The following is a 111,030-nucleotide window of genomic DNA, read 5'->3' on the forward strand; positions in this document are numbered from 1 at the left end:
AATCCTGTGGTACTGACTGCATAATCTTCGTCTCCTTCGTCTTGAATGTTTGATCTCATTCTTGACTCAGTCGAAGATTTTCATACTGTCGGGGAACGTCGATTACACAGAATTTTCGGCGGTCTCCATTTCTATTGAGAATATTATATAAAGTAAGGGCGGAGATTAGTATCCCGCCCTTGCTTTTTTGGCAATTATTCTGTTATTCTCGATTATATTGTATACTCTTTGGTACTTTATAGAGCATTCCTGTGTACACACCGTTGTGATCGCGCTTAATCACGGGGATATACACCTCGTACCCATTAGCAGTGAAATCTCCACGAGTTCCGCCTCTCCAGATGCCATCCTCATCAAATTTCATTTCATCTTGAATGGTAATCCAAGAGGTGCTGGTTTCGAGTTTAACCTTATAAACATCCGTCACCGTCTCAACGCTTTCCTCCACCAGCTCACATTGCTCCAAGGGCAGATTCATATAGTAGTCCATTTCAGCTTCATGCTGCTGCAGGTCTTCTTCGCTGACGGTGGCGGAATATACTCCCACGCCTGACAGATCAACGGAAACCGTACTTTCCTGGGTCCGTCCGTCCTGAAAAGTAGCAATGGCGCTGATTTCAACATTTTGAGGGACCTCACTCATGTCCTTCGCATTTGTGCCCCAGAACAACAGCAAATCATCGGTCATGGTTTCGTCATTGAGTGTAAGCGTATTGCCAACAATGTCAAATTCCGTTCCGTACATCACCAGTCTGTTGTCCGCCCCCACATACATCTTGGAAACATTTTCGCCAATCGCAAGTTTGTCAATGTATTGTTTGGCAAAAAAACCTTCTTCTGTGGTAAACTCGACGCTCTCAATATTGTGTCCCTCATATCTGAGGCCGACACTTACATAAAAATTATCACCGTCAAAATGTCCACCCCATACATCTGACTGGTTTATTAAGTCCGTCTCAATCAATTTGATTGTACCATCATCCATCTCGCCAAGCGCATATGCTTTCACAACAAAGGCGTTAGCAGGATTGGGTATATTAAAAAATGACCCTACTAAGGCTATACATAAGCAAGCAGCCACCAAAGCCCATTTTATCCGTTTGGCTGATTTCCTCTGTACTGTGGCAGACTGCGCTTCTTCAATAATGTTATCGCTGATATTTGTCACGATGTTAAACAGCTTTTTTGATTTATTCTCGCTCATAAATGGATACCCTCCTTTTCCAAAGCAGTTTTGAGGCCAATACGGAGCCGATACATACGCTGGGACATCTTTTCGGGCGTTATGCCCTGTTCGTTTACTAGATCACGGAGCGCCACACCATTCCAGTAACGGCGCACAAACATAATACGATCTGCCTGATCCAGGGAGCGCAGCCAGCGATCGATATGTTCGGTCAATTCTTTTTCTTCGATCTCCTGCCCGACAGTTTGAGAGGATGGAATGCAGTCCTCCAACTCACTCAAAAGCTCCATCATACCCGCATATCGTTTCTGCGTATGATTTTTGTTCCATAGATTGAGTGCGATGTTGCGAACGATTTTACCAAGCCACGGTTTGAATTTGAGAGGACGTTGGGGTGGGATTGCATTCCATACTTGATGGTAGGTATCATTCACGCATTCCTCGGCATCCTCATGAATGGATAAGATATTCTTTGCGACGCCAAAACAAAATGTCCCATATTTGGAGGCTGTTTCAGCAATAGCCTGCTCATTTCTCTGCCAATATAACTCGATGATTTGAGCATCCTCCATCCATATCCTCCTCTCTTCTCTGTGATTTTGAAGGCCCTTCATCTATTAAGACAAGGTTTTGAGGGAAATATTTGCCCAATTCCAAAAAGTTTTTTTAATTATGGCATAGAACATTTTGTATAGCAAGAGGCGAGAGCATCAGCTAAGATGCTCCCGCCTTGTGTGTTAGTCCTGTTTTGTCTTGTACTTTTCCTGTTGTGCTTTCCACTCGGCAAACTCCCGCTGCCCTTCCTCGCTCTCGAAAAACGCCTGTATCTCCGGGAGCAGGACACGGGGCGGAGCGCCCACCTATTGGACTATCTCAGATAAATCGGAACTGCATCGCCTGGGAGGGGAATGCAGCTCGGATTTATAAATTGAAAAAATACAGCTGCAAAAAAGGGTAAAAGGACGGCAGAGGGGGTACGCTTCCCTGGCGCTTTGTCTATATTGCCGCGCCGCCGTGACCGGCGCAGAGCCCGCCCCTCCACAGAAAGCACTGCAAAGGAGACCAAATTAAAGAACGCTCGGAGAAAAGTACCACTTGCGGTTGATTGTTCAAAAAGGAGGGGCTATAATTCAGTTAGCCCCTGCGGCGGCAGGCCCGAGGGACGCACCTTCCGGTGCAATAGGGTGGTCACATGCGTTTCAAGACAGCAAGTATCCAGTTTCAGATCATAAAACTCATAATAAGACCTGCTAAGTTTTGTCAAGGGGGGAAAATCAAAATACTGAAAATAGAAAAATGGCGCGCCTAATCAGGCCGCTGCGCATCTCAAAATGAAACGGCGGCCAACCAGAGCGATATGATAAGGTCAGATCTGTTCTAAAGATTCTAAGTAAGCTTTCACAGTAGCGTAGTAGATCCGCAGGAATTTGTTCGCAGATGCCATCATGTAGACGCGGTAGGGCTTGCCCTCGGTTCGCTTTCTATCCATGAACTGGTAGATCGGTTCATCCGGTGGTGATGTCTGCAAATAGATGCTCATGACAAGGAATAGGGTCCGGCGCAGAGATGATGCACCGACCTTGCTCATGCTCTTGTGCCTGCCGATTACATCGCCGGAGTCGTTGGGCGGGGCATCGATGCCGGCGTAAGCCACAAGGGCTTTCTTAGAGTAAAAACGGCGCACGTCGCCAATCTCGGCCATAAGCTGTGGGCCGAGAGTCGGCCCAATACCAAACATCTCCATGACAACAGGATATTCCGGCAGTTGAGAGGCCAGAGAGTGCATTTCCTGTTTGAGAGCAGCAAGCGCAGCCGAAGTGGTTCTGAGTTGAGATACAGCCTGCTCCACAAGCAGCTTCGTGGTTTCAGCCTTCGGCATGACGCCAATATGCCCGCTGGCTTCATCGTAAATGGCGTGTGCTTTATCCTCGCTGAAGTTGTACCCATGCTTTCGGCACCACCGCTGGTACTTGTTCACGAATGCCTTTTCGGAGCGCTCGCAAACGCACTTGCAATGCCAAAACTCCGCTACGAAATCTACCCACTTCTCGCTTCCATCGGCGCGAGCAGGGCTGTTGAACAGGCGGTTTGCATTTGGGAAAACCGTGTCCAACAAGGAAATCAAATTGTTCTTCAGAACAGTCTGTACCTTGGAATACTGCCGGTACTGACGGTAGCAATTTTTCAGCAACAGCCGAGTGTTTTCCTCCGGAATATATCTTGGCAAGGTAAGCCAGCGGTCAAGGCCATAGTTCGCCAGCTTTACGGCGTCCTTCCGGTCGGTCTTGACACGCCTCAAATCGTTGTTCCCGTAGCTGTGCACCAGCTTTGCATTGACAACGGAAACATATAGTCCAGCATCATGGAGCAGCTGCGCTACCGGCGCATGGTAGTTCCCAGTGGACTCCATGACCACACGAGTCTCACCGTCCAGGCTTTTGAGCAGTTTTGCCAGCTCACTCAGTTCACTGTCGGTGTGATGTACTTCAAAGGGTGAGATGACAACTTCTCCAAAGGGGCGCATGGCGGCCACCATACTTCTTCCTTTGGAAATGTCAATGCCAATAGAGTTCATGTATCTACCTCCAATACGAATTTGCAACCGGAATCCATCTTTTTCTCATTGCCGATTCAATCTATTGGGTGACGCGAACTCTATGGCTCAACCTGCTCAAATCGAACGCCGCAATAAGGGGATGGCTGACAGTCTTAATATCGGACATGAAAGCCCAAGGAGGGATTGGTCAGCCAGTTGCTCCCCTTATTGTAGCTTAGGCAATGATATGGAAAAAGACACGGCTGGCTGCCGTGCCTTAACCCTAAACATATTATAATAGGAGGAAAGGAACATGGAAAAATGGAACTGCTCTGTCTGTGGTTACATCCACGAAGGCCCCCTGCCAGCCGATTTTGTCTGCCCCGTATGCAAACACCCGCAGAGCTACTTTGAGCTGCACAAAGAAAATTATTGATGGGGCGGGAACAGCGCCGCTGCCGGATGCCACGGACGGTATGACCGGCGTTCCGGAGCCCCCGGATTGGCTGCGGGGCAGGAGCGGAGACCCTCTGCTTCAAGTCCGCCGCGGTCCCCCGAAAAGCGGACGGTGAAGTTCGGTTTTCCGGGGAAATAACGTAAGATTACGGTACGGTTGGGCGCGGCCGGACCGGCGGTTTCCGCATTCCGCGGAACAAGCGGCCCGGGACGCGGGGCGGAAAGCGATCAATAAAATTCGGTGAGAAGGAAGCGTTGCCGAAGAAAGGAAACGAGAATGAAGGTTGTCATTGTTGGCGGGGTTGCCGGAGGAGCGACGGCCGCAGCCCGTATCCGCAGATTGGATGAGAACGCGCAGATCGTTGTTTTTGAGCGCTCTGGCTTCGTTTCCTATGCCAACTGCGGCCTGCCCTACTACATCGGCGGCGTCATAACGGACCCGGAGGAGCTGACGCTCCAGACGCCGGAGCGCTTTTGGCAGCGGTTCCGGGTCGACATGCGGGTACGGCATGAGGTGACCGCGCTGCATCCGCAGCGAAAGAGCGTTGCGGTGCGTGATCTGGAGACCGGAAGAGTTTTTGAAGAACGCTATGATAAGCTCCTCCTGTCGCCCGGGGCCCGCCCCACCCAGCCGGAGCTGCCCGGTGTGGGACTGGACAGGCTCTTTACGCTGCGGACCGTGGAGGACACTCTGCGCATCCGGGCGTTCGTGGAGCGGGAGAAGCCCCGCTCCGCAGTCCTGGCGGGCGGCGGATATATCGGCCTGGAGCTGGCGGAAAACCTGCGCGGGCTTGGAATGGACGTGACCATCGTTCAGCGGCCCCAGCAGCTGCTCAACCCCCTGGACTATGATATGGCGGCCTTTGTCCACGCCAAGATGCGGCAGGAGGGCGTTAAGCTGATGCTGGGCCATTCCGTCGCGGGATTCGAGGCGGATCGTAACGGCGTGAAGGTACTGCTCAAGGGAGAAGCGGCGCTGAAGGCCGATCTGGTGATCTTGGCCATCGGCGTTACTCCGGATACCCGCATTGCCAAGGAAGCGGGCCTGGAGCTGGGCGTCAAGGACAGCATCGTGGTGAACGACCGGATGGAGACCTCTGAGCCGGACATCTATGCCGTGGGCGACGCGGTAGAGGTTAAGCACTGCGTCACCGGGGAACAGACGCTGATCTCCCTGGCGGGCCCGGCCAACAAGCAGGGACGCATCGCCGCGGACAATATCTGCGGCGGGCACAGCGTTTACGGCGGCTCCCAGGGCTCCTCGGTCATCAAGGTGTTCGATATGACGGTGGCCACCACCGGCATCAACGAGCGCACGGCGAAAAAGGCCGGGATCGACTGCGATAAGATCTATCTCTCCCCGGCCAGCCACGCCGCGTACTATCCGGGCGGCAGACTCATGACCATGAAGGTGGTTTTTGAGAAAGGAAGCTGCAGGCTGCTGGGCGCGCAGATCGTGGGCTATGAGGGGGTGGATAAGCGGATCGACGTGCTGGCGTCCGCTCTGTATGCCGGGCTGAATGGGGTGCAGCTGAAGGAGCTGGATCTTGCTTACGCGCCGCCCTATTCCTCGGCAAAGGACCCGGTGAACATGGCCGGCTTTATGATCGAAAACATTGCGCAGGGAAACGTCAAACAGTTCCACTGGGAGGAAGCGGACGCGCTCCCCCGGGACGGTTCGGCAATCCTGCTGGACGCCCGGACGCCGGCGGAATATGCCCGTGGGCACCTGGAGGGGTTCCGCAATCTCCCATTGGACGAGCTGCGGGAGCATCTGGAGGAGCTGGAGCGGGACAAGCCGGTCTATGTGGTCTGCCAAAGCGGCCTGCGAAGCTATCTGGCCTGCCGCATCTTGGCTCAGCACGGCGTGGACTGCTGCCACCTCGCCGGCGGCTACCGGCTTTATGAGGTGATCGCCAAAGAGCGCTGCGCCGCAGAGTGCGCATTCCCCTGCGGCATGGAAGGGAATCATTGAGGAAGGAACACACCCGGGGCGTGCCCCGGGTGTGTTCCGGTTTATGGTTGGGACCCGCCGGTATGCGTCCCATCGCCGGGGCGCTTGCCCCCTGAGCAGCGCCGGCCAGCACGCCGGCGAAAGGACGGCTTTGCCAAGGCCCTTGCCCGGGCAGGGCGTGGGGACTGCGGCACAAGCGGACGGAAAGCGGCGGAACGGACGGCCCTAAAATGCGGATATGGGTAAAATAAACAACTTTTAGGCGAGATATTGCTGGACAAAGTGCACGAAAATGAAATTTTCGAAGATTTTTGTTTGCAAGGACATTTTTTAAAATGCTAAAATAAAGAAAACCAAAAGGGAGGTGTCCTGCATGAAGCGAATCAAATATGCCTGCCTGGCGCAGACGATCCATTTTGCCCTGAAGGACGATGTCAGCCATGAGGAGGCGGTGAACCTGGTCAAACGGGAGGCGGAGGCCTACAGGCAGGGGCTGGATCGCCGCAAGATCCGATATAGGGTAGAGGAGGAACTCACCCAGCCTGACGGGTCCATCCTGCTCAGGCTGCGCCGGCAATATAACGCCTATCCCTGCGGGGATTATCTGGCATGAATACAACGGCGCCCTATCCCGTCGGCGCGCTTATCGTCTACGGCGGCAGCGGCGTGTGCAGGGTCATTGGAGTGGGGGTGCCGGAAGGGCAGAGCAAAACGTATTATACCCTTGCGCCCCTGTACGGCACAGAGGTCATTTACGCGCCGGTGGACACCAGGGTATTTCTGCGCCCAGTGCTTACCAAGGAGGAGGCGGACGACCTGATCCGCTCCATGCCTTCTATCCGGGCGGAACGGGTGGAAACAGGCAATTTGCAGCTGCGTTCCCGCCAGTATCAGGCATCCTTCCAAAGTCACGATGCCGCCGACTTGGTCAAACTCATAAAGACCATTCATTGGAGAGACGCGGCAGCCCGGGAGAGCGGAAAGCGCCCCGGGAAGCTGGAAGAAAAGTACCGCAAGCGTGCGGAGGAGCTGCTCTACGGCGAGCTGTCCGCAGCATTGGGGATCTCCCGGGAAACCGTGCCCCAATATATCCGGGGGATGCTGAAGGAAGGAAAGAGCGGGGCGGGCAAAGCGGAGGCGGCGTCTTGAGGACGCCCCCTCCAGCCTGTCGAAAAAGGCCTTTGGCCTTTTTCGACAGAGGGATGCATGACGGACAGGACTCGATTCTTGCAGAAAAGTCGCCCTGTCCGTCATGAGAGGTGTCATTTCCGACGCGCATGTCGCCGGAAATGACGGAGTTTCCTTTCCTTCCATCGTCTGCGGACGACTCAACTCTGCGAGGCTCTTCTCCAGGAAGGTTTTTCGACAGTCTGAGGCGGCGTCTTGAGGATGCCGCCTCTCTTTCGTGCGCTCAGACCGGGGGATCTGCCGTACCGGATTGCAGAACAGGGTGAAATGAGGTATAATTACATTCAAATGGTAGCAGAACGACGAAGGGATGCTACAATTTAGTAGCATTTCTTTGAGGTGTTGCCTTATGCATTTTGGACGGCTGGAGGATCTGCGGGTCGACCACGACAAGACCCAAATCGAAATCGCCCAATATCTGAATCTGAATCGGGAAGTCTACCGCCGCTATGAGAAGGGCATCCGGGAGATCCCAGTGTGGGCCCTGCTCAAACTGGCCGACTTCTATCAGACCAGCACCGACTATATCCTGGGGCGCACGGACCATCCCTCGCCGCCCCATGCGTAAGCTGTGTGCCTTCGCCGGGCCCTTTTCGGCGGCGGTCTTTGCGGCGTTGTTTCTCCTCCCGGAGCGTTTCTGGCTCCCAGTGGGGCTTTGCTGCGGGCTGGGGGCGCTGGCGGGGATGTTTTTCCGGGGGGACGGACGGCTGCGCTGCATTCTGACCGCCCTGGGCCTGTCGGCGGGACTGCTCTGGCTGTGCGCCTATACCGCCCTGTTTCACACGGGGGCCGAAGCCCTGGCGGGAAGCGAGGAGACGGTGGAAGCGGTGGCAGCGGACTGGCCCCGGGAAACTGCCTACGGCTGCTCAGTGGCGGTGCGGGTCTGCCCGGAGGAGGGCGGAAGCGTCAAGACCCAGCTCTACCTGGCTGCCGGGAAGGACGGGAGCCTTCCCGCGCTGCGTCCCGGAGACCGGCTGACCTTCTCCGGCCGCTTCCGGCTGGCGGATACCGTGGCCGGGGAGGAGAGCGAGTACTACCACGCCAGAGGGATCACCCTCATCGCCTATGCCGACGGCGGGGCGACCGCCGTAATCCGGCCGGAACGGATCCCGCCCCGGTACTGGCCCGCCTGGATCGCCAAGGCCCTGAAGGACAGCGTCCGGCGCTGTTTTCCGGACAGCGCCGCGCCTCTGGCCGCCGCCCTGATCACCGGCGACCGTTCCGGCCTGCCGGGGGCGCTGTACTCCGCGCTGCGCCGTTCCGGCATTGCCCATGTGGTGGCGGTCTCGGGATTGCACGTATCCGTCCTGTCCGGGCTGCTTGCCGTCCTGCTGGGGCGGCGCAGGCACTCCGCTGTGGCGGGGATTCTTTTGGTCTTCTTTTTTGCGGCGGTGGCCGGAAACAGCCCCTCGGTGCTGCGGGCGGCCTTTATGCAGTCTATGCTGCTGCTGGCCCCTCTGCTGGGCCGGGAGAACGACACGCCTACGTCGCTGTGTGCCATTTTGCTGCTGCTGTTGGTGCACAACCCCTACGCCGCGGCCAGCGTATCCCTGCAGCTGTCCTTCGCCGCCGTGGCGGGCATCTGCCTGTTTACCGGCAGGCTCTGGGAGCGTTGGGACGGGAAGCTTCCGCGGAAGGGACTGGGGGGCAAGGCGCTGCGCTTTGCCGCGGCCAGCCTGGCCACCACCCTGGGCGCCGTCGTGTTCACTACGCCGCTCTCGGCGTACTACTTCGGCTCGCTCTCTTTGATCGCCCCTGTGACCAATCTGCTTACCCTCTGGGCGGTATCCGGCGCGTTTTTGGGTGCCCTGGCCGTGGCGCTTTTGGGGCTGCTGTTTCCCGCGGCGGCGGCGCTGGCGGCCTGGGCGGCGGCGCTGCCGGTCTGGTATCTTCAGAAGATGGCCGAACTGCTCTCCAGACTCCCCTTCGCGTCGGTGGGGACCGACTCGATCTACCTGCGGCTGTGGCTGCTGCTGGGATACGCCCTGCTGCTGCTCTGGCTGTTCTGGCGGGGGGAACAAAAGCGGATGCTGCTGCCGGTGGGCGCAGGCGGGCTCTGCCTGTGCGCGGCGCTGCTGCTTACCGCAGCCTCCCGTACCTCCGGCCGCCTGAGCGTCTCGGTGCTGGACGTGGGGCAGGGGCAGAGCGTGGTCCTCTACTCCCAGGGGCGCTGTGCGCTGGTGGACTGCGGCGGCAGCGGCCTCAGCGATCCCGGCGACACGGCGGCGGACTACCTGCAATCCCTGGGGACGGCCCGGCTGGACCTGCTGGTGCTCACCCACTATCACACGGACCATGCCTGCGGCGTGCCCCAGCTGCTGGAGCGGCTGGAGGTGGAGCGCCTGCTCCTGCCCGACGTGGAGCCGGAGGAGCCTTTGCGCCGGGAGATCGAAGCGGCGGCGCAGGCGCACGGGGTGGAGCTTGTCTATCTCACACAGGACGCCCATGTCACCCTGGGCGGAGCGTCCCTGCGTGTCTACGCGCCGCTGGGCGACGGGGGCGCCAACGAGGAGGGATTGTCCGTGCTGTGTACGGCGGGGGCGTTCGACGCCCTCATCACCGGCGATATGAACGCCGCGGTGGAGCGCCGCCTGATCAAATACGGGGCGCTGCCCGATCTTGAGCTACTGGTGGCGGGACACCACGGCTCCAAATACGCCACCTCGGAGGAGCTGCTGCTGGCCACGACGCCGGAGCGCGCGGTCCTCTCCGTGGGATACAATACGTATGGCCATCCGGCGGACGAGACGCTGGAGCGCCTGGCCGCCGCCGGGTGTGAGATCTACCGCACCGACTGGATGGGAACGGTGCGCATTACCGCAGAGTAAGGAGAAAATGATATGCCGCCAAGAGGAAAGCCGGATAAGGCCGCCTATCAAAAGCTGAAAAAGGACCTGAAGGAGGGGACGCTGGGCTCCCTTTACGTCTTCCATGGGGAGGAGGTCTATCTCCGGGATTATTACCTGGGAGAGATGAAGCAGAAGCTTTTGCCGCCGGGAATGGAGGAGTTCAATCTTCATACGCTCAGCGGAAAGGAATTTGACGTGAAGGTTCTGGAGCAGCTGGTGGACTGCCTGCCCATGATGAGCCGGCGCACCCTGATCGTGGTCAGCGACTACGATCTTTACAAGGGGGACAAGGAAGCGCTGGCCGCCCTGCTGAGCGATCTGCCGGAGTATGTCTGCCTGGTCTTCGTCTACGACCTGATCGAATACAAGGCCGACGCCCGCACCAAGCTGGCGGGCGTGCTGAAGGAAAAGGGCAGCGTGGTAGGCTTCCAGCGGCAGGAGCAGGGGGATCTGATCGACTGGATCTCCCGCCGCTTCCGGGCCCTGGAGCATGACATCAGCACCGAGGACGCCAAGTATCTCCTGTTCCTGTGCGGGGATCTGATGAATACCCTGATCTCCGAGATCGGAAAGGTGGGCGCTTACGCCAGGGGGCGGCGGGTCACCCGGGCGGATATCGACGCGGTGGCTACCCCACAGCTGGACGCGGTGGTCTTTCAGATGACCGACGCCATCGCTGCGGGGAACTTCGACAAGGCCGCCTCGGTACTGGGAGACCTGCTGCACCTGCAGGAGGCGCCGATCAAACTGCTGGCGGTGCTGGGCCGGCAGCTGCGGCAGCTCTATTCCGCCCGGCTGGCCATCGAGGAGAAGAAGGGGGCCAGTTACCTGATGGAGCTGTGGGGCATGCGCTCGGCTTATCCGGCGGAAAAGCTGATGCAGTCGGCCCGGCGCTTCTCCCTGCCCTGGTGCCGCCGGGCGGTGATCCGCTGCGGAGAGACCGATCTGGCCATGAAATCCACCGGCGCCGATGGGGAGGAGCTGCTGATCTCCCTGCTGATGGAGCTGGCGGTCAAAAAAGGAGCGTAGCCGGTGCTGAAGATCAAAGAGGCCATCGTGGTGGAGGGCCGGTATGATAAGAATACCTTGTCCCAGCTGGTGGACGGCGTGATTTTGGAGACGTCGGGCTTCGGCATTTTCAAGGATGAGGAGCGTCTGGCGCTGCTGCGCCGGCTGGCCGGGCAGCGGGGGATCATCGTGCTCACCGACTCGGACGGCGCGGGGTTCGTCATCCGCAATTTTTTGAAAGGCGCGCTCCCGGCCGGGCAGGTCAAGCACGCGTATATCCCCGACCAGTACGGCAAGGAACGCCGCAAACGCGCACCGGGGAAGGCGGGCAAGCTCGGGGTGGAGGGCATGCGTCCCGAGGTGCTGGAGCGGGCCCTGCGCCGGGCGGGCGCCACCGTTTTGGAGGAAGGGAAGGGGGAGGCGCGGAGGCAGCCTCGACGGGAGATCACCAAGGCCGATCTGTTCGCTCTGGGGCTCTCCGGCGCGCCGGGGGCGACCCAGCGGCGGCAGGCGCTGCTGCGGTCGCTTGCGCTGCCGGAACATCTGAGCGCCAACGCCTTGCTGCCGGTGCTCAACGCGCTGTATTCTTACGAGGAATTCGCATCCGCAACCGCCGGTTGCGAATCTTCCGGCCACGCTTGGTAGCGTGCAACCGGACGCTTTGGTACGCTGGATCCGGAAAGAAGGGCGATGCAATGTCGTTGGGAGAACGCATACAGTCCTGCCGCAAAAGGAGCGGCCGATCACAGGAACAGCTGGCCGAGCATCTGGGCGTATCCCGCCAGGCGGTGTCCAAGTGGGAACGCGGAGTTTCCCATAGTTAAAGACACCACACCGGATAGAACAACACCACGCTTATACATTATTCGCTATAATAAAACGCAAGGGCAGCAACTGCTGTCCGTTTGCCTTTACGAATTTGCGGTAAGCAGAGAAAAAATGTGTAATCAGGGATATATTTTGTCCGCTGTAACGTTTCGCGGACATTTGCCTGTTATGCTATCTGCAAAAAGCAAAGGAAGTGAGGATATGAAGCAGATTTTAATTGTCGAGGACGACAGTTTTTTGAATAAGATGTTGGCCTATAACCTGACCGCAGACGGCTACGGCGTGACTTCTGCCCTAAATGCCAGAACCGCAGCCGAAGCCATCCGCCAGCGGGAATTTAATCTGGTGCTGCTGGACATCAACCTGCCGGACGGGAACGGTTTTGAGTTGTGCAAGCTGATAAAGCCCCGGCACCCGGACACCATTGTGATTTTCCTGACCGCCAACGATCAGGAGAGCGATCAGATACGGGGCTATGAGGTGGGCGCGGTGGACTACATCACAAAGCCTTTTGTGATCGGGGCCTTGCAGCGGAAAATCAAAGCTATGTTTGCCATGCTGGAACGCCACAAACCGGCCAAGGACATTTACAACGACGGGCGGCTGTTTCTGGACTTCTCGGAGCAGACGGCTTCCTTAAATGGCAAGCCCCTGACCCTATCCCCGATGGAATACAAAATGATGAACCTGTTCCGTAAAAATCCCCGGCAAGTGCTGACCCGTGGGCAGCTTTTGGAAAAGCTGTGGGATATAGACGAGAAGTTTGTGGACGAACACACCCTGACCACCTCCATCAGCCGGATTCGCAGCAAGATCGAATCCGACGGCGGAGTGCCCTACATCAAGACCGTCTACGGCATGGGCTATCAATGGACGGGAGGCGAGGCAAAATGAAGTTTAAGAACCTCTCGGTAAAGCGGCTGTTTGGCCGGGTGGCACTGGGGCTTGTCCTCTCCATGTCCGGGATCACCATAGCCCTGTTTCTTGTGACAAAACAGACGGCGGTGCTGTTGACTGGCGGAGCGCTGCTGCTGTGCGCCCTTGTGGGGATTTTTGTACTGACGCAGGCGTTTGGAAAGCGGCTGTCGCAGTTCACCGCTGATCTGTGCCAGACCTTAGACCACATGATCGCCGGGAATGAAGCGCCCCAGCGCCCAGAGGACAGCGAAACCCAGCTTGCCAGAATCGGACACCGGCTGGCAAGGCTTTATCAGATCATGCAGGAAAACCGCCGCCGGGTGGATGAGGAACGGCAGGAATTACAGACCCTTGTATCGGATATTTCCCATCAGGTGAAAACGCCGGTAAGCAATCTGAAAATGGCGACGGACACCCTGCTGGAAAAGCCCATGACCGAGGCGGAGCGCACCGACTTTATCCGGGGAATCCGCAGCCAGACGGATAAGCTGGACTTTCTCTTTCAGGCCCTTGTGAAAACCTCCCGGCTGGAAACGGGCGTGATCCAGTTGGATAAGAAACCGGGCCGCCTCTTTGATACCGTGGCGCAGGCCATGAGTGGGATCGTGTATGCAGCCGAGAAAAAGGAAATCGCCGTATCCGTGAACTGCCCGGAGGATTTGACCGTTTCCCATGACAGCAAGTGGACATCCGAAGCCCTCTTTAACCTGCTGGACAATGCGGTGAAGTACACCCCGGCGGGCGGGGGAATCACGGTGTCGGTGGTGCTGTGGGAAATGTATGTGGAGATCAAAGTGGCCGACACCGGCAAGGGCATTTCCGAGAGCAACCAGGCCGCCATCTTCCGGCGTTTCTATCGTGAGGAAGAAGTCCACGAACAGCAGGGCGTGGGCATTGGCCTGTATCTGGCCCGCGAGATCGTAACGCGGCAGGGCGGCTATATCAAAGTGGTTTCGGAGCCGGGCAAGGGTTCGGAATTTTCCATTATGCTGCCTATAAAATAGAACGCGGCGGACGGCCATTTCCGGCTGCCCGCCGTAATTTTTTTTGAAATGTCCGAGCGTTGTAACATTTCACCCCGATTTTCAATGAAATTTTTTGGCCGCTGTAACATTTTGCGGACATTTGGGTTTTACAATACCCTTATCAACAGGCAGAAAGCCTTGAAAGGAGTTTTGAGTATGAGCATTTTACAGACCATCGACCTGAAAAAGTATTACGGCACAGAGCCAAACATTACCCGCGCCCTTGACGGTGTGAACTTCGACCTGGAGGACGGCGAGTTTGTGGCCGTTGTGGGAACCTCCGGCAGCGGCAAGTCCACCCTGCTTCACATGATGGGCGGGCTGGACACCCCTACTTCCGGCAATGTCATTGTTCGAGACAAAGAACTGTCGAAAATGAACGACGAACAGCTCACCATCTTCCGCCGCCGCAATATCGGCTTTATCTTCCAGAACTACAACCTTGTTCCCATCCTGAATGTGTATGAGAACATCGTCCTGCCGGTGGAGCTGGACGGGGACACGGTGGATCAGAAGTTTTTGGATGAGATCGTTCACCTGCTGGGGCTGGAAGATAAACTGAAAAATATGCCGAACAATCTTTCCGGCGGCCAGCAGCAGCGTGTGGCGATTGCCCGCGCCCTGATTACCAAACCGGCTATCGTGCTGGCCGACGAGCCGACCGGCAACCTTGACAGCAAGACCAGCGCCGAGGTGCTGGGGCTTATCAAGCGCACCAGTGCGGAGTTCCGGCAAACTGTTGTAATGATTACCCACAACAACGACATAGCCCGCCTTGCAGATCGGATTGTCCGCATTGAGGACGGAAAGATTGTGGAGTAAGGAGGTGGCAGGCGATGACATGGCCTTTTGAAAATGATACCAGTGCCGTTGTAAAGCGCCTTTCAAATAGAAATATAGCAGCAAACCGAAAAAGAAATATATTTATTGTTTTGACAGTTGCACTTGCGAGTGCATTACTATCCGCCATTGTCCTTTATGGGTTTGGAGTGCCGCAGCAAACACAAAACCTCAACAAAAAAACAGCACAGATTGTATATCACGCTATTTCTGAACAACAGGGACAGGAGCTGTATAGCCAAGAAAAAATTGCGTGGGTTGGGGAATTTTCTAACGCATTTTCTGAACAGGTTAATCATTCAACCGTTAATTTTACTTATGCAAATGCAGCGATGCTAAAATCGCAAAGTATGTCTTATTCAGGGAACTTACCAACTGCGGAAGATGAAATTTTAGTACAGGAATCCTTTTTGGATAGTTTGGGCTATTCAAACGAATTGGGACAGACAATCAAAATTCCATTTTCCGACGGTACTACCCATGATTTCAAATTAACGGGAATCTTAAATGTGAAAACAGGCGATATTGGGCGCTATACAGCCATCATATCGAAAAAACTGGTAGAGCAGCAGTACGGAAATCATACAGTGATGGATTATTATATCGGCTTAAAGGATGCTCAAAATATGAGCGAAAAAGAAGCCGCCAGCTATGCAAACACCCTTGCACAACAATTAAAAATCTCCGAGGATAATATTATCGTCCGTTCCACATATTTCAACTTAAAGGACGAAAATCGTGGAAGTGATATGCTGTTCTATTTCTTGATCGGCTTTATAACTTTCGTTGGCTCCGGCATTGTTATCTATTCGATTTTTTATATTTCAGTAGCAAGCAATATCCGTAATTACGGGCAGCTTCGCACTATCGGAACAACAAAACGGCAAATCAAAAAGATTGTTTATCGAGAGGGGAAATCACTTGCTGCCATTGCTATTCCTATTGGTTTGGTTATTGGAAATGTGATTGGTTATTTTCTGGTTCCCGCTGGCTGGTACTGGCTGACTACTTTATGTGTGACGGTCGGGGTTGGATTTTTTGCTTTTATTATTGTGATGATTTCAATTCGTACACCTGTAAAAAAAGCTGCGTCAGTATCTCCGATGGAAGCACTTCGATATTCAGATTATAAAGGAACGATTAAAGAAAGTTCAGCGCTGCACCGTAAAATAACACCTGCGTCACTTGCTAAAATGAATCTGTCCAGACAAAAGACAAAATCCATTTTAACAATACTTTCTCTTTCACTTGGAGGAGTATTAGTCGTACTGATTTCGACAATGTTAATTTCTTATGATGGCGTTGCAGAGGCACGATATAGAGATTTTCCCGTCGGTGAATTTAACATTCAACTCAATGCAAATCAATCGTGGGACACCGCCGATGTTTCTTTGGCTGGATTACAGCAAAAGGATTTGCTAAATACCGATTTAGTAAATGCAATAGAATCTATTGATGGCGTTACAGGAACCAAGCGCTGGTACTACACGGACGCAGAATATCGTGTAAATGGTTATGATAACGACTGGATTTACGGATTTGCCAAAGAAGATGTTTCTGCATTGGAGGAAAACTTAATTGCTGGAACCGTTGATTATGATGAATTGGTATCACAAAATGGCATAATTCTCATAAATCATACAGCGGAAAACTTATCGTTATCCGCTCAACTCGGTAATGTTGTAGAGATTGATTTTCTAACAAAGTCAGGACAGACGATAACCAATCACTATACGATTATGGGAATTGTCAGCAATTTCAGTCACCCGGCGTTTAATATGTGTTTTGCTATGCCGATGGAGCTTATGAATGAAGCGTGCGAAATAGATTGTTCTGGAGCTGTATCGGTAATAACTGAAACGGATAAATCTGATACGATTGAAGCTTCATTAAATCAACTGATAGACGGAACTGGCGATCTGGTTATGGATACCATAGAAGAAAGTATAAGTTATTATAGTAGAAATCAACAACTTCCCTTTGGAGCATTGCTGATCGTAGCGATTATTGTCGTGTGTTTTTCTTTAATTAACCTTGTTAATACGACAATTACAAATTTCCTATCTCGAAGGCAGGAAAATGGGATGTTGCAGGCGATTGGTTTGAGCAAAAAACAACTTATCAGAATGTTGTGTTATGAAGGAATGATTTATTCAGTCTTTGCTACGCTTGTAACGTTGATTTTAGGGGCTGGACTTGGTTTCCTATGCGTACAGGCTGTTGTGAAAACGATGAATCCGTACTTCTATTATTCATTCCCGTGGCTGGTTGTATTGATATATTTAGCGATTTTACTGATTGTGCAGTTTATCTTGATTTCCTATACAACTGGAAATTTGAAAAAGCAATCTCTTGTTGAACAGATTAGAACAACGGAATGACCTTTTGAAATCAGCGGGGCGGCGTGTGCTGCCCCGCTTTTTCCGCCATTTCTCAAAGAAATTTTTGAAATGTCCGAGCTTTGTAACAATTCAGCCTGTTTTTTATCAAAACCAGGTTGCCCCGGACACTTGTGTAACATTTATACTGTATGATAAAGGTAGATCAGATAATAAATATCTGCCCGGCGGCGAACGCTCCGGCCGCCGTTTGACCTCATAAAAATTTTTCCAGGAATTCGAAAAAAACACTTGACGAACAGAGTGGCCTGTGGTATCTTATAAACAGAAATGATAATCATTACTGATTATCAGATTCAAAAATGATTTGTAATATGTAGAATAAGAAAATTTGTAGGAGGTAACGTATTATGAAAAAGTGGGTTTGCTCTGTCTGCGGTTACGTACATGAAGGCGACACCCCCCCTGATTTCTGCCCGATCTGCAAGGCTCCCAAGGAGAAGTTCATCCTTCAGGGCGGCGATCATTCCTGGGCTGCCGAGCATGTGGTCGGCGTAGCCAAGGGCGCGCCCGAAGAGATCCTCCAGGGCCTGCGTGAGAATTTCCAGGGCGAGTGCTCCGAGGTCGGTATGTACCTGGCCATGGCCCGTGTGGCCCATCGCGAGGGCTATCCCGAGATCGGCCTGTACTGGGAGAAGGCCGCCTATGAGGAGGCCGAGCACGCCGCCAAGTTTGCAGAGCTGCTGGGCGAGGTGGTCACCGATTCCACCAAGAAGAACCTGGAGATGCGTGTGGACGCCGAGAACGGCGCCACCGAGGGCAAGTTCCAGCTGGCCAAAAAGGCCAAGGAGCTGAACCTGGACGCCATTCACGATACCGTACATGAAATGGCAAGGGATGAGGCCCGCCACGGCAAGGCTTTTGAGGGCCTGCTGAAGCGTTACTTCGGCTGATTTGACCTGGAGATGAGGGCGGAGCGTAAGCTCCGCCCTCATTTCTTTGTACCAATAGAGCGGAGGGACGGAAAATCCGCCCCTCCGCTGCCGTTAAAGCGCATCCTCGTTCAGACGTACCATGTGAATATGATCTTCCCAGACGCCGTTGATGTTCAGGTAACGCCGGGAGAGGCCCTCCCGGACGAAGCCCGCCTTTTCGGCCGCCCGCAGGGAGGCCGGGTTCCTGGGCATGATGTTGGCCTCCACCCGGTGCAGGCCCAGATTGCGGAAGGCCCAGGCCGTGGCATACCGGATGGCCTCGGAGCCATAGCCGCGGTTCCAGAGGGTGCGGTCGATCTTATAGGAGAGAAAACAGGATTGGAAGGCGCCCCGGACGATTTCGTTGAACCCGAGCATCCCAACGACCTTGCCGGGGTGGCGGGGCTGGACCAGCAGGAAGCGGTACGCCCGGTCACACTCCGCCCAGGAGCGCTCCAGCTCCAGACGCGCCCGCTGTCCCGGCTCAGTGAAGAATTCCTCTTCCGGGACAGGATCAAAGGGGGCGAAGGCGGCGCGGTTGCGGCGGTAAAAGGCGGCCGCCGGTGCGGACAGGGACGGCTCCACCGCCCGGAAGCCCAGGCGGGGCGAGCGAAATACATAAGAATTCATCTGCGTTCCTCCGGCGTCCAGAGATCGGTGAGCGCGGTAACGGTGTTCCCCTGCCAGCCGACGGTGGTATGGGCGGTGAGGAGACTGTTGAGCACCGCTTCCTCGGCGCATTCGGCGGCGGGCAGCTTGTGGACGAAGGGATTTTCCGGGCAGGGGAGCAGGATGGTCACTCCGGTCTTGTGTTCCGGCGTGTCCACGGTGCAGTGGCCCACCGTCACGCCGGGCACGTCGGTGATTTTATTTCGTGGCCCTGCGGGGAGCCGCCCTATGGTCAGCCCCCAGTCGCGGGCGCGCTTGCGCGTCATGACGTCGCCTCCTAAACATGGCGTTGGCTATGCTTATCAGCCGCAGAACGGCTTGGTTTCTCCGCGACATTATAGCACAGCGGCTTAGAAAGAGGAATAGAAATAAAAATCTTGTTTTCATAAAAGGAAAAGGTGGCGCCGCAACAAATCATTGCTTGACCGTTTGCGGCGGTCTGTGCGATGATATCCACGAGGTGATCGATTCATGTCAATTCATAATAACCTTCGCCAACTGCGGCTGTACAGCGGCATGACACAGGAACAGGCGGCAGGAAAGCTGGGCGTTGCCCGTCAGACCTTATCCAGCTACGAATCAGGGCGGACCAGGCCGGATATTGATATGTTTGTACGTCTGTGCGATATATATGAAACGGATTTGGACGGAATGATATACGGGCAAAATCGCACGCTGAAAGCGGTGCAGCGAGTGAAAAAGACGGCTGTGCTGATTTTGATCCTGCTGATCGGGCTGACGCTGGTCAGTTCGTCCTTGCTTTGGAGCGCCAATCACTTTTTCCCGGTTGCAGAAGGGTGGCTGACGTCGGCGGAGCAAGCGGTGTTCGAATCCCATCGCCGGTTGACCGGGGCGTGGGAAGCCGCCGATAAAACCATCCTGGCGCTCTCCCTTTTGGGGTTTGCCGCCTTGCTGATGTTTATGCTGACCGGAAAGTGTGTCGTGCCCTTGAAGCAAAAAATACTATATATGATGGTTTTAGCGGCCGGAATTCTGCTGGCTCCTCTGCCCTTTGCCGTCACAGACGCCGTGTTTTTGAAAATAGATTATTATATGACGCCAACCTATGTCATTGGCCGTATGCTGCTCTTTTTTGGAGTCGGCCTGATCATAGAACTGGTGCGGAAACGGAAAAGGCGTGTTTCCGGAGCATGAAGCAGGAAGCGCGTCTTTCGGCGCGGCTGTTTTCGGGGCCAAACGGAAAAGATTCCTGCCGGGTGGTTGACCTTGCCCCCGCTTTCGGATAAAATAAGGATACACGAAAAGAGCCGTCCACGGGTTGGGCGGCTCCTGCATTGCTTGAAGGAGCGTATCCATGCTGACAAGAGAAGAAGAACTGCGCTTTTGCAAAGCGCGCCGGGCAGCCATCGAACTGGATTTCCAGAACCTGAATCCGGAGCAGCGCCGCGCCGCGCTGTGTACCGAGGGGCCGCTGCTGCTGCTGGCGGGCGCGGGAAGCGGCAAGACCACGGTGCTCATCCACCGCATCGCAAACCTGATGAAATACGGCCGCGGGTCGGATTCGGACGAGGTGCCCGCTTGGGTGCAGCGGGCCGACCTGGACGTTCTGGAGCAGTACGTGCGCGCCCCGCGTCCGGAGCAGAAGCAGGAGCAGGAGCGGCTGTGCCGCCTGGACCCCGCGGTCCCCTGGTCCATCATCGCCATTACCTTTACCAACAAGGCGGCCGGAGAACTGAAGGAGCGGCTGGAGCGCCTGCTGGGCCCGCAGGCCAACGACATTTGGGCCAGTACGTTCCACTCGGCCTGTGTGCGCATCCTCCGGCGGGACATCGAGCGTCTGGGCTTCCGGAGCGGCTTTACCATCTACGACAGCGCCGACTCCGAGCGTGTGGTGAAGGATATCCTCAAGGAGTTCGGCTTGGACGACAAGACCTTCCCGCCCAAGTCTGTTCTGGGCTATATCTCCCGCGCCAAGGACGCCATGAAGCTGGGCGCGGACTACCTCCGGGAATGCGAAAAGAGCGGGGATTTCCGTCTGGTGAAGATCGCCAGGATCTATGCGGAGTACGAACGGCGGCTGCGGGACGCCAACGCCCTGGACTTTGACGATATCATTCTCCATACCGTGCGGTTGCTGAAGCAGTTTGACGACGTGCGGGCCTATTATCAGAAAAAGTTCCGCTATGTGCTCATCGATGAATACCAGGACACCAATCACCTCCAGTACCAGCTGGCCTCCGCGCTGGCGGGGGGGTATGAGAACATCTGTGTGGTGGGAGACGACGACCAGTCCATCTACCGCTTCCGGGGCGCTACCATCGAGAATATCCTCTCCTTTGAACATCAGTACAAGGGGGCGCGGGTCATCCGCCTGGAGCAGAATTACCGCTCCACAAAGAATATCCTGGAGGCGTCCAACGCCGTCATCCGCAATAACCAGGGCCGGAAGGGAAAGGAGCTGTGGACCGAGCACGGCGCGGGCGATAAGGTGATGTGCTATACCGCCATGAACGAGCACGACGAGGCCCAGTACGTGGCGGCTCAGATCCTGACAGGCTTCTCCGGCGGGCGGGCGTGGAAGGATCACGCGGTGCTCTACCGGATGAACGCCCAGTCCAACCAGCTGGAGCAGGCCTTCAAGCGCAACGGGATCCCTTACCGCATCATCGGGGGCATCCGCTTTTTCGACCGGGCGGAGGTCAAGGACATGCTGGCCTACCTGTGCGTGGTCAATAACCCGGACGACGATCTGCGCCTGGGGCGCATCATCAACAATCCGCCCCGGGGGATCGGCGCCACTACGGTGGAGCGGGCCCAGACCATCGCACAGCAGGAGGGGCGCTCCCTGTGGCAGGTGGTCAGCCGCCCCGGGGATTATCCCGAACTGCAGAAGGCGGCGGCCAAGCTGGCCCAGTTTGCCGAGCTGATCGGGGCGCTGCGGCGGCGCTGCGCCGAGCTCCCGCTGCCCGATTTTTACGAAGAACTGGCGGCGCGTACCGGCTACGCGGCGATGCTGGAGCAGAAGAATACGATAGAGGACCGCACCCGCCTGGAAAACGTCCACGAGGTGCTCTCCTCCATCCAGAATTACCTGGAGAATACCCAGGAGGAACCTTCCCTGGCGGGCTTTTTGGACGAGATCGCCCTTTACACCGACTTGGACAGCCACGACGCCGGCGAGGACTGCGTGGTGATGATGACCATGCACTCGGCCAAGGGACTGGAGTTCCCAGTGGTCTTTGTGGTGGGCGTGGAAGAGGGCATCTTCCCCGGTATCCGGGCCATCGGGGAGGCGGAGGAGATGGAGGAGGAGCGGCGCCTGTGCTACGTGGCCATGACGCGGGCCAAGGAAAAGCTGTACATGACCTGTGCCAGCCAGCGCATGCTCTTCGGGCGCACCAACGCCAACCGGCCTTCCCGCTTTTTGGGGGAGATCCCGCCGGAATACCTGGAGCGCTCCGGCCGGAGCCTTTACGGCGGGCACAGGGAAGAGGAGCAGGGCGGCGGACAGACCCCCGAGCGGGAGCAGCGCGCCTTCCAGCGGCCCGCCCGCGTCCGGCGGACCTATGACCGGGGCTATTCGATGGGCAGCCCGTATGGCGGCAGCTCCGGCGGCGGGGCGGCGGAACGCTCCGCGCCGGACTGGAAGAGCCCGGCGGCGGGTGCGGCCGCGCCGAAGGCGGCCCTGCCCGGGTTTCGGAAAGGGGATACGGTGTTCCATCGCGCCTTCGGCAAGGGGCTGGTCACCGGCCTGACCCCCATGGGGGGCGACGCCCTCATCGAGATCGCCTTCGACAGCGTGGGCACCAAAAAGCTCATGCTGAAGTCTGCCGCCCAGTACATGAGCCGGGACGAGGGATAACGCACCGGCAGGGGAGAACTCACCCGAGCAACTCGGTAAAGCTTTTGAGATACCCGTCGCAGCTGCGCCGCAGCTGCTGTTCGTAGGACGCGTAAAAGGGGTCGTATACCGCTACCACGGTCAGGCCCGCGGCCTTCGCGGCGGCGCAGGCGGCGGGGGAGTCTTCGTAGAGGGTGCACTCGGACGCCTGGACCCCCAGCCGCTCCAGAGCCATACGGAATGCCCGGGGGTCCCGTTTTTCCACCCCAAGCTCCTCCACATAGACCACCGCGCGGAAGTATCCGGTCAATCCATGCCGCTCCAGGGCGGCTTGACAGAAGCGCGGAACGCAGGCGGTGACCAGGGCCATGTCCTCGCCGCGTCCGGCGCAGCGCTCCAAAAATCCCGCAGCGCCGGGCTTCATGGGGATCTGGTGGGCGTAGGCCTGCCAGCCAAGCTCCAGCCATTCCGCCATGATGGCCTGGGGGGTCAGGTCCAGATGATAGAAATCCTTCGTGATCTGCGCGGCGATGGGGAAAATTGAGTGGCCCATCTGCTCACTGTATTCCCGGGTGGGGGAGAGCCCGCGGCGGGCGAGGAAGGCCCGGTCGATCTCTTCCCATACGCCGTTGGAATCCACCAGGGTGCCGTCAAAATCAAATAAACGCATAGCCGCCTCCTGTATGGCTCAGATCCAAAAGCGCCAGGGGAACTCCACCGCCTCCTGGGCGTAGTCGATCCCGATGCGCGGTCCCGTATGGCAATCAGGCGCCGGTTCGCCGGCGTCCCAGAGGAACAGCTCGTCGCCGGTCAGGTCCAGCCCGTTCTGCGCCCGGGTGAGCCCCAGCGCCTGGCAGACTTTTCCCGGACCGTTGAGAAACTGCCTGCGCTGATAGGCGTTCAGTTCGTCCAGGGGCTTGCCGTACCGCATCCGGGCCAGGGCGTCCCCGTCCCCTGCGCACTCCAGGCCCCGCAGCAGCACCGCGCAGGGCTCCCCCTCGGGCTCGGTGACGAAGTTGAGACAGTGGTACATGCCGTAGATCAAATAGAGATAGGCGGTGCCCGGCTGGGCGAACAGAGTCTCGGTGCGCCGGGTGCGCTTGTAGCCGTAGGCATGGCAGGCTTTGTCGATGCGGCCCACGTAAGCCTCGGTCTCCACGATGCGGCCGCAGAGGACCATCCCGTCCAGCCGCCGTACCAGATACTTGCCCAAAAGGTCACGGGCCACGTCCAGCGTGTCCCGATTATAAAATTCCCGCGTCAATTTTGGCAATGCAGCCACCTCCTGTGAAACCTGTCGTAATGCGTGCGACAGTATCGTAACACAACTGCGGTAAAGGAGACAAGAAGCGATGAACGAATCCGTACTGAAAAAACTGGCAAAGCCCATGCTGATCCTGGCTCCGATCATTTGGGGCAGCTCTTTTGTGGTGATGAAGCACTCTCTGGACAGCTTCACCCCCTTCTATCTGCTGGCCTTCCGCTTTACCGCCGCGGCCATCGTGCTGGGCCTGGTATTCTGGAAATCCTGGAAGGTCATGGACCGGCAGTATTTCAAGGCGGGCGCCATTATCGGCACGTTCCTGTTTCTGGCCTATGCCTTTCAGACGTTTGGACTGGACCGCACCACTTCCGGCAAAAACGCCTTCCTTACCGCGGTATACTGCGTGATCGTACCCTTCCTGTACTGGCTCATTGCCCGCAAGCGGCCGGACAGATACAATATCCTGGCGGCGGTGGTGTGCATCGTTGGGATCGGGCTGGTCTCCCTCTCCAATGACGGCGGCGCCCTGAGCATCAACCTGGGGGACGTGCTTACCCTGATCGGCGGCTTCTTCTTCGCGGCCCATATCGTAGCGGTGAACAAATACGCGGAGGGCCGGGACATTTTTCTCATCACCACCCTCCAGTTCGCCTTTTTCGGCGCCTGGAGCTGGGTGGGGGCTCTGGCCGTTCGGGAGCCATTCCCCGCGGCGGTCTCCGGCGGCGCCCTGTTCGGTATGTTCTACCTGGTGATCTTCTCCTCCTGCGGGGCCCTTCTGTTCCAGAACATCGGGCAGAAGTACACCGCGCCCGCCACCGCGGCCGTGCTTTTGTCCCTGGAAGCGCCCTTCGGCGTACTGTGCTCCATCCTGGTGGGGGAGGAGGCGCTGAACGCCCTGATGGTGCTGGGCTTCGTGCTGATCTTTTTCGCCGTCATCTGCTCGGAGACGAAATTCGCCTTCCTGCGCAAAAAAAGGGTTGACAAAGTCTGAACAGGTGCGTATAATGCGTTATAACAATTGAACCACGCAAACCTGTGAGGAAGAGAAGTAACCGGCGATTCCGATGCAAAGAGAGCCCCGGAGGGTGAGATCGGGGCCTGAGGAGACCGGCGAATGGACTTCTGAGGGCGGCTTGAACGGGCGACCAAGTAGATGCCGACGGGATCCCACCCGTTACCCATCGGGCACGCATGATGGTGCGTGAAGCGAGCGGACGTTTTTAACGTCAATTTGGGTGGTATCGCAGGAGCGTTCAAACGCTTTTGTCCCAGCAATGGGGCAAAAGCGTTTTTTTGCGCTTCAGCCCCGGCACCCCCGGCAAGGGGCCGGCTCCATCTGCCGCATGGATTTTACTTTATTGGAGGAAACGAACATGAAACTGCACACTGGAACCAAACTCGTCTCCCTGGCCGCCGCTGCGGCCCTGACCCTGTCTCTGGCCGCCTGTTCCGGCCCCGCCGCCTCTCCCACGCCCGCCGGAGGCGATACTCCCCCCACCGGAGAGCCCGCCGCCGTCTACAAGGTGGGCATCTGCAACTACGTGGACGACGCCTCCCTGAACCAGATCGTGGAGAACATCCGGGACCGGCTGGCCGCTATCGGAGAAGAGAAGGGCGTGCGCTTTGAGGTCTCCTATGACAACTGCAACGCCGACTCCAACGTAATGAACCAGATCATTGCCAACTTCATTGCCGACGATGTGGACCTGATGGTGGGCGTGGCCACCCCGGTGGCCATGGCCATGCAGGCCGCGACCGAGGATAACCGGATCCCCGTGGTCTTCTCCGCCGTGTCCGACCCGGTGAGCGCCGGCGTCGTGGAGAGCCTGGAGGCCCCCGGCGCCAACCTGACCGGCACCTCTGATTACCTGGATACAAACTCCATCATGAATCTGATCCTGGCCGCCGACCCCGAGGCATCCAAGATCGGCCTGCTGTACGACCAGGGCCAGGATTCCTCCGCCACGCCTATCGCCCACGCCAAGGAGTTCCTGGAGGCCAATCATATCGATTACGTGGAGCGTACCGGCACGACCACCGACGAGGTGATGCTGGCCGCCCAGGCCCTGGTGGCCGACGGGGTGGACGCCGTTTTTACACCCACCGACAATACCATTATGACCGCCGAGCTGTCCATCTATGAGACCTTTATCGAAGCGGGGATCCCCCATTATACCGGCGCCGACTCCTTTGCCCTGAACGGAGCGTTCCTGGGCTATGGTGTGGACTATGCCAATCTGGGCGTGGAGACCGCTAATATGGCCGCCGGCATCCTGCTGGACGGCAGCGACCCGGCTTCCACCCCGGTCATGACCTTCGATAACGGCACCGCGACCGTCAATACCGATACCTGCGCGGCGCTGGGGCTGGATTTCGATGCCGTAGAGGCTGCCTTCGCGCCTCTGTGCACCAAGGTCGCCACCATCACCACGGCCGAGAGCTTCGGCGAACTGGCCCAATAATCCGGCTTGTCGAAAAACCCTCCCGCAGGAGCGCCCGGCAGAAGTATGCCCTCATCCCCGCGCTGCGCGCCGGAAATGACGCTTCTCGTGAACGGTATGCCGGCCATTTCGCAAGAGCGCAGGGGGAAGCGTTCGTGCAGCCTTCCGGAAGAAGCGGCGCAGCGCTTTTCCACCGTCTCAATCATCATCCCGATTCCATACGCAGACGCCGGGGGATCGCGTGAAGCGGTCCCCGCGGCGTGTCTTAAGGAGGCTTGTCCGATATGGACCTGACGACCGTCCTCTCCCTGGGCCAGACCGCCCTGGAGCTTGGGCTGATCTGCTCGCTGACCGTACTGGCGCTGTTTTTGAGCTATTCCATGCTCAATGTGTGCGACCTGTCCACCGACGGGTGTTTTACCCTGGGGGCTGCGGTCGGGGCCGCGGTGGCCCTCTCCGGTCACCCTTTCCTAGCGCTGGCCGCGGCCATGGCGGCGGGGGTGTGTTCCGGCTTCATTACCGCTCTGCTCCAGACCCGGCTGGGGGTGGACAGCCTGTTGGCCGGCATCATCGTCAATACCGCGCTCTATTCCATTAATATCGCGGTCATGAGCGGCGCCTCCCTGCTGAACATGAACAAGGCGGAGACGGTCTTCACCCTGGTCAAAGATCGGCTGGAGGGCACCCCCCTGGCGGGGCAGTATAAGCTTGTGGTGGCCCTGGCCGCAGTGGCGCTGGCGCTGGCGGTGCTGACGCTGTTTCTGAATACGAAGCTGGGGCTTGCCATCCGGGCCACCGGCAACAACCCGGACATGGTGCGGGCTTCCTCCATCAATCCCATCTTCACCACCACCGTGGGCCTGTGCGTGGCAAACGCCTTTACCGGCCTGTCCGGCTGCCTGCTGGCCCAGTCTCAGAAGTCGGCGGAGATCAACATCGGCACGGGTATGGTGACCATTGCCCTGGCCTCCCTGCTCATCGGCCGCACCATCCTGGGCAGGGGGAGCATCCTCAGCCGGGCCGTGGGGGTGGTGCTGGGCTCCTTCCTGTTCCGGCTGGTATACACCGTGGCCCTGCGCTTCAACATGCCGGCCTTCATGCTCAAGCTGGTGTCCTCGGTCATCGTGGTGCTGGCCATCTCCGGGCCCTATCTGAAGCGCCGATGGCCCATGATCCGCCGCCGCCTGGCCCACCGCAGCGGCACGGCGAAGGGAGGGCGGTAAGCCATGCTGACCATTTCCAACATCTCAAAGACCTTTAACCCAGGCACCGTCAACGAAAAGCAGGCGCTGACCGGACTGTCCCTCCACCTGGAGCGGGGGGATTTCGTCACCATCATCGGCTCAAACGGCGCGGGCAAGTCCACGCTGTTCAACGCAATCTCAGGCAGCTTCCTCACCGACTCCGGCTCCATCCTGCTTGCCGGGCGGGACATTACCTTCCAGCCGGAGTATCGGCGGGCCAAGCGCATCGGCCGCCTGTTCCAGGACCCTCTGCGGGGCACCGCCCCCGGTATGACCATCGAAGAGAACCTGGCCCTGGCTGCGGGAAGCGGCGGCTGGTTTTCCCGGGTGAGCCGGGCGGAAAAGACCCGCTTCCGGGACCGGCTGGCCCTGCTGGATATGGGCCTGGAGGACCGGATGCGCCAGCCGGTGGGCCTGCTCTCCGGCGGACAGCGGCAGGCGCTGACCCTGCTGATGGCCACCATGGTGCCCCCCAAGCTGCTGCTGCTGGACGAACACACCGCCGCCCTGGACCCCGGCGCGGCGGAAAAGGTACTGGGGCTTACCCGGGACATCGTGGCCGAGCATAAGCTGACCACCATGATGATCACCCACAATATGCAGCAGGCCCTGTCCCTGGGCAACCGCACTCTGATGATGGATTCCGGCCGCATCGTGCTGGATGTGTCCGGCGAAGAGCGCTCGGGCCTCACCGTCAGCGACCTGCTGGAGCGCTTCAAGGCGGGCGTGGGGAAGGGACTGGACAACGACCGCATCCTGCTGTCCGGCTGACGCGCACCGGCAGGCCGCTGGGCGGCCTGCCGGTGCGCGCTGTGTCTGTTCGAAGAACCATTGGAGCTTCATGGCCTTTCCGCCGGGGTCCGGCCGGACGGGCAGGGATCCGGCGTATTTGCAGCCCCTTTCCGCATGGGCGCGGCTGATCGCCGCGTGCCCCGACAGCTCTGCGGCGGCGGCCTTCGCCGGCGTATCCAGGGTGTAATGGCGCCGCAGCCGCTTCAGGTTTCGGGCCAGAATACGGCGCAAAGGAATACCCCCTTTTGGATAGGATACGGCCGGGAGAGCGCCCGGTCAGCCAACCGGAACGGGTATCCCGCGTTAGATCTGGTTACAGCTGATCACGGCGCGCCCGGCTTTTCAAGGCGGCGCTTGACACCATCGCACCCGCGTGATAATATACTAAAGCATAGGAAACGACCGCGAGGAACGGAAAGAGTAACCCGGCAAAGACCCGCCAGAGAGGGAGCGTCACCGGCTGAGAGCGCGCCCAGGGAGGAACCGGGCCAAGTGCGTCCGGGAGCGGTGGGAGTATCCCCGGTTGGCCCCGTTAACGGCTTTCAAGTGAGAAATGAGAGTGGAACCGCGATTTTGTCGCCTCTTATGCCTGCGGGCATAAGAGGCGTTTTTCGTTTTGCGGACAGGGGGGGCGCCATGGACATCGACCTGCATGATACGCAGCGGGGGAGCGGATTTCCCCTGGTGCTCCTCCATGGAAACGGGGAAGAGAGCGGTTACTTCCTCCACCAGTTGGAACACTTCGCCCAAACGTACCGCGTGATCGCGGTGGATACCCGCGGCCATGGGCAAAGTCCGCGGGGCAGCGCACCCTTCACGCTGGAGCAATTTGCCCTGGATCTGAAGGAATTCCTGGATGGACGGGGGCTGCGCCGGGTCCATCTGCTGGGATTTTCCGACGGGGCCAACATCGCTCTGCTCTTTGCCCTGCGCTGGCCGGAGTATGTGCAGACGCTGATCCTCAACGGGGCGAACCTGAACCCCGGGGGAGTCCGGGCGTCGGTACAACTGCCCATCTGTCTGGGCTGGGCTTTGGCCGGCCTCTGCGCCAGGTTCGATCCCAGGGCGGCCGCAAAGCAGGAACGGCTGGGCCTCATGGTCACACAGCCGCACATCGATCCGGCTTCGCTGGGTGCGCTGACCATGCCCACCCTAGTGATTGCAGGAGAGCGGGATATGATCCGCGCCGGCCACACCCGGCGCATCTGCGCCTCCATTCCGGGGGCGGAGCTGGTCATCCTGCCTGGGGACCACTTTATTGCAAACCGAAACAGCGCAGCCTTTAACCGGGCCGTGGAAGATTTTTTGCGCGAGAGGAGCCGCTTATGACCAGACTCGGCGAGACCCTGCGGGCGTATCAGGCCCGCGACCCGGCGGCCCGCAGCCGCCTGGAGATTTTTTTGCTCTATCCCGGCGTGCACGCCGTCCTTTACCATCGGATCGCCCATTTCCTGTACTGCCGCAGGCTGAAATTCCTGGCCCGGGTGGTCTCCCAGTGGAGCCGCTGCTGGACGGGGATCGAGATCCACCCCGGCGCCAAAATCGGACGCAGGCTGGTCATCGATCATGGCATGGGCATCGTCATCGGCGAGACCGCCGAGGTGGGGGACGACTGCCTGATCTATCACGGAGTGACCCTGGGCGGTACCGGTAAGGACCAGGGCAAGCGTCACCCCACGCTGGGCAACAATGTGCTGGTCTCCACCGGGGCCAAGGTGCTGGGACCGTTCAAGGTGGGGGATAATTCCCGTATCGCCGCCAACGCGGTGGTCCTGAGCGAGATCCCGCCGGACTCCACCGCCGTGGGCGTACCGGCGCGGGTGGTGCGGATCGCGGGCGAGAAGGTGGACTATGCCGGCCAGGTGGATCAGATCCACGTGACGGATCCCGTGCAAAAGGAACTGCAGGCCCTCAGCTCCCGGCTGGAGTGGCTGGAACAATTACTGGATGAACAGGCAAGGAGTAAAAACGTATGAAACTGTATAATTCTGCGACCCACAAAAAAGAGGACTTCGTTGCCCGGGAGCCGGGCAAGGTGAAGATGTACACCTGCGGCCCCACCGTTTACCACTTCGCCCATATCGGCAACCTGCGCAGCTACATCATGGAGGACGTGCTGGAGAAATTCCTGCGCTACGAAGGCTATGACGTGCTGCGGGTCATGAACATCACCGACGTGGGCCATCTGGCTTCCGACGCGGATACCGGCGAAGACAAGATGCTCAAGGGGGCCAAGCGGGAGCATAAGGGCGTCATGGAGATCGCAAAATTCTATACCGACGCCTTTTTTGACGACTGCAAAAAGCTCAACATCAAGTATCCCGACGTGGTGCAGCCTGCCACCGGCATGATCGGGGACTATATCAAGGTGATCTCCGCCCTGCTGGAGAAAGGCTACGCCTATACGGCGGGGGGCAACGTGTATTTCGACACCTCCAAGCTGGCGAAATACTACGTCTTCAACGACCACGACGAGGAGGATCTGGCGGTAGGCGTGCGGGAGGGCGTGGAAGCAGACGCCAACAAGCGCAACCGGAACGACTTTGTCCTGTGGTTTACCAAGTCCAAGTTCGAGGACCAGGCCCTCAAGTGGGATTCCCCCTGGGGGGTTGGCTATCCAGGCTGGCACATCGAGTGCTCCTGCATCTCCATGAAATACTGCGGGGAGCATCTGGACATCCACTGCGGCGGCGTGGATAACGCCTTCCCCCACCACACCAACGAGATCGCCCAGTCCGAGGCCTATCTGGGCCATCCCTGGTGCAACTACTGGATGCACGTGGCCCACCTGGACACGGCCGGAGGGAAAATGTCGAAGTCCAAGGGCGGCTTCACCACCGTCTCCACCCTGGAGGAGCGGGGATACGACCCCTTGGTCTACCGGCTGTTCTGCCTTCAGTCCCACTACCGCAAGGCGCTGGTGTTTTCGTGGGAAAACCTGGACAATGCCAAGGCCGCTTACGATAAGCTGGTCTCCCGCGTGGCCGCTCTCACCGAAGCGGGTGCGGTGGACGCACAGGCGGCGGCGCAGTACGAGGCGGCCTTCCGGGAGGCGGTGGGCAACGACCTGAACACCTCCCTGGGGGTCACCGCCCTGTACGACGTGCTCAAGGCGGACCTGAACGACGCGACCAAGCGCGCGCTGATCGCAAGCTACGACCAGGTGCTGGGACTGGAGCTGCTGGAGCGCGCCGCCGCCCGGAAGGAGCAGCAGGCCCAGGCTGCGTCCGGCGAGGGGGCCGCGGAGATCGAGGCGCTCATCGCCCGGCGCTCCGAGGCCAAACGCGCCAAGGACTGGGGGAAGGCCGACGCTATCCGGGACCAGCTGAAGGCCATGGGCGTTGAGATCAAGGACACGCCCAACGGCGTGGAGTGGAAACGGATCTGATCCGACACAGCGGCGCCCCGGACGGCTTGGACGTCCGGGGCGCGTTTTAATGGAGCGGCTCCCCAGGGGCGTCCAGCCCCAACAGGGCCGACTGCGCCAGCAGGGCGGCGCCCAGAGGAAGTGCGGAGTCGTCGGTGCAAAAGCGCTCGCTGTGCCAGCAGGCGTTGGCCCGGCCGGGGAAGCCGGAACCCAGCCAGTAGAAGAAGGCAGGCATCTCACGGGCGAGTACGGCAAAGTCCTCCGAGCCCATATCGGGCGGGGGGCAAAGCACGTTGGCCTTCCCGGCCAGGGCCTCGGCGGCCCTGCGGGCCAGGGCGGTCAGGGCGGGGGAGTTGACGGTGGCGGGCACGCCGGGCTGGAAGGTCACTTGGGCGGTACAGCCGTAAGCGGCGGACACGCCCTCGGCCAGCATCTGGAGCCGCTGTTCGGCCCGGGCGTGGACCGCGCCGTCGTGGGCGCGGATGCTGCCCGTCATCGTCAGGGTATCGGGGACAAAGTTTTCCGGCGTGCCCGCGTGGATGGAGAGCACGGAGCACACCAGACTGTCCAGCGGATCGGTACTGCGGCTGACCACCGTTTGCAGGGCGCTCACCACCGCGGAGGCCGCCACGATCACATCGGCGCACTTGTGCGGCGAGCCCCCGTGGCCCGCCTTGCCGTGAAGGGTGATGGTGAAGTGGGATTTCCCGGCCATCACCGGCCCTTCCATGACTGCGATGGTCCCGGCGGGCAGCTCGGGGCGGTTATGAAGGCCGAACAGGCAGCGGGGCCGGGCGGGAAGCTTCTCCAGCAGGCCGTGCTCCAGCATGGCCCGGGCGCCTTGCGTGATCTCCTCGGCGGGCTGGAACAGGAAAACCACGTTTCCCGTCAGCGCCTCACGCCGCTGGGACAGCAGCCGGGCCGCGCCCCAGAGACAGGCGGTATGAAAATCGTGCCCGCAGCCGTGCATCACGCCGGGAACCTCCGACCGCGCTCCTTCCCGGGGGGGCTCCTGCTGGGCGATGGCGTCGATGTCGGCGCGCAGGGCGACCGTGGGGCCTGGCCGGCCGCCCCGTAGCAGGGCGGCCGCGCCGGTGGGCATGCCAAGCTCCGCCAGCTCCAGGCCCAGGCCGGTCAGGCGCGCCTTCAGAAGCGCCGTGGTACGTGTTTCCTGAAAGCTCAGCTCCGGATGCCGGTGCAGGTCGTCCTTCAGAGACCGGAGCTCCGGCAAAAGCCGCCGGGCGTCCGGTAAAAGCGTATCTGCGCAAAGCGGCTGCATAGACGATCCCTCCCTCTTGTCCAACAGGACAAAAGAAGTTATAATATTATATTAAAGCCTATTTTCTGTAAAAAAGCAAGAGAGGGGGGCCAAGGGTGGCTGCCGACGCCAACGACTTTTCCAAGGGGAGCGTGCCCCGCAATATTCTGCGTATGGCTGTGCCCATGACGGTGGCGCAGCTCATCAATATTCTTTATAATATCGTGGACCGGATGTACCTGGGCCGTCTGCCGGGCCATTTGGCCCTGACCGGCCTGGGGCTGTGCCTGCCCATCATTTCCATTCTGATGGGCTTTGCCAACCTGTGCGGTATGGGCGGCTCGCCCCTGTGCTCCATCCACCGGGGGCGGGGGGAGAACGAAGAGGCCGAGCGCATCATGGGCAACTCCTTTGTGCTGCTGCTGCTGTTCGGCGCGGGGCTGTCCGTGTTCTGCCTCGTGTTCCGGCGTCCCATCCTGTATTTGTTCGGGGCCAGCGGCGTGACCTTTCCCTACGCCAACGACTATCTGACCATTTACCTGCTGGGGACCCTGTTTGTGATGATCGGGCTTGGGATGAATCCCTTCATCAACGCCCAGGGCTTTTCCGTGATGGGCATGCTCACCGTGGCCCTGGGGGCGGTGGTGAATATCGTGCTGGACCCCATCTTCATTTTTGCGCTGGATCTGGGCGTGAAGGGCGCGGCTCTGGCCACCATCCTCTCCCAGGCCTGCTCCGCCGCCTGGGTGCTGAAATTCCTGACGGGAAAGAAGGTCATCCTGCGCCTGCGCCTGTCTGCCTTCCATCTTCAGGCCGCCCGGGTGAAGCGCATCCTCGGCCTGGGCCTTTCCGGCTTTGTCATGGCCCTGACCAATTCCCTGGTGCAGATCCTGTGCAACGCCAGCCTCCAGCACTATGGCGGGGATCTGTATGTGGGCGTGATGACCGTGGTCAACTCCATCCGGGAGGTCATCTCCATGCCGGTCACGGGCATCACCCACGGCTGCCAGCCGGTGCTGGGCTATAATTACGGAGCCGGAGCATACGGGCGGGTGCGGCAGGGCATCCGGTTCACCGCCGTGGTGACGGTAGGCTATTCCATTGTGGTCTGGGCCTTGACGCTGGTTTTTCCGGAGACCCTGATCCGGATCTTCAACGATGAACCCGACCTGATCGCCGAAGGGATCCGGGCGTTTCGCATTTACTTCGCCACGTTCTTTTTCATGTCCTTTCAGTTCGTGGGACAATCTACCTTTGTTGGCCTTGGAAAGTCCAGGCAGGCGGTCTTTTTTTCCCTGCTGCGCAAGGCCTTTATCGTGGCGCCCCTGACGCTGCTCCTTCCGCCGCTGGGCCTGGGGGTGGACGGGGTGTATCTGGCCGAGCCCATCTCCAACGTGATCGGAGGCCTGGCCTGCATTATCACCATGTATTTCGTCGTGTACCGCCCCCTGGACCGGATGAGGCCCGAGCGGCCGCATTAGGCGTTGGCGGAAGCGCCCTGCCGCCGGCGCAAAAAGGGATGAGGCCGGGCGTTCAAGCGTCGTGGAGCGCCGCCCCGTGGGGCGGCGCTCCACGTTCGGTCAATGTGCCGAGGGGGAGGAAAACGGCCGGATGGCGCTTGCCCGTTTTGGGGAAAACTGTTATACTGTATTCTGATATCTTATGCCCGGGTATTTTTACCCGGAGGCGGGAGGTTCCCCATGAAGCTCATGGTCATCGACGGCAATTCCATCATCAACCGGGCTTTTTACGGCGTGCGGATGCTCACCACCCGGGACGGCCAGCCCACCAACGCCGTCTACGGATTTTTGAACATCCTTCAAAAGCTGACGGACGAGGAGCAGCCGGACGCCCTGTGCGTCACCTTCGACCTGCCCGCGCCTACCTTCCGGCATTTGGCCTACGAGGGATACAAGGCCCAGCGCAAGGGGATGCCCGACGAGCTTGCCAGCCAGATGCCCCTTTTGAAGGACGTGCTGGAGGCGATGAACATCCCCCGCTACGAGCTGGAGGGCTGGGAGGCCGACGACCTTATCGGCACCATTGCCGCCCGGGACGCCGCGGCGGGCTGGGATACGGTGGTGGTGACCGGAGACAAGGACTCCCTGCAGCTGGTGGATGAGCATACCCGGGTCAAGCTGGTGTCCACCCGTATGGGGCAGACCACCACGAAGGAGATGACGCCCGAAACCTTTCGTGCGGCCTACGGCTTTGCGCCCATCCACATGATCGACCTGAAGGCCCTGATGGGGGATGCCAGCGACAACATCCCCGGCGTCAAAGGCATCGGGGAGAAGACCGCCATGGACCTGATCCAGCGCTACGGCAGCGTGGAGGCCGTCTACGCGGACCTGGAGCAGGTGGAGGCCAAGCCCGCGGTGCGGAAAAGGCTGGCCGAGGGAGCGGAGCAGGCCCGTATGTCCTATGAGCTGGCCGCCATCCGCTGCGACGCGCCCCTGGACTTCCGGCCTGAGGACGCAAAGTGTGTCCCGGTAAATGCCCCCGCCCTCTACGAGCTGTTTTTGCGGCTGGAGTTTTCCAAGCTGATCGAGAAGCTGGGCCTCTCCGCGCCGGGGGTTTCCCCGGCGGAAGCGTCTGCTCCGGCGGCCTGCGCGCGGGAAACGGTGACCGAGCGGGCGCGGATGGAGGAGCTGCTGGCCCTCTGGCGGGAGCGCTCCCACGTATCCCTGGTGGCGCTGCCCGACCGAAACGCGGTGTGCGTGGAGTGGGGCGAGCCGGAGCACAGCCGTACCGCGCTTTTCTGCGCAGACCGGCTGGAGAGCTACAACGACTTTCTCCGGGGCCTGTTCGCCCCCGACATCCCGAAGGTGGCCCACAACGTCAAGGACCTGATGCGCGGTTTACTGGAGGAGGGGCTGCCCATCGGGGGCTTCGTGTTTGATACCGCCCTGGCGGCTTACCTGCTCTCTCCCACCGACGGCAGCTATGAGCTGGAAAAGCTCTGCGTCACCTACTTCAACCGCGAGATTTCAAAGGCCGGGGAGTACCTGGCTCCGGACGCCTTCGGCCCCCTGGCCGATCCGGCGGGGCCGGAAAAGGCCCTTTCCAGCCATACCGCGCTGGTCGAACAGCTCTACCGCACCCTTGCGCCCCGGCTGGCCGAGCTGGGGCTGGAGCAGGTCTTCTCCCGGGTGGAGCTGCCCCTGTGCCCGGTGCTCGCCGAGATGGAGCGGGCGGGGATGCTGGTGGACCGGAAGGCCCTGGCGGACTTCGGCGTCATGCTGGACGAGCGCCTCCGCTCCGACGAGGCGGCGATTTACGCCTTGGCGGGGGAGCGATTCAATATCAACTCCACCCAGCAGCTGGGGAACATCCTGTTCGACAAGCTGGGCCTGCCGCCGGTGAAAAAGACCAAGACCGGCTGGTCCACCAATGCGGAGGTGCTGGAGAAGCTGAAGGGCCGGCACGCGATCATTGACACGATCCTGGAGTACCGGCAGTACGCCAAGCTCAAAAGCACCTATGTGGACGGCCTGAGCAAGGTCATCGCCTCCGACGGGCGCATCCACACCTGCTTCCAGAACACCGTCACCGCCACCGGGCGGCTCTCTTCCACGGAGCCGAACCTTCAGAACATCCCTGTGCGCACCGAGCTGGGAGCCGAGCTGCGCAAGATGTTCGTCGCCCCCGCCGGCTGGGTGCTGGTGGATGCGGACTACTCCCAGATCGAGCTGCGGCTGCTGGCCCACATCGCCGGGGATGAGGCCATGATCGCCGCCTTCCGCTCCGGGGAGGATTTTCACACCGTCACCGCCGCCCGGGTATTCGGCGTGGCGCCGGGGGAGGTCACCCATGAGATGCGCCGCCGGGCCAAGGCGGTCAACTTCGGCATCGTCTATGGGATCTCCGACTTCTCCCTGTCCCAGGACCTGGGCGTGACCCGGGCCGAGGCCAGGGCATATATGGAGAAGTATTTTGAAACTTATTCCGGTGTGCGCGCCTACATGTCCGGCGTGGTGGAACAGGCCCGGAAGGACGGCTATGTCTCCACCCTTATGGGGCGCCGCCGCTGGCTGCCTGAGCTGAAGTCCTCCAACTTCAATCTGCGTTCCTTTGGAGAGCGGGTGGCGCTGAATATGCCCATCCAGGGGACTGCCGCGGATATCATCAAGCTGGCCATGATCCGGGTACGGGACCGGCTGCGCGCCGAGGGCTTGGCGGCCCGGCTGGTGCTTCAGGTCCACGACGAGCTGATCGTGGAGTGCCCGGAGGAGGAGGCAGCCGCGGTGAAGCGGCTGCTGACGGAGGAGATGGAGTCGGCGGCCGCCCTGGCGGTGCCCCTCACCGCAGAGGCGCATGCAGGCCGCAGCTGGGCGGAAGCAAAGGAGTAGGCCGGAGCGGGAGAGGAGTGCGCCATGTATCTGCGTCCCATGACAGCGTCCGAAGTGAAGCAATGGTATGACCGTGAGCTGACCAGGGCCTTCCCGCCCGATGAATGCAAGCCGCTGTCCGAGATCGCCGCGCTGATGGAGCGCGGCCGGTACGAAGCCCTGGGCCTCTATGAGGAAGACGCCCTGCTGGGCTACGCCACACTGCTGTGGGAGCCGGCTTGGCCGGGCTATGTGCTGCTGGATTATTTGGGAGTCACCGCCGCGCACCGGAACAGAGGACTGGGCGGGCGGATCTGTTCCCAGCTGAGGGCGCGCTGCCGGGACAGGGCTGTGATGATCACCGAGGCGGAGGCCCCGGTACCCGGCGGCGACCCGGCGGAGAACGCCCTGCGCTGCCGGAGGCTGGCATTCTATGAGCACTGCGGATTCCGGCCGGTGTATGAGATAGGCGCCTGCGGAGCGCGCTTTCAGGCGCTGGTGCTGGGGACGCCGCCGGAGGGCCGGGCGGAGCTGGCGGCGGCCCATCGGGCCATCTACGGGCCGGAGCGGACCGACGTGAAGGTGCCCCTTGGTCCGGAAGAGTGTCCCCCGCCGCCCCGTGAAAGGAAAGGATGAACGGAATTGAACTATCGCTTGGTCCCCATGGACCGTTCCCACCTGATGCAGGTGGCGGACATCGAACGCGCCTGCTTTTCCCATCCCTGGTCGCTGGAACTGCTGGAGCAGGAGCTTTACAACGACATGCTCTCCCTGATCGTGGCCGAGGGGGAGGACGGCACGGTGCTGGGCTACGGCGAGGTGCGGGCCATTTTGGACGAAGGAACGCTGGAGAAGATCGCGGTGGCCCCGGCGTACCGCCGCCAGGGGGTGGCCGAGGCCATCCTCTCCGCATTCCTGCGGTTTGGACAGGCGCACCTGGCGTTTCTGACCCTGGAGGTGCGGGAAACGAACGCCCCCGCCATTGCGCTGTACGAGAAGCTGGGCTTTGAGCCGGTGGGCCGCCGGAAGAACTATTACCGGCAGCTTCATGAGGACGCCCTCCTCATGACACGTACCTTCCGCCCGGCCGGCTGAACCGGCCACGCGCCCCACAGGGCAGAAAGGAGCGCCGCGATGCGCCGCGAGATCCGTCCCATGACCGTTCCCGAGATCGAGAAGTGGTACGCGGAAGAACTGGCCGAGGCCTTCGCCCCCGCCGAGCGCAAGCCCCTGGCCGACATCCTGTCCCTCCGGGCGGAGGGGCGCTACGAGCTGTTGGGCCTGTTCAACGAGCGGGACGAACTACTGGGCTATGCCACCATCTGGCGGCAGCCAGACGGGGCGGGACTGGTACTGCTGGACTATCTGGGCGTGTCCGCCCGCCTGCGCAACGGCGGCCTGGGGGCCGAGCTGTGCGCCCACCTGGCCCGGCGCTACGGTGGGCAGGGCCTGATCCTGGAATCCGAGGCACCGGTACCCGGCGGCAGCCCGGCGGAGAACGAGCTCCGGCGCCGGCGCATCGCCTTTTACGCGCGCAACGGCTTTCAACCAGTATACGAAATGGCCACCTGCGGGATGCGGTGGCAAGCCATGCTCTGGGGCCCGCCGCCCCGCGACCTGACCGCTGTGATGGCGGCCCATCGTGCGCTCTATGGCCCTGAGCGCACGGATGTAAAGGTGCCTCTTGCTCCGGACGAGGTACCGGAGCGTCCCTATTGGATGAAAGGAAACTGATAGCGTCAGATCCTTGCCATGGAATGCTCCTGCGATGCGTGCCCAGAAAGCGCGGGGCGCTTTCTGGGCGCCGTTTGATTTTATTTCTTGGCCGCGGGAAGTGAATCCACGCGGCCGCCGCGTCAAGAGGCGCTGGCGCGCCGGGCCGTCTTGCACGTCGGTCTCCGTGCCCGCGGAAGAAGGGATGATAGCCATGAATATCCTTGCCATTGAATCCTCCTGCGATGAGACGGCTGTGGCGGTGGTCCGGGACGGACGCACCGTCCTGGCCGACGCCATCGCGTCCCAGGTGGACATGCATACCATCTACGGCGGCGTGGTGCCGGAAATCGCCTCCCGAAAGCACGTGGAGGCCATCGTCGGTCTGGCCGACCGGGCTCTGGCCCAGGCCGGTATCCCGAAAAGCCGGATCGACGCGGTAGCCGTCACGTATGCCCCGGGGCTGATCGGGGCGGTGCTGGTAGGCGTCAACTTTGCCAAGTCGGTCTCCTATGCGCTCAACGTGCCGCTGATCCCGGTCCACCATGTCCGGGGCCACATCGCCGCCAATTACATTGCCCATCCGGAGCTGGAGCCGCCCTTTGTCTGCCTGTGCGTCTCGGGCGGAAACACCCTGATCGTGGACGTGCGCGGCTACACAGAACTGGAGCTGCTGGGCGCCACCCGGGACGACGCGGCGGGGGAATGCTTTGACAAGGTGGCCCGGGTGCTGGGCATCGGCTATCCCGGCGGGGCCCCCATGGACCGGCTGGCCCAGGGAGGCGACGATACCCGTTATGAGCTGCCCCGCGCGCACGTAGCGGACGCGCCGCTGGATCTGTCCTTCTCGGGCTTGAAGACGGCGGTGCTCAATCTGGTGCACAATGCCCAGCAGAAGGGCGAGACGCTGGATTTGCCGGGGCTGGCGGCCAGCTTTGCCGCCGCGGTCAGCGACACGCTGGTCCCCCGTACGATGGAGGCTGCCGGCAGGTTGGGTTACGGGAAGGTGGCGGTAGCCGGAGGCGTGGCGGCCAATTCCCGCATCCGGGCGGATTTGGAGTCTGCCTGCCGGGCCAGCGGAGACAAGCTTTACCTGCCGCCGCTGTCTTTGTGCGGGGATAACGGCGCGATGATCGGCTGCCAGGGCTATTACGAGTATTTGGCGGGGGTCCGGGCCGGGATGGACCTGAATGCCTATGCCAACCGGGACATCGGAAAAGGCTGAACGGGCCGTCCCTTTTTGAAAGAGAGTCTGCAGGAAAGTGCAGATAAAATGGATTGCAGCATTATGTTTACCGAAAGCGGAGGGGGGAAAAACGGCGGACTTTCATTAAAGTATGTGGAGAAACATGTGGACAAGTGGAAAAGTCACCTGTTTTCAACGGAAAGAGCCGGTGGAAAAGCTGGTGGAAAATGTGAATAACGCTAAGTAGATGAAATTACTGGATAAAGTTATGTAAAGTAAATGGAGAAAAATGGAGATTAAAAGCGGGCGTAGTAAGCGGAAGGAAAGCCGCATGATTTCAGCAATACCCATGTTCTGGAATAGGGCGAAAACGGGCGTGTGAGGGGTGCAGGGGACAAAAATATTGCAGATGTTCCGCCATGTACGGCGGGGATATACGTATTGTAATCTGAAGGAAAAAAGAAAACAGACCATTTACGCGAAACTCTACCGTTGACGGCAGGGAAAAAATGTGCTATCATTTTATATCGCTGATGGCATGGCGCTCGGGCGGCGGCACAGAAGGCGCAGCGATCAGCCCTCGGTATGAAAACAGGAAATGCTGGTATAGCTCAGTCGGTAGAGCAGCTGATTCGTAATGAGTTGTTCAAAAGACCACAAAATCCCGCGAATGACTGGGGCGCAAGGGACGGGAAGCCTGAACAACCACGAAAATTCCCCAAATGGGGTTTATTTGGGGTTTACTTTTCACAATAGCATACAGACGCTGGTGTGGCGCAGTGGTAGCGCAATTGATTCGTAATCAATAGGCCAGGGGTTCAAATCCCCTCACCAGCTCCACGGAGAAGGCCGCAGGATTAACTTCCTGCGGCCTTCTTCTTTCTCAGTTTTGGACGAATTTCCGGGGCAACCAGGTCCCCGAAGCGGTCAAATACCTCGTCGGCCTTGGCCTCCGCCTCGGCAATGACATGGGCATAGATATTGCTGGTGGTACTGGTCTGGGCATGGCCCAGTTTATGCGACACCACGACGAGCGGCGTGCCGTCAGCGATCATCAGGCTGGCATATGTGTGCCGGAGGGAATGGACGGTTACCTTCGGAAGCCCGGTCCGCTTCACGAACTTTGTGAACCACTGGCTCACGGAATCCGGAAACAGGGGTTTGCCTTCCTCGTTGGTGAACACCCGACCGTCGTGATCCTGCCAGGCGTCCCCCAGTGTTTCTCGCTGGGCGTCCTGCCAGCGTTTGTATTCCAGGAGCAGAAGGACAGCGGTCCGGGAGATCCGCAGAGACCGCTCGCTGTCAGCTGTTTTGGGGGTATCCACATAACACCCCTCTGTCGGCAGGTAATTCCAGGTCTGCCGAATATAGATCAGCTGGCCATCGAGATCCACATCACACCAGCGAAGGCCCAGGAATTCCGCCCGGCGCAGTCCGGAAAGCAAATCGAAGGTGATCACCGCCCGCCAAAGGATTTTCTCCTCCTGCAGGAGTTCCAGCAGACGCCGCGCATCCGGTTCATCCAGATAGGCCGCCCGCCGGTGAGCGATACTGGGAAGATCGGCCCTTGCCGCGGGGTTCGTCTGGATATACCCCCACTTCACCGCCCGGAAGAGAACCGCGGAAAGCACGCGGTGGTAGGTGTGGATGGTCCCAGGCTTCAGAGGGGTATCATCGTGCCGGCGGATAAAAAACTCATCATAGGGGATCTCCAGCTTCTCGCAGATCTGGACAGCGCGGTCCTGGGCGATGTAGTGGCCGTCTTTCAGCTGTTTGAAACACCAGATGGATACGCCGGTCTCTCTGGCCAGTTCCGCCATACAGGTCCGGCGTGACTTCATCCACTTCGCAAAATCAAGTTTCGGGGCGGCCATGCAGCGGGCCCGCATCCCTTTCTCCTGCAGATTTGCGTAGAAGGCGGCGATATGTCCGGGCTTCAGGTCCTTCAGCCTGATATGGCCCAAGGCCTGATTGACCACCTTCATCTTCTCCTCATATCCGAAAGCAGTCTTTTTCTTCAGGTTCGGCTTCGCATACTGATCCAGGAAGATCTTCGTGAAGTCCACCAGTCTGATACTGCCATTCTGGGTCACCTGGTGGCGCACCCGCTCCTCAAAGAGAGTAGCCTCCCGGTTCAGCGCCTTCTCGATCTGGCGCTTCGTCATCCCCGGCTCCGGCGTCCAGGTCATCTTCTCCCGGATCTGCTTTCCGTTGACATCGTACCCATTGGACACGATGATCCGGTAACTGCCGCCTCGCTTTTCAATTGTGGCCATTGAGCATAAAACCTCCAATCCATTCTTGCCAACTTCGCTTCCGGTGTGGTAGAATGGAAAGGCAGAGTTGACAAGTTTCTTGATATTCGAGTTGAGAAACTATTATCTTCTTTCGTAGTGGTTAGTGGATAATGACTTTGCACTGCCGTCCGGGTGTGTGGTAGCTCCCGGGCGGCTTCTTTTTTTATTTGCTGTAAGTAAAAATGAATTCCTGATCAGACCAGAAATCCGCGGTAAAGCGAATCTCGATATTCTGCCAGTCCGGATCTGCCTCATAGCCCACCACGCCGTTCATCTTCTTTCCGGCCGCGATGGTCCCGTCCAGCTGTGTCTGGTTCGTACTCAACATCGAGGAAAGATTCAATGGAGAGGCATAGTCGTCTATGTAGGTGTTGAAGGAAAGCATGGAACTGACGGCGATATCCTGTTCAGATTGATTGTCAATGGTAAATTCGCATACGACGAACACTTTGCCGTCAGTAGGTGTCATGTAATTGCCTCCGGAGTTTTCAGTAACGCTGTCCAGCGTCACGACGACATTGTCCATCTCTACCGGCTCTCCGACACCGAACACGCTGTCGCCGGCCGCTTGAGATCCGTCACTTCCCGAAGGGGACCCGCCCATGCTACCGACGGCTCCGGCGATCAAAAGCACTCCGAGTACAGTCAATGTAACCCCCAGGGCAGTATGTCGTTTTCTTTTCGCTCCGCAGTGCGGACATACTTTGGCACTCTTTGCGATCTGTTCTCCACATACCTTGCAGGCCACCATTTTATTTGACACAACGATCCCTCCATAGTGAACTAGGATTTTCTGAAATCTACATAGATTATCCGATTTCCTCGGAGGCTATTTCTTCTTGCCGATAGGGTTTCAGGGCGGTGTCGACGATCTCGCGGATCTGGGCGTCGGCGTGCAGATAGGCCTGGACCAAGAGCCGGATGTTCTCTAGTTCCGCATATTCCATTTCATCCACTTCATTGATCAGGCCCAGGAGTTCCGGCGCACATCGACGATCTATCGCCTTATAGTACAGCAGGGCGGTCCTCTCCCCTACCATCCGAAGATCCGCTGCGGAATGCTCTACCCCGAAAGTCCGATACATATCTTCTTTGGCCTGGGAGCGGCCGCTTCGATGCTCTTCTGAGACGGTCTCCAGTGTAATGCCTTCCCATCCCATGAGATAGGACGGGGTTACACCGAGAACTTCGGCCATCTTTTCCATCCGATCTGTAGGGATGTTAGTCACAATATTATTTTCATACTTGAAAATAGTTTGTTTAGTTGTTCCACACAGAGTGCCGAGTTCCTCTTGTGTTAGGTTTTTCGCCTCCCTAGCGGCTCTAATCCGGCTACCCTTATCCATACCTTTGCGCTCCTATCAAAATTAGTAACTCAATTATATAACTTTTTTTCCCTAAGTCAAGAAAAAAATAACTTGACAAGTGCCTAATGCAGTGCTATGCTTTTAGTAACTTGGCAGGTTACTGCTCTAGGAGAAAGGAGGAAGACCATGGTCGCCACAGAGAAACTTCGCGGTATCATCGCGGAGCAGGGGCTTTCTCAGAGACAGGTTGCCAAGAAGCTTGGCATGACTGAGAAAACCTTTTACTCCAAGATGAAGAAGGGTGTTTTTGGGACTGATGAGGTCGATCAAATGATTGCCCTCCTCGGAATTAAAAACCCAGCAGAAATTTTTTTCGCCAAAAAGTAACTTAATAAGTTACAACCGAATTCACTGACCACTACGAAAGGAGGAAGCCATGCCACGCATGAGAACAGCCGCCAAGGTCCATGAGATCATCAGGGCCCAGGATCCGGACAGCGAAGTCACACTTCACTACATACGGCAACTGATCGCCACGGAAGCCGTCCCTGTGACTCATGTTGGCCGGAAGAAACTGGTCGACGCAGACCAGGTCATCGCTTATATCGCCGCAGGGAATCCGCCGTCTACCACCGCGCCGGTTCCCGAATACGGGCAACTGAGGAGGGTCAAGCCATGAAGCACCTGACCAGAGAGGAGCGCCGGCGGATCCAGCGAAGGTCGGCCAATATCCGTTTTACCGCATTCGTTCTTGTCCTGCTGGGCATCGGCATCACCGCCGGATATGCCGTCGGCAGGGCACAGGCCTCGCAGGAGCCGCCTCCGGAGGCGGAGGTGTCCACGGTCACCCCCGCACCTGAAACGCCCACCACGGCCCAGGAGAGCCCGGAGATGGCCACCCCAGAGTTAGAACTGATCGGCACCTTCCGCGCCACCGCCTACTGCCCCTGCGTGAAATGCTGTGGAATATGGTCCGCAGAGCATCCTGACCGGGGCGAGGACTATGTGCAGCGCACCAGTTCCGGCACGATCCCGGAGGAGGGCCGCACCATTGCCGCCGACTGGGATGTCCTACCACAGGGGAGCGAGGTCATTCTTGACGGCCATACCTACATCGTTGAGGACACTGGCGGAGCGGTCAATGGGAACTCCATCGACATTTTCTTTGAAGACCACGAGGACGCAGTGGAGTTCGGCGTTCAGGAAGTTGAGTTGTACCGCGAGAAGACCGCCTGAAATATCACGCATCTTCCTGCCCCCTGCCGGGTGTCCTCCTGACTTCCCGGGATGCCCTCTCTTTGAGCCGGCCCCGCCAGTCCTTTGACATACGGCGGGCTCCCGGCAGAGGGCAGGAATACAAAAAGAAAGGATGATCCACCATGAAGATCCCTATGAACTTCCGCAATGAGACCAAGACCTGCTACCGCTTCGAACGGCGGGACGACGCCGGCAACCTGACCACGCTCTATCTGAAGAAAAACGAGGTCCAGGAAGCCGGCATCGACCCTAAGAACGGCATCATCCTCACTGTAGAGGAAGCACACTGACAAAGGAGGAGTCGACCATGATCGAAATCAAAATCACCGGAGAGACCCCACTGGAGGCGCTGTCCAGTCTCACCGCTTTCGGAACGCATTGCCTCCATGACCCCACTGTAGCCGCTGCGTCTGACAGGATCCTGGAAGCAGAGATGGCCGGGTCCGCCAAGCGGCCTGTGGAGACCGCCGCGCCGTCTCAGCAGGCCCCGGCCCCCGTCGGCACCGCGCCAACCCCGGCCGCCCCCGCACCGGGCCCTACCACTGCCCCGGCTCCTGCACCTGCACCTGCGCCCAGCCCTGCATCTTCTGCATCTGTCCCTTCTAATTTCACTGGGTTGGGGACCGAGCCGCCCAAGTACTCGATCGACGATATTGCCCGCGCCGGCGCGGAACTGGCCCAGCAGGGCCCCGACAAGATCACGGCGCTGACCAATTTGCTGGCCCAGTTCGGCCTGCAGGCAGTCACGCAACTAAGACCGGAGCAGATGGGGCCCTTCGTTATGGCCCTGCGTGGATTGGGGGCACGGATCTAAATGGCTGCTTTCAAGGAGCAGCGCATTGACTGTGCGCTGGAACACACGGAGGAGGACGAAGACGATGCCAAGTCCTGAAATTCATTCACCGTTTGGCCCCTCCCAGGCACACGCCTGGCTGTCGTGTCCGCAGTACATCAGTGTCCAAGCTATGTTTCCGGAGGCCACCAGCCCTTATGCAGAGGCCGGACGCCTCGCGCACTCCATCGCTGAATACAAGGCGCGCAGCTACTTTATGGAGCCGGTCGGCAAGCGGGCCTACAATGCCCAGCTGAAAAAGTTCCGCGCGGATCCCAGCTATGACCCGGCAATGGAAGATGCTACGGAACTGTATTTGGAGACTCTGAAGGAACTGGCCCTTGCCTTCCCAGCGCCGCCTTTCGTGGCGCTGGAGACACAGGTCCAATACACGGACTGGGTTCCAGAAGGGTTCGGGACCAGTGACTGTATCATGATCGGTGGGAGCCGGATCATCGTCGTAGACTATAAGAATGGCGCCGGCGTCCCGGTCGATGCCGAAGGAAATGCCCAGATGATGCTGTATGCGCTGGGGGCGTTGCAGACCTTCAGACCGATTTACGGTGACTCGCTTACGGACGCCACGCTTGTTATCGTCCAACCTCATGCCGGCGGAGTCAAGCGATGGGACACGACCGTGGCCGCTATTCTGCAGTGGGGCAAAGATACCGCCGGCCCCGCCGCACGACGCGCCCAAGTCGCCGAAGATCCGGCCTGCCCTGGGGACTGGTGCCGGTTCTGCCGCGGGAAGCCCCAGTGCTCGGCCTGGGCCAGTAAAATGCTGGAGGTGGGCCGCCAGTATGAGCAGGCCCCGGCCGCAGGGTCTTCCGAGATCCCGGAAGGGTATTCTGGGCGTCTGCTGACCGATGAAGAGGTGGGAGCAGCCTTGGCCGCCGGAGCGGGTCTTGTGGCCTGGTACAAGGACCTGGAGGCGTATGCGCTTCTGGCCTGTCTGAATGGCAAAGAAATCCCCGGTTATAAGGCCGTGGCGGGCCGCGGATCTCGCGAGTGGACTGACCTTGACACCGCCTTCAAGACCCTGCAGGAGCGGGGCGTAGCAGAAGCCATGCTTTGGGAGCGGAAGCCGGTGACCGCCCCGGCATTGGAAAAGGCACTGGGCAAAAAGGCCTTCGCAGAAGTGTCAGACGGCCTCGTCCGGAAAGAGCCTGGCAAGCCTACACTCGTTCCGGCAAGCGACAAGCGTCCGCCGTATAACGCCGCTGCCGTCGCATTCTCCCCCACACCAGCCAGTACATGAAGCACATCAATCTGAACGACAAGGAGGTCACTTATCATGACACCGACCACTATCACCATTGGAGAAGTCCGCTTCTCCTACACTAATGTGTTCCAGCCCCAGCCCCCATTTAACAACCCTGCAGGTGAGCCGAAGTTTTCGACGACCATTCTGGTCCCCAAGACGAATCAGCAGGCCAAAGCCGCTATCGATGCCGCGGTCAATGCTGCCATTGAAGCGGGGGTGACTGCAAAGTGGGGCGGCGTCCGGCCGCCCGCTCCTGCAATCTGCGTCCACGACGGCGACGGTCCTCGCCCCTCCGACGGCCAGCCGTTTGGCCCTGAGTGCAAGGGGCATTGGGTATTCACTGCCTCCTGCAAAGCCGACAGGCCTCCCTTTGTGGTGGACGCGCAGGTCCAGAAAATCATCAATCCCGCCGATGTCTATTCCGGATGCTACGGAAATGCCAATGTCACCTTCTACGCCTACAATCAGGCTGGTAAAAAGGGAATCGGCTGCGGACTGAACGGGATCCAGAAGACGCGGGATGGAGATCCTTTGGTCAGCCGCGTGACTGCAGAGGAAGCGTTCTCTGCAGTGGCTCCTGCGGCGCCCATGCCCTCGGTTGCAGGCTGGCCGGCCGCCCCTGCTCCTGCGGCACCGGCGGGTGCTACTGCAGGCTGGCCGACGGCCCCTGCGCAGGCCGCCCCCGGCGGATGGCCCACCCCGTCCGGCTGGCCAGGCGTCTAATAGGAATGGGCCCCCGTATCTGGGGGCCCATTTCCCCCAGGAGGTCACTTTATGAAGCACAACCTTACCATCGATATTGAGACATTCAGCGATATTTCTATCGGGAAGGCCGGCCTTTATAAGTACGCCCAGAGCCCGGCTTTTCAAGTGATGCTCTTTGCCTATTCTTTGGACGGTGCGCCTGTTCAGGTGGTGGATCTGATGGTACCGGGCGCATATCTGCCTCAGGAGGTCCTGCGCTGGCTGTTCGATCCGGACTGTGTGAAACACGCCTATAACGCCGCATTTGAGTGGTACTGTCTCAGTCGCTATTTTAAGCTGTCGGAGGATGAACACCATAACGGCTTTTCCGCCGCAACCTGGCTTCAGCAGTGGCAGTGTTCCATGCTACATGGAATGTATGCCGGCTATCCTGCAGGCCTGGACGCAACCGGCAAAGCCCTCGGTCTTCCACAAGACCAGCAAAAAATGTCCATAGGAAGATCTCTTGTCCGGTATTTCTGTACGCCATGCACCCCGACGAAAAGCAACGGCGGCCGCACCCGAAATCTGCCGCACCACGATCCAGAAAAATGGGAACTCTTCAAGGCCTATAATGGGCAGGATGTCGTAGCCGAAATGGAGATTGATCGTCGCCTGGAGAATTTCCCGGTGCCGGAAGACATCCAGCGCCAATGGTGTCTGGATCAGCTGATCAATCTCCGGGGTGTGGCCGTCGACATGGAACTGGCGGACAGCGCGATCATTCTGGGCGAAACGGTTAAGGCTCAGCTAATTGCTGAGGCGCAGAGGATCAGCGGTCTTCAGAACCCGAACAGCGTCGCCCAGCTTACCCACTGGCTGGAAGAGGAGACCGGAGAACAGCTGGACAACCTGAGAAAAGCCACGGTCACAGACCTGCTCGGCAAGGAACTCTCCAGTGATGCGGCCAAGAGGATGCTGGAGATCCGCAGGGAGTTAGGTAAGACCAGCACGAAAAAATACAATGCCGTAGAGACCTGTGTCTGCTCGGATGGACGCGTGCGGGGCCTTCTGTTGTTCTACGGTGCCAATCGGACCGGCCGCGAGGCCGGCAGGCTGGTGCAGGTGCAAAACCTTCCCCATGATGTGGTGCCCGCTATGGATACCGCGCGAGATTTAGTAAAGGCTCGTGATCTTGACACCCTCCGGCTGATCTACGGCAGCGTGACCACCCCACTTTCCGCATTGATCCGAACCGTTTTCAAGGCCGGACCGGGTATGACATTCATCGACGCAGACTTTTCAGCAATCGAGGCCAGAGTGATCGCATGGCTTGCCGGCGAAGAGTGGGTCCTGGATGTATTCCGGAGCCACGGGAAGATCTACGAGGCCACGGCCGCGCAGATGTTCGGCATACCGTTTGACCTAATCAAGAAAGGCAATCCGGAGTACGCATACCGAGCAAGAGGCAAGGTCGCAACCCTTGCTTTGGGCTACCAGGGCGGCACCGGTGCCCTGATCACGATGGGCGCCCTTAGAAGCGGACTGGCGGAGGACGAATTGCCGGACATTGTGAGCCGCTGGCGAAAGTCCAATCCCGCTATAGTGAATTTTTGGTACATGCTTGACGCTGCAGCGCAGGAGGCAGTTACTTCGGGCCGTGTCTCTACCGTAGGCGCAGTCACGATCAGCCGAGAATGTGACCCGAAAAACAATCTGGACTTCCTCTCTATTCTGCTTCCCAGCGGCCGCAAACTCTACTATGCGAACCCCCATATGGGGACCAATCGATTTGGGAAACCCAGTATTTGTTACATGGGCCAGAATCAGACCAGCAAAAAGTGGTCAACGCTGGAGACCTATGGAGGAAAGCTGGCCGAGAACATCACGCAGGCCGTTGCACGGGACTGCTTGTTCTATGCTATGGAACAACTGGCGGCGGCGGGGTATCGAATAGTCTTTGATGTTCACGATGAAGTAGTCCTGGAGGTCCCAGAGGGGACTGCAGATCTTGACAGGGTCATTCAGATCATGTCTCAACCCGCGCCTTGGGCGTCGGGGCTCCCGCTCAACGCGGCCGGCTGGGTGGACTATTACTTCAAAAAAGACTAAAAAGATACGGGTTTTCCACCCCAAAATCGTGCCTTGAATGGCCGTATCCTCTAAAACGCCTCGCCCCTTGTGCGCCAAGGGCCTCAGACCATACAAGGCCGGTTTTTACGGCAAAGAGAGATTTAGACCTGCCTTAAAATCGCCGCAGCTTGAAAGGGAAAGGAGGCGAACACCGAAGATGCCGAAGCGATGGACTGCTGAAGAGCAAGAGTATCTGAAGGAGGCTTGGGGCCGTGCGTCCATTCCGGCCATTGCCAAAAAGCTGGGGCGTACTGTTGACGCGGTCAAAGTCCGGGCGTCCAAGCTGAAGCTGGGGGCGGTATTGGAGGCCGGTGACTATGTGACTCTGAATCAACTACTGCTCACGCTGACCGATAACAGCCAGTCGTATAGTTACCAGATGGAGAGTTGGGTAAAGAAGCGCGGCCTGCCGATCCACATGAAGCTGGTGCTGAACTGTCGCTGGCGGGTCGTCTATCTGGATGAATTCTGGGAGTGGGCCGAACAGCACCGCAGTTTTATTGACTTCTCCAAATTGGAACCCCTGGCGCTGGGCAAGGAGCCAGATTGGGTGGCCGAACAACGACGGAAGGACTATCAAGCTTTTTCCCTTCAGCGGAAAGACCCCTGGACAGCCGATGAAGACAGTAAACTCCGCACCTTACTCAAACAACAACGGTATGGCTACGCAGAATTATCGAAGATCTTACGCCGGTCAGAGGGGGCTATTGCCCGCCGATGCCGGGATCTACAGTTGAAAGACCGCCCTGTACGGGCCGACAATCACGGCAAGGACAGCGTCTGGACGGACGCCCATTACCAGGCTCTCGCTGATGGCATACGGCACGGCGACAGCTATACCGCGATCGGCTCGGTGATCGGAAAATCTGAAAAGGCAGTCCGGGGGAAGGTCTACTACACCTATCTGACAGAAGATGCGGATAAGGTCCGAACCATGCTCGGTACAGGTATCTGGGGATATGGCGCGCCGGAGCCGACCGTGCGTCAAGGATTCAACTTGACCAGGACCAAAACCGAGATCCGCCGGAATCTTTCTATCCTGGATGCACTGCTCCGGAAACGAATGAACGATTTGGGCTACGACCCATATTGGCAACGGTTTATGTGCCAGCACTGGCACCCGGTAAAAGGCTGTTCCGCCGGCGAGGAAATCTGCGACGCCTGCACTTCCTTCCAGCGGATCCGACCGCAATACTGCAAACGGTGCGGCGGAGAGTTCCTGGAGCGCCAGGCTCACGACTTCTGCCCCAGATGCCGGGCCGCGCGGAAAAAGCAGGCTCAACGAAAATATGCCGTACTCCAAGCCAGAAGTCGGTTCTGATTATCCAATAACCACTACGAAAGAAGGAATTGATTTATGTTTTGTCCCCATTTTGAAGTGAAAGTGTCCCTCTATTTTCGGATTCATGGATCCTCTTTGTACGGTGGCCCAGGTTCAGAGGGCTATGCGTCGCATTCAGTGTATATCAGCCCGTTGGGTACTGCTGAGTTGAAGGACCTGACTGAGGCCTTCGCTGACGCGATCAAGACAGATATGGCTGCGTGTTGCGGCGTGGATCCCGACCAAGTGGAGTACATCACCCGCGAGGAGTATGAGCGCGAGACCGAGGAGGATGACGATGCCGAACTGTAAAATCTGCGGCAAGCCGGTTCGGTGCGCCAATGTATTCCACGCAGCCTGCTGGGAAACGGCGGCAAACAGGGCCATCCAGACCTTTTGTGACAACTACTGCCGCTGGCCGCGGGAATGTGCCAATGAGACAGAACTGGAAAAACAGCACTGCGACAGCTGTACGCTGGCCAAGGTGCTGGGTCTGTAATGGAGGAGACTATGGCGATCAAGAACTACACCACTGAGGTGGATGTCTATAAGAGCCTCGGCGAGATCCAGGCCGCGCTTGCCAGCCATGGTGCCCGGAAAATCATGATGGACTATGATGCGGCCGGGCAGCCCACCGGCGTCATGTTCGCCCTGGAGACACCAGCCGGGCCACGGGGGTTTTGCTTGCCAGCAAACATAGCCGGTGTGAAGGCCGTGTTCGAACAGCAGAAAATCAAATCTAAGCCTGGGCAGGCCGAACGAACGGCCTGGCGGAATATCCGCGACTGGGTATTGGCTCAGATGGCTATTATTGAGGCCGGTCAGGTGGACCTGGAGGAAGTATTCCTGCCCTACTTGACGGATGGCCGTGGACAGACATTGTATCAACTCTATCAAGGCGGCCAGCTGGCGCTGGGAACTGGGGGAGAAACGCTATGACCGAGAAAGAACTCTATGACCTGGCGGAGAAGTACCAGGTCAAAGCTGATCGTGCGTATCAGAGTTACCAAGAAACAGGAATCACCCGGTACGACCGTGAACGCCGGAATGCAGAGGAGTTGGCCGACGCGCTTCGCATGGCCGCCGGCGCAGCTGATGACCATCTGAAATTAATCAGATTGAAAGTAGAAGTATCAAACCTGGCATACCTGGCCAAGCGAGCGAAAGATGATTCTGTCCTGCTGGAGACGCTGCGGCAGTCTCTCCTGATTATTGCCCAGTCGCATGGCCTGATTGGGAAGGAGGAGGATCTTCCATGCGAGTGATTTATAAAGCGCCTGGAAGCCGACCGGAACCGCGGGACATTCCCAACACCCTGGAAGAACTGCAGGCCACTGTAGGTGGATATATTGAGACGGTTTCCCTGGCCACAGATGTGGCCATCATCTGCAATGAGGAAGGGCGGCTACTCGGACTGGAACGCAATATTCGGTTTCTGGGCGTGGACTGGGTAGGACCGATCCTGATCGTAGGCGTGGACAGGGAAGAATTTACCGACCTGACACCGGAGGCTATGGGGGTATTGTTACGCGGCCTGGAGGCCGCCGAGTACCCGTCGGAAGGAGAGGAGGATAAAGAGCATGGACATTGTGATTGCTGCTAAACTCATGGAGTTATATGCTGCCTGTCCTAAGTGCGGTTGCGAGGTGATTGGCAACGGTAAGGGCGCTTTAGAGTGTGATACCGCCGCCGGTATTTTTCGCCGCACCTGCTCCTATGGATGGAGCGTCGAAGTCAGAGAAAAGTCTTCAGAACAAGTGCCGGGGCAGGCCCTTCAGAGTAGCGAGGATCCTCCGGACGAGAATGCAGCTGAAGATGTCAACGAAGAGCTGCACGCGGTTATGCCTGCTCCGCCCCAGTCCCCGCCAGACACACACACACACCGGAGGCGCCCATGAGTGAGCCGTGGAAAGGCTTTGTCCATATCCGGTGTGAGGCCTGTCACCAGGAGACGACGGTGTGTCTGCGGATGCCTACCACCGAATACCGGTGCAGAGCCTGCGGACATCTGACGGAACTCTCCAAGCCCTACCGGGCCTACACCCGGTGCGAATGTGGACGCTCGGCACGCTATCTGACGAATGTCACAGACTGGGCCTTCGATATTCCGTGTGTCGTATGCGGCGCACCGAACGCTGTGGCCTATGACCCTGGGAAAGACTGTTATACCCCCGCTGACAGCGCGCCCAGACGGACCAAAGCCAGGAAAAAGAAATGAGGATGGTGCAGGACAGTGTCAAAGCCAAATACCTATGTTCAACTACTCAATGCCAAACAGGAGATACTTCAGCTTCAGCAACGATTGGAGATCATGAAAGGCTTTACGGTCCAGCAATGCTTGGACATGGCCATTATCGCACTCCACAATGAGTTCCGCTTCGGGCCAAAAATGTCACGCCGGTTCGAGCGCGCCTTCCTGGAGGCCTTTAAGGAATACGCCCAGTTGTGTGTCGACGACGGCGCATACGATCCGGAGATCGTCTACACGAAAGAGAAAGTCGACCAGGCGCTCCGAGCCGCCTGCGGGGACGACATCCGTCCGTTTGAGGAGCGATATGCGCTCGATAACCTCTATTTCCGCGACAAACTGAAGGAGATGAAAGCATGAAACGCGATACTTACTACCATGGTATTCCAGGAGTCAAGTGGGGGATCTGGAACGACTGCAGGAAGTGCTTCCAGTTCAACATCAGCGAAGACACCCCCATGCTGGCCGAGGCGAGGCTCTTCCAAAAGATCGGTGACGACGCCAGAAAGTGGCGATTTACACCCCGCCAGCTTCCCAAGGAAAATTCAAAATCTGCAACTTTTTTGAGCAATTCATAATGTCCAATTTTGCCCCCATTTTAGCTGTTCAAAATTGGATATGCTTCAAAGCCTCGAACCCACTGAGGCGCAAGGAGTTCCCGTATTTTCCCTGCTCAAATTTCACCCAAGTTATATATCCCCTGGGTGAAATTCGATTTTCCGTTTCCCAAATTTCATAACTTTTTCGCACAATTCTCCAGAGCCGATCCCTGCGGCTCTACTGTCAGGCAGAGGGCTGAAACATGGCTCCTGTTCCGGCCCTCTGCCCCAGATCAAAAACACCCCGGTAAAAAAGAAGGCCAAATCGATACCAATATCTGAGGCCCCAGGAGCCTGGTTTTTCAGACGCGCTTTTTGATACCAATTTCTCACTCGGATTTTTTGTAGATTTCGGTATCTGAAAATACGCCCTTTCTGGCCGCATGAGGCTGGAGAGAGCCACAAGAACGAGGCCGCTCAGGAGGCGCCAGATATGCTGAACATGATAAATGACCGACAAATCACTATCACGACCGGCGCCAGCCGTCGCGCCACACAATGGACACCGCAGATCATTTTGATCTCTGAGTTTTATGAGCGGTTGAGTTTACCAAAGCGAGGGACCGAAACCCTGGCGGAATACCTGAACCTGTCCAAGGGCCAGCAGGACGATTTGAAGGATGTGGGCGGCTTTGTCGGTGGGACATTGAACGGTCTGCGCAGAAAAGCCAATGCTGTCACCGGCAGAGATCTAATCACTCTGGACCTGGACAATATCCCCGCCGGGGCCACCGACGATGTGCTTCGCCGTCTGGATGTGTTGAATTGCGGATACTGCGTCTACTCTACGCGAAAACATATGCCGGCGGCCCCGCGGCTCCGAATCATCTTTCCGCTGAGCCGCACCTGTACCGCAGATGAATACGAGCCCTGCGCCCGCCGAATGGCGGACCTAATTGGGATGGAGTTTGTGGACCAGACTACCTTCGAGGCATCCCGACTCATGTACTGGCCCAGCTGTTGCAGTGACAGCCAGTATGTTTTCCACTACGCCGATCGTGAAATGGTATCGGTGGACTGGTTGCTGGGTACATACGAGGACTGGCACGATATTACCTCCTGGCCGGCTCTGCCAGGCGCCTCTGCGCTCGCAAGGCCGGCGGCCAAGCAGGGAGACCCACTGGTCAAAAAGGGCGTTGTAGGGGCTTTCTGCCGCGTCTACGACATTGAAAGCGCGATGGATAAGTTCCTGCCGGGGATCTATGCCCCCGTTGCTGGAATGCCAGGCCGATACACTTTCCTGGGCGGCTCTACCACCGGGGGCGCAGTACTTTACGACAACGGCAAGTTCCTATACTCCCACCATGCCACGGATCCATGCAGCGGGAAGCTGGTCAATGCCTTTGACCTTGTCCGCTTTCACCGGTTTGGCGATCTGGACGATGAAGCGGCTCCCGGTACTCCGGTCAACCGCCTGCCGTCCTTCCAGGCTATGAGCGAGGCGGCCACCGGGGACAGCCAGGTAAGCGGATTACTCCTGCAGGAGCGCTGGGAGGCCGCCACAGAGGGCTTCACGGCCGTCCCCCCGGCTGAAGACGGCGCGTCAGAGGCCGTCGACAACAGCTGGATCCAGCAGTTGAAGGTTCACAGCAAGACCGGTGTCCCCCTCTCCACCATAGACAATATCTGGATCATCTTAGAGAACGACCCCCGTCTGAAGGATAAATTTGCGCTCAACGCCTTTGCCGGCCGCGGGGAGGTACTGGGGCCCCTGCCGTGGACGGAGCGCAAGGAGCGCCGTCTATGGGGCGACAACGATAATCAGGGTCTTTACTGGTACCTGGAGAAATTCTATCAAATCACAGGCACCAGCAAGATTGACGGCGCGCTTTCTCTGCACAGTGAAAAGCACGCTTTCAATGAGGTTACCGCCTATCTCAACGGTCTCCAGTGGGACGGGTCGCCGAGGCTGGACTCGCTGTTCATCGACTATCTGGGGGCTGACGATTCCCCGTATATCAGGGCCGTGACCCGTAAGGCGTTCACGGCGGCAGTGGCCCGTGCCATGGTACCTGGCACGAAGTTTGACCCCATGACCATTCTTTCCGGGCCCCAGGGAATCGGCAAAAGCACCCTGTTGGACAAGATGTCAAAGGGCTGGTTCAATGACAGCATCAGAACTTTTGAGGGCAAGGAAGCCAGCGAGCTTCTGCAGGGTGTCTGGCTTGTGGAGATCTCCGAGTTGGATGCCTTCCGGCGGACGGATGTGTCTCGGATCAAGCAATTCCTCAGTCAACGGGCAGACCGATTTCGGGCAGCCTATGGCCGTCATGTCAAAGAGATGCCCCGGTGCTGCGTGTTCTTCGGGACCACGAATACCGACGACTACCTGCGCGATAAGACCGGGAACCGGCGGTTCTGGCCCGTGGATGTGGGGAAACGCCCGGCCACAAAAAGCGTATGGAATGATCTCGATCAGGAACTGGACCAGATATGGGCTGAAGCAGTGATGCGCTGGCGGCTGGGGGAACCGCTGTATCTTGACGGCGAACTGGCCGACGCCGCCAAAGCCCAGCAGGAAGACCACCGGGAGGTCAGCGCGCGGGAAGGCCTTATTCTGGAGTTCCTGGAACGACCAATACCACGGGATTGGCCGACTTGGACCCTGGACCGCCGGCGGATGTTCTGGGCCGGCAGTGCTGTCGGGGATCTCGATTTGGTACCCAGAGAAAGAGTTTGCGCCCTGGAAATCTGGTGTGAACTTTTTGATGGACAGAAGAAGGATATGCGGTATAGCGATACCCAGGAGATCAACAGTGTCATCGCGTCGATACCCGAATGGTCTAAAAAAACGACACCTTTGAGGTTTGGGTATTGCGGGGTACAACGGGGATTTATCCGGAGTAACAATGCGCCAGGAGAGGACTGTAACAGTCATTGAATGTAACGAATTTCCCGTTACTACGAAACAGTGTGTTACTTTTATAAGTTTACCCCTGAAACCCTTGGGGCGCAAAGAAGGTAACAAGGTAACATCTTTTTTCTATTAAATTAAAAAATAGAGAAGTAGAGAGTAAATATACCACCTATCCCGCCTAAATGCGTCATGTGGCTCGCGCGCGTGCGCGTGCGCGCGTATATAGCAATTCGCAAGGGAGGCTGAGCGAATGAAAGAAAGCAAGATCGAGTCCCGCCTGGTCCAGATGGTACGAGAACGCGGCGGACTGTGTTATAAATTCGTTTCACCGGGAAATCCCGGCGTGCCAGACCGCATTGTCATCACGCCCGGCGGCCGCACGGTGTATGTAGAACTGAAGACTGAGATTGGGCGGCTGGCGGCCATCCAGCAATGGCAGCTTGAAGAGATGCGAAAGCGCGGCGCAGATGTCCGTGTACTGAAAGGGCTGGAGCAGGTTAAAGCATTCGTGGAGGAGGTATTTTCAGCATGAAGTTTGAACCGCACCCCTACCAGGCCTATGCAATCGGCAGGGTCGTGTCTGATCCATTTGTGGCGCTGTTCCTGGAGCCTGGTCTGGGCAAGACCGTGATCACCTTGACGGCGATCAAGGAACTGAAGTTTAATCGCTGGTCAGTCTCCCGGCCATTGGTGGTGGCGCCGAAAAAAGTGGCAGAGGCTACTTGGGCATCGGAAGCGGCAAAGTGGGATCATCTGAGGGAGCTGAAGGTCATCCCGATCCTCGGAACAGAAAAGCAACGGGTCAATGCACTGTTTACCCCCGGTGATATCTGGGTGATCAATCGTGAAAACCTTCCGTGGCTGGCCGACTACTGCCGAAACAACTGGCCCTTCGACATGGTGGTCTTGGATGAGAGCACCAGCTTTAAAAATTCCAGAGCAAAGCGGTTCCTGGCCCTGAAGCGCGTCCGGCAACGGATCACAAGGATGGTGGAATTGACCGGCACACCATCGCCGAATGGGATGGAGGATCTTTATGCGCAGATCTATCTGCTGGACGGCGGAGCCAGGCTGGGGCGCACATTGACTTCCTTCCGGGAGAATTTTATGTCTCAGGATCGCGCCCATCCTGGCCAGCAGTATCGGACCTATTCACTCCTGCCGGGTGCCGATCAGAGGATCCGGGATGCGATCTCAGACATATGCATCAGCATGAAGGCAGAGGACTACTTGACCTTGCCTGATTACATAGAGGACATCGTGCCTGTAGCACTGGATGCCGCAGCCAAAAAATCTTATCAGAAGCTGGAGCGCGAGATGTTGCTTCAGGTGGATACCGAGACCGTCACCGCCGGAACTGCCGCAACACTGAATGGGAAGCTGCTTCAATTGTGCGGCGGCGCGGTTTATGCAAATGATGGAGGTGTCGCCGAGGTCCATACCTGCAAGATCGATGCCTTCTTGGAACTGATCGAGCAGTTGAATGGTGAGCACGCGCTGGTCTTCTTCTGGTACAAGCATGAGCGGGAGCGGATCATCCAGGCTCTGGCCGGCCGCGGCCTCCGCGTCCGGACTTACGAGGGCCCTGACGATGAACAGGCCTGGAACGCCGGAGAGGTTGATGTGCTGTTGGCGCATCCCGTCAGTTGCGGATATGGCCTAAACCTCCAGGCCGGCGGACATCACAGTATCTGGTACACCCTTCCGAACTGGGCCTTGGAGATCTTCCAGCAGGCGAATAAGCGACTGCACCGGCAGGGACAGAGCCATCCGGTCATTTCCCATCTGCTGATCGTTCAGGGCGGTGTGGATGAAGATGTTTTGGCTTCCTTGCAATCAAAGGGGGATGGCCAGGAAGCACTTATGCAGGCACTGAAGGCAAGAATCGAGAAGGCAAGGAGGGCGGCATGAGTGATCTGAAGGAAATGGCCCAGGAGTATAAAATCGCCGCGGCTAAGCTGGCCATGTCCATCGAGCGCCATAAAGCGGCAGGGGATCTGTCCCGCGCCGAAATGAACCAGCTCAACCGCGCACTTCGAGAAACGCGCGAGGTTGGCCACCTCTTGTCCGGGTACTATGAAGGCCCTCGGACAGCGCATGGAATTACATTGCTGGGGCTGAAACCTCGGAGAACGCGGGATGACCATTGAAGAACTGCGGGCCAGGAAGATAGAACTACTGGCACGAAAGAAATATGAATTAGATCTCCAGGAAAAAGGTCAAGGCGATAATTTCAACCTGTTCATGATCAACGAGGAACTGCTGGATGTCAGCGCGAAGTTGCGGGCGCTTACGCCCTCGTGCCGTGTGGGGTCCAACAGAGTCACACATTCAGCCTATATCCAAGACCGGCAGCAATTCCTTGACTGGCTGCAGCAGGATTCTGAAGAGGACACGGATGTAGCTAAAACGCAGATGCGGCGGATCCTTCGCGGGGGGATGGACTCTATCTCCAGCAGACAGCGAGAGATCCTGCTCCTATGGAGTGATGGCCTTCGTGGAACGGAAATCGCCGAGAAGCTCGGAGTCGATAAAACAACGGTCTCCAGAACATTGAAACGGGCAAAGGCAAATGTGAAACGGATCACAGAAACCCGTTTGGCCGTGGAGCAGTTACGAGATGATAATCGTCTGGATATGTCCGACCCCGAAGTTTCCAAACTGCTGATGTCTACATTGACGGTACACCAGGCCGTCTGCTTTTACCTGTACTATTCTGAACGGCTATCAATCCGGGATGTCGGGAAACTCCTTCAGGTGGATCATTCCACGATCTTGCGGACGATCCAGCGGGCAGTGGCCCGCATCCGCGATGCGCTGGGCGGGCAGATTGACATACTGGACAATGCGGAGGAATTGGATAACCTGGTCTTTGCCATTTACCGGGGCCTTTGTGAACGCGGAGAGGAACTGCCGCCAGAAGTCCAAAAGCGTCTGAGGCGAACTCCGTCTGCGGGATACCTGAACCGCGGGAGGCCTCCTGGCGGAAAAAATCTGATTTCAATTCGTCATCCTGAAATCCAGATTCATGCCAATATCGAGGGGTACGGTCCAGGTCGACTACTTCAGGCCCTGCGGGACCGATATCGGAATCTGATGTCCGACTGCGTCAATAATGGGCGTGGCTGGTCAAATCCGATCGTTCGCTGGCTTGTGAAAGTATTTCGGACGGTGACGAAACCAAGAAAGCTTTAATGGGAGGGGGACGGAATGATGGCGCAGAGTGATGATTTTCCCCAGCGGCTCCGTTTCCTGCGGGAGAGGAAGCAACTGAGCCGGCGCGCACTTGCTGAATTGTGCGGGCTCAGCAAGAACATGATCAGCATGTATGAGCGGGGAGAAAAAATCCCATCCGTTGAGGTCCTTATCATTCTGGCCGATTTCTTTGGCGTCACAACAGACTATCTCCTCGGCCGAAAAAAATATTTTTAGAGTGCCCACCCACGGTGGGCACGGCGGTGAAAAACTGTGGTATAGTCGTAGTGGACACCTCCTTTCTTGCCGCCCGGCTCCGAGGCGGTATGAGTATCGGGCTTGCGTATTTTTGAACATTGAGTGGTGGTGATATGCCGAATGCACAGAATCTTATACCAAACTCCGAGCGAACCCCGGAAGAGCTTCGGGAGATCGCGGCCGCAGGTGGTCGGGCATCTGGTGTGGCACGCAGGCGAAAGCGCAGTCTGAAGGAGGCGGCCGATCTTTATCTGTCACTGCCAGTAGCTGACCGGCGGCGCTGGAATAAAATCGCCCGCCGGCATGTGGATCCCGAAGATGTGGATAATCAGATGGCCATGATCATTGGGCTGGTAGAGGCGGCCACAAAAGGCGATGCCCGCGCCGCCAAGGTCATAGTGGATCTTCTGGGGGACACTCCCAGTGAAGACGGCGGGGGTGTGCAAATCATTGACGACCTATAGACTCTCTGAACTGGTCTCCCCCGCATTCGTTGACTCTCATAAAGCTGTAAAAGCTGGGGAGATCAACGAACTCATTGAGAAAGGCGGCCGCGGCTCGGCGAAATCCAGTTACCTTTCCATTGAACTGGTCCTCGAACTGCTCAAGCATCCCGAATGTCACGCCGTCGTGATGCGCAAGATCGCCAACACACTCCGGACATCCGTGTATGCGCAGGTGTGCTGGGCAATTTCAGTGCTTGGGTTGACCAAGCGGTTCCGCTGCACAGTCAGCCCCATGGAATGCACCTACATAGAGACCGGGCAGAAGATCCTGTTCTTTGGCATGGACGATCCGGGGAAGTTGAAATCTATAAAACTCCCTTTCGGTTATATCGGGCTCGCCTGGTTCGAAGAGTTGGACCAGTTTGATGGCCCGGAGCAGATCCGGAATGTCGAGCAGTCGCTCTTCCGCGGCGGCGCCTATTCCATGTGCTTCAAATCCTTCAACCCGCCGGCGATGGCCCGCAACTGGGCAAATCGGTATGTCTTAGAGAAAAAGCCGGGAAAGATGGTCCACCACAGCACCTACCTGACCACCCCGGCCGATTGGCTGGGCCCGCGCTTCCTGGCTGATGCCGAGCACTTGAAGGAGACAAACCCTACCGGATACCGCCATGAGTACGGCGGCGAGGTCGTGGGGAGCGGCACGCAAGTGTTTGAAAACCTGGTGCTTCGGGCGATCAAGGATGACGAGATCAAACAGTTCGACCGGGTCACCAATGGCGTGGATTGGGGCTGGTATCCGGATCCCTGGGCCTGGAACCGTATGCACTATGATTCCGGACGGAAGACGCTCTATCTGTTTGATGAACTAACGCGGCTGCGCACCAGCAATGCTGAGACGGCGAAATTGATCCAAAGCAGGATCCCTGAGGGGGAGCGGATCATCGCGGACAGTGCTGAAGAAAAGTCTGTCAGCGATTATAAAAGCTATGGCTTGTCCTGCCGCGGAGCCGATAAGGGCCCCGGAAGTGTGAACTACTCTATGAAGTGGCTCCAGTCTCTGCGGGCGATCGTCATAGATCCAGACAGGTGCCCAGACACGGCGCGTGAGTTCTCGGAATACGAGTACGAGCGGGATGACAAAACCGGGGAAGTCATAGCTGGCTACCCAGACGCCGCGAACCATCACATTGACGCCGTGCGCTACGGCACCAACAGGATTTGGAAAAGGAGAGGGCAGTAATATGTCGAAATTCAAACGGTGGCTGTATGATCGCTTTCTCCCCGCTTGGTGCCGAGAGGACCTCCTGGAAGCCAACGCAAAACTCAGTGCTAAGGTCCAGGAACAGCGGCGCGAGATCGAGCGCCTCAGGGCCTACATCGACGGCCTTCAGGATGCTACACGCCGGCCGCCGCGCATCGTGATCAACTGCAAGGAGGTATCTAAATCGTGAGCATTATCTCCGCCCTGTTTGAGAGCGGGAAAGTATATAATTTCGAACAGGCATTCGGCGTTAAAGACATTACGACGCCGGCGATGCGGGAGGCCATCAAGGATTGGGCTTTGCTGTACTATCAGACTGCCCCGACCAAAGAGGAAGATCCTTGCCAGCGGATCCCAGTGGCCATTGTGTCGAAGCTGACCAAAACGACCTTCTCTGAGTATAATGCGGTCCCGGCAAAGAGCGGCGCGGAGTATGTCGCCGCTATACTTGCCGCGCTGGACAAGGTGAAGGGAAAGGCGATGCAGCAGGCCCTTATAGGTGGGCAGTGCTTCCTCAAGCCGATCTTCGGGGAGAGCGGCTTGTCCTTTTCCGTGATCTCCCGCGGCAACTATGCGACTCTGGGCCGGGACGAGCAGGACATAGTGACCGATGTGGGGACGGCTGAGCGCACCATTGAAGGCCGGGCCTACTACACTTTGCTGGAGCGCCGCCGGGTAGTCAAAGGCCGCTTGACCATTGAGAGCCGGCTTTATCGCTCGGAGACAGAGCAGGTACTTGGGTATCCAGTCCCACTTTCCAGCTTGGAGAAGTATGCCTCTCTGGTCCCTGAACTGACATATCCGGAGGCAATTGGATCTTTGGGCCTGATCCCGCTCCGCACTCCGCAGGAGAATACGGTAGACGGAAGTCCAGACCCTGTCAGCGTGTATGCGCCGGCGGCAGGCCTGATCCATAATATCAACCGAAACGAGGCCCAGATCAACCAGGAGTTCGAGAACGCAAGATCCCGGATCATCGCGTCAGCTGATATGCTGAAGACCGGTCCTGACGGCCGCAAGCAGCTGAAGGACGACCTGTTCACTGGGCTCGAAGACGACCCCGATGCTGTGGGGATCACCATTTTTTCACCCACGCTGCGCGAGCAGTCCTTCCTGGCCAGAAAGACTGAGTATCTTCGGAATGTGGAAAGTCTGATCGGGCTGAAGCGCGGATTGCTCTCTGAAGTGGAGGCGGCCGAGCGCACCGCCACGGAAGTGACTTCCAGCGCCGGCGACTATAACCTGACGATCATCGACTTCCAGCAGATGTGGGAAAGCGCCGTTCGAGAGGCCGTCCGGGTGTGTGGTATCCTTGGGCGGATCTACAAGGTCTATTCCGGCCCTCAGATCGATCCGGAGCGCGATGTGGCGATCAGCTGGGGGAACGGCGTTCTCTATGACGAAGACCAGACTTGGCTCGACTACAAGGATATGGCGACCCGTGGCTGGCTTAAACCGGAAATCGCGGTCGGGTGGTATTTTGATATGCCAACAGAAACCCCCGCTGATCTTGAGAAGGTGCGGAACAAGTATATGCCTGATGTAGATCAGCTGACGGCGGAAGGCGGCCTGTAATGCTGACGCCGGAGCAGATTGAGGGCTTCCGGATCGCCGCCGGCCGGCTGATGGATCCTATCCATGACTTCCTGCTTCGGGACATCGCTCGTAGGATCCAGGATGCCGGAAATTTGACCAGCACAGCGGCTTATGACGCTTGGCGTGCAGAATGGCTTGGTAAAGGGCGTCGAGATCTTGAAAAGGAACTGGCTGAACTCCTGGGCGTGTCCAGGCAGAATGCCCGAAAACTTCTTCGGACCGCGGGAAAATATGGATACGACTTGACGCTTGCCAAGCGGCGCGGACATCAAGTGCCCTTTGAGGATAATCTTCCCATACAGCAGATTATCGAAGCCGCCGTCGAACTTGCAGACCAGGAATTGAAAAATATCACCCAAACCCGTGCTATCCAGATGATGGACCCGTATGGCCAGTATCAGGCCTTGCCGCAGGCATATCAAGCCTGTACTGACTTTGCCTTTCAGCAGGTGTTTTCTGGGGCATTGGACTACAACACCGCGATCCGCCAGGCCTGCGCCGGGATCGCCCGGCACGGCGTCAGCGTAGCGTATGAAAGCGGCGTGCATACTACCATCGAGGCCGCAGTGCGCAGAAACATTATGGGCGGCTTGGGCTTGATGGTAGAACAGATCCAGAGCGAGAACTATGTGTCGCTTGGATGCACAGGGTGGGAGATCTCCGCACACGCCAACAGTGCCCCCGACCATGAGCCGTTCCAAGGAAAGCAATATTCTGACGCCGAGTATCAAGCCTTGAATAACAGCCTCCGGCGCCGGATCAGCACCCTGAACTGCGGGCACATCGCTTTCCCTATCGTGCTGGGCGTAGACCAGCCCCAGTACACCAATGCTGAATTGGAAAGGCTGCGTCAAGAGAATGAGAAAGGCGTAGACTTCGATGGCCAGCACTACACCGGCTACGAAGCGACACAGCATCAGCGAAAAATCGAGAGGGCCATCCGGCGCCAGAAGCGCAAGGTCCTTTTAGCCGCTCCGGAGGACGCGGACATCGAACGCGCTCGCCTGCTTCGACTCCGCCAGGAATATGATCGCTTTTCAAAGGGCGTAGGGCTCAGGACCGAGGATGAGCGTCTGGAGGCGTCTGGCTTCAACTGGAAGGAATGGAAACAGGCTGAAGACGGCACAAAGCGTATTGAAAATCTCGCCAATGAGATGTATGATACGGGTAGTGTGGCCGGCAACCTGGACGCCTGGCTCCGGGATCAACCTATCCGCCGGCAGATCCAGTCAGAGGACACTGTCACTGATATTGTTCCCGGCCAGTTCCGCAAGCATGTTTATGGGACTCTTGAGTATGAGCAGTATGCTGAAAAGCTGGCTGCCGCCGGCAGATATGGGCCAAGCCGACTGACCATAACGCTGGAGGAAGCTCAGGCCCTGGTGGACCGATACCGAGGCACCGGGATCCTGGCCCGTCGGAAGGATGGGACCTGGCTGAAGCAGGAATGGATCACTACCTGCCCTGACCGGGTTGGCATTGTGGTAAATGATCTCACTGGCGACGAGGCCTATACTACGACTTTCAAGATACATTACCGGAAAGACGGGACTCACATCGTCCCTGACTATCCAAGCAGAAAAGGCAAGAAGGGTGCGTCATGAGTTACACTGAAAAAGAACTTTTCGATTATATGGACTCCCGCCGGCCAGTTCGCGTCGAGTGCACTGACGGAGCGGTTTTTATTGGTCCATGCTGGGCTTATGGCGCTACAGTCAGTGAAGAAGAGTTTGGTATGGCCGAGCCGCTGCTGGATGTCGGCGGTACGACTCTGCGCATCAGTGATATTGAGAAAATCGAATTCGTAGACTGAGGATAGACGGTGGGAGGCCATATGACGGAACAGGTGATCAAAGCTATCGAGAGCATCCTGGCAAAAGACGACCGCGTGGAGTTGATCCCCATGCCGGGCGGGGGAGTAAAAGTCATCCGCATCCGTCGGGAGCCTGTAAAAATCAAATCATGACCTCGCTCTAAGTGGTGAGCGGGAAGAGCTGAGTGGAGCTGATAGGAGAGATCCTGTCGGCTCCCTTTTTTGTTGATTTCAGGTTGTTCCTGTTTTCAAGTTAATTCGCCGCGCCCGGGCGTAATGCAGGGCGGCCGCCAGGGGGCGCGACCCCCGTACAAAAAAGCGTAGCGGAGAGAGGAGAAACAGATGAAGCGAGAATTCCTTGAGAATCTGAAAGTCGGAGACCAGCCGCTCTCCAAAGAAGTGATCGACGCGATCATGGGCGAGAACGGCAGGGATATCGAAGCGGCCAAGAAGCCCTTCGCGGACTACGAAAGCATCAAAGAGCAGCTACAGACTGCCAAGGATGGCCTGAAGAAGTTCGAGGGCGTCGATGTGGCCCAACTCCAAGGGGAGATCACCAAACTCCAGGGCCAGCTTACCGACAAGGATAAGGAGTGGCAGGCAAAGCTGGATACTATGGCCTTTGAGGGGAAGGTCAAAGACGCCATCACTGCCGCGCACGGCAGATCGGCGAAAGCGATCTCGGCCCTTCTGGATTTGGATACTCTCAAAGCGTCCAAAAATCAGGATGCAGACCTCAAGGCCGCTCTTGAGAATCTGAAGAAGGAAAGCGCCTATCTGTTTGAGGATGAAGGCACACCGCCCCCCTATGCCGGCGGCACGGGGAAGAATCCTCCCTCTGGTAAGTACGACACTGAGACCGCCAAAATTATGGCGGCCGCCGGGCTTGATCCTGAGAAGGATTGAGCCATTTGATGAAAGGAGACCAGTAAATGGCAAACGCTATTACTCTCGCAAAGACTTTTGTCCCCATTCTGGACAAGATCTACAAAGTCGCGTCCGTGACCTCCGTTCTGGACGGCAATCCCGAACTCGTGCGGCAGGGCGCCAACTACAACGAGCTGATCATCCCCAAGATCTCCATGCAGGGCCTGGGCGACTACTCCCGCAATGGTGGGTATGTCAAGGGCGATGTGACCCTGACCAACGAGACGGTGAAGTGTAACTTCGACCGCGGCCGTATGTTCCAGGTGGACAACATGGATAACCTGGAGACTGCCGGCATCGCGTTTGGCCAGCTCGCCGGTGAGTTCCTCCGGACTAAGGTCGCTCCGGAGATCGACGCCTTCCGGTTCGCTACCTATGCCGGTACTTCTGGCATTTCCAAGATCTCTGCCGGGGCCACTCTTTCCACCGGTGCGGATGTCATTGCGGCCATCCGTGCTGGTATGAGCAAGATGGACGAGGACGAGGTTGACGCCAACAACCGCTATCTGTTCATTACGCCCACCCTGTACGGCCTGATCGAGGATATGGACACCACGAAGAGCAAGGAAGTTCTGAAGAACTTTGCCGGCATTCAGAAGGTGCCCCAGACCCGGTTCTATACCGCCATCGATCAGTACGACGGTTCCACCACCGGCGAGGAGGCTGGCGGTTACATTAAGACCGCAACCACCGGTGCGGACATCAACTTCATGATCATCGAGAAGTCCGCCGTCATCCAGTTCCCCAAGCACATCGCGCCCAAGATCATCACTCCTGATGTCAACCAGGACGCGGATGCCTATAAGTTCGGGTACCGCAATGTGGGTATTGCGGATGCCTACGAGAACAAAGTCGCAGGCATCTATCTGCACCACAAGGCCGCGAGCACTTAAGGAGGCCGCCAATGAGAACTATCGGACTGATTTTCCCCAGCAGGGTCCCCGATGAAAAGTATGTTTGCCCTGCTTGTGGCAAGGAGTACAAGAGCGAGGCGGCTCTCTCCAAGCACCTGCAGGAGAAGCATCCCAACACCGAAGGTCCCAAGACGGAACAGGAAGCTACGGAATAAGAGGGGGCGCCGCCATGGTCACTTATGAATTCTATACTGCCGAATACCACGGCGGCGCCATCTCCTCCGCGGAGTGGCCTGAGGTGGAGGCGCGGGCATCTGCCCAGCTCCGCCGGTATAAGAGGATCTACACTGTGTCCGCTCCGGAGCCGGGTGCAGAGGACATGGCCATCTGCGCTATGGCTGAAGCACTTCACGGTTTTGACCTGGCTCTTAACGGCGACGGCGGGCCGATTCAGTCGGCGTCCGTGGGGAGTGTTTCTACCAGCTACGGTACGAACATAGGCACCGCGATAGATCTATCCGAAAAAGGGCAATCGAAGACCTTGTACCGGGCCGCCTCCCTCTACCTCGATATTTATCGGGGGGTGGGCGGATGATCCCGATCAGGCGCCGCAGTTGCCCTGTCAGTTATCGCCTATGTAATCAGACGGTAACGGTGTACCACTGGGACGGAAAATCCACCTACACGCGCAGGGTCTTCAAAAATGCCTTCCTGGACTTCAAGAAAACTCAGAATGTGGACAAAACCGGCAGTACTGAGGCAAACAGCTTTCTCCTCGTGATCCCAGGGCCTGAAATACCGGTGGCCGTGGGGGACAAGGTGCAGCTGGGCGAAGGGCCGGAGATCACGACTCGTGAGGCCTGGGCCGCCCTGGTGCCCGTCACCACGCCAGGCCTGGTCGTGGTGAAATATGTGGATCCAAAGTACTTCAACGGCGTAGTCATCCACACGGAAGCGGGGGGCTGAGATGTCTATTGTCGGTACCATCAAAGTCAACACCAGGCCCGTAGCGGAGATCATGCGCAGGAAGGGCCTCGACCGGAGCGGAGATGTGCAGCAGTTCCACACGGCAAATGTCCTTCGCCGGATCACGAAGTATATGCCGTACAGGACCGGGGCCACGATAAAACTGACTGTAGCGCAGTCCCCGGTCAGACGCCCGGAGATCAACACCTTTACGAGATACGCCAGGTATCTGCATGAGGGCAAAATAATGGTGAATGCGGCTACCGGGAAAGGTCCTGCCGTGATCCCCGGCGTGGGACCGCGGTGGCCCAGGGGTGCCCAGCTGAAGGCCACAGATCGTCCGCTGACCTATACGGCCTCCAAGAACCCGGAGGCAGGCCCTTTCTGGGGGCGCCGCCTCATGGCCAAGGAAGGACGGGCCATGCTTGAAGATCTCAAGAGATACATCAGAAGGAGGCCCGATAGCAGATGACGGCTCTGGAGCAAGTAAAGAAGTGGCTGGCTACTTTCCCGCAATTTGATATCCTCACGAATTTTCGTGTGGACTATACCGACAAAGTTCCTGGTACCGGCGGGATCCTGCCCGACGGACTTGTAGAGGTCTCGCGCCGGCGGGACATCACCGGCTGCACCACCGTGACAAACCAGTATAACTTCGCGCTGTACTATGTGTTTGAAAAAGCCCCAGGGGACGAGGAAGGCGCCGAGGCCAATGCCGACTGGATTGTAGATCTTCAGGAGTGGGCACAAGCGCAGTCGGTCTCCGGTATCGCGCCGATCTTCGGTGATGACCCGCGCTCAGAGCGTATCACGGCCCAAAACGGAACGCTCTACCAGGCGGATGAAGAGGGCACAGCTGTTTATGTTGTGCAGTTATCCGTGCAATTCGTTCGAGTTTTCAAGGAGGAAAATAAATGGCTGATTTAACTTTCAACACCACGGCCGGCCAGGTTGTAGACCGCAAACTGCTGATCCTGTATCTGAACACGGGAGACGCTGACGAGCCGGTGTGGAGCCCTATCGGAAAGCGCGTTGAGGAGAGCTCGATGGAGTATGACTTCAACGAGGAGAGCAAGACCGATATTTTCGGCGAGGTCTATACGACGCTGAACAAGCCCATTGTCACGCAGACTTTCGAGCCCTGTGAACTGGACGCCGGAGACAAGGCACAGGTAAAAATCTGGAATCAGTCTATCCGGGACCAGGATGTGGCGGCTATGGCCAACAACGATCTGCTGGTCGTACATGCTTACGCCGGCACCGCTGATACCGCCGTTTTCGCTGAGCGGTATGCGTCTTGCCTGGTAAAGCCGGCGTCTTTAGGTGGGAGCGCCAATGTGGGTATGCCGCTGGATATCACCTTCGGAGGAACCCGCACCAAGGGAACGGCCGCTATTTCCGGCACTGGCGTGGTCTTCACGCCTGAAACCGCATAATAGGAGGTCCGATTTATGAATGCGCTGAAGTTTTCGACCGGAGTAAAAACTTTTTCGGTCAATGATGGTGCTGCGGAGATCTCCTATAATCCCACCGATGTGAATTTCGTCTCCAGCCTGTACGACTTCTTCGTCTCCTGTGCGGAGAAGTATGAGGCGGATAAGGACAAGAAGTTCACAGACAACACCGCGTTCTTCGAGTATGCCAAGCAGAGGGACGCCGATGTCTGTGCCGGCATCGATAATCTCTTCGGAAGCGGCACCGCTGCAGCTCTGTTCCAGGGGATCAGCACCTACGCGATGGCGGAGGGCCTGCCCCTGTGGACCAATTTCCTCCTCGCGGTAATCGATACGGTTCCGGAGGAGATGTCGAAACAGGTAAAATCCTCTCGTCCGCGGGTGGAAAAGTACCTGAAGAAATACCATCGTTGAGGAGGAACGATATGGAGTACTCTCTTCCAAAAACTGCATATGTGGCTGGACGGGAGTACTCCATTCGTTCTGACTACCGGGCCATCCTGGATATTTGCGTTGCGCTTGTGGATCCCGAACTCACTGGAGAAGAGAGGGCGGAAGTCATGCTCCGCATATTCTATCCGGACTTTGAGGACATACCAGCGGACGCCTATCAGGAGGCCATAGAACAGTGCATCTGGTTCATCAACTGCGGATCAGATGAAAGAAATCAGCGCCCCGCCCCCAAGCTGATGGATTGGGAGCAGGACTTCAAATATATCGTGGCCCCAATAAATCGGGTCATCGGAACAGAAATTCGGGAGTTGAAGTATCTCCATTGGTGGACTTTCATCTCTGCGTACTACGAAATCGGGGACTGCCTTTTCGCGCAGATCGTCCGTATCCGGTTGTTGAAAGCCAAAGGCAAGCCCCTGGATAAGGCTGACCGGGAGTGGTATCAAAATAACCGGGACCTTGTTGACATCAAGACCCCGTTCACTGAAGCAGAAAACGCAGTGATCGATGCATGGCTGGGCAAGAAGTGAGGTGACGCTCTGTGGCTGACGGTTCTATTACCTACAGCACCAAATTGGATAATGCGGACCTGGAAAAAGATCTTGCGGCGGCGAATAAAAAAGTCGAGCGGCTGGAGGCGCAGATTCAAAAATCGTCCAACAAGCGCCTCCCGATCGCCAAGCAGGTCGCTGACCTCGGTGCTCAGCTGGATGCGGCAAAGGCAAAACTGGCCGCCCTGCAGGACGAGTCACAGCGCGTAGCTACGGCCCTGTCCGGCTCAAACATCAATGACCCCGCCAGCATATCCGCTTATACGGACGCCGCAGCGCGACAGGCCGGCGTCACAAAGGAACTCTCCTCCCAGCAGAAAGTCGTTGACTCCCTCCAGCAGAAATTTGACCGCGCCGCGGATCGTATGGACGCTATCGACGCAGAGACAAAGCGGCTGAATGAGGAACTGGCCACGGCAAAGGACCGGGCCGGCGCGCTCGCGACGGAATTGGCCAAACCCGCCAGCGCCAGTGCCCAGGCTTCGGCCGCGATGGGGAAGGCAGTCGATCGGGCGCAGAAGTCCGTCCAGCGATTCGGGATGCGGCTCCGCGAGGTGATGCGCAGCGCACTCATTTTCACTCTGATCTCCCAGGGGTTTGCGGCGCTGAGAAAGACCATGGGGAACCTGATCAGCACAAACCGGGAGGCGTCCACCGCTCTGGCTCAGCTCCGCGCCGCGCTTTATACGCTCGCACAGCCTATTCTTCAGGTGATAATTCCCGCCTTTACAGCATTTCTGAACATTCTCACCAGAATCGTTACCGCGATCGCCGGATTTCTTTCGATGCTGTTTGGCGGCACGATAGAGCAGTCGAAAGATGCCGCTGAGGGCCTCTATGACGAGGCGGCCGCTATTGAGGCGACAGGATCAGCCGCAAAGGGCGCTTCCAAGTCTCTGGCGAGTTTTGACCAAATCAATAAGCTGTCCAGCAACGCCTCCAGCGCCGGTGGTGGAGGGGCGGCGGCCACTGCGCCCGATTTTTCTTTTGACACTTCCAATATGGAGCAGGACTTCGACAAACTGCTTAATTGGATAAAGTTGATTGGCGCCGCACTGCTGGCGTGGAAACTCTCTGACTCTTTCCTTGGCGGCCTGAAGATGTTTGTCGGTCTGCTGGTGGCCATTACAGGCGCCATCGAACTGGTCAAAGGCGCCTGGGACGCGTGGCAGAACGGAGTCAATCTGGACAACTTCCTTCAGATGTTGAGCGGCGGAGCCATGCTCGCCGCTGGACTTGGTATCGCTTTCGGCAAAGTGGGAGCCGCGATCGGCCTCATTGTATCCGGGCTCACAATGTTCGTGACCGGAATACAAGACGCGCTGAAGGTCGGCTGGACCTTTGAGAATATGCTTACTACCGTCTCCGGCCTTTTGATGGGCGGCCTCGGTATCTCGTTGCTGACTGGCTCCTGGATCCCGCTCCTTGTAGCGGCGATCGCCAGCCTGCTCCTGGTATTCACCAACGCATTTGGCCAGGGGCAACTGATGCTGGACGGGATCAAAACTCTGCTTCAGGGGTTCCTGGACTTTTTCAAGGGCATCTTCACCATGGACCTGTCCCTCACCCTCCAGGGGCTTCAGTTGATGATTCAGGGCCTTCAGATGATCATCCAGTCGATCTTGCTGGCGCTGCAGAACGCGATCAACTCTTTCCTGACTTGGCTGGACGAGATCACCCAGGGCAAGATCTCCGGGCTGATTGAATGGATCCGGTCATTTGTAAACGACTTTATCGCGACGATACTCCAGGTGCTGGATGGGCTGGCCTCCTCAATTACTCAGATACTTTCTGGGGTCATTACTTTCATCTCCGGCGTTTTTACCGCGGACTGGACGCGTGCATGGAATGGAATTACAGAGGTGTTCCGCGGCATCTGGAACACGATCGTGACCCTGCTGGAGGGCGGTATCAACTTCATCATCGACGGTATCAACGCCTTCATTCGGGCGGTCAATGCCGCTTTTGATGTCATCCGGTCTCTTTTGGGTTTCCCGCCCCCGATCAGCGAGATCGCGCCGGTGAAGTTGCCGCGGCTGGCCAAAGGCGCGGTCATCCCGCCCAACAGGGAATTCCTGGCGGTCCTCGGTGACCAGAAGAGCGGCACAAACATTGAAACGCCTTTGGCCACTATGGTGCAAGCCTTTAAGCAAGCGCTGTCGGAAGGCGGATATGGAGGCAACAGTGAGGCCTATCTGGTGTTGGACGGTGAAGTGCTGGGAAAGATCGTCTATCGCTTGAACAAGGCCGAGTCAAACCGTGTTGGTGTCAATCTGGTGGAGGAGTGATATGAGTTACATCAAATTGAATGGAAGAGAGTTCGACGCGGATGTGGCCATCTCTTCCTACAATCGAAATTTCAGCGTACTGGATGGAGAGAACGCCGGTCGCGCCTTAGCAGGGCGCATGGTCAGGGATATTATTGGAACCTACATCGGCCACAAGATCCGCGTGTTTCGCCGCGGTGATAACTACGCCGGCTTGGACGAATTCTGGGACTATCTTGTCGAGCACTCCGTTGATGACAGCGTCATGCTGGAGGCGGCCGACGGTCAAACTACTATATCCTATGAGGCCTACTACACAACCGGATCCCAGGATATAGAGATGGTCGTCAACGGCGTGAATTACTGGGGCGAGATTGAGATCAACTTCGTGCCCATGGACGCGCAGGTGAAGCCATGAGTAAGACGACCCTGCTTTATAAAGACATCGCCCCCGGCGCCGACACGGACGCAGCAGTTTCCGCGCCTTCTTCTCAAGGCTTCACCGATCCTACGCAATTGCCATTTGGGACATCGGAAGCGCCAGCCCTTACCTGTGAACTAAATCAATGGGGGCTTGACGGGACCTTCATTCTCGCCGAAGAGATAGAGCCGGCCTTCTGGTCCACCGAAATGAGCGGGGCGGACGGCTCCTTCGCTTCAGGACAGGAGCCCGTCATTACCATAGTGTTCGACGAGCAATACTCCTCCGTGGGTATATCGTTCCGATTTGATACGCCCACGGGCGGATTTTGTTCGGCTCTCAATATCAAGTGGTATCAGCAGGATGTTTTGCGGGAAGACGCCGACTTCACTCCCGATGCGGTCGAGTACTTCTGCCAAAAGAAGGTCACCAGCTATGACAAGCTGGTGATCACGATCAAAAAGACGAACCTGCCTTATCGGTACGCCAAGATCGACCACATTATTTTCGGCTTGCACCGGTCCTTCGGGATGTCTGAATTGCGGTCCGCTTCGGCCGTCAATGAGATGAACCTTATCTCCACAGAACTCCCCAGCTCCACGCTGAACTGGACGCTGGACAGCCGGGAAGATGTTGATTTCATGTTCCAGTTAAAGCAGCCGGTGGAGATCAGCAACGATGACAGACTGATCGGCGTGTACTATGTATCCTCCTACAGCAGGAAATCACGCCGGATCTACCCCATCACCTGTTGTGATGCTATTGGTGTTTTGGGAGATATCCCCTTTGGCGGAGGCGTATATACCGCCGCGAGCGCCAAAGCCCTGGTCGTAGAATTGGCGTCGCCTTTCGAAGTAGAGTTCGATGCCGATGTCCAGGATATGCAATTGACCGGCATCATCAAATCCGGGACCCGCCGGTCCGCCCTTCAGCAGGTCCTGTTTGCCTGGGGAGAATGCGCTTCCACGGACGGACGGGCGTCGATCCGGATCTTCACTCCGGGTGTCGAGCCGAAAGTAATATCTGCAAATCAGACTTTCCTGGGGACGACAGTAAATACAGATGCAATCGTGACCCAGGTCCAAGTCGTGGCCCACACATACACGGCCTCCACCAATGGTACCGTGACTATCAATGGCACGAAGTATGAGGACACGGAGGAGATCTTCTCAGTGTCCAACCCAGATGTCACGGCAACTGATAAACAGAACATAAAGAAAATCTCCGACGCCACACTGGTTTCTCCCGCGATCGCGCAGGCCGTGGCACAACGCGTCTATGAATACTATTCGCGCCGGAATACCAATAAGGCCAAAATCGTTTATAACGGCGAGAAACTTGGCGATTGCTTGACCATACCCAACAGCTGGGGCTCTGCGAACACCGGCAATCTCGCAAAAATGGAGATCAAGCTTTCCAACACTGTAGTGTATAGCAGTGAATCAAAGGGGGTTTAGCGCATGTCAGTTCTCGATACGCTTGTTTTCGACCGGACTGCTGCGGATGTCGAGCGCTGGCGGGCACTGCGCGAAAAAGGCTACAACGGCATGACTGAGGACGAGCGCGCGGAGTGGGCCGCCTGCGTGCGGGGGGCCTACAACGCCGCCGACCTCAATCGGGTAACGCAAGCCATGGAGTACCTGGTTAGCTTGTATCAGCAATATGAACGCCCTATTACTTATACCCCTATCAACATTACCCATGCGGATGGCACGACCAATACGATCTGGCAACTCACAGACAAACCGACCGATGAACAGCTGGCTCTGTTGCTGCAGAATCTGCTGGCTTTTTGGAAGGGTGTCGAAGATGCTTCGATGAATGTCGTCGAGGTATGGGCAAACACCCAGTTCGGCTATGTGGATCTTGATGCGCAGATCGTTTTGGGCGACTATGCTACCATGGCCAGCGCCCACGGCGTCCAGAGCATTGTGGTGAAGGTTCAGAGCAACGCAATTGAAAATATATCGCTTGCCGGGACAGGCTGGGTAATTCTGCAGGACGACGAAGGTATTGCCGCGCATTATATCAATCCGCATGGCCCTTTCCCGGATCTGCAGGATGCCTTGGACAGCCTGGTCTTCACCTGCACAGCAGAAGACGGTGCGGTCGATGCGACTGTACTGCTCTCAGCAGTTATGCGCAGTGGAGACACCATCTCGCTTGGCACGGGCAAAATCCACTGGTCCGCGATTATCAGCTGGGCGGCGCTGGAGAGTTATGCGTTGACCTGGGCGGATATTGAGGCGGCCAATATGACCTGGGATGATTTGGAGCACCTTCCTATGCCCAATGGGGGTGGTTCAGAGTGATCGATGAAGCCTATTCCCTCGACCTGCTTCCCGGCTCTCTGAAGAACCTGTCCTTTTCCGGTGCGAATTCTATTGAATCCAATCTACGCTATCTCATTCTTCAGTTCCCATATTTCAGCGCCTCGATTCGGAATGCCGCTCTCGGCAGTTATGGGTATTTAGAACTCACGGAAGCCGCCTGCGCGGGCGATGGCTTTGACATCAAATCCGCTATACGCATCGACAAGATCACTATCACGGTTTCCGGCGTGGATCTCTCTGCCCTCGACTTCCAGGGAGCCGGCTGGCTGGCGGAAGAGGAAGGGCAGTCCTCTCTCGTCGTGGTGTACCTCGCTGACTCTTACATGGACACCTCCGGCATACAATCTGCCCTTGATCAACTTTTCTTCACATCCAGCACGGATTTGGACGCATCGATTACGCTTCAGGTAAGCAATACCTCAGAAGGGGCATTCATGCCCCTTGGACCTGTCACCATGCGGTTCAGAAGTGGAGCGACATGGGCACTCATTGAAGGGAAAAATCTTACCTGGGGCGATATTGAAGAAGACGAAATGACTTGGGATGACCTAGAATCCCTAAAAAAGTGAAGGTGATAGTATGAGTTATTACGGAAAGAAGTGGCTGATCGGCGGACTCCCTACGGGGTTGATCATGCGTAGTACACCAGGCAATGGGCGCTATACGGTAGTCTTTGAACGGGAATTCGCTTCTCTGGAGGAAATCGAAGCCGTAAACTGGGCGCAACCTGCAATCGAATACATCGGAACCGGTAACGCCCCTCCGGGTCTGCCGGAAGGATACGGCTTTGAGGTGGCCGATATACAGTACCAGAATAACACCCGCTCCTATCATGTCATTCTGAAGACAGCGAGCCAGTACCTGGGCGATGTGACCGAGTACCAAGATCAAATCGCTGAACTGGAGAGCGAAGCGGCGGAAAAGGACAGCACTATTTCCAGCCAGGCATCTCAACTCCAAGAGCAGGCAGCTGCGCTTTCCCAGCAGACTGCTACGCTCCAGGAGCAAGCGAGTACCATCGCAGATCAGGCCGCCACAATCGCGGAGTTAGAGAGTTCAGGCGGTGGCGCGGCCATCACCTCCCAGCTGGAGAAGGCTTATACGGAGGGAGTTGAAAGCAATGGCTGAAATCGTGACCTTAGCCGCTGAAGAACTCAGGAAGCGTGGAAAAGCGGACGCCGCAGACTTGGCGGCCCGCGTCGTCGCCGGTGAGGTTACCGACGAGGAACTGCTGAACGAGCAGAAGAAAGTACCTACTTGGCGGCCTCGGGACTACACCCAGATCCCCGTGGGCACCCCCTACCAGTGGGAGGGGACGATCTACAAGCTGCTCCAGCAGCATGACGCCACCGGCAACGAGGATTGGGCGCCCCCCACGGTCCCCGCTTTGTGGGCAGCGGTATCCAAGCCCGGCGAGACTGGTACGATCGATAATCCAATCACGGCGGCCAAAGGGATGGAGTACACCTATGGCCTCTACTACCTGGACCCGGAGGACAGCAAGATCTATCTCTGTACCCGAACCGGTGAGGCGGAGGGCGGCAAGGTCATCCTCCAGTACCTGCCACACGAACTGATCGGGCAGTACTTTGAGGAGGCTGAGACAGATGCAGTCTAATACCACCCGGCGCTATGAGGTGATTCGCCAGTGATCCAGACTGATTTTGGGGCTCTCGTGGTGGCCTTTATCGTCGCTATGGGCGTCCCGTCCGCGCTCATGGGCTTCATCGTGTGGAAATTGGAGCGCCGCATTGACGCCCGTGAGAAAGAGCAGGAAAAGAAAAACTCTGCACAGCAGAAACTCATGGTGCTTCTTGTTCAAAGTACCAGGGCCTCTATTGCCCTGGGTGAAGCCACCGCCCATGCTATGCAGCGGGGTCACACCAACGGTGACATGGAGGCCGCCCTCAAATATGCTGCCGATGTGAAACACGAGCAAAAGGATTTTCTGGCGGAGCAGGGCATCCATAACCTCTTCGACGAATGAAAGGAGATAACTATGACCTTTGATATTACCCCCATTGTTGAAGCCGTCGTCGCAATCGTGTGTGCCATCGTGACATGCGTCCTCATTCCCTACATTAAGAGCAAGACGACCACCGAACAGCAGAAAGAAATCAATGCCTGGGTGAAGATCGCAGTCTCTGCAGCCGAGCAGATCTACACCGGTTCGGGCCGCGGTGAAGAGAAGAAAGCGTATGTCCTGCAGTGGCTACGCTCTCACGGAGTAACTGTTGACGATGAAAAGCTGGATGCTATGATCGAGGCCGCTGTTTATGAATTGACGCAGGGCATCATCCCCCTGGAAAGCGTTGCCATTGTGGAAGGCGGTGGGGCTGATGACGCCAGCTGAAAGAGTGATCGCTACCGCCCGGGCGGAGATCGGCTACATCGAGAAAGAGTCCAACTCTCAACTCGACAGCCCGACCGCCAATCCAGGGGACAACAACTGGAACAAGTATGCCCGTGACCTGGACGCCTTGGGCATTGTCTACAACGGCGATAAGAATGGGTACGCATGGTGCGACATCTTTGTGGACTGGTGCTTCATCTACACCTTCGGCTTGGAACTGGGCATGGCCCTGCTCTGCCAGGCGAAAAAAGGCCTGGGCGCCGGCTGCACCTACTCCGCCCGCTACTACAAGGACAAGGGCCAGTTTCACACCAGCCCCCAGGCCGGTGATCAGATTTTCTTCACCAACGACGGCGGCAAGACCATGTACCACACCGGACTCGTGGTAAAGGTGTCCGGCGGCCGAGTTTACACCATCGAGGGAAACACCAGTTCCGCCGCCGGCGTTGTGCCCAACGGCGGGTGCGTCCGGGACAAGAGTTACCCCCTTGAGGCCAGCTATATCGGCGGCTATGGTCGCCCCGACTATTCTCTTGTCCCGGACAGCGGGGAGGCCGAGACTCCAGGCGGGGCGACCGGGGGCACCTACACCGTGGTAGCAGGAGACTCTCTCTCAGTAATTGGAGGTCGGTTCGGAGTAGCCTGGCAGGACATAGCCCAGGCAAACGGAATCACCGCCCCGTACACCATCTACCCCGGGCAGATTCTTGTAATTCCTGTGGAGGAGGACGACATGAGCTACGAAAAGTTCAAGGAGTATATGACCCGGTATCGGAAGGAACTCCAGGACAACGACAGCGGGGACTGGAGCAAGGAAAACCGTCAGTGGGCCATTGATAAAGGCTTGATGGCCGGAAACGGCACTACCGTCGACGGTGAGCCCAACATGATGTGGGAAGATTTCCTCACCAGGGAGCAGAATGTAACCGTTGACAAGCGCCTCTACGACCTCATTATGGCGGAGGTCAAGAAGTTGCTCGATGCCCACGATAAGGCTATCAAAGTGGATATCAGCGACATCGTAGCTGAGGCCGTGGCCAGAGCGCTGGAGCAGGCGAAACAGCAATGAGCGGCCTGGAGAAAGTGCTCCTGCTGGTAGTGGGACTTCTCCTCGTCCTGGTCGGCATGGCGCTGGCGGCGACGCGCCGGCCGGCCCGGAAGCGGAAAGGCAAGCAGGAGCCGAAGTTGCAGAAGATGGATTTCTCCAAACGGCTCATAGCGGACATTCGGATGTTGCTGTGGGTGGTGACGGTAGGAGGCTTATTCTTGGCCTTCTACTGCATCCGCACCGGCTACACCGGCTCGCTTCCATGGATCAGCGCGATGGTGGGTCTACCCTGGACCGCCCATGGTACAGTCTGTGCATTTTATCTCAACATGGCAAAGTCAGACCACCGAAGCGGCGGTATAACCTACGACGCTGCCGCGGCGGTGAACTTCAATGCACCGCAGGAGCCGGAGGGCTCCGTCGATAGCCCCGCAATATGACATAGCCCCTCCCTGGGCGCGTCTTAGGGAGGGGTTTTCTTGGGGTTTATTTGGGGTTTATTTGAGCAAAAACCCACATTCATTCACGAAACTCCACGAGACACAGAACCCCCGCAGGCCTTGTGGCACAAGGGTTTATGAGAATGGGCGAATACTGGCAAAATATATTTATGCTCATTCGTAATCAGCAGGTCGTGTGTTCGAGTCACATTACCAGCTCCAGAACAAAAGGACATCCGTAAGGATGTCCTTTTGTTCTGAGCTCCGCCGCCGGAGGCGGCTCTACCCTCCGGGATCGAACCGCCCGGGTAAATTCCCGCTGCGCCCGGCCGTGTTGCGCGGGCGCTGACACAGGTATCCTTCAGAGCTGCTGTAGGGGGCGCACCGTCCAAGCGCGCCCCATTCCTAGGCCCATGGGCGGGGGAGCGCACTCCGGCGGGTCCGGCCGCCGGCATGCACCTCGGGAAATAAAGAGGCAGCGGTTCCAAGTGAACCGCTGCCTCTTTGCGCCGGGCGGCCCTCCGAACGGAACGGACCACTCGTTTGAAATTGGGATGCGCCGCAGAAAAGACATCGTGCAGAGTCTGGACAAAGCACTTGGGAAAGCGGTTGCCGGAACTCACAAACGCAGGGGATACAAACTGTGTTCTCCGCCGAAATCATTGAGATCATCCTTCAAATACTGCAGGATGGCGTCCAGGTCCTTCGCCTGGAGCGCGTGCAGGATGGCGCTGTGATTTTTCGTGTCGAATGCCAGGGCGGCCTGAGGCTTGCCCCAATAGAATTGCGCGTAGGCCCGCTTGAGCCGGTCCATACACCGCTGCAGCTGATCCAGCGCATAGTTGTTGCCGCAAAATGCGGTCATCCGCAGGTGAAATTCCGTATTAAAAGCCCAATGCGACCAGATGTCGTCCGTGGCGCTTCTGCAGGCCTGGTCGATTTGCTCCAGACAGTCCAGCTGGGCCGCACCGAATTTTTCACAGTTGGCGCTCAGAAGGCCGCCCTCCAGGACGAGCCGGAATTGGAGCATCTCCTGGATGTCTTCGACGGTCAGCCGCACCACCTCGTATCCATACCGCGGGATATTGCGCAGTACGTTGTCGTTGCACAGCGATACCAGCGCCTCACGGACAGGGCTCTTGCTGCAGCCGTATTTTTCCACCAGTGTTTTTTCATTCAGCACCTGGTTGGGCCGGTACTCCTGGGAAATGATGCTTTCCAGGATCGCGTTATAGATGGCGTCCTTGAGGCTGTCCTTGCCCTTCATGGAAGATTGCTCCTTTGTGGGGGATCCGTCTCCGGTCCCGGATTGTGGTAGCAATATTCTATCAAACCGGGCGGAAATTGCAAGGGAAAACATCCGGCGGAAATTCGGCCTTGACATTTTGAGAAAGAGAGCTGATAATATTAATGAAAATATTATTGATATGATTAGAGAGAAAGGATGGATCGCTATGGATGCGCTGCAGGAGGCCAATTATATCAATATCCTGAAAAGCGAGCTGGTCCCGGCCCTGGGATGTACCGAACCGATCGCGATCGCCTATGCCGCGGCCAAAGCAAGAGCCGTCCTGGGGGAATTCCCGGAGCACATCGAGATCTGCTGCAGCGGAAATATTTTTAAAAATGTAAAGGGCGTCACAGTGCCCAACTCCGGGGGCCTTAAGGGCGTGGGCGTGGCCGCGGTCCTGGGTGTGGTGGGCGGAAACCCGCAGCGTGAGCTGGAGGTTTTGGAAGAGATCACGCCGGAGCACATCGCACGTACCCAGGAGCTGATGGAGCAGGGCTACTTTTCCTGCACCCTGCGGGAAAATGTCGCCAATTTGTACATCGACGCCAGGGTGCGGGCCGGGGAGCATTCCGCCCATGTGACCATCATCAACCGGCATACGCTGATCACGGAGATCGGGCTGGATGGAAGGGTACTCTACCAAACCAGCCCGACCGAGGGGGACGAGATCGCTGTGGACCGGTCCAGGCTCAACGTAAAGGACATCCTGGAATTTGCGGATACGGTGGAGCTGGAGAAGGTCCGGGCCATCCTGGACCGGCAGATCGAGCTGAACTCGGCCATCGCGGATGTGGGACTCAGCCACGGATACGGCACGCAGGTGGGGCGGACCCTGCTGGATATTTACGGCGACAATGTGCAGGCCCGTGCCAAGGCCAGGGCGGCCGCCGGTTCAGACGCCCGTATGGGAGGCTGCTCCCTTCCGGTGGTCATCAACTCCGGCAGCGGGAACCAGGGCATGACGGTCTCCCTTCCGGTGATCGAATACGCCAAAGAGCGGAAGGTCTCCCGGGAGACCCTGTACCGCGCACTGCTCGTCAGCAACCTGATCTCCATCCATCAAAAGCATTACATCGGCAGCCTTTCGGCCTTTTGCGGCGCCGTTACGGCAGCCTGCGGCAGCGGCGCGGCCATCACCTATCTCAGCGGCGGGCGCTATGAGGAGGTCTCCCGCACCATCGTCAATACCATCGCCAACGTGGGCGGTATCATCTGCGACGGCGCCAAGGCGTCCTGCGCGGCCAAGATCGCCTCTGCCGTGGATGCGGCGATCCTGGCCCATCACCTGAGCATGCGCGGCTTGACCTTTCATGCGGGCGAGGGGATCATCCAGGACGATGTGGAGGCGACCATCCAGAGCGTGGGATACATCGGACGGGTTGGCATGAATCATACCGATACCGAGATCCTCAACATCATGATGGATCAGGTCAAATTCGAGCACGCCGAGTAAACGAAACCGGGGTCCGCTGTGCGATCACTTGAGATCGCGCAGCGGACCCCGGCTTTTTGCGGGCGGGGCTCGGCGGAGCTTCAGTCGGCCGCCGGGAGGAGACGGGCGGTAAGCTCCACCTCCACCGGCAGCCCGAAGGGCAGGCCGTACACCCCCACGGCAGAGCGGCTGTGGCGGCCCCGGACGCCCAGTACGGAGAGAAACAGGTCGGAGGCCCCGTTGAGCACTCCGGGGTAGTCGGCAAAATCGGGTCCGGCGGCGATAAAGCCCAGTACACGCACCAGCTCCACCCGCTCCAGGCCGCCGGCTGCCTGACGGAGCACGGCCAGGAGGTTCAGGGCAGAGAGACGGGCGGCGTCATAGCCCTGCTCCACCGTCAGGTCCACGCCCACCCGGCCGGTGTAGCGCAGCACGCCCTCCACCAGCGGGCCCTGGCCGGACAGCGTGATCCATTCCCCGGCCTGCCGCCAGGTGCAGTAGCTTCCTTTGGGCTGGGGCGCTTGGGGAAGCGTCAGTCCCAGCTCCTTCAGCCGCGCCTGCGCACTCATGCGTCCGTCCCCCTTGCCTTGATGTAGTGGTACAGGGTCTTCACGCCGAAGCCCGTGCCGCCCTCGCCCTGACAGTCGCTTTTGCTCTTGACGAAGGGCATGGCGCCGAAGTCTACGTGGAGGAAGGGGACGTCCTCGTGGAAGGACGCCAGAAACAGCCCGGCCAAAATGCCGCCCGCCCCGCCTTCCGGGGCGTTGTTCAGGTCGGCCATGGGCGTTTTGAGCAGCTCCCGGTACTCCGGGAAGTCGGGCATCCGGGCATACTTTTCCCCGGTCACCGGCATGAGGGCGGCGATGCGGTCAAAAAGCGCCGGATCGGTGGTCAGGGCGGCGGCACACACTTTGCCGTAAAAATTGCACACGCTTCCGGTAAGGCCCGCCACCTCCAGGATCTCGGAGGGGGATTCCTTCCGGACGCAGTAGGTGATGGCATCGGCCATGGTGAGGCGGCCCTCCGCGTCGGTGTTGCGCACGTATACCGTCTTGCCGCTCATGGAAGGGAATACGTCCCCGTTGCGGTAGCTCCTGGCGTCCACCATGTTCTCACAGGCGGCGACCACCGCCACCACGTTCCGGGGCAGGGCGTTGTCCGCCACGGCGCACATCGCACCAATGACGGCGGCGGCCCCATTCATGTCGTAGCGCATCAGCTCCATGCCGCTGCCCTTGAGGGCAAGGCCGCCGCTGTCATAGGTAATGCCTTTGCCCACCAGGGCGATGGGAGGCTGCGCGCCGCCGCCCCGATAGCGCATGACGATGAATTGAGGCTCCAAGGCGCTGCCGCGGGCTACGGCGAGGAAGAGCCCCATGCCCAGCGCCTGACACTGCGCCCGGTCCAGCACTTCCACCGAAAAACCGTGGCACGCGCCCAGGTCCCGGCAGCGGCGGGCCAGTTCGGCGGGGGTGAGGGTTTCGGCAATGTCGTTGACCAGGTCCCGGGCGGTCATGACAGCGCCGGCCAGGGACGCGCCCTCCGCAAGGACCGGAGCGAGCGCCCCGTCCGCCAGTACGGAGACGGTGTGCTCCCTCCTGGGGTCTTTTTCGGTACGATAGCGGTCAAAGGTATACTCGCACAGGGGCAGTACGGCGCATGCCTGGGCCAGCAGTTCCGCCTCTGAGGCAAAGGAAAATTCGTTCAGTGCGTCCAGAAAGACATTGGACGCCCTGCACTCGGCCAGAAGGGCGCCCAGCCGGGCCCAGAGGGACCGGAATGCATCCATGGGGGCAGGGACGCCCGCGTCGAAGCCGGCCAGCAGCAGGGTGGTGAAGCCGCCCAGCAGAGGCAGACGCAGGGTCAGCACCTGCCGATGCTCCAAAGTCAGGGGGTCGCCCCCCAAATGAGCCTGCCAGGCCGCCTGAAGCGCCTGGTCGCAAAAGCGGACCGGCGCGCCTGCAGGCAGGACGCGCAGCGCCGCGTCATAAGGACCCGCGGCGGCGGATACGGTTTTGAATTGCATGGATCTCCCTCGCTCTTTCCTAAAGTCTGCGGCACAGTCCTCACATCCGGAACCCGGGCGGACTGCGGCAACCGCAGGGGCTCGTCCAAACCGTCCATGGAGCCTCCGCCTGCGGAATCAGCAGACATCATTATAGTGCCATTCTTCGTGTTTGTCAAACAAAAATTGACTTTTTGCACAAATGGAACGGGAAAATAATGTGCAATTTTGTCATATATACAGCTGAAATATCACGTGATATAATTTAAAATATACTGGAAAAGATACTTTATTGCTTTAAGGGGCTGAATTTATGGATACCAGAGCCATGGTCAATATCGCGCTGAAGCTGGCGGGGCTGGAGGAGGATACGGTGGATACCGAGATCGGCTGTGCAGGTCAGGACGTCAAGCGGGTGCTGGCGGGCATCGATATGGATACCGCCACTCTGCTGGCCGCCAAGCAGAGGGGTTATGACTGTGTGGCCGAACACCACGGCATCATGGGCCGGGCGGTGCGCATTGGAGAGCAGATGCTCAAGGACCAGATGATGCTGATGTACCGCTTCGGCGTGCCCATCAATGTGGCCCAGAAGGCCATTGAGAAGCGGGCGCGGCAGGAGAGCCAAAAGATGCACTCCAAGAACCTGAACCGGCAGGCAGACTTTGCCAAATTCATCGACATGCCCTATCTCGGCCTGCATACCCCGGCCGACCTGATCGGCCAGGCCATCGTGCAGGAGCGGATGGATGCGCTGACGAAGGACAAGCCCTTCACCACCCTCCAGGATGTGGTGGACGTCCTTAACGAGTTTCCGGAGGTGCGCGGCGCCCTCCAGGACCCGGCCATCCGGGTGGGAGAGCCGGGCAGCTACGCGGGAAAGGTGTGCGTGCTCTTTGCCGGCGTCACCGGCGGCGGAGCCCAGGTGTACAACACCTTCTTCGACTACGGCGTCGGCACGCTGATCGTGATGCATATGCCGGAGGACGACATCAAGGCGGTGGCGGAACACAACAAGGGCAACGTGATCATCGCCGGACATATGGCCAGCGATTCCATCGGCTTTAACCGTGTGCTGGACGCATGGCAGGCCGAAGGGCTGGAGGTCACGCGCATCGGCGGACTGGTATCATCCGCCGGCTGTTGAAGAAACGCTTTGACGCGCTGGAAGCCTGCGGCGGTTCCCGCTGCGGCGGGCGGCCCCGGCGGTCGAAACGAGGAGAAGAGGATTTTGAATGGATGAGAGGTGGGTCCGGGCGCTGCGCGCGCAGTTCCCGGTCACAGAGAAGACTGCCTTTTTCGACATCGCTTACGAAAACTGCGGCTCCCGCTTCGCCCGGGAGGCAATGGAACGGTTTTATGAAGATAAGGCGGCAGTGGGACCCGGCCTGGTAAAGGCGGGAGGGGCGGGGAAGGGCCCCGCCATTGAGGTCATCGCCCGGACAAGAGCGCGCCTGGCCCGTTTTCTGGGCGCGCCGGATATCCGTCGCATCGCCTTTACCAAGAATACCAACGAGGGCGTCAACCTGCTGCTGCAGGGCTTTCCCTTCCGGCGGGGGGACAGCGTGGTGGTGGGGGATCTGGAGCACGCCTCGGTGCTGATGCCCTGCCTGAATGTGCGGCGGCTGGGGGCGGAGTGCCGGGTGGCCCGCTCGCCCGACGGCTGCACCCTGCCGGAGGAGCTCCTGCTCTCCGCCGCCGACGAGACGACCCGCATCATGGTGGTCAGCGCCGTCCAGTCCTGTTCCGGCTATCAGCTGGATCTGAAGCGGCTGGCCGGGGAGTGCCATACCCGGGGGATCTATCTCATCGTGGATGGGATCCAGGCCCTGGGGTTCCGGCGCATGGATGTGAGCGACCTGGGGATCGACGCGCTGACGGCCTCCTGCTACAAGGGGCTGCTGGCGACCGAGGGGGTCGGGTTCCTCTACTGTGCACAGGCGCTGATGGAACAGGTGGCGCCCGTCTTTGCCGCCGACAGCCCCGCCCTTGGCATCGACCGGGAGAGCTGGAGCATTACCTGCCCCGATCCCGGCGACGCCCGAAAGCTGGAGAACGGTACCATTTCCTTTATGGGCATCTATGGGCTGGATGCGGGCCTGGAGCGCCTGATGGAGATCGGCATGGACCGGGTGGAGCGCCACGTGTCCGACTGCTTCGAATACCTGTACCGGGGCCTGGAGGGGCTGGGCTTTGTGATCGATACCCCCTTCCTTCCGGCCCGCCGCTGCCACAGCCTGCTGGTGCGGGAGCAGCGCAGTCAGGAACTGGTGGACTACTGCCTGGAGCGGGGGGTGCTCTTCAGCCGGGGAAGGGACGGCCATGTGCGCATTTCTGTGGCGCCGTTCACCACCCGCGGAGATATGGACAAGCTGCTGGATACCTTCCGGCAGTGGAAACAGGCATAAAATCACAATCTGGGAAAGGAGGCGGTAGGATGCCGTCCAAGGCGATGGAGCTGTACGAACGCATCAAGGAGGATGTCATTCGGCTGAGGTTCCGAGCCGACGAGATCATCAACGAGAAGGACCTGGCAGAGCAGCACGGCGTCAGCAAGACGCCGGTGCGGGAGGCCCTGAGCATGCTGGTCCAGGAGGGGTATCTGAAAAAGATCCCCCGCGTGGGCTATCTGCTGCGGGAACTCAGCGAGGAGGAGTACGCCAAGCTGATCTACCTGCGCTATACCCTGGAAAAGGGCGTAGTGCAGTGGATCATCGACCACTGCAGCGACACGGAGATCGACTCGCTGCGGGAATACTGCCAGGCCACCGACGTGGCCTATCGGGAATTTGCGGGGATCAACTATGATTTCCATATGGCCATGGCCCGGCTCACCGGCAACGAGCCGCTGTACGCCAGCGTGCAAAATACCTTTGACCGGATGATCCGGGTACCCAGCATGAACCTGTTTGCCGAGATCCAGAGCGAGCCGCACCGGTACCACCTCCGGTTGGTGGACGCCATGAAGGCCCGGGATAAGGATCAGGCACTGGAGCTCATCCGGCATGAATGCCGGAGAGACGACGACAAGGACCCAATGTTTTAACACATCAGAAAAGAGGGGAATTTTATGAAAAAGCGTACTTTTGCACTTCTGCTGGCAGCCGTGATGGCCTGCTCCGCCCTGGCCGGCTGCGGCGGCGGGAACGCTGCGCCCGAGACCACCCAGCCCAGCGCCGGGCCCCAGACGCCCGACGCCCAGGGGACCCAGCCGGCCGAAAAGCAGGAAATCCAGCTCCACTGGGCGGCCGCCAACTTCTACTCCTTTGACAACAATGCCAACTATGCCGCCGAGGAGATCCAGGTCCAGTCCCACGTGCTGGAGGGCCTGGTGCGTCCCACCACCGACGAGGCGGGCAACCAGATCCTGGCCCCCGCGGGCGCCGAGCGCTGGGATGTCTCCGACGACGGGCTGACCTATACCTTCCATCTGCGGGAGTATTACTGGTCCGACGGCGTACAGGTCACGGCCCAGCACTTCGTGGACTCCTTCCGCCGCATCGGCGATCCCCGCAACGCCTTTGACTTCGCCTCCTTTATCGGCGATATCGTAGGCGGCGAGGCGCTGTATACCATGGATACCGAGACGGCCAGCGACGCCGACATCGAAGCGGCAAAGGAGGCCCTGGCGGTGAAGGCCCTGGACGACACCACGCTGGAGGTCACTCTGGCCAACCCGGCGCCCCAGTTCCTCTCCAAGGTGGGTGCCACGTATCTCTACCCCGTGCGCCTGGATGTGATCGAGGCCGCCGGCGAGCTCTACGACACGGACTATACCACCCATGTCTGGTGCGGGCCCTTCGTGGTCACCGGCTTTGTCAAGGACAACAGCATGACCCTGGAGAAGAACCCCACCTACTGGGACGCTGAGAACGTACACCTGACCCGTGTCACACTGATCAACATCGATGAGGTCTCCACCCAGAATACCATGTTCAAAAACGGCGAGCTGGCCGCCATCGTGCCCACCGGCGATTATGTGCAGCCCTATCGGGAGGGCCTGGCCGGCGACAACTACAGCTATGTCCACGGCGACTTCCCCGGCGTGAGCTATTTCTACTTCAACCGGGGCGGCAACTCCACCTCCGGTTTGATGGAGAGCCAGAAGGTCCGCCTGGCCATGTCCCTGGCCATCAACCGGGAGGAATTCACCCAGGTGGTCTTTGACCGCTACTATGCCGCCTACGGCTTTGTGCCCTACGGCGTGCAGAACGGCGAACTGACCTTCCGCGACGATGTGACCGAGCCCCTGAAGGCGGAGTTCGACGCGTACGCGCTGGACAACGAGAAGCTGCGGGCCCTGTTTAAGGAGGGCATGGAGGAGCTGGGCGACACCCGCGAGCTGTCTGAGGTCACCATCACCTACATCTGCACCGGCGATACCGCCATCAAGCGCCAGCAGCAGGAGTACTGGAAAAACGCCTGGGAGACGGCGCTGGGGATCACCGTCAACGTAAACGTCCTGGGCGACAGCTCCCTGTTCCGGGAAGAGCGCAACGCCGGGCGCTATGACATCGGGCAGGCCGGCTGGAACGGCGACTACAACGACCCCATGGCCTTCGTGGAGATGTGGAGCAGCCATGGCACCTCCATCCGCTACTCCGGCTGGACCGAGGAGCGGGCCGCGCAGTTCGACACCTTTATCGACCGTCTGAACGCCGAGCCCGATCCCGCCGGGCGTGAGAAGATCTTTGCCGAAGCCGAGCAGTGGATCGTCTGCGACGAGGTGGCGGCCATCCCCTATATGTACAGCGACACCATCCTCTGCGTCAGCAACCAGATCCAGGGCATGACGTTCCCCTTTGTGGGTCCCCGGTTCGACTTCTCCCGGGCGTATGTCGTCGCATAAGAGAAGGGCTCCATAAGTCCTGTGGTCAAAAGGGGGCCAGACCGACCGTTGGCCGGTTTGGCCCCCTTTGACAGAAACGAGGGATAGACTGTGTTGAAGTATACGGTGCGCCGTTTCTTTGAGATGCTCTTGACGATCTTCGTCATTGCCACGGCCACTTTTTTCCTCCTGGCCGCTGTGCCCGGAGACCCGCTCTCCGACCGGGCTGACCGCCTGCCGGAGTCCATCCGGGAAAATCTGTACCGCAAATACGGCCTGGACAAGCCCGTGCTGGAACGCTACGTCATCACCATGAAGGGGATGCTCCACGGCGACTTCGGCGAATCGGTGCGTATGCCGGGCTATGATATCCAGAAGCTTTTGCAGGAGACCCTGGCGCCCTCGGCCCGGCTGGGACTGCAGACCATCGTGGTCGGTGTGGGGGTCGGCCTTCTCTTAGGCATATTGGCAGCCATGTTCAAGGGAACGTGGCTGGATTATATCATCGTCTTTTTTTCCGTGCTGATGATCTCGGTGCCGACGCTGATCTTCGGCCTTCTGTTGCAAAAGTATGTGGCGGGGGAGATGGGGCTGTTTCCCATCATCGGCTGGCCGTCGGGGGAGGAGCTCTGGTTCGGCGGCTGGGCGTATACCGTGCTGCCTACCCTCAGCGGCTGCTTCAGCTATATCGCCACCTATTCCCGGCTGCTCAAGACCTCCATGCTGGATGTGATCAACCAGGACTACGTGCTCGCTGCACGGGCCAAGGGGCTCAGCGAGCCCCAGATCGTCCGCCGCCATATCCTGCGCAACTCCTTTATTCCCATCATCACGGTGCTCCCCATGAGCATTGCCTTTGCCCTGACGGGCTCCTTTTTCATCGAGAAGATCTACGCCATCCCCGGCTTCGGCCGCTACTTCATCGAGTCCGTCCAGTCCCGGGATCTGTCCATCATCCTGGGGCAAACGGTGCTCATGTCCATCGTATATGTGGCCGTGGTCTTTCTGGTGGATATCCTCTATACTCTGATCGATCCCCGCATCCGTGTGGGCGGAAAGGCGTGAGGTGAGCAAATGGAACAAGCGGCAGACAATCGTTTCGTCATCATCGGCTGCGCCGACGCGGACAAAGAGGCCATCGCCCGTCCCACGATCACCTATGCGCAGGACGCCTGGCGGCGGCTGCGGAAAAACCCCATCGCCATGGCTTCCATCGTAGTGCTGGTGCTGATGGTGGTGCTGGTGATTTTTGGCCCGCTGCTCTGCGGCTGGGAGTATGATTACATGCAGCCGACCCTGAAAAACCTGCCCCCCAGCGCCGAGCACTGGTTCGGCACCGACATGCTGGGCCGGGACATCTTTGCCCGGGTGTGCGTGGGCGGACGGGTATCCCTGCTCATCGCTCTGGTCTGCACCTGCGTGCAGGTGGTGGTGGGCTGCGCCTACGGCGGCATCATGGCCTATTTCGGCGGCTGGGTGGACAATATCATGATGCGCGTCATTGAAGTGATGATGTCCATCCCTTACCTGCTGGTGGTCATCATCGTCATGATGGTGCTGGACAACAGCGTGCCCAGCCTGCTGGTGGCACTGTGCGTCACCTCCTGGTGCAATACCGCGCGGGCCATGCGGGGCGTGATCCTCCAGCTGAAAAGCTCGGAGTACGTCATGGCGGCCCAGTCCCTGGGCGCCCCCGCCCGGCGGGTCATCCTGAAGCACCTGATCCCCAATACCATCGGCATCCTCATCCTCAACACCGCGACCTCCATCCCCAATTATATCTTTCAGGAATCCACCCTGGGCTTCCTGGGGATCGGGCTCCAGCCCCCCAACACCTCTCTTGGCGTCATGATCTCTCTGGGGCAGGCGGCGATGGAGTTCTATCCGCTCCAGCTCATTTTCCCCGCCGCGGCCCTGGTGCTCATCGTTCTGGCCTTCAACCTGCTGGGGGACGGACTGCGGGACGCGCTGGACCCCAAACTGAGAAAGTAGGCGCAGGCTATGGGAGAAAAATTATTACAGGTCCAGGACCTGCGGGTCTCCTATCACACTTACGCCGGAGAAGTCCAGTCGGTCCGCGGCGTGTCCTTTGCAGTGGAGAAAGGGGAGACCCTGGCCATCGTGGGAGAGTCGGGCTGCGGCAAAAGCGTGACCGCCAAGTCCATCATGGGCCTAATCCAGGACCCCGGCGAGATCAAGCCGGGCTCCCGGATCCTCTATGAAGGGCGGGACATCCTGAAAATGAAAAAGCGGGAATGGCGCGCGTACCGGGGCGAGCAGTGCGCCATGATCTTTCAGGATGCGCTGACCAGCCTGGACCCCACCATGCGGGTGGGAAAGCAGATCGCCGAGACCCTGCGGGTCCACGGCCGGGCGGGAAAGGCCGAGGCCGCGGAGAAGGCGGTGGAGCTGCTGCGGCGGGTGGGCATCCCCAATCCGGAGCGCAGGGCCCAGGAATTTCCCCATCAGTTCTCCGGCGGCATGCGCCAGCGGGCCATGATCGCCACCGCGCTGGCCTGCGATCCCAAACTGCTCATCGCGGACGAGCCCACCACGGCCCTGGATGTGACCATCCAGGCCCAGATCATCGACCTGATGAAGCAGCTCCAGCGGGAGCTGGGCGCGGCGATCGTCCTGATCACCCACGATTTGGGCGTGGTGGCGGGCATCGCCAAGCACATCTGCGTCATGTATTCCGGCAAGATCGTGGAGCGGGGGACCTCGGCGGAACTCTTCTATCATCCCCGCCACCCCTATACCTGGGCCCTGCTGAAGGCGGTGCCCCGGCTGGACCTGAAGAACAAGCAGGAGCTGGCCACCATTGAGGGCACGCCGCCCGACCTGCTCAGCCCTCCGGCGGGCTGCCCGTTCTGTACCCGGTGCAGGTACTGCATGCCCGTATGTAAAGAGGAGATGCCCCCCGATACCGATTTCGGCGGGGGGCACCAGGCGGCCTGCTGGCTTCACGACCCCCGGGCGCCCAAGGTGGACGCGCCCTTCGTCGTCAGAAAGGAGGCGGGCGGGATATGAAGGAAAAGGAGCCTCTGCTGGAGGTCCGGCACCTGAAAAAGTATTTCCCCGCCGCCGGAGGGGCCACCGTCAAGGCGGTGGACGACGTGTCCTTCACCATCTACAAGGGCGAGACCCTGGGCATGGTGGGGGAGTCGGGCTGCGGCAAGACCACCTGCGGGCGCACCGCCATGGGGGTGTATCCCAAAAGCGGCGGAGAGGCCCTCTTTGACGGGCGGGATGTACACAAGCTGCGGGGCGCGGACAAGCTGGCCTTCAGCCGCCGGGCCCAGATCATTTTCCAGGACCCTTACGCCTCCCTGAATCCCCGCATGACGGTGGCCGATATCATCGCCGAGGGCATCGACATCCATGGCCTGGCCCAAAACCACGCCCAGCGCACCGAGCGGGTCTATGAGCTTTTGAACATGGTGGGCCTGAACAAGGAGCACGCCAACCGCTTTGCCCATGAGTTCTCCGGCGGACAGCGCCAGCGCATCGGCATTGCACGGGCCTTTGCCGTCAATCCGGACTTTATCATGTGCGACGAGCCGATTTCCGCTCTGGACGTGTCCATCCAGGCCCAGATCGTCAACCTGCTGGTGAAGCTCCAGCGGGAGATGGGCCTGACCTACCTCTTCATCGCCCACGACCTGGCGATGGTCAAGCACATCTCCGACCGCATCGCGGTCATGTACCTGGGGACGCTGGTGGAGCTGACCGAGTCGGAGCGGCTCTATGACAAGCCCCTGCACCCCTATACCCAGGCGCTTCTCTCCGCTATTCCCATCCCGGACCCGGAGATCGAGCTGACCCGGGAACGCATCCAACTGGAAGGGGATATCCCGAGCCCTGTGGACCCGCCTCCGGGCTGCCGCTTTGCGGGCCGGTGCAGCCGCACCTGCGCGCGCTGCCGCCAGGAGACGCCCGCCCTGCGGGAAGTCGAGCCGGGCCATTTTGTGGCCTGCCATCTGGTGTAGCGCCATGCGGAAGCTGCAAACGGTCCTGCGGGATCTGCTTCTGGCCCTGGTGCTGGGACTGGGGATCGGGCTGGCGCTGGGCGCCGTCCTGTGGGGTGTGGGGACCCTGGCGGGAGGAGCCGCCAACGGCCTTGAGACGGCCCGGTCGGGACTGATGCTGGCGGGAGGATTTACCCTGCTGTTCGGCGGTATCCTTCTGTTGAAAGGAGACAGTCTGCCCAAGCAGGCGTTTCAGCTGCGGCCCCGTCCCCAGCAGGAGGATGCGCCGGACCGGCCGCGGCCCTCCGGGCTGTTCCGGGCGGCAGACCGGCGCTATACCGCGCTGCTTCTGGGAGCGGGCATCCTGCTGGTGTCGGCGGCGGCAGACTATCTGGTGCGCATGGGCCGCTGACGGCGTTATAGGACCAACAAACGACCGCCTCCGGCGCAAGCCGGAGGCGGTCGTTTTCGTCCGGGTCCGGACGAAAGCCGGAACCCGTCTTGCCCCCGCGTTCCTGTTCCGGGGTGCGCCTTGATTTGGAAAAATGGGCTTGACTTTTTGGTATAATCCTATATAATAATATAGCTTGTTTCTGAAACAGGCACATCCTTGCCCCCGACAAAGGGCGGGGGCCATATGTCCATAAGGAGGTGCAAACAATGGCAAAACTCAGCGGAAATTACGAGGTGGTCTACATCCTGGATCCCAATCTGGGCGAGGAGGCCACCGCTGCCATGGTGACCAAGTTCAAGACTCTGGTGGAGAACAACGGCACCCTGGCGGAGGTCGACGAGTGGGGCAAGCGGCATCTGGCCTATCCCATCAACGATCTGACCGAGGGCTACTACGTGCTGATGACCTTCAGCTCCAAGCCCGAATTCCCCCGTGAGCTGGATCGTATCCTGCGCATTACCGACGGCGTCATGCGCTCTCTGATCGTCTGCAAGGACGAGTAAGGGGGAAGCAGATATGCTGAACCGGATCATTCTCATGGGTCGGCTGACCCGTGACCCGGAGCTGCGCCACACGCAGACGGGGACCGCCGTGGCCTCCTTCTCCCTGGCCGTGGACCGGGACTTCAAGGACAGAAATACCGGCGAGAAGGCCACCGATTTTATTGATATCGTGGCCTGGCGGCAGACGGCGGAGTTTGTCTCCCGCTACTTCACCAAGGGCCGTATGGCTGTGGTGGAGGGCCGCCTTCAGATCCGCGACTGGACCGACAAGGAGGGCGGCAAGCGCCGCTCGGCCGAGGTCATCGCGGACAACGTCTACTTCGGCGATTCCAAGCGGGACGCTGAGGCGTCGGGCGCCTATGCGCCGCCCGCGGCCGGCGGCTATGCGCCGCCTCCCGCCGCTCCTTCCGGCGGCTATGGCGCGCCCTCCGGCGGCGACCAGTTTGCCGGTTTGACCGACGACGACGGTGAGCTGCCCTTCTAAAGGACCTTCGGCGCGCCGGACGGACGCGCCGGATCAAACAAGCCGGGCTGTCGGCCCGTGAAAAAAGGAGGTTTCCCGTAATGGCTATGGATAGAGAGCGTCCCCGCGGCCGCAAGCGCCGCAAGGTCTGCACCTTCTGTGTGGATAAGGTGGAGCATATTGATTATAAGGATGCCGTGAAGCTGCGCCGGTTCCTGTCCGAGCGGAGCAAGATCCTGCCCCGCCGCACCACCGGCACCTGCGCCATGCATCAGCGTCAGCTGACCGAGGCCATCAAGCGCGCCCGTCAGATTGCGCTGCTGCCCTTTGTTACCGACTAAACAGCATAAAAAGGCCTGCTGCCAGCGCAGCAGGCCTTTTTTCTATGCCGTTACAGGATCGTAAAGGCAAAAAAACGATTGACCTCATACCAGTCGTCGGATTCAAACACGATGGTGCAGGGATCCGCCCATGCGGCGCCGGGGTAGAAGCTTTTCCGGTAAGCCATGGCGTGATCCTTATAGCACAGCTGCACTTGAAAATGCTCCGGCAGGGAGATCCGCGCGGCCTGCAGATCCTGACGCAGCGCCTGTTCCGCCGCCGCGCGGATCAGGCGGCAGGCGGCCGGTGAGCTGAGGCTTTGCGCCCGCCCGCCCACATCGTTCCGCACCGGCACGGTCACCAGAGCGGGATGCAGCGCCTTGCCCGCCTCACACAGGGCGCGATCTCCGGTGAGCAGGACGCTGGGCACGCCGTAGTAGGCTGCCAGCCAGCTGTAGATCAAAAACTCCGATGCGGGCTGACCGTTGACGCGGATGGAGTGGAGCGCCGCGCCGGAGATGGTGTGGCTGAGTGCGTTGCCCTCCTGGCCGGCCGCGCTGTGGTAGCCCACGAAAAGCGCGGCGTCGAAATGCTCGTCCAATCCTTCCACCATCATCCTTGGCTCATAGCTCCAGCCGCGGATAAGCTCCACATAGTCGGGCATCTGTTCGGGGTAGAGGTTGATGCCGGGGCCGTGGGCGTCCCGGACCACCACCCGGTCCGCTCCGGCGGCACGGGCCCCTTCCGCGGCGGCCAGGACCTCCAGCGTCATTTCCTGACGGCTGCGCTCATAGTCGTGCCCGCCGGGGCGCAGGGACTCCCGGGTGACGGCAAAGGCCGTGCCTTCAAGGTCCGCTGAAAGAAATACATTCATGCCGATTTCCCTCCTGTCGTGGAATATCATAGCAGAAACGTCCTCCCGCGTCCACTGTGAAAACCGGCCCGCAGACGTCTGGATGGCGTCTGCGGGCCGGTTGTATTCAAAGCTGGAGACGACAGGCGGCAGAAGAAGCCGCTCAGCCGGCGCTAGCGGAGCCGGTAGCGCTTCTGCTTGAGGTAGGAGCAGTGGAGCAGTGAATGGGCCTTATGGGAGCCGGGGCCGTCCAGATAGACCTGGTAGAGGGTCTGGACCACGGGGTTTTCATGGCTGCGGCGGTACTCCATATCCTCATCCTGGCGGTACAGGGCGGCGGCACGGAGGGCCTTGATATCGGTAAAGTTGCGCACGTCGGCATGCTGGATGGGCTGCCCGCCGCCGTTGATGCATCCGCCGGGGCAGGCCATGAACTCGATAAAGTCGTAGTGCAGGCTACCGTCCCGAACGCCGTCCAGCACCAGCTTTACGTTGTGCAGGCCGGAGGCCACGCAGACCCGTACGGTGCGGCCGGGCAGGGGATAGCTGGCCTCCTTCACGCCCTGCATGCCCCGCACCTCGGTAAATTCCAGGGGGGCCATGGGGTCGCCGGTGAGCTGCTCCACCACGGTGCGCAGAGCGGCTTCCATCACGCCTCCGGAAGCGCCGAAGATGGCGGCCGCGCCGGTGGAGACGCCCAGCATCTCGTCGAACGAGCCGTCGGGCAGGTGGTCGAAGAGCAGGCCGGCCTGGGTGATCATACGGCCCAGCTCGCGGGTAGTCAGAGAGACGTCCACCGGCATGCAGCCGTTGGGCAGCCGCTGCTCCTCCCGGAGCACCTCGTACTTTTTGGCGGTACAGGGCATGATGGACACCACGAAGATATCGTGGGGGTCGATGCCCGCCTGTTCGGCGTAGTAGGTCTTCACCAGACTGCCGAACATCTGCTGGGGGGACTTGCAGGTGGACAGGTTGGGGATCATGTCGGGGGCGTGCTGCTCACAGTAGCGGATCCATCCGGGGGAGCAGGAGGTGATGAGGGGCAGCGCGCCTCCGCCGTGAAGGCGGTGAAGAAACTCGGTGCCCTCCTCCATAATGGTAAAGTCGGCGGCGGTATCCACATCAAAGATCCGGTCGAAGCCCAGACGGCGCAGGGCGGTGACCATCTTGCCCTCCACATTGGCGCCCACGGGCAGGCCGAAGCACTCGCCCAGTGTGACCCGGATGGAAGGGGCGGGGCCGACCACCACATGCTTGGCAGGGTCGGACAAGGCGGCGAGGACCTTGCCGGTATCGTCCTTCTCCTGGAGCGCGCCGGTGGGACAGGCCACGATGCACTGGCCGCAGGACACGCAGTCCACCTCCGCCAGATCCCGGTCGAAGGCGCAGCCGATGTGGGTGTCAAAGCCGCGGTCGTTGCAGCCGATCACGCCGACCTCCTGGGTGGCCCGGCACACGGCGGTGCAGCGGCGGCAGAGCACGCACTTGGAGTTGTCCCGCACCAGATGAGGCGCAGAGTCCTCGATCCGGGGCATCAGATCGTCGGGCGCGTAGCGCACCGCGTCGATGCCCAGGTCGCTGGCCAGCTGGCGCAGCTCACAGTGGGCGTTGCGGGCGCAGGTGAGACAGTCCATCCGGTGGTTGGAGAGGATGAGCTCCAGCGTCAGCCGCCGGGACTGACGCACCCGCTCCGTGTTGGTATGCACCTCCATGCCCTCAGCCACGGGGTACACACAGGAGGCCACCAGACTTTTGGCCCCCTTTACCTCCACCACACAAATGCGGCAGGCACCGATCTCGTTGACGTCCTTGAGATAGCACAGAGAGGGGATGTTGAAGCCCGCAGAGCGGGCGGCCTCCAGCACCGTAGTCCCCTCGGGAACGGTGACGGGGATGTCGTTGATGCGCAGGGATACCATCTTCTTGTCCATGTCCGTCTCCCTCCCTTACTGCTTGTAGATGGCGTCAAAGCGGCAGTGGTCCATACAGGCGCCGCATTTGATGCACTTGGACTGATTGATGATATGGGGCGCGCGTACCGCGCCGGAGATGGCGCCGGTGGGACAGCCGCGGGCGCAGCGGGTGCAGCCCTTGCACTTGCTGGGATCCACCAGGTATTGAATCAGTGCCTTGCACACCCCGGCGGGGCAGCGCTTCTCGTATACGTGGGCCTCGTATTCATCCCGGAAGTGGCGCAGGGTGGAGAGCACCGGGTTGGGCGCGGTCTGGCCCAGGCCGCACAGGGCGGACTGCTTGATGTGGTTGCACAGCTCTTCGATGGTATCCAGGTCCTCCGGCTCGCCGTTGCCCTCGGTGATCTTGGTCAGCAGCTCCAGCAGGCGCTTGGTGCCGATGCGGCAGGGCGAACACTTGCCGCAGGATTCGTCCACGATAAACTCCAGGAAGAACTTGGCGATATCCACCATGCAGTTGTCCTCGTCCATGACGATCAGGCCGCCGGAGCCCATCATGGAGCCGATGGCGCCAAGAGACTCATAGTCGATGGGCGTGTCGATGAGGGAGGCGGGGATACAGCCGCCCGAGGGGCCGCCGGTCTGGGCGGCCTTGAACTTCTTGCCGCCGGGCACGCCGCCGCCGATCTCCTCCACCACCGTGCGCAGGGTGGTGCCCATGGGGATCTCGACCAGACCTGTGTTGGTGATCTTTCCGCCCAGCGCGAAGACCTTGGTGCCCTTGCTCTTCTCCGTGCCGATGGCGGCAAACGCTTCGGGCCCGTGGTTGAAGATCCAGGTAATGTTGGCGTAGGTCTCCACATTGTTGAGCAGGGTGGGCCGGTCGAACAGGCCCTTGTTGGCGGGGAAGGGGGGGCGGGTCTTGGGCTCGCCCCGATGGCCCTCGATGGAACGCATCAGCGCGGTCTCCTCGCCGCAGACGAAGGCGCCCGCGCCCAGGCGCAGCTCCAGGTCGAAGTCGAAGCCGGATTCGAAGATGTTCTCCCCCAGCAGGCCGTATTCCTTTGCCTGACGGATGGCTGTCTCCAGGCGTTTGACGGCGATGGGGTATTCCGCCCGCACGTAGATATAGCCCTGATGGGCGCCCACGGCGTAGCCCGCGATGGTCATAGCCTCCAGAATGGCATGGGGATCGCCCTCCAGTACGGAGCGGTCCATGAAGGCGCCGGGGTCGCCCTCGTCGGCGTTGCAGCAGACGTATTTGATGCCGTCGGGACTGACCGCGTCGTGGGTGAACTGCCACTTCATGCCGGTGGGGAAGCCCGCGCCGCCCCGGCCCCGGAGGCCGGAGGCCTTCACCGTGTCGATGACCTGCTGGGGCGGGATGCGCTCGGTGAGGATCCTGCCCAAGGCGGAATAGCCGTCCGCGCCGATGTACTCGTCAATATTCTCCGGGTCGATGACGCCGCAGTTGCGCAGGGCGATACGCTGCTGGTGCTTGTAGAAGCGGGTCTCGGTCAGAGAGGTGGCGGGGCCCTCGCCCTCGCCGCCGCGGTTGAGCAGGCGCTTGACAATGCGGCCCTTGACGATGTGCTCGGAGACGATCTCCTCCACGTCCTCCATGCTTACGTGGGTGTAACAAGCGCCCTCGGGATAGATGGTGACGATGGGGCCCAGCGCGCACAGGCCGAAACAGCCGGTGCGTACCACCTTGGCCTCCCGGTCCATGCCCTGGGCGGCCAGCTGTTTTTCAAATTCCGCAATGATCTTGGGACTCTGGGAGGAGGAGCAGCCGGTGCCGGTGCACACCAGGATGTGGGAACGGATCAGACTCATATGACTGCCCCCCTATTCCGCCGCGCCGATGGTGTAGTCCGTCACCACGCGGCCGTTGACCAGGTGCTCGCTGACGACGGCGGGCACCTTGTCCGGGGACATATTCACATAGGTGACCTTCTCCTGCCCCGGAACGTATACCTCCACGATGGGCTCCAGCCGGCACACGCCGATGCAGCCGGTCTGAGCCACGGTGATGTTTTTCAGGTCGCGTTTTTCGATCTCTTCCAAAAAGGCGGTCAAAACGGGCCGCGCGCCCGCCGCGATGCCGCAGGTGGCCATGCCTACCACCACGCGGATCTGGTCGCCGTCCGCGTCCCGCAGGTCCATCTGACGCTGCATCTTCTCGCGGATGGCCTGCAAATCTGCAAGGCTCTTCATACAGTTCTCTCCTTATTTCATTTCCTTCTACGGTCGATCGCCGCTTGCGGTTCGCGGCTCGGGGGAGTGCAGCGCGGCCTCCTGCTCCCGGATATAATCCCGAACCCAGAGGGCCACCTCCGGCTGTGCCAGGGAGACCTGGGGCCCCAGCTGCTCCCGCAGCTCGGCGGTGTCCAGGCGAAAGCGGCGGCCGTGCGCTGCGCGGGTGTAGACGATCTCCAGCGCGGGCGCGCCCTGGATAAGCAGGGAGAGGGTATCTCCCATGTCGCCCGGTGGAGGGCAGTCGATATGCGCCGCGTTGAACACGGCCCGCAGCGTGGTGCCGGCCCCTTCCGTACTCGTGATTTCCACGCTGCCGCCGGTCTGCTCCGCCGCCATGCGCAGCAGGGGGATGCCCAGGCCCATCTTCCGGGTCGTACGGGTGGTGGTGAAGGGGTCGCTGACCTGCTCCAGCAGTGCGCGCGACATGCCGCAGCCGTCATCCGTCACCGTGAAGGCGATCTGTCCCGCCTCCTCCGTGAGCGTAAGGTCCAGATGTCTGGCCCCGGCGGTAATGGAGTTCTGGGCGATATCCAGGATGTGGAGGGAAAGGTCTTTCATTTGTACATATCGAGGATCGGCCCCACCTGGTCCGGGGTAAGGCGGCCGTAGACGTCGTTGTTGATCATCATGACGGGGGCCAGGCCGCAGGCGCCCACACAGCGGCAGGAATCCAGCGAAAACTTGCCGTCGGCGGTGATCGCGCCGGGGGCGATGCCCAGCTTCTGCTCCACGGCGCTGAGAATGGCGGCGGCGCCCTTGACATAGCAGGCGGTGCCCAGACAGATGGAGATCTGATACTTTCCCTTGGGGTTCAGCGTGAACTGCGCGTAAAACGAGGCCACGCCGTATACCTCCGACAGGGGAATATCCAGCCCCTCCGCCACCATGACCTGGACCTCCTCCGGCAGGTATCCGAAGATCTCCTGCGCGGCCTGGAGGACCGGCATGGTCGCTCCGGGCTGCCCCTTGTGCGACGCGATGACCTGCCGCAGCCGTTCCTCCTGCTCGGGCGTGCCCCGATAGGGGACCACGGTTTTGCAGTTTGGCATGAATGTGTCCCTTCCCTTCTGAAATGATGAGTTTAAAATGTGGTCTGCAATTCTGTTATTGTTAAACGATTAACGATTATTAGAAGCTTACCATAAAGTAAGTAGCTTGTAAAGACTAAAATGGCAGATCGCCCCGAAGATATTCCAAAACGGCGTGGGTCGTCGCCTCAGGCAGGTCCATGGCATGCTCCGCCGTCCATACCTGGTCCAGACTGTGCGCGTCGGAGGAAGTGATGAGGCGGACGCCGGTCAAGTCGCTCCGCTGCCGGAATTCCGGGGAGCAGCGGGGGGATACCTCCGCCAGAGAAAAACCGAGGGACGGCTCCCACAGACCCAGCACCGAAAGAAGCGAGAAGCTGGCGCGGTCAATGTGGGCGGGATAAGCCACGCCGCCGAAGCGGGCCGCCAGCGCCCCCGCCTCGCCCACGCCGATGTCGGCGGCGGCGAGGAGCATGGCGCGCTCCTCCCCCAATACCAGGTCCCATTCATCCATATAGTACTGATGGCCGAAGAGCTCCGGCCTGTTTTTCAGCGGGGGCAGGCGGCGGGCCACCTGCCGGGAGAATCCCTCGGCCGCTTGGACCGTGGGGAAGAGGCAGATCATATGGATCTCTTCCCGGGTACACAGCTCCATGCCCGCCAGTGCCAGCAGGCCGTTGCGCTGCGCCGCCCGGCAGAAGGCGGCGCAGTTACCGGCGGTGTTGTGGTCGGTGAGGGCGACCACGTCCAGGCCGGCCAGGGCGCACATGGCGGCCAGGTCGGCGGGGGTCATGTCGTCGCTCCCGCAGGGCGAAAGGCAGGAGTGCAGATGCAGGTCATAGTAGAGTTTCAAGGGCGGACACCTCCCGAATCACAGACGGGCGTGGCCCGCTAAAGTCCAAGCGACCGGCCCAGGGCGCAGGCGGCGGCATAGGTGGGCAGGGCGGTGCCCAGCAGGTTGACGCCCTTTTCCCGGGCGCGGCGGAGCAGGTCCGGATCGGGTTGGACGCCTTCGGTGAGCACCACACAGGCCGCGTCGGCCATCAGGGCTACGGCGGCCACGTTTTGATTGGACATGATGGTCAGCCAGGCCGAACCCGCCTCTGCCCGGCCCATGACCCAGGAGAGCAGGTCGCCGGCGTAGCCGCCGGACACCTCCCGCTCCGGCTCGGCCAGATGGAATTCCGTCAGGGAAAGCATTTCTTTCAATGTCTGTACCGTCATGGGGACGCCTCCTTGTTTGTCAACAGAATCGAACGGAAAACGTAAGCGGCGGTTGGTTGCACTCGCTGCGCCGCAAGGGTATACTGTGAAAAAGAGGTGTGAAAAGTATGAATGATAGGAATGAGACGCTTGCTTCCAATCTGCGGGATCTGAGAAGCTGGAACAAACTCACGCTGGAACAGGTGGCCGAGCGCATCGGCGTGACCCGTCAGGCGGTGGCCAAGTGGGAGAGCGGGGAACGCGCTCCCGATCTGAACAACTGCGCCGCCCTGGCGGAGCTGTACCATGTGACCCTGGACGACCTGGTGCGCCACGACCGCGCGAAGACCGGCGTTGGAGTGCCGCCCAAGGGAAAGCACATGTTTGGCCTGGTGACCGTGGGGGAGCGGGGACAGATCGTCATCCCCAAGCGCGCCCGGGAGATCTTTGGCATCCGGCCGGGGGATCAGCTGATGCTGCTTGGAGATGAGGGAAGGGAGAACCGGGGCCTGGCCCTGGTGGACCCCAAGGTGTTCCTGGCCAATGTGGAGGCGCTGGAGCGCGCCTTCCGGCGGAAGGGCGGCGAGGAAGCGTGAGGCGGATTTGGCTGGATAACCTGCGCTGGGTCATCATTCTGCTGGTGGTGCTCCATCACCTGGTTTGCTTTTTCAACAGCGCGGGGGTGCCGATGAATGTGAACGCCCCCGGCATTCCCGCTCTGGACGCCATCGCCTACTTCTGTTATCCGTGGTTTATGCCCTGTATGTTTCTGCTGGCCGGGATCAGCGCCCGGTATGCCCTGGAAGAGCAGAGCACGGGGCGGTTTCTGGCGGCGCGGGTGCGCAAACTGCTGATCCCCTTTGCGGCGGGGGTGGTCCTGCTGGGGATACCGCTGGTCAGCTTCGCCTTCGCCGTCAAGGGAGGCTCGGTGGGCGAGATGATCGCCTATTTCCCCTCGCCCGCCATTGCGCTGTTCTTTCTGGCCCTCATGGGCATGGGGCCGCAGTGGTTCCTGCTGGCGCTGTTTCTCGTCACCCTGCTGCTGCTGCCCTTGCGCAGGCTGGACCGGAGCGGCCGGTTCTACGATCTGTGCGGCCGGGCGGGCATGCCCGTACTGCTGGGCCTTTGGCTCCTGTTCTGGGCCGGTTCCCAGGTGCTGAACGCCACCAACCGCTATCTGCTCTACTTCGTACTGTTTTTGGCGGGGTACTTCCTCTTCGCACACGACGAGGTGACGCAGCGGCTCCAGCGATTTCATCTGCCCCTGCTGGGGGCGTCCGGGGCGCTGCTGGTCTGGGTGCTGGCGCGGTGGTTCGGCAAAAGCTTTGCCGACGCTGCCTTTGTGGAAGACCCGGTTACCACCCTGTTTGGCTGGTGCATGACACTGGCCGCCGTGGGCTGCGCGCGGGCCTGGGGGGATCGGGAGAACCGCCTGACCCGATACATAAGCGCCCGGGGGTTCGCCCTCTATCAGTTCCACTATCTGGTCCTGACGGTGTGTACCTGGGGGGTGACCAACTGGCTGAATCTGCCCGCCGGTTGGAACTATCTGCTCTGCCTGGGGCTCACCCTGGCCATCTGCCTGGGGCTGTATGAGCTCGTTTCCCGCGTACCGGTGCTGGGAGACCTGTTTGCGCTGCGCCGGAAAGGAAAAGGAGGGCGGTAGCGGCCTGCCGGCGCCGCCCGCGCAGCATCATGGCCGGAAGCCCCGTCCGGAAAAACGAAAACACGGCCGCCGCAAGAAGCATGGGTCTTGCGGCGGCCGTGTTCAGTCGTGATGTAAGGGCTGCTGGCGGCGGAAGGGAGCGGGCAGGTACTCATCTGCCCCGCCTTCTCCGGCCATATCCCGCATCCGGGCCCGTACTTTGAAGATGCAGTCGTCCTCAGAGGCACGGCCCAGCACCACATCCTCCGCAAAGGCATGGCAGGAAGGGGCCCCGCAGGAGCCGCAGTGGAGGCCGGGCAGGTGGGATTCCAGCGCCTGGATGCGCAGCTGCTTGGCCATGGCCGCCTCCCGATCCTCGTCCAGCAGGAAGGCGGGCAGGTATTGCAGCTGCTTGTCCCGCCGCACGATCTCCTGCGCCGGCCCCTGGAGGGTGAAGCTGCTGCGCGTTTCCGGCAGGCCCTTCATCAAGCCGCGCAGGCGCATTTTTGCAGCGTAAGGATTTTCCACATTGAAGCAGCCGCCCACACAGCCTTGCGTACAGGCGGAAAGCTCCAGGAAATCCGCCTCGGGCAGGCGGCCGTCTTCGATCTCCTCCAGCATGCGGATGACGTTTTCGATCCCGTCCACCGCCACGCAGCCCTCGCTGGCGCGGGCCGCGCTCTCTCCGCCGCAGGCCGCCCAGCTCAGGCCCAGGGCGCCCGCAGTGGAGTGGGGCTCCACCCGTTCCAGCTCCCGCATGGGGGTCAGCAGGCGCAGGTATACGTCCCGGACGGCGAAGGCTCCGTCCAGCACCGGTTCCCGCAGTCCCTGGGAGACCCGGGCGGCGGTAACCTTGGACGAACAGGGCACGATGGCGAATACGCCGATCTGCTCCGGCGCAAGGCCGGTCTCGGCCTCCGCCTCCCGCCGGGCCAGGATAGCGGCCAGTTCCATCGGCAGGATGGTGCAGGCCACATGGTCGATGAGCTTTGGGAAGCGCATGCGGATCAGCCGCATCACGGTGGGGCAGGAGGAGGAGATTTGGGGCGTTACCGCCGGACGCCCCCGGCGCAGGACGCATTCATGCTCAAAGGCCGAGATCAGCTCGGCCGCACGGGCCACCTCCCAGACCTTGTGAAAGCCGATCTTCAAAAGGCCGTTCAGAACGATGTCCACATCGTCCAGGTGCTGGAACTGTGTGTAAAGCGCGGGCTCGGGCAGCGCCACGCAGTAAGAAAACTCCTTCAGCCGCTCCAGAGCGTCGCCCACGGACTTGATGGCCTTGTGGGGACACACGCGGATACAATTGCCGCAGTCGATGCAGCGGTCGGGCAGAATGGTGGCCTTGCGCCCGCGCACACGGATCGCCTCCGTGGGGCAGCACTTGATGCAGGAGGTGCAGCCCCGGCAGCGCCTGTCATCCAGGACTACGGAATGCCTCATGCTCATGGGGCCCTCTCACCTCCTTTGGCTGGATGATTCCTCACTGGGGAATTTTGATCACGACGGTGACCACAGTGCCCTTGCCTACCTCGGTTTCAATGGTCATCTCATCGGAATAACGCTTCATGTTGGGCAGGCCCATGCCCGCGCCAAAGCCCAGCTCCCGGGCGGTGGGGCCTGCGGTGGAGTAGCCCTCCTGCATGGCCTGCTCCACATCGGGGATACCGGGACCAGTGTCGGTCATACGCAGGACGATGCGGTCCATGTCCACCTCGACCTCCGCCTCGCCGCCGTCGGCGTGGATGACCATGTTGATCTCGCCCTCGTACATGCAGATCGAGGCGCGGCGGATCACATCCTGGGGCAGGCCCAGCTTCTTCAGGGTGAGCTTCATCTTGCTGGAGGCCTCGCCGGCCTCGATCATGTCGCCGCCCTCCACAGGGTAGACCAGCTTAATTGTCTCCATCGCAGTATCCTCGCAATCCTTTGGAATATAACAGGCCGCAGGCCTCGTACATACGCTTGGGACAGGTCATCACAACGATATCCCGCTCTTCCGCCAGGTGCAGGATGTCCATACCGGGCATCTTTCCGCGGACGAAGACCACGCACTTCATCTCCACCATATCCGCGGTGCGGATCACCTGCGGATTGACCAGGCCCGTGAGCAGCAGCGCCTGGTTTTTGACAAACGCAAGCACGTCGCTCATAAAATCGCTGCCGCAGGCGGAAAAGACCTCCCGGTCCAGCTTGTCCTCACCCCACAATACCGTGGCGTTCAGGATCCCTTTGATCTCGGCAAGCCGCATAGGCTTTGTCCCCCTCATGATAAATCAAGCTTCTATATACGCCGACATTGTACCACAGATTCAGGGGATATGCCAAGGCTTCGTTCAAATATTCACAAACTTTTCCTGGTGAACGGCACAGTTTTGGATATTCCCAGCATTGACATGACACACGGCAATCCGATATAATCAACTTTATCAAGGTAAAGCGGTGGAATCCCGCCCGCCGCGCCTGAAATTTGGAAGGAAATCGAGGAGGCCATCTATCATGGGAAACGAGCGCGTGTACAATTTCTCCGCAGGCCCGTCCATGCTGCCGCTGGAGGTGCTTGAGAGAGCCGGTTCTGAAATCACGAATTACCAGGGCTCCGGCATGTCCGTCATGGAGATGAGCCATCGATCTAAGGTGTTTCAGAAGATCTTTGACGATACCCAGGCCAAGTTCCGCAAGCTGCTGGGCGTGCCTGAGGGCTATAAGGTCCTCTTCCTGCAGGGCGGTGCTTCCGCCCAGTTCTCTATGGCGCCCCTGAACCTGATCGGCAGGACCGGCAAGGCCGATTACGCCGTCACGGGCAACTTCTCCAATATCGCCTACAAGGAGGCCAAGAAGTTCGGCCAGATCCATCTGGCCGCCTCCTCCGAGGACCGGAACCACACCTATATCCCCGCGCAGGAGCAGTTGGAGCTGGATCCTGAGGCGTCCTATTTCTACTACTGCGCCAACAACACCATCTACGGCACCGAGTGGCAGTACGTGCCCGAGACCGGCAACGTGCCCATCGTGTGCGATATGTCCTCGGACATCCTCTCCCGTCCGGTGGACGTGAGCAAGTACGGCATCCTCTTCGCCGGCGCACAGAAGAACATGGCCCCCGCGGGTCTGACCGTGGTGGTCATCCGGGAGGATCTGGCCGGGCAGGAACTGCCCTATACCCCGCTGATGATGAATTACAAGACCATGATTGACAAGGACTCCATGTACAATACACCGCCCTGCTGGTGCATCTACATCCTGGGCCTGGTGCTGGACTGGCTGGAGGAGAAGGGCGGCATTCCCGGCATGGAGGCCATCAAGCACTCCAAGGCCCAGATGCTCTACGACGTGATCGATTCGTCCCGCCGGTTCACCTGCGCGGTGGAGCCCGGCTCCCGGTCCGATATGAACGTGGTCTTCCGCACCGGCAGCGACGAGCTGGATGCCCAGTTCGTCAAGCAGAGCGTGGAGGCCGGCTTTACCAACCTGAAGGGCCACCGCAGCGTGGGCGGGATGCGCGCTTCCATTTACAACGCCATGCCCACCGAGGGCGTGGAGAAGCTGTGCGATTTTATCCGCGCGTTCGATCAAAACAATTGAAGGAGGAGGGACAACGATGTTCCGGATCAAGACGCTGAATAAGATTTCCCCGGCCGGGCTGTCCGTGCTGGATCAAACCCGCTTCTCCGTCAGCGGAGATGTGGAGAATGAGGACGGCATCCTCGTCCGTTCCGCCGACATGCACGAGTATCCCTTCCCCGACGCCCTGCGCTGCATCGCCCGGGCGGGGGCGGGCACCAATAATATCCCCATCGACCGCTGCTCCGAGGCGGGCGTCGTGGTCTTCAACACCCCCGGCGCCAACGCCAACGCCGTCAAGGAACTGGCCGTGTGCGCTCTGCTGCTGTCCTCCCGCAACGTGGTGGGCGGCTCCGCCTGGGTGCGGGAGCAGGCCGGCGCCGGAGCAGACGTGGAGAAAGTGGTGGAGAAGGGCAAGAGCCAGTTCGTGGGCCCGGAACTCTCCGGCAAGATGCTGGGCGTCATCGGCCTGGGCGCCATCGGCGTGCAGGTGGCCAATATCGCCACCAAGCTGGGCATGACCGTCTTCGGCTACGATCCCTTCCTGTCCGTAGACGCGGCGCTCTCTCTGTCCCGCCTGGTGCACCGGGCCATGGATCTGGAGACCATTTATAAAAACTGTGACTACATCACCATCCATGTTCCGCAGACCTCCGAGACCCGCGGGATGATCAACGAGGATTCCATCCATATGATGAAGGGCAACGTGCGCATCATCAACCTGGCCCGGGGCGGACTGGTCAACGACGACGACATGCTGGCCGCGCTGGAGTGCGGCAAGGTGGCGGCCTATGTCACCGACTTTCCCAACAACAAGATCCTCCAGGGCAAAAACGTCATCCCCATCCCCCATCTGGGCGCCTCCACCCCCGAGAGCGAGGAGAACTGCGCCGTCATGGCCGCCCAGCAGATGCGGGATTACCTGGAGAACGGCAACATCAAAAACTCCGTCAACCTGCCCACCCTGGTGCAGGAGTGGAGCGGCATCTCCCGCCTGTGCGTCATCCACCGCAACACCCCGGGCATCATCGCCCAGATCACCGGCGTGCTGTCCAAGGATGGGGTCAACGTGGAGAATATGACCAACAAGTCCAAGAAGGACTACGCCTACACTGTGGTGGATGTGGGCAGCCGGGTCAGCGACAGCGTCGCCAATGAGATCCGCGCCATTGACGGCGTGCTGCGGGTGCGCCTGCTCAACCACTGAAACGCAGCCGGACCGACCAGCCAAAACGCCCCGCGCGTCACTGACGCGCGGGGCGTTTTGGCTGGCCGGAAAAGGGCGCAAGACCTGTTCCGGCCGGGGAACGGGGCGTTGCGGCCACCGGTTTGGAGCGGGGCGGGCGCATGCGTTACAGGGCGCGGCCGCATAGGCGGTCGGTACATGCCGCACAGCCCAGGGCGGCGTTGGTCTGCTCCCAAAAGCGCTCCGGATGGAGATGAAACGCCGCTTCCCAGACCACAAACACCAGCAGGGCCAGAAAAAAGAGGCTCAGGGTGAAAAAGCCCGCCGCGAAGACGAAGGGACTGAACATCATCAGGTGGTCCCAATTGAAGATGCGGCAGGTAGCGCAGCAGCGGTTTTTCAGAAAGAAGATCCGGAAAGGGCAGAAGAAGAGCACACAGATCAGGTCGCATACATAAAAGCATACACAGAGCAGAAAAAGCTCTGCCTTTCCCAGCACCCGCGTACGGTAGAGCAGACCGACCGCCAGAGTGAGGAGCAGCCACAGCAGAAAGACCGCTCCGGCGGTCTGGTCGCTCTGGCGGACGAACGTGCGCAGGGCCGCCCGGTCCGGAGCGCGCCCGGTCGGGATACGGCAGCGGGAGAACTGCTTCTGGGAACCGAGCGCCATATGCCGGCGCAGGGGGAGCAGCTGGAGGACCATGTCGCCCGCCCAGACCAGCCAGAACAGGTGGAGCACGGAAAAACCGCGGAAAAAGGCCGCCCCGTCCAGAACGGCAAAGACCTCCGGCCGCAGCAGCCGCAGCAGCAGTGCGGCCAGAGCCGCGGCGATGCGGAAGGTCAGGCGGAACAGGTATTTCCTGCGCATGGATACGCGCGTTTTTGTTGCAGGAGTGGTCACGGAATTGATACACCCATTTCCTGATGAACTTCGAAGGCGTCTCCAGGGCGTTTTCACGCAGTCTGTGGGATCGACGCCTGCGCGCGGGGCCTGGCCGCAGCGCGGCAGGAATTTGACCGAAGGGCCGGACGAATACGCCTGCACCTGCAGATTTTAAAAATAGGATAGCACTTTTAGCGGCAAAAGACAATGCCGCAGCGCCGGAAGACCGGACCCAAAGCGCGGATGGTATTGCGTTTTGGACCGCGCGAGGATACAATACCCCTACGGGAAGGAGATGGGACGATGCAACTCAATGCCGCGGCGCGGGCCGCGTTTGACGCCATGAGCGAAGGCGTTACCATCATCGACATCGAAGGAAAGATCGTCTTCGGCAACCGGGCCTACCGCTCGTTTCTGAACAAAGAGGCCGGGGGCGATATCGGGGAGATCGAGGGCTACCGCCTGCGGGACCTGCGGCCGGGCGCCCGTCTGCCGGAGGTGCTGGAGGCGGGAAAGCCCATTCTTCACATTACCCGCAAGGAGATCGAGGATTTCTATTTTGTCAACATGTACCCGATTTATCAGAATGGCCTGCTGGTAGGCGGGCTCTCGGTCGTGACCTTTTTGGAGGACGCCTATCAGGCCCGGGAGGAGCTGGAGGCGATGGAAGCCCGCAGCCGTCAGGTGCTGCGCAGCATCAACCGCGCCAACGGAGCCCGTTATACGTTTGACGATATCGTGGCCGTGAGTCCCGCCGCCGTGCAGGCCAAGGAGCTGGCGCAGAAGATCGCCGCCACCGACGCCACCGTGCTGCTGGCCTCGGAAAGCGGCACCGGCAAGGAACTCTATGCGCAGGCCATTCACAATGCCAGCCCCCGGCAGGAGGGGGTCTTCGTGGCGATCAACTGCTCCAACTTCAACGCGCAGCTGCTGGACTCCGAGCTGTTCGGCTATGCGGAGGGGGCCTTTACCGGGGCGCGGAAGGGCGGCAAGGTGGGCCTGTTCGAGGCCGCCGACGGCGGCACCCTGTTCCTGGACGAGGTGTCTGAAATGGACATCAGCCTCCAGGCCAAGCTGCTGCGGGCCCTCCAGGAGCATCGGGTGCGTCCGGTCGGGGCGGTAAAGGAGACGGAGGTGGACGTGCGGGTCATCGCAGCCTGCAATGCCGACCTGCCGGAATACGTCCGCAGCGGCAAATTCCGCAAAGACCTGTACTACCGTTTGAACACCTTTCCCATCCGGATCCCGCCCCTGCGGGAGCGTCCGGGCGATGTCCCTGTCCTGGCCCAGGCCATTCTGGACGAGCTGTCCCACAAACTGCGCAGGAATTTTCATCTGTCGGTGGACGCCGCGGAGCGCCTGCGGGAGCACGACTGGCCGGGCAACGTGCGGGAACTGCGCAATGTTCTGGAGTTTTCCGCTTATCTTACCCCCTCGGGGCTGATCAGCGCCGACACGCTGCCCGGCGACCTGGGGCGCCGGGAGGACGGTGTGCCGCGCACGCTGGCCCAGCGGACCCGCGACTTTGAGAAGCGAACCATTCTGGCCCTGCTGGAACACAACGGGTCCTCGCTGGAGGGTAAGAAAAAAACCGCCAAGGAACTCGGTATTTCTCTGGCTACCCT

At 59.3% G+C, this 111,030-nt stretch carries 125 protein-coding genes and 1 tRNA gene (1 of these 126 only partly in view); 100 read left to right on the plus strand and 26 right to left on the minus strand.

Translation table 11 applies throughout. The annotated features are described in order from the left end of the window. Positions 1–202: 202 nt before the first annotated feature. The 3 genes from NE547_RS03655 to NE547_RS03665 all read right to left on the minus strand — a co-directional run bounded on the left by NE547_RS03655 (position 203) and on the right by NE547_RS03665 (position 3,761). Entirely contained in the window at positions 203–1,204 is a 1,002-nt protein-coding gene (locus NE547_RS03655) for a hypothetical protein (protein WP_256174790.1), read from the minus strand. Beyond that, entirely contained in the window at positions 1,201–1,758 is a 558-nt protein-coding gene (locus tag NE547_RS03660; RefSeq protein ID WP_256174791.1) for a sigma-70 family RNA polymerase sigma factor, read from the minus strand. The genes NE547_RS03655 and NE547_RS03660 overlap by 4 nt, the downstream gene beginning before the upstream one ends. 794 nt (positions 1,759–2,552) lie before the next feature. Next, positions 2,553–3,761, minus strand: coding sequence for an IS110 family transposase (locus NE547_RS03665; RefSeq protein ID WP_256174792.1), 1,209 nt, complete (start codon positions 3,759–3,761; stop codon positions 2,553–2,555). A gap of 274 nt (positions 3,762–4,035) precedes the next feature. On the opposite strand from NE547_RS03665, the gene NE547_RS03670 reads away from it, so the two are divergent. From NE547_RS03670 to NE547_RS03735, 14 genes are all read left to right on the plus strand, one after another. Continuing rightward, complete coding sequence (locus NE547_RS03670; RefSeq protein ID WP_305148444.1) at positions 4,036–4,158, plus strand: rubredoxin-like domain-containing protein; 123 nt, start codon at positions 4,036–4,038, stop codon at positions 4,156–4,158. 297 nt (positions 4,159–4,455) lie between these two features. After that, entirely contained in the window at positions 4,456–6,153 is a 1,698-nt protein-coding gene (locus NE547_RS03675; RefSeq protein WP_256174793.1) for an FAD-dependent oxidoreductase, read from the plus strand. Between the two features lie 352 nt (positions 6,154–6,505). Next, entirely contained in the window at positions 6,506–6,745 is a 240-nt protein-coding gene (locus NE547_RS03680; protein ID WP_186907581.1) for a hypothetical protein, read from the plus strand. Then, positions 6,742–7,281, plus strand: coding sequence for a CarD family transcriptional regulator (locus tag NE547_RS03685; protein WP_256174794.1), 540 nt, complete (start codon positions 6,742–6,744; stop codon positions 7,279–7,281). Before NE547_RS03680 ends, NE547_RS03685 begins: the two co-directional genes overlap by 4 nt. A gap of 388 nt (positions 7,282–7,669) precedes the next feature. Next, positions 7,670–7,888, plus strand: coding sequence for a helix-turn-helix domain-containing protein (locus NE547_RS03690; protein WP_186907583.1), 219 nt, complete (start codon positions 7,670–7,672; stop codon positions 7,886–7,888). Further along, on the plus strand, positions 7,881–10,148 hold the full coding sequence (locus tag NE547_RS03695; RefSeq protein WP_256174795.1) for a DNA internalization-related competence protein ComEC/Rec2: 2,268 nt from the start codon (positions 7,881–7,883) through the stop codon (positions 10,146–10,148). The genes NE547_RS03690 and NE547_RS03695 overlap by 8 nt, the downstream gene beginning before the upstream one ends. A 12-nt stretch (positions 10,149–10,160) precedes the next feature. Then, positions 10,161–11,198 carry a DNA polymerase III subunit delta gene (holA, locus tag NE547_RS03700; protein WP_186907584.1) on the plus strand — a complete coding sequence of 346 codons (1,038 nt, stop codon included), beginning with the start codon at positions 10,161–10,163 and terminating at the stop codon, positions 11,196–11,198. Between the two features lie 3 nt (positions 11,199–11,201). Then, positions 11,202–11,822 carry a toprim domain-containing protein gene (locus tag NE547_RS03705; RefSeq protein ID WP_186907585.1) on the plus strand — a complete coding sequence of 207 codons (621 nt, stop codon included), beginning with the start codon at positions 11,202–11,204 and terminating at the stop codon, positions 11,820–11,822. A gap of 50 nt (positions 11,823–11,872) precedes the next feature. Further along, positions 11,873–12,001, plus strand: a complete 129-nt coding sequence (locus NE547_RS03710) for a helix-turn-helix transcriptional regulator (protein WP_186907586.1) — start codon at positions 11,873–11,875, stop codon at positions 11,999–12,001. A 205-nt stretch (positions 12,002–12,206) separates the two neighbouring features. Further along, positions 12,207–12,899: a response regulator transcription factor gene (locus NE547_RS03715; RefSeq protein WP_186907587.1), complete on the plus strand. Its 693-nt coding sequence runs from the start codon at positions 12,207–12,209 to the stop codon at positions 12,897–12,899. Continuing rightward, positions 12,896–13,927, plus strand: coding sequence for a sensor histidine kinase KdpD (locus NE547_RS03720; RefSeq protein WP_256174796.1), 1,032 nt, complete (start codon positions 12,896–12,898; stop codon positions 13,925–13,927). The genes NE547_RS03715 and NE547_RS03720 overlap by 4 nt, the downstream gene beginning before the upstream one ends. Positions 13,928–14,104: 177 nt before the next feature. Next, on the plus strand, positions 14,105–14,770 hold the full coding sequence (locus tag NE547_RS03725; protein WP_186907589.1) for an ABC transporter ATP-binding protein: 666 nt from the start codon (positions 14,105–14,107) through the stop codon (positions 14,768–14,770). 14 nt (positions 14,771–14,784) lie between these two features. Beyond that, entirely contained in the window at positions 14,785–17,169 is a 2,385-nt protein-coding gene (locus tag NE547_RS03730) for an ABC transporter permease (RefSeq protein WP_256174797.1), read from the plus strand. Positions 17,170–17,537: 368 nt separating this feature from the next. After that, entirely contained in the window at positions 17,538–18,080 is a 543-nt protein-coding gene (locus NE547_RS03735) for an NADH peroxidase (RefSeq protein WP_256174798.1), read from the plus strand. A gap of 93 nt (positions 18,081–18,173) precedes the next feature. On the opposite strand, the gene NE547_RS03740 is transcribed toward NE547_RS03735, so the two are convergent. Both NE547_RS03740 and NE547_RS03745 read right to left on the minus strand, forming a co-directional pair. Then, positions 18,174–18,731 carry a GNAT family N-acetyltransferase gene (locus tag NE547_RS03740; protein WP_186907593.1) on the minus strand — a complete coding sequence of 186 codons (558 nt, stop codon included), beginning with the start codon at positions 18,729–18,731 and terminating at the stop codon, positions 18,174–18,176. After that, positions 18,728–19,036 (minus strand): P1 family peptidase, encoded by a 309-nt coding sequence (locus tag NE547_RS03745; protein ID WP_256174799.1) that lies wholly within the window; start codon positions 19,034–19,036, stop codon positions 18,728–18,730. The genes NE547_RS03740 and NE547_RS03745 overlap by 4 nt, the downstream gene beginning before the upstream one ends. 205 nt (positions 19,037–19,241) lie before the next feature. Between NE547_RS03745 and NE547_RS03750 the strand changes: the two genes are divergently transcribed. Next, positions 19,242–19,925: a helix-turn-helix transcriptional regulator gene (locus NE547_RS03750; RefSeq protein WP_256174800.1), complete on the plus strand. Its 684-nt coding sequence runs from the start codon at positions 19,242–19,244 to the stop codon at positions 19,923–19,925. A gap of 160 nt (positions 19,926–20,085) precedes the next feature. Then, positions 20,086–22,593, plus strand: coding sequence for an ATP-dependent helicase (locus NE547_RS03755; RefSeq protein ID WP_186907597.1), 2,508 nt, complete (start codon positions 20,086–20,088; stop codon positions 22,591–22,593). 19 nt (positions 22,594–22,612) lie between these two features. Here NE547_RS03755 and NE547_RS03760 read toward each other — a convergent pair whose 3' ends face one another. Together NE547_RS03760 and NE547_RS03765 are read right to left on the minus strand one after the other, a co-directional pair. Beyond that, positions 22,613–23,242, minus strand: coding sequence for an HAD family phosphatase (locus NE547_RS03760; RefSeq protein ID WP_186907598.1), 630 nt, complete (start codon positions 23,240–23,242; stop codon positions 22,613–22,615). Between the two features lie 18 nt (positions 23,243–23,260). Beyond that, complete coding sequence (locus tag NE547_RS03765; protein WP_370866816.1) at positions 23,261–23,854, minus strand: DNA-3-methyladenine glycosylase; 594 nt, start codon at positions 23,852–23,854, stop codon at positions 23,261–23,263. 70 nt (positions 23,855–23,924) lie between these two features. On the opposite strand from NE547_RS03765, the gene NE547_RS03770 reads away from it, so the two are divergent. From NE547_RS03770 to cysS, 7 genes are all read left to right on the plus strand, one after another. After that, positions 23,925–24,827, plus strand: a complete 903-nt coding sequence (locus tag NE547_RS03770) for a DMT family transporter (protein WP_186907599.1) — start codon at positions 23,925–23,927, stop codon at positions 24,825–24,827. Positions 24,828–25,209: 382 nt separating this feature from the next. Beyond that, the gene (locus NE547_RS03775) at positions 25,210–26,298 is read left to right on the plus strand and encodes an ABC transporter substrate-binding protein (protein ID WP_186907600.1); all 1,089 of its coding nucleotides are present in this window, start codon (positions 25,210–25,212) and stop codon (positions 26,296–26,298) included. A gap of 263 nt (positions 26,299–26,561) precedes the next feature. Next, positions 26,562–27,500 (plus strand): ABC transporter permease, encoded by a 939-nt coding sequence (locus NE547_RS03780; RefSeq protein ID WP_256174802.1) that lies wholly within the window; start codon positions 26,562–26,564, stop codon positions 27,498–27,500. Positions 27,501–27,503: 3 nt separating this feature from the next. Next, positions 27,504–28,292, plus strand: coding sequence for an ABC transporter ATP-binding protein (locus NE547_RS03785; RefSeq protein WP_256174803.1), 789 nt, complete (start codon positions 27,504–27,506; stop codon positions 28,290–28,292). Positions 28,293–28,949: 657 nt separating this feature from the next. Beyond that, complete coding sequence (locus NE547_RS03790) at positions 28,950–29,642, plus strand: alpha/beta fold hydrolase (RefSeq protein WP_256174804.1); 693 nt, start codon at positions 28,950–28,952, stop codon at positions 29,640–29,642. Then, positions 29,639–30,289, plus strand: a complete 651-nt coding sequence (gene epsC, locus NE547_RS03795; RefSeq protein ID WP_186907604.1) for a serine O-acetyltransferase EpsC — start codon at positions 29,639–29,641, stop codon at positions 30,287–30,289. The genes NE547_RS03790 and epsC overlap by 4 nt, the downstream gene beginning before the upstream one ends. After that, the gene (gene cysS, locus NE547_RS03800; RefSeq protein ID WP_256174805.1) at positions 30,286–31,701 is read left to right on the plus strand and encodes a cysteine--tRNA ligase; all 1,416 of its coding nucleotides are present in this window, start codon (positions 30,286–30,288) and stop codon (positions 31,699–31,701) included. Before epsC ends, cysS begins: the two co-directional genes overlap by 4 nt. Positions 31,702–31,747: 46 nt before the next feature. Here cysS and NE547_RS03805 read toward each other — a convergent pair whose 3' ends face one another. After that, positions 31,748–32,959: an amidohydrolase gene (locus NE547_RS03805; protein ID WP_256174806.1), complete on the minus strand. Its 1,212-nt coding sequence runs from the start codon at positions 32,957–32,959 to the stop codon at positions 31,748–31,750. Positions 32,960–33,111: 152 nt separating this feature from the next. On the opposite strand from NE547_RS03805, the gene NE547_RS03810 reads away from it, so the two are divergent. The 8 genes from NE547_RS03810 (at position 33,112) to NE547_RS03845 (ending at position 41,008) form a co-directional block, all read left to right on the plus strand. After that, positions 33,112–34,419 (plus strand): MATE family efflux transporter, encoded by a 1,308-nt coding sequence (locus tag NE547_RS03810; RefSeq protein ID WP_305148445.1) that lies wholly within the window; start codon positions 33,112–33,114, stop codon positions 34,417–34,419. A 219-nt stretch (positions 34,420–34,638) separates the two neighbouring features. Beyond that, the gene (gene polA / locus NE547_RS03815; protein WP_186907607.1) at positions 34,639–37,290 is read left to right on the plus strand and encodes a DNA polymerase I; all 2,652 of its coding nucleotides are present in this window, start codon (positions 34,639–34,641) and stop codon (positions 37,288–37,290) included. Between the two features lie 24 nt (positions 37,291–37,314). Beyond that, positions 37,315–37,905 (plus strand): GNAT family N-acetyltransferase, encoded by a 591-nt coding sequence (locus NE547_RS03820; RefSeq protein ID WP_256174808.1) that lies wholly within the window; start codon positions 37,315–37,317, stop codon positions 37,903–37,905. Between the two features lie 6 nt (positions 37,906–37,911). Beyond that, a complete protein-coding gene (gene rimI, locus NE547_RS03825) occupies positions 37,912–38,364 on the plus strand; it encodes a ribosomal protein S18-alanine N-acetyltransferase (RefSeq protein ID WP_186907609.1) in 453 nt (150 codons plus the stop codon). 39 nt (positions 38,365–38,403) lie between these two features. Further along, a complete protein-coding gene (locus NE547_RS03830) occupies positions 38,404–39,003 on the plus strand; it encodes a GNAT family N-acetyltransferase (protein ID WP_186907610.1) in 600 nt (199 codons plus the stop codon). A gap of 193 nt (positions 39,004–39,196) precedes the next feature. Then, on the plus strand, positions 39,197–40,207 hold the full coding sequence (tsaD, locus tag NE547_RS03835; RefSeq protein WP_186907611.1) for a tRNA (adenosine(37)-N6)-threonylcarbamoyltransferase complex transferase subunit TsaD: 1,011 nt from the start codon (positions 39,197–39,199) through the stop codon (positions 40,205–40,207). A gap of 15 nt (positions 40,208–40,222) precedes the next feature. Continuing rightward, positions 40,223–40,405 carry a hypothetical protein gene (locus tag NE547_RS03840; protein WP_186907612.1) on the plus strand — a complete coding sequence of 61 codons (183 nt, stop codon included), beginning with the start codon at positions 40,223–40,225 and terminating at the stop codon, positions 40,403–40,405. 528 nt (positions 40,406–40,933) lie between these two features. Next, positions 40,934–41,008, plus strand: a tRNA-Thr gene (locus NE547_RS03845). Between the two features lie 17 nt (positions 41,009–41,025). On the opposite strand, the gene NE547_RS03850 is transcribed toward NE547_RS03845, so the two are convergent. From NE547_RS03850 to NE547_RS03860, 3 genes are all read right to left on the minus strand, one after another. Continuing rightward, the gene (locus NE547_RS03850) at positions 41,026–42,444 is read right to left on the minus strand and encodes a site-specific integrase (protein WP_256174809.1); all 1,419 of its coding nucleotides are present in this window, start codon (positions 42,442–42,444) and stop codon (positions 41,026–41,028) included. A gap of 184 nt (positions 42,445–42,628) precedes the next feature. Further along, positions 42,629–43,228: a DUF4352 domain-containing protein gene (locus tag NE547_RS03855; RefSeq protein WP_256174810.1), complete on the minus strand. Its 600-nt coding sequence runs from the start codon at positions 43,226–43,228 to the stop codon at positions 42,629–42,631. 46 nt (positions 43,229–43,274) lie between these two features. Continuing rightward, positions 43,275–43,811 (minus strand): helix-turn-helix domain-containing protein, encoded by a 537-nt coding sequence (locus tag NE547_RS03860; RefSeq protein ID WP_256174811.1) that lies wholly within the window; start codon positions 43,809–43,811, stop codon positions 43,275–43,277. Positions 43,812–43,958: 147 nt separating this feature from the next. Here NE547_RS03860 and NE547_RS03865 point away from each other — a divergent pair, with 147 nt between their 5' ends. The 51 genes from NE547_RS03865 to NE547_RS04115 all read left to right on the plus strand — a co-directional run bounded on the left by NE547_RS03865 (position 43,959) and on the right by NE547_RS04115 (position 79,606). Next, positions 43,959–44,159 carry a DUF739 domain-containing protein gene (locus tag NE547_RS03865; RefSeq protein ID WP_256174812.1) on the plus strand — a complete coding sequence of 67 codons (201 nt, stop codon included), beginning with the start codon at positions 43,959–43,961 and terminating at the stop codon, positions 44,157–44,159. Between the two features lie 49 nt (positions 44,160–44,208). Further along, on the plus strand, positions 44,209–44,451 hold the full coding sequence (locus NE547_RS03870; RefSeq protein ID WP_256174813.1) for a hypothetical protein: 243 nt from the start codon (positions 44,209–44,211) through the stop codon (positions 44,449–44,451). Then, positions 44,448–45,008 (plus strand): 3D domain-containing protein, encoded by a 561-nt coding sequence (locus tag NE547_RS03875; RefSeq protein ID WP_256174814.1) that lies wholly within the window; start codon positions 44,448–44,450, stop codon positions 45,006–45,008. Before NE547_RS03870 ends, NE547_RS03875 begins: the two co-directional genes overlap by 4 nt. 143 nt (positions 45,009–45,151) lie before the next feature. Continuing rightward, on the plus strand, positions 45,152–45,319 hold the full coding sequence (locus NE547_RS03880) for a hypothetical protein (protein ID WP_256174815.1): 168 nt from the start codon (positions 45,152–45,154) through the stop codon (positions 45,317–45,319). 17 nt (positions 45,320–45,336) lie between these two features. Beyond that, entirely contained in the window at positions 45,337–45,843 is a 507-nt protein-coding gene (locus tag NE547_RS03885; RefSeq protein WP_256174816.1) for a hypothetical protein, read from the plus strand. Positions 45,844–45,907: 64 nt separating this feature from the next. After that, entirely contained in the window at positions 45,908–47,119 is a 1,212-nt protein-coding gene (locus NE547_RS03890; RefSeq protein ID WP_256174817.1) for a DUF2800 domain-containing protein, read from the plus strand. 36 nt (positions 47,120–47,155) lie between these two features. Continuing rightward, positions 47,156–47,848, plus strand: a complete 693-nt coding sequence (locus NE547_RS03895; RefSeq protein ID WP_256174818.1) for a DUF2815 family protein — start codon at positions 47,156–47,158, stop codon at positions 47,846–47,848. Positions 47,849–47,899: 51 nt separating this feature from the next. Continuing rightward, positions 47,900–49,921 (plus strand): DNA polymerase, encoded by a 2,022-nt coding sequence (locus NE547_RS03900; RefSeq protein ID WP_256174819.1) that lies wholly within the window; start codon positions 47,900–47,902, stop codon positions 49,919–49,921. 178 nt (positions 49,922–50,099) lie between these two features. Continuing rightward, a complete protein-coding gene (locus NE547_RS03905; protein WP_256174820.1) occupies positions 50,100–51,263 on the plus strand; it encodes a hypothetical protein in 1,164 nt (387 codons plus the stop codon). 298 nt (positions 51,264–51,561) lie between these two features. After that, positions 51,562–51,762 carry a hypothetical protein gene (locus tag NE547_RS03910; RefSeq protein ID WP_256174821.1) on the plus strand — a complete coding sequence of 67 codons (201 nt, stop codon included), beginning with the start codon at positions 51,562–51,564 and terminating at the stop codon, positions 51,760–51,762. A gap of 11 nt (positions 51,763–51,773) precedes the next feature. Then, positions 51,774–52,202, plus strand: a complete 429-nt coding sequence (locus NE547_RS03915) for a hypothetical protein (protein ID WP_256174822.1) — start codon at positions 51,774–51,776, stop codon at positions 52,200–52,202. Next, complete coding sequence (locus NE547_RS03920) at positions 52,199–52,528, plus strand: hypothetical protein (RefSeq protein ID WP_256174823.1); 330 nt, start codon at positions 52,199–52,201, stop codon at positions 52,526–52,528. The genes NE547_RS03915 and NE547_RS03920 overlap by 4 nt, the downstream gene beginning before the upstream one ends. After that, entirely contained in the window at positions 52,519–52,866 is a 348-nt protein-coding gene (locus NE547_RS03925) for a DUF3846 domain-containing protein (RefSeq protein ID WP_256174824.1), read from the plus strand. Before NE547_RS03920 ends, NE547_RS03925 begins: the two co-directional genes overlap by 10 nt. Positions 52,867–52,870: 4 nt before the next feature. Next, on the plus strand, positions 52,871–53,161 hold the full coding sequence (locus NE547_RS03930) for a DUF3797 domain-containing protein (RefSeq protein ID WP_256174885.1): 291 nt from the start codon (positions 52,871–52,873) through the stop codon (positions 53,159–53,161). Beyond that, positions 53,158–53,481 (plus strand): hypothetical protein, encoded by a 324-nt coding sequence (locus NE547_RS03935; RefSeq protein ID WP_256174825.1) that lies wholly within the window; start codon positions 53,158–53,160, stop codon positions 53,479–53,481. Before NE547_RS03930 ends, NE547_RS03935 begins: the two co-directional genes overlap by 4 nt. Before the next feature lie 15 nt (positions 53,482–53,496). Then, positions 53,497–53,871, plus strand: coding sequence for a hypothetical protein (locus NE547_RS03940; RefSeq protein ID WP_256174826.1), 375 nt, complete (start codon positions 53,497–53,499; stop codon positions 53,869–53,871). Then, entirely contained in the window at positions 53,868–54,089 is a 222-nt protein-coding gene (locus NE547_RS03945) for a hypothetical protein (RefSeq protein ID WP_256174827.1), read from the plus strand. Before NE547_RS03940 ends, NE547_RS03945 begins: the two co-directional genes overlap by 4 nt. Before the next feature lie 454 nt (positions 54,090–54,543). Continuing rightward, positions 54,544–56,991, plus strand: a complete 2,448-nt coding sequence (locus tag NE547_RS03950) for a VapE domain-containing protein (protein WP_370866817.1) — start codon at positions 54,544–54,546, stop codon at positions 56,989–56,991. A gap of 226 nt (positions 56,992–57,217) precedes the next feature. Beyond that, positions 57,218–57,499 (plus strand): VRR-NUC domain-containing protein, encoded by a 282-nt coding sequence (locus tag NE547_RS03955; RefSeq protein WP_256174828.1) that lies wholly within the window; start codon positions 57,218–57,220, stop codon positions 57,497–57,499. Then, on the plus strand, positions 57,496–58,878 hold the full coding sequence (locus tag NE547_RS03960; protein ID WP_256174829.1) for a DEAD/DEAH box helicase: 1,383 nt from the start codon (positions 57,496–57,498) through the stop codon (positions 58,876–58,878). Before NE547_RS03955 ends, NE547_RS03960 begins: the two co-directional genes overlap by 4 nt. Further along, the gene (locus NE547_RS03965; protein ID WP_256174830.1) at positions 58,875–59,117 is read left to right on the plus strand and encodes a hypothetical protein; all 243 of its coding nucleotides are present in this window, start codon (positions 58,875–58,877) and stop codon (positions 59,115–59,117) included. Before NE547_RS03960 ends, NE547_RS03965 begins: the two co-directional genes overlap by 4 nt. Next, positions 59,107–60,162: a sigma factor-like helix-turn-helix DNA-binding protein gene (locus NE547_RS03970; RefSeq protein ID WP_256174831.1), complete on the plus strand. Its 1,056-nt coding sequence runs from the start codon at positions 59,107–59,109 to the stop codon at positions 60,160–60,162. The genes NE547_RS03965 and NE547_RS03970 overlap by 11 nt, the downstream gene beginning before the upstream one ends. 15 nt (positions 60,163–60,177) lie before the next feature. Then, entirely contained in the window at positions 60,178–60,399 is a 222-nt protein-coding gene (locus NE547_RS03975; protein ID WP_256174832.1) for a helix-turn-helix domain-containing protein, read from the plus strand. A 224-nt stretch (positions 60,400–60,623) separates the two neighbouring features. Continuing rightward, complete coding sequence (locus NE547_RS03980; protein ID WP_256174833.1) at positions 60,624–60,884, plus strand: hypothetical protein; 261 nt, start codon at positions 60,624–60,626, stop codon at positions 60,882–60,884. Then, positions 60,871–62,109 carry a PBSX family phage terminase large subunit gene (locus tag NE547_RS03985; protein WP_256174834.1) on the plus strand — a complete coding sequence of 413 codons (1,239 nt, stop codon included), beginning with the start codon at positions 60,871–60,873 and terminating at the stop codon, positions 62,107–62,109. The genes NE547_RS03980 and NE547_RS03985 overlap by 14 nt, the downstream gene beginning before the upstream one ends. A gap of 1 nt (position 62,110) precedes the next feature. Beyond that, positions 62,111–62,320: a hypothetical protein gene (locus NE547_RS03990; protein ID WP_256174835.1), complete on the plus strand. Its 210-nt coding sequence runs from the start codon at positions 62,111–62,113 to the stop codon at positions 62,318–62,320. Beyond that, positions 62,317–63,705: a hypothetical protein gene (locus NE547_RS03995; protein ID WP_256174836.1), complete on the plus strand. Its 1,389-nt coding sequence runs from the start codon at positions 62,317–62,319 to the stop codon at positions 63,703–63,705. The genes NE547_RS03990 and NE547_RS03995 overlap by 4 nt, the downstream gene beginning before the upstream one ends. Next, on the plus strand, positions 63,705–65,330 hold the full coding sequence (locus NE547_RS04000; RefSeq protein WP_256174837.1) for a phage minor capsid protein: 1,626 nt from the start codon (positions 63,705–63,707) through the stop codon (positions 65,328–65,330). Before NE547_RS03995 ends, NE547_RS04000 begins: the two co-directional genes overlap by 1 nt. Then, the gene (locus NE547_RS04005) at positions 65,327–65,539 is read left to right on the plus strand and encodes a hypothetical protein (RefSeq protein WP_256174838.1); all 213 of its coding nucleotides are present in this window, start codon (positions 65,327–65,329) and stop codon (positions 65,537–65,539) included. The genes NE547_RS04000 and NE547_RS04005 overlap by 4 nt, the downstream gene beginning before the upstream one ends. A gap of 21 nt (positions 65,540–65,560) precedes the next feature. Then, positions 65,561–65,692, plus strand: coding sequence for a hypothetical protein (locus NE547_RS04010; protein ID WP_256174839.1), 132 nt, complete (start codon positions 65,561–65,563; stop codon positions 65,690–65,692). Positions 65,693–65,881: 189 nt separating this feature from the next. Then, the gene (locus NE547_RS04015; RefSeq protein WP_256174840.1) at positions 65,882–66,445 is read left to right on the plus strand and encodes a phage scaffolding protein; all 564 of its coding nucleotides are present in this window, start codon (positions 65,882–65,884) and stop codon (positions 66,443–66,445) included. Between the two features lie 26 nt (positions 66,446–66,471). Beyond that, a complete protein-coding gene (locus NE547_RS04020; protein ID WP_256174841.1) occupies positions 66,472–67,359 on the plus strand; it encodes a hypothetical protein in 888 nt (295 codons plus the stop codon). Between the two features lie 11 nt (positions 67,360–67,370). Next, complete coding sequence (locus NE547_RS04025; protein WP_256174842.1) at positions 67,371–67,535, plus strand: hypothetical protein; 165 nt, start codon at positions 67,371–67,373, stop codon at positions 67,533–67,535. 14 nt (positions 67,536–67,549) lie between these two features. Beyond that, a complete protein-coding gene (locus tag NE547_RS04030) occupies positions 67,550–67,915 on the plus strand; it encodes a hypothetical protein (protein WP_256174843.1) in 366 nt (121 codons plus the stop codon). Continuing rightward, positions 67,912–68,286: a hypothetical protein gene (locus NE547_RS04035; protein ID WP_256174844.1), complete on the plus strand. Its 375-nt coding sequence runs from the start codon at positions 67,912–67,914 to the stop codon at positions 68,284–68,286. The genes NE547_RS04030 and NE547_RS04035 overlap by 4 nt, the downstream gene beginning before the upstream one ends. Position 68,287: 1 nt before the next feature. Beyond that, entirely contained in the window at positions 68,288–68,758 is a 471-nt protein-coding gene (locus NE547_RS04040; RefSeq protein WP_256174845.1) for a hypothetical protein, read from the plus strand. After that, entirely contained in the window at positions 68,755–69,213 is a 459-nt protein-coding gene (locus NE547_RS04045; protein ID WP_256174846.1) for a hypothetical protein, read from the plus strand. Before NE547_RS04040 ends, NE547_RS04045 begins: the two co-directional genes overlap by 4 nt. Then, a complete protein-coding gene (locus tag NE547_RS04050) occupies positions 69,201–69,722 on the plus strand; it encodes a hypothetical protein (protein ID WP_256174847.1) in 522 nt (173 codons plus the stop codon). Before NE547_RS04045 ends, NE547_RS04050 begins: the two co-directional genes overlap by 13 nt. A 15-nt stretch (positions 69,723–69,737) precedes the next feature. Then, entirely contained in the window at positions 69,738–70,154 is a 417-nt protein-coding gene (locus NE547_RS04055) for a hypothetical protein (RefSeq protein ID WP_256174848.1), read from the plus strand. 11 nt (positions 70,155–70,165) lie between these two features. Further along, positions 70,166–70,723: a Gp15 family bacteriophage protein gene (locus NE547_RS04060; RefSeq protein WP_256174849.1), complete on the plus strand. Its 558-nt coding sequence runs from the start codon at positions 70,166–70,168 to the stop codon at positions 70,721–70,723. Positions 70,724–70,734: 11 nt separating this feature from the next. Further along, positions 70,735–73,032, plus strand: coding sequence for a hypothetical protein (locus NE547_RS04065; RefSeq protein ID WP_256174850.1), 2,298 nt, complete (start codon positions 70,735–70,737; stop codon positions 73,030–73,032). Between the two features lies 1 nt (position 73,033). Further along, positions 73,034–73,429 carry a hypothetical protein gene (locus NE547_RS04070; RefSeq protein WP_256174851.1) on the plus strand — a complete coding sequence of 132 codons (396 nt, stop codon included), beginning with the start codon at positions 73,034–73,036 and terminating at the stop codon, positions 73,427–73,429. Continuing rightward, entirely contained in the window at positions 73,426–74,889 is a 1,464-nt protein-coding gene (locus tag NE547_RS04075) for a hypothetical protein (RefSeq protein ID WP_256174852.1), read from the plus strand. Before NE547_RS04070 ends, NE547_RS04075 begins: the two co-directional genes overlap by 4 nt. A gap of 3 nt (positions 74,890–74,892) precedes the next feature. Continuing rightward, the gene (locus tag NE547_RS04080) at positions 74,893–75,744 is read left to right on the plus strand and encodes a hypothetical protein (RefSeq protein ID WP_256174853.1); all 852 of its coding nucleotides are present in this window, start codon (positions 74,893–74,895) and stop codon (positions 75,742–75,744) included. Continuing rightward, on the plus strand, positions 75,741–76,334 hold the full coding sequence (locus NE547_RS04085; protein ID WP_256174854.1) for a hypothetical protein: 594 nt from the start codon (positions 75,741–75,743) through the stop codon (positions 76,332–76,334). The genes NE547_RS04080 and NE547_RS04085 overlap by 4 nt, the downstream gene beginning before the upstream one ends. A gap of 10 nt (positions 76,335–76,344) precedes the next feature. Further along, positions 76,345–76,893: a hypothetical protein gene (locus tag NE547_RS04090; RefSeq protein ID WP_256174855.1), complete on the plus strand. Its 549-nt coding sequence runs from the start codon at positions 76,345–76,347 to the stop codon at positions 76,891–76,893. Further along, positions 76,886–77,383 carry a hypothetical protein gene (locus NE547_RS04095; RefSeq protein ID WP_256174856.1) on the plus strand — a complete coding sequence of 166 codons (498 nt, stop codon included), beginning with the start codon at positions 76,886–76,888 and terminating at the stop codon, positions 77,381–77,383. Before NE547_RS04090 ends, NE547_RS04095 begins: the two co-directional genes overlap by 8 nt. A gap of 30 nt (positions 77,384–77,413) precedes the next feature. Continuing rightward, positions 77,414–77,752: a serine/threonine protein kinase gene (locus NE547_RS04100; RefSeq protein WP_256174857.1), complete on the plus strand. Its 339-nt coding sequence runs from the start codon at positions 77,414–77,416 to the stop codon at positions 77,750–77,752. 12 nt (positions 77,753–77,764) lie between these two features. Next, positions 77,765–78,118 (plus strand): phage holin family protein, encoded by a 354-nt coding sequence (locus NE547_RS04105; protein ID WP_256174858.1) that lies wholly within the window; start codon positions 77,765–77,767, stop codon positions 78,116–78,118. Continuing rightward, on the plus strand, positions 78,105–79,187 hold the full coding sequence (locus NE547_RS04110) for a LysM peptidoglycan-binding domain-containing protein (RefSeq protein ID WP_256174859.1): 1,083 nt from the start codon (positions 78,105–78,107) through the stop codon (positions 79,185–79,187). The genes NE547_RS04105 and NE547_RS04110 overlap by 14 nt, the downstream gene beginning before the upstream one ends. Continuing rightward, a complete protein-coding gene (locus NE547_RS04115) occupies positions 79,184–79,606 on the plus strand; it encodes a hypothetical protein (RefSeq protein WP_256174860.1) in 423 nt (140 codons plus the stop codon). Before NE547_RS04110 ends, NE547_RS04115 begins: the two co-directional genes overlap by 4 nt. 619 nt (positions 79,607–80,225) lie before the next feature. On the opposite strand, the gene NE547_RS04120 is transcribed toward NE547_RS04115, so the two are convergent. Beyond that, the gene (locus NE547_RS04120) at positions 80,226–80,873 is read right to left on the minus strand and encodes a GntR family transcriptional regulator (protein WP_186907613.1); all 648 of its coding nucleotides are present in this window, start codon (positions 80,871–80,873) and stop codon (positions 80,226–80,228) included. A 187-nt stretch (positions 80,874–81,060) separates the two neighbouring features. Between NE547_RS04120 and NE547_RS04125 the strand changes: the two genes are divergently transcribed. After that, complete coding sequence (locus tag NE547_RS04125) at positions 81,061–82,350, plus strand: serine dehydratase subunit alpha family protein (RefSeq protein ID WP_186907689.1); 1,290 nt, start codon at positions 81,061–81,063, stop codon at positions 82,348–82,350. A gap of 80 nt (positions 82,351–82,430) precedes the next feature. Here NE547_RS04125 and NE547_RS04130 read toward each other — a convergent pair whose 3' ends face one another. Together NE547_RS04130 and NE547_RS04135 are read right to left on the minus strand one after the other, a co-directional pair. Beyond that, complete coding sequence (locus NE547_RS04130) at positions 82,431–82,898, minus strand: RidA family protein (protein WP_186907614.1); 468 nt, start codon at positions 82,896–82,898, stop codon at positions 82,431–82,433. Continuing rightward, complete coding sequence (locus NE547_RS04135; protein WP_186907615.1) at positions 82,895–84,355, minus strand: M17 family metallopeptidase; 1,461 nt, start codon at positions 84,353–84,355, stop codon at positions 82,895–82,897. Before NE547_RS04135 ends, NE547_RS04130 begins: the two co-directional genes overlap by 4 nt. 292 nt (positions 84,356–84,647) lie before the next feature. Between NE547_RS04135 and NE547_RS04140 the strand changes: the two genes are divergently transcribed. The 12 genes from NE547_RS04140 to rpsR all read left to right on the plus strand — a co-directional run bounded on the left by NE547_RS04140 (position 84,648) and on the right by rpsR (position 94,891). Beyond that, positions 84,648–85,481, plus strand: a complete 834-nt coding sequence (locus tag NE547_RS04140; RefSeq protein WP_186907616.1) for a hypothetical protein — start codon at positions 84,648–84,650, stop codon at positions 85,479–85,481. A gap of 88 nt (positions 85,482–85,569) precedes the next feature. Further along, positions 85,570–86,742: an aminotransferase class V-fold PLP-dependent enzyme gene (locus NE547_RS04145; RefSeq protein WP_186907617.1), complete on the plus strand. Its 1,173-nt coding sequence runs from the start codon at positions 85,570–85,572 to the stop codon at positions 86,740–86,742. Between the two features lie 29 nt (positions 86,743–86,771). Further along, positions 86,772–87,380: a GntR family transcriptional regulator gene (locus NE547_RS04150; RefSeq protein ID WP_186907618.1), complete on the plus strand. Its 609-nt coding sequence runs from the start codon at positions 86,772–86,774 to the stop codon at positions 87,378–87,380. A 24-nt stretch (positions 87,381–87,404) separates the two neighbouring features. Then, entirely contained in the window at positions 87,405–89,183 is a 1,779-nt protein-coding gene (locus NE547_RS04155) for a peptide ABC transporter substrate-binding protein (protein ID WP_256174861.1), read from the plus strand. Positions 89,184–89,273: 90 nt separating this feature from the next. Next, positions 89,274–90,227, plus strand: coding sequence for an ABC transporter permease (locus NE547_RS04160; RefSeq protein WP_186907620.1), 954 nt, complete (start codon positions 89,274–89,276; stop codon positions 90,225–90,227). A 9-nt stretch (positions 90,228–90,236) separates the two neighbouring features. After that, the gene (locus tag NE547_RS04165; RefSeq protein ID WP_186907621.1) at positions 90,237–91,154 is read left to right on the plus strand and encodes an ABC transporter permease; all 918 of its coding nucleotides are present in this window, start codon (positions 90,237–90,239) and stop codon (positions 91,152–91,154) included. Positions 91,155–91,163: 9 nt separating this feature from the next. Next, positions 91,164–92,192, plus strand: a complete 1,029-nt coding sequence (locus NE547_RS04170; protein WP_186907622.1) for an ABC transporter ATP-binding protein — start codon at positions 91,164–91,166, stop codon at positions 92,190–92,192. Further along, positions 92,189–93,151, plus strand: coding sequence for an ABC transporter ATP-binding protein (locus NE547_RS04175; protein WP_256174862.1), 963 nt, complete (start codon positions 92,189–92,191; stop codon positions 93,149–93,151). Before NE547_RS04170 ends, NE547_RS04175 begins: the two co-directional genes overlap by 4 nt. Positions 93,152–93,155: 4 nt before the next feature. Next, a complete protein-coding gene (locus NE547_RS04180) occupies positions 93,156–93,542 on the plus strand; it encodes a hypothetical protein (RefSeq protein WP_186907624.1) in 387 nt (128 codons plus the stop codon). Positions 93,543–93,790: 248 nt separating this feature from the next. Continuing rightward, positions 93,791–94,087 (plus strand): 30S ribosomal protein S6, encoded by a 297-nt coding sequence (gene rpsF, locus NE547_RS04185; RefSeq protein WP_186907625.1) that lies wholly within the window; start codon positions 93,791–93,793, stop codon positions 94,085–94,087. Between the two features lie 13 nt (positions 94,088–94,100). Next, positions 94,101–94,571 carry a single-stranded DNA-binding protein gene (locus NE547_RS04190; protein WP_186907626.1) on the plus strand — a complete coding sequence of 157 codons (471 nt, stop codon included), beginning with the start codon at positions 94,101–94,103 and terminating at the stop codon, positions 94,569–94,571. Between the two features lie 80 nt (positions 94,572–94,651). Beyond that, positions 94,652–94,891, plus strand: coding sequence for a 30S ribosomal protein S18 (rpsR, locus tag NE547_RS04195; protein WP_007490771.1), 240 nt, complete (start codon positions 94,652–94,654; stop codon positions 94,889–94,891). A gap of 50 nt (positions 94,892–94,941) precedes the next feature. Here the strand turns inward: rpsR and NE547_RS04200 are convergent, their stop codons facing one another. The 8 genes from NE547_RS04200 to NE547_RS04235 all read right to left on the minus strand — a co-directional run bounded on the left by NE547_RS04200 (position 94,942) and on the right by NE547_RS04235 (position 102,148). Next, on the minus strand, positions 94,942–95,745 hold the full coding sequence (locus NE547_RS04200) for a M55 family metallopeptidase (protein WP_186907627.1): 804 nt from the start codon (positions 95,743–95,745) through the stop codon (positions 94,942–94,944). Between the two features lie 152 nt (positions 95,746–95,897). After that, complete coding sequence (locus NE547_RS04205) at positions 95,898–97,655, minus strand: NADH-dependent [FeFe] hydrogenase, group A6 (protein WP_186907628.1); 1,758 nt, start codon at positions 97,653–97,655, stop codon at positions 95,898–95,900. Between the two features lie 15 nt (positions 97,656–97,670). Next, positions 97,671–99,473, minus strand: coding sequence for an NADH-quinone oxidoreductase subunit NuoF (locus tag NE547_RS04210; RefSeq protein ID WP_256174863.1), 1,803 nt, complete (start codon positions 99,471–99,473; stop codon positions 97,671–97,673). A 12-nt stretch (positions 99,474–99,485) separates the two neighbouring features. After that, positions 99,486–99,854 (minus strand): (2Fe-2S) ferredoxin domain-containing protein, encoded by a 369-nt coding sequence (locus NE547_RS04215; protein ID WP_256174864.1) that lies wholly within the window; start codon positions 99,852–99,854, stop codon positions 99,486–99,488. A gap of 27 nt (positions 99,855–99,881) precedes the next feature. Then, a complete protein-coding gene (locus NE547_RS04220) occupies positions 99,882–100,454 on the minus strand; it encodes an ATP-binding protein (RefSeq protein ID WP_256174865.1) in 573 nt (190 codons plus the stop codon). Beyond that, positions 100,451–100,945, minus strand: coding sequence for an NADH-quinone oxidoreductase subunit NuoE (gene nuoE / locus NE547_RS04225; RefSeq protein WP_186907632.1), 495 nt, complete (start codon positions 100,943–100,945; stop codon positions 100,451–100,453). Before nuoE ends, NE547_RS04220 begins: the two co-directional genes overlap by 4 nt. 115 nt (positions 100,946–101,060) lie before the next feature. After that, positions 101,061–101,777 carry a PHP domain-containing protein gene (locus tag NE547_RS04230; RefSeq protein ID WP_186907633.1) on the minus strand — a complete coding sequence of 239 codons (717 nt, stop codon included), beginning with the start codon at positions 101,775–101,777 and terminating at the stop codon, positions 101,061–101,063. A 38-nt stretch (positions 101,778–101,815) separates the two neighbouring features. Continuing rightward, positions 101,816–102,148 carry a DRTGG domain-containing protein gene (locus NE547_RS04235; protein WP_186907634.1) on the minus strand — a complete coding sequence of 111 codons (333 nt, stop codon included), beginning with the start codon at positions 102,146–102,148 and terminating at the stop codon, positions 101,816–101,818. Between the two features lie 107 nt (positions 102,149–102,255). On the opposite strand from NE547_RS04235, the gene NE547_RS18530 reads away from it, so the two are divergent. Together NE547_RS18530 and NE547_RS04250 are read left to right on the plus strand one after the other, a co-directional pair. Further along, positions 102,256–102,723: a helix-turn-helix domain-containing protein gene (locus NE547_RS18530; protein WP_186907635.1), complete on the plus strand. Its 468-nt coding sequence runs from the start codon at positions 102,256–102,258 to the stop codon at positions 102,721–102,723. Next, positions 102,720–103,793, plus strand: a complete 1,074-nt coding sequence (locus NE547_RS04250; protein WP_256174866.1) for an acyltransferase family protein — start codon at positions 102,720–102,722, stop codon at positions 103,791–103,793. The genes NE547_RS18530 and NE547_RS04250 overlap by 4 nt, the downstream gene beginning before the upstream one ends. Positions 103,794–103,895: 102 nt before the next feature. Here NE547_RS04250 and NE547_RS04255 read toward each other — a convergent pair whose 3' ends face one another. From NE547_RS04255 to NE547_RS04265, 3 genes are read right to left on the minus strand one after another with little or no spacing between them, the layout of a single operon-like run. After that, complete coding sequence (locus NE547_RS04255) at positions 103,896–105,221, minus strand: [Fe-Fe] hydrogenase large subunit C-terminal domain-containing protein (RefSeq protein WP_186907637.1); 1,326 nt, start codon at positions 105,219–105,221, stop codon at positions 103,896–103,898. Between the two features lie 34 nt (positions 105,222–105,255). Then, entirely contained in the window at positions 105,256–105,681 is a 426-nt protein-coding gene (locus NE547_RS04260) for an ATP-binding protein (protein WP_186907638.1), read from the minus strand. Further along, a complete protein-coding gene (locus NE547_RS04265) occupies positions 105,668–106,024 on the minus strand; it encodes a hypothetical protein (protein ID WP_256174867.1) in 357 nt (118 codons plus the stop codon). The genes NE547_RS04260 and NE547_RS04265 overlap by 14 nt, the downstream gene beginning before the upstream one ends. Before the next feature lie 247 nt (positions 106,025–106,271). Here NE547_RS04265 and serC point away from each other — a divergent pair, with 247 nt between their 5' ends. Both serC and NE547_RS04275 read left to right on the plus strand, forming a co-directional pair. After that, positions 106,272–107,357, plus strand: coding sequence for a 3-phosphoserine/phosphohydroxythreonine transaminase (gene serC / locus NE547_RS04270; protein ID WP_256174868.1), 1,086 nt, complete (start codon positions 106,272–106,274; stop codon positions 107,355–107,357). Between the two features lie 16 nt (positions 107,358–107,373). Further along, entirely contained in the window at positions 107,374–108,543 is a 1,170-nt protein-coding gene (locus tag NE547_RS04275) for a phosphoglycerate dehydrogenase (RefSeq protein WP_186907641.1), read from the plus strand. Positions 108,544–108,688: 145 nt separating this feature from the next. Here NE547_RS04275 and NE547_RS04280 read toward each other — a convergent pair whose 3' ends face one another. Continuing rightward, positions 108,689–109,423, minus strand: coding sequence for a hypothetical protein (locus NE547_RS04280; RefSeq protein WP_256174869.1), 735 nt, complete (start codon positions 109,421–109,423; stop codon positions 108,689–108,691). Positions 109,424–109,708: 285 nt separating this feature from the next. Between NE547_RS04280 and NE547_RS04285 the strand changes: the two genes are divergently transcribed. Further along, positions 109,709–111,030: the 5' portion of a sigma-54-dependent Fis family transcriptional regulator gene (locus NE547_RS04285; protein WP_186907643.1), read on the plus strand. 25 nt of this gene lie beyond the right edge of the window; 1,322 of the gene's 1,347 nt are visible here — the first part of the coding sequence; its start codon is at positions 109,709–109,711; the stop codon falls past the right edge of the window.

The organism is Flavonifractor sp. DFI.6.63 (assembly GCF_024462255.1).
GTDB lineage: Bacteria > Bacillota > Clostridia > Oscillospirales > Oscillospiraceae > Lawsonibacter_A > Lawsonibacter_A hominis.

What these genes read in the sequence shown, in the direction of transcription:
- NE547_RS03655 (WP_256174790.1), bottom strand. Translation starts at nt 1,204, where the DNA reads ATGAGCGAGAATAAATCAAAAAAGCTGTTTAACATCGTGACAAATATC.
- NE547_RS03660 (WP_256174791.1), bottom strand. Translation starts at nt 1,758, where the DNA reads ATGGAGGATGCTCAAATCATCGAGTTATATTGGCAGAGAAATGAGCAG.
- NE547_RS03665 (WP_256174792.1), bottom strand. Translation starts at nt 3,761, where the DNA reads ATGAACTCTATTGGCATTGACATTTCCAAAGGAAGAAGTATGGTGGCC.
- NE547_RS03670 (WP_305148444.1), top strand. Translation starts at nt 4,036, where the DNA reads ATGGAAAAATGGAACTGCTCTGTCTGTGGTTACATCCACGAAGGCCCC.
- NE547_RS03675 (WP_256174793.1), top strand. Translation starts at nt 4,456, where the DNA reads ATGAAGGTTGTCATTGTTGGCGGGGTTGCCGGAGGAGCGACGGCCGCA.
- NE547_RS03680 (WP_186907581.1), top strand. Translation starts at nt 6,506, where the DNA reads ATGAAGCGAATCAAATATGCCTGCCTGGCGCAGACGATCCATTTTGCC.
- NE547_RS03685 (WP_256174794.1), top strand. Translation starts at nt 6,742, where the DNA reads ATGAATACAACGGCGCCCTATCCCGTCGGCGCGCTTATCGTCTACGGC.
- NE547_RS03690 (WP_186907583.1), top strand. Translation starts at nt 7,670, where the DNA reads ATGCATTTTGGACGGCTGGAGGATCTGCGGGTCGACCACGACAAGACC.
- NE547_RS03695 (WP_256174795.1), top strand. Translation starts at nt 7,881, where the DNA reads ATGCGTAAGCTGTGTGCCTTCGCCGGGCCCTTTTCGGCGGCGGTCTTT.
- holA (WP_186907584.1), top strand. Translation starts at nt 10,161, where the DNA reads ATGCCGCCAAGAGGAAAGCCGGATAAGGCCGCCTATCAAAAGCTGAAA.
- NE547_RS03710 (WP_186907586.1), top strand. Translation starts at nt 11,873, where the DNA reads ATGTCGTTGGGAGAACGCATACAGTCCTGCCGCAAAAGGAGCGGCCGA.
- NE547_RS03715 (WP_186907587.1), top strand. Translation starts at nt 12,207, where the DNA reads ATGAAGCAGATTTTAATTGTCGAGGACGACAGTTTTTTGAATAAGATG.
- NE547_RS03720 (WP_256174796.1), top strand. Translation starts at nt 12,896, where the DNA reads ATGAAGTTTAAGAACCTCTCGGTAAAGCGGCTGTTTGGCCGGGTGGCA.
- NE547_RS03725 (WP_186907589.1), top strand. Translation starts at nt 14,105, where the DNA reads ATGAGCATTTTACAGACCATCGACCTGAAAAAGTATTACGGCACAGAG.
- NE547_RS03730 (WP_256174797.1), top strand. Translation starts at nt 14,785, where the DNA reads ATGACATGGCCTTTTGAAAATGATACCAGTGCCGTTGTAAAGCGCCTT.
- NE547_RS03735 (WP_256174798.1), top strand. Translation starts at nt 17,538, where the DNA reads ATGAAAAAGTGGGTTTGCTCTGTCTGCGGTTACGTACATGAAGGCGAC.
- NE547_RS03740 (WP_186907593.1), bottom strand. Translation starts at nt 18,731, where the DNA reads ATGAATTCTTATGTATTTCGCTCGCCCCGCCTGGGCTTCCGGGCGGTG.
- NE547_RS03745 (WP_256174799.1), bottom strand. Translation starts at nt 19,036, where the DNA reads ATGACGCGCAAGCGCGCCCGCGACTGGGGGCTGACCATAGGGCGGCTC.
- NE547_RS03750 (WP_256174800.1), top strand. Translation starts at nt 19,242, where the DNA reads ATGTCAATTCATAATAACCTTCGCCAACTGCGGCTGTACAGCGGCATG.
- NE547_RS03755 (WP_186907597.1), top strand. Translation starts at nt 20,086, where the DNA reads ATGCTGACAAGAGAAGAAGAACTGCGCTTTTGCAAAGCGCGCCGGGCA.
- NE547_RS03760 (WP_186907598.1), bottom strand. Translation starts at nt 23,242, where the DNA reads ATGCGTTTATTTGATTTTGACGGCACCCTGGTGGATTCCAACGGCGTA.
- NE547_RS03770 (WP_186907599.1), top strand. Translation starts at nt 23,925, where the DNA reads ATGAACGAATCCGTACTGAAAAAACTGGCAAAGCCCATGCTGATCCTG.
- NE547_RS03775 (WP_186907600.1), top strand. Translation starts at nt 25,210, where the DNA reads ATGAAACTGCACACTGGAACCAAACTCGTCTCCCTGGCCGCCGCTGCG.
- NE547_RS03780 (WP_256174802.1), top strand. Translation starts at nt 26,562, where the DNA reads ATGGACCTGACGACCGTCCTCTCCCTGGGCCAGACCGCCCTGGAGCTT.
- NE547_RS03785 (WP_256174803.1), top strand. Translation starts at nt 27,504, where the DNA reads ATGCTGACCATTTCCAACATCTCAAAGACCTTTAACCCAGGCACCGTC.
- NE547_RS03790 (WP_256174804.1), top strand. Translation starts at nt 28,950, where the DNA reads ATGGACATCGACCTGCATGATACGCAGCGGGGGAGCGGATTTCCCCTG.
- epsC (WP_186907604.1), top strand. Translation starts at nt 29,639, where the DNA reads ATGACCAGACTCGGCGAGACCCTGCGGGCGTATCAGGCCCGCGACCCG.
- cysS (WP_256174805.1), top strand. Translation starts at nt 30,286, where the DNA reads ATGAAACTGTATAATTCTGCGACCCACAAAAAAGAGGACTTCGTTGCC.
- NE547_RS03805 (WP_256174806.1), bottom strand. Translation starts at nt 32,959, where the DNA reads ATGCAGCCGCTTTGCGCAGATACGCTTTTACCGGACGCCCGGCGGCTT.
- NE547_RS03810 (WP_305148445.1), top strand. Translation starts at nt 33,112, where the DNA reads ATGGCTGTGCCCATGACGGTGGCGCAGCTCATCAATATTCTTTATAAT.
- polA (WP_186907607.1), top strand. Translation starts at nt 34,639, where the DNA reads ATGAAGCTCATGGTCATCGACGGCAATTCCATCATCAACCGGGCTTTT.
- NE547_RS03820 (WP_256174808.1), top strand. Translation starts at nt 37,315, where the DNA reads ATGTATCTGCGTCCCATGACAGCGTCCGAAGTGAAGCAATGGTATGAC.
- NE547_RS03830 (WP_186907610.1), top strand. Translation starts at nt 38,404, where the DNA reads ATGCGCCGCGAGATCCGTCCCATGACCGTTCCCGAGATCGAGAAGTGG.
- tsaD (WP_186907611.1), top strand. Translation starts at nt 39,197, where the DNA reads ATGAATATCCTTGCCATTGAATCCTCCTGCGATGAGACGGCTGTGGCG.
- NE547_RS03850 (WP_256174809.1), bottom strand. Translation starts at nt 42,444, where the DNA reads ATGGCCACAATTGAAAAGCGAGGCGGCAGTTACCGGATCATCGTGTCC.
- NE547_RS03860 (WP_256174811.1), bottom strand. Translation starts at nt 43,811, where the DNA reads ATGGATAAGGGTAGCCGGATTAGAGCCGCTAGGGAGGCGAAAAACCTA.
- NE547_RS03865 (WP_256174812.1), top strand. Translation starts at nt 43,959, where the DNA reads ATGGTCGCCACAGAGAAACTTCGCGGTATCATCGCGGAGCAGGGGCTT.
- NE547_RS03870 (WP_256174813.1), top strand. Translation starts at nt 44,209, where the DNA reads ATGCCACGCATGAGAACAGCCGCCAAGGTCCATGAGATCATCAGGGCC.
- NE547_RS03875 (WP_256174814.1), top strand. Translation starts at nt 44,448, where the DNA reads ATGAAGCACCTGACCAGAGAGGAGCGCCGGCGGATCCAGCGAAGGTCG.
- NE547_RS03880 (WP_256174815.1), top strand. Translation starts at nt 45,152, where the DNA reads ATGAAGATCCCTATGAACTTCCGCAATGAGACCAAGACCTGCTACCGC.
- NE547_RS03885 (WP_256174816.1), top strand. Translation starts at nt 45,337, where the DNA reads ATGATCGAAATCAAAATCACCGGAGAGACCCCACTGGAGGCGCTGTCC.
- NE547_RS03890 (WP_256174817.1), top strand. Translation starts at nt 45,908, where the DNA reads ATGCCAAGTCCTGAAATTCATTCACCGTTTGGCCCCTCCCAGGCACAC.
- NE547_RS03895 (WP_256174818.1), top strand. Translation starts at nt 47,156, where the DNA reads ATGACACCGACCACTATCACCATTGGAGAAGTCCGCTTCTCCTACACT.
- NE547_RS03900 (WP_256174819.1), top strand. Translation starts at nt 47,900, where the DNA reads ATGAAGCACAACCTTACCATCGATATTGAGACATTCAGCGATATTTCT.
- NE547_RS03905 (WP_256174820.1), top strand. Translation starts at nt 50,100, where the DNA reads ATGCCGAAGCGATGGACTGCTGAAGAGCAAGAGTATCTGAAGGAGGCT.
- NE547_RS03910 (WP_256174821.1), top strand. Translation starts at nt 51,562, where the DNA reads ATGCCGAACTGTAAAATCTGCGGCAAGCCGGTTCGGTGCGCCAATGTA.
- NE547_RS03915 (WP_256174822.1), top strand. Translation starts at nt 51,774, where the DNA reads ATGGCGATCAAGAACTACACCACTGAGGTGGATGTCTATAAGAGCCTC.
- NE547_RS03920 (WP_256174823.1), top strand. Translation starts at nt 52,199, where the DNA reads ATGACCGAGAAAGAACTCTATGACCTGGCGGAGAAGTACCAGGTCAAA.
- NE547_RS03925 (WP_256174824.1), top strand. Translation starts at nt 52,519, where the DNA reads ATGCGAGTGATTTATAAAGCGCCTGGAAGCCGACCGGAACCGCGGGAC.
- NE547_RS03930 (WP_256174885.1), top strand. Translation starts at nt 52,871, where the DNA reads ATGGAGTTATATGCTGCCTGTCCTAAGTGCGGTTGCGAGGTGATTGGC.
- NE547_RS03935 (WP_256174825.1), top strand. Translation starts at nt 53,158, where the DNA reads ATGAGTGAGCCGTGGAAAGGCTTTGTCCATATCCGGTGTGAGGCCTGT.
- NE547_RS03945 (WP_256174827.1), top strand. Translation starts at nt 53,868, where the DNA reads ATGAAACGCGATACTTACTACCATGGTATTCCAGGAGTCAAGTGGGGG.
- NE547_RS03950 (WP_370866817.1), top strand. Translation starts at nt 54,544, where the DNA reads ATGCTGAACATGATAAATGACCGACAAATCACTATCACGACCGGCGCC.
- NE547_RS03955 (WP_256174828.1), top strand. Translation starts at nt 57,218, where the DNA reads ATGAAAGAAAGCAAGATCGAGTCCCGCCTGGTCCAGATGGTACGAGAA.
- NE547_RS03960 (WP_256174829.1), top strand. Translation starts at nt 57,496, where the DNA reads ATGAAGTTTGAACCGCACCCCTACCAGGCCTATGCAATCGGCAGGGTC.
- NE547_RS03965 (WP_256174830.1), top strand. Translation starts at nt 58,875, where the DNA reads ATGAGTGATCTGAAGGAAATGGCCCAGGAGTATAAAATCGCCGCGGCT.
- NE547_RS03970 (WP_256174831.1), top strand. Translation starts at nt 59,107, where the DNA reads ATGACCATTGAAGAACTGCGGGCCAGGAAGATAGAACTACTGGCACGA.
- NE547_RS03975 (WP_256174832.1), top strand. Translation starts at nt 60,178, where the DNA reads ATGATGGCGCAGAGTGATGATTTTCCCCAGCGGCTCCGTTTCCTGCGG.
- NE547_RS03990 (WP_256174835.1), top strand. Translation starts at nt 62,111, where the DNA reads ATGTCGAAATTCAAACGGTGGCTGTATGATCGCTTTCTCCCCGCTTGG.
- NE547_RS04000 (WP_256174837.1), top strand. Translation starts at nt 63,705, where the DNA reads ATGCTGACGCCGGAGCAGATTGAGGGCTTCCGGATCGCCGCCGGCCGG.
- NE547_RS04005 (WP_256174838.1), top strand. Translation starts at nt 65,327, where the DNA reads ATGAGTTACACTGAAAAAGAACTTTTCGATTATATGGACTCCCGCCGG.
- NE547_RS04010 (WP_256174839.1), top strand. Translation starts at nt 65,561, where the DNA reads ATGACGGAACAGGTGATCAAAGCTATCGAGAGCATCCTGGCAAAAGAC.
- NE547_RS04015 (WP_256174840.1), top strand. Translation starts at nt 65,882, where the DNA reads ATGAAGCGAGAATTCCTTGAGAATCTGAAAGTCGGAGACCAGCCGCTC.
- NE547_RS04020 (WP_256174841.1), top strand. Translation starts at nt 66,472, where the DNA reads ATGGCAAACGCTATTACTCTCGCAAAGACTTTTGTCCCCATTCTGGAC.
- NE547_RS04025 (WP_256174842.1), top strand. Translation starts at nt 67,371, where the DNA reads ATGAGAACTATCGGACTGATTTTCCCCAGCAGGGTCCCCGATGAAAAG.
- NE547_RS04030 (WP_256174843.1), top strand. Translation starts at nt 67,550, where the DNA reads ATGGTCACTTATGAATTCTATACTGCCGAATACCACGGCGGCGCCATC.
- NE547_RS04035 (WP_256174844.1), top strand. Translation starts at nt 67,912, where the DNA reads ATGATCCCGATCAGGCGCCGCAGTTGCCCTGTCAGTTATCGCCTATGT.
- NE547_RS04040 (WP_256174845.1), top strand. Translation starts at nt 68,288, where the DNA reads ATGTCTATTGTCGGTACCATCAAAGTCAACACCAGGCCCGTAGCGGAG.
- NE547_RS04045 (WP_256174846.1), top strand. Translation starts at nt 68,755, where the DNA reads ATGACGGCTCTGGAGCAAGTAAAGAAGTGGCTGGCTACTTTCCCGCAA.
- NE547_RS04050 (WP_256174847.1), top strand. Translation starts at nt 69,201, where the DNA reads ATGGCTGATTTAACTTTCAACACCACGGCCGGCCAGGTTGTAGACCGC.
- NE547_RS04055 (WP_256174848.1), top strand. Translation starts at nt 69,738, where the DNA reads ATGAATGCGCTGAAGTTTTCGACCGGAGTAAAAACTTTTTCGGTCAAT.
- NE547_RS04060 (WP_256174849.1), top strand. Translation starts at nt 70,166, where the DNA reads ATGGAGTACTCTCTTCCAAAAACTGCATATGTGGCTGGACGGGAGTAC.
- NE547_RS04070 (WP_256174851.1), top strand. Translation starts at nt 73,034, where the DNA reads ATGAGTTACATCAAATTGAATGGAAGAGAGTTCGACGCGGATGTGGCC.
- NE547_RS04075 (WP_256174852.1), top strand. Translation starts at nt 73,426, where the DNA reads ATGAGTAAGACGACCCTGCTTTATAAAGACATCGCCCCCGGCGCCGAC.
- NE547_RS04080 (WP_256174853.1), top strand. Translation starts at nt 74,893, where the DNA reads ATGTCAGTTCTCGATACGCTTGTTTTCGACCGGACTGCTGCGGATGTC.
- NE547_RS04090 (WP_256174855.1), top strand. Translation starts at nt 76,345, where the DNA reads ATGAGTTATTACGGAAAGAAGTGGCTGATCGGCGGACTCCCTACGGGG.
- NE547_RS04095 (WP_256174856.1), top strand. Translation starts at nt 76,886, where the DNA reads ATGGCTGAAATCGTGACCTTAGCCGCTGAAGAACTCAGGAAGCGTGGA.
- NE547_RS04105 (WP_256174858.1), top strand. Translation starts at nt 77,765, where the DNA reads ATGACCTTTGATATTACCCCCATTGTTGAAGCCGTCGTCGCAATCGTG.
- NE547_RS04110 (WP_256174859.1), top strand. Translation starts at nt 78,105, where the DNA reads ATGACGCCAGCTGAAAGAGTGATCGCTACCGCCCGGGCGGAGATCGGC.
- NE547_RS04115 (WP_256174860.1), top strand. Translation starts at nt 79,184, where the DNA reads ATGAGCGGCCTGGAGAAAGTGCTCCTGCTGGTAGTGGGACTTCTCCTC.
- NE547_RS04120 (WP_186907613.1), bottom strand. Translation starts at nt 80,873, where the DNA reads ATGAAGGGCAAGGACAGCCTCAAGGACGCCATCTATAACGCGATCCTG.
- NE547_RS04125 (WP_186907689.1), top strand. Translation starts at nt 81,061, where the DNA reads ATGGATGCGCTGCAGGAGGCCAATTATATCAATATCCTGAAAAGCGAG.
- NE547_RS04130 (WP_186907614.1), bottom strand. Translation starts at nt 82,898, where the DNA reads ATGAGTGCGCAGGCGCGGCTGAAGGAGCTGGGACTGACGCTTCCCCAA.
- NE547_RS04135 (WP_186907615.1), bottom strand. Translation starts at nt 84,355, where the DNA reads ATGCAATTCAAAACCGTATCCGCCGCCGCGGGTCCTTATGACGCGGCG.
- NE547_RS04140 (WP_186907616.1), top strand. Translation starts at nt 84,648, where the DNA reads ATGGATACCAGAGCCATGGTCAATATCGCGCTGAAGCTGGCGGGGCTG.
- NE547_RS04145 (WP_186907617.1), top strand. Translation starts at nt 85,570, where the DNA reads ATGGATGAGAGGTGGGTCCGGGCGCTGCGCGCGCAGTTCCCGGTCACA.
- NE547_RS04150 (WP_186907618.1), top strand. Translation starts at nt 86,772, where the DNA reads ATGCCGTCCAAGGCGATGGAGCTGTACGAACGCATCAAGGAGGATGTC.
- NE547_RS04155 (WP_256174861.1), top strand. Translation starts at nt 87,405, where the DNA reads ATGAAAAAGCGTACTTTTGCACTTCTGCTGGCAGCCGTGATGGCCTGC.
- NE547_RS04165 (WP_186907621.1), top strand. Translation starts at nt 90,237, where the DNA reads ATGGAACAAGCGGCAGACAATCGTTTCGTCATCATCGGCTGCGCCGAC.
- NE547_RS04170 (WP_186907622.1), top strand. Translation starts at nt 91,164, where the DNA reads ATGGGAGAAAAATTATTACAGGTCCAGGACCTGCGGGTCTCCTATCAC.
- NE547_RS04175 (WP_256174862.1), top strand. Translation starts at nt 92,189, where the DNA reads ATGAAGGAAAAGGAGCCTCTGCTGGAGGTCCGGCACCTGAAAAAGTAT.
- NE547_RS04180 (WP_186907624.1), top strand. Translation starts at nt 93,156, where the DNA reads ATGCGGAAGCTGCAAACGGTCCTGCGGGATCTGCTTCTGGCCCTGGTG.
- rpsF (WP_186907625.1), top strand. Translation starts at nt 93,791, where the DNA reads ATGGCAAAACTCAGCGGAAATTACGAGGTGGTCTACATCCTGGATCCC.
- NE547_RS04190 (WP_186907626.1), top strand. Translation starts at nt 94,101, where the DNA reads ATGCTGAACCGGATCATTCTCATGGGTCGGCTGACCCGTGACCCGGAG.
- rpsR (WP_007490771.1), top strand. Translation starts at nt 94,652, where the DNA reads ATGGCTATGGATAGAGAGCGTCCCCGCGGCCGCAAGCGCCGCAAGGTC.
- NE547_RS04200 (WP_186907627.1), bottom strand. Translation starts at nt 95,745, where the DNA reads ATGAATGTATTTCTTTCAGCGGACCTTGAAGGCACGGCCTTTGCCGTC.
- NE547_RS04205 (WP_186907628.1), bottom strand. Translation starts at nt 97,655, where the DNA reads ATGGACAAGAAGATGGTATCCCTGCGCATCAACGACATCCCCGTCACC.
- NE547_RS04210 (WP_256174863.1), bottom strand. Translation starts at nt 99,473, where the DNA reads ATGAGTCTGATCCGTTCCCACATCCTGGTGTGCACCGGCACCGGCTGC.
- NE547_RS04215 (WP_256174864.1), bottom strand. Translation starts at nt 99,854, where the DNA reads ATGAAGAGCCTTGCAGATTTGCAGGCCATCCGCGAGAAGATGCAGCGT.
- NE547_RS04220 (WP_256174865.1), bottom strand. Translation starts at nt 100,454, where the DNA reads ATGAAAGACCTTTCCCTCCACATCCTGGATATCGCCCAGAACTCCATT.
- nuoE (WP_186907632.1), bottom strand. Translation starts at nt 100,945, where the DNA reads ATGCCAAACTGCAAAACCGTGGTCCCCTATCGGGGCACGCCCGAGCAG.
- NE547_RS04235 (WP_186907634.1), bottom strand. Translation starts at nt 102,148, where the DNA reads ATGACGGTACAGACATTGAAAGAAATGCTTTCCCTGACGGAATTCCAT.
- NE547_RS18530 (WP_186907635.1), top strand. Translation starts at nt 102,256, where the DNA reads ATGAATGATAGGAATGAGACGCTTGCTTCCAATCTGCGGGATCTGAGA.
- NE547_RS04255 (WP_186907637.1), bottom strand. Translation starts at nt 105,221, where the DNA reads ATGAGCATGAGGCATTCCGTAGTCCTGGATGACAGGCGCTGCCGGGGC.
- NE547_RS04260 (WP_186907638.1), bottom strand. Translation starts at nt 105,681, where the DNA reads ATGGAGACAATTAAGCTGGTCTACCCTGTGGAGGGCGGCGACATGATC.
- NE547_RS04265 (WP_256174867.1), bottom strand. Translation starts at nt 106,024, where the DNA reads ATGCGGCTTGCCGAGATCAAAGGGATCCTGAACGCCACGGTATTGTGG.
- serC (WP_256174868.1), top strand. Translation starts at nt 106,272, where the DNA reads ATGGGAAACGAGCGCGTGTACAATTTCTCCGCAGGCCCGTCCATGCTG.
- NE547_RS04275 (WP_186907641.1), top strand. Translation starts at nt 107,374, where the DNA reads ATGTTCCGGATCAAGACGCTGAATAAGATTTCCCCGGCCGGGCTGTCC.